The organism is Rothia sp. HMSC064D08 (assembly GCF_001809525.1).
GTDB classification, from domain to species: Bacteria; Actinomycetota; Actinomycetes; order Actinomycetales; family Micrococcaceae; genus Rothia; species Rothia dentocariosa.
The window spans coordinates 352,840-468,182 of record NZ_KV797895.1 but is presented as its reverse complement, the minus strand read 5'-3'; the positions used below and the strand labels follow the sequence as shown (position 1 = coordinate 468,182).

The window sequence follows — 115,343 nt, the reverse complement described above, 5'->3', positions numbered from 1 at the left end:
ACCAGCAGTATTAAGGACACAACATTGGACACGGCGGCAAAAAGAGTCATCGACCAAGCAGGGACCTTACTTCCAACAATGGTGTAAATTATGCCGCCAATAAGAAGACCCACTCCGACTGCGGCTAAAGCGTAACCATTTGCCTCATCATGGCCCGCAAGTGTCATGACCACTGGGAGTATAAGCGATTGGAGTACACTCACAAGGGCTAAACTAGCTACGTTTAAACCGGTAATCTTTCGGAGGACGGTATTATTTCGATGAAGCAAAAACGACAGTCCATCTCGCAAAGAGCCCCAGTAGGCCATCTTTGAGCTACTTAAACCCGAGTCCTCAATAATCCCATAAGCCTTAGGCATGAAAATGCAGAGAATCCCTGCCGTCAGCGATGTTGCTGCCGTGATCCAGAAAACCATCTTAGCGTCCAGAAAATTTATGAGAAGACCGCCACAGGTTGGACCTAAAACAATGGCTAGCGCACTCATGCTTTCACGTAAACCAACTAGCGCTTCCAGGGAACGTTGCGAGTCTCGTTGGACAGCATAGATCATTGCCTCCCGCGCATTCCAAGCGGGCAAGTCACCGATACCACTTAAAAATGCACACGTTAAAAACCAGGCGGGAGATAACTGCCCAAAGGTACCTACAACGGCAAGCAGCCCAATACTAGATGCTGAAACGAAATCTCCTATCGCCGCCACTATGCGACGGTCATAATGGTCGATCACCGGGCCAGAAAGTAGCCCGAACACGAATGTACTTGCCCCGCTTACCAGAGCAGCGAGACCCGCCACGATGACCTGACCAGTCGAGACAAGAATCAAGACAGGTAAGACGACATTTGCGATAGAGTTTCCCAAGAGGGAAATGAAAAAGGACCCGAAATAAGCAGTAATTTTCATGTATCACTCCACGTATCATGACCTGCTAGCTTGGATTTTCTTAATTGGCCAGAGTGGCTTTCTTTTTCCGGAGTTATTTTGAACATAATTTACTAGTTCAATAAGACTATCAAGATCGTCTTGCTTGGGGCTTTATTAGAGCGTTCAGGTAAAACCGACACTAGCACCTCCTTCGGGCTCATCAGTCGGATTTTATGGGCTTCCCGGCTCTTCAGCAGTTCGGTTGGAGGGGGCGTTTTCGGGGATCTCGTCGCCGGATAATCCCTCATCGGGTGCGCCCTCCCCAGAGTCCGGATGCGGTGCCCCGGCGCGCGATGTACCTTGCGCATCGCCGAGGAAAGCAAACGGTCCGTGCACGGCAGAGTTCACCCGAATATCCACGGTTTCGGGGCGGTCCGCGAGGGCGCACCCCACCAGATTGGCGTTATTATCGCGCGCTACCTGGGCGGCAATATCGCAAGGGTCCCCAGGGGTGATGCCACGCAGCGCATCCGCCGCGGCGAGCGCCGCCAGGTCTGCCGCCTGCGCCGCCCGCCGATTCGCCGTACTTACCCCGGCAAAACCGATGATGATGGTTGCCAGGATCAGCAGGGCGGCGATAATGCCTACCGCGAGTACGGTGCCGCTCCCCTCCTCAGGGTTTTCGGTCGGCTGCGGTCGGTCAGCCGCCTCGCACTGCGGTTTGGCAAACGGCGGCACGCATGCGTTCCAGATGAAACCGGGCGTGACCATGTTTATTCGCCGCCAGCCGTCGTGGCATTATCCGAGCTGCCCTCAACCCGTGCGGTCGCGGTGGCCTGCAGCCTCCAGCCGGTTACTGAGCCGATAACCCCCGGTGCCGCACGCTCAACCTGAACCCGCACCTGCCGCGCCCCCGATGTTTCTTCTACAGTCTGCACCTGCAGGTTAATGTTGGGGTCTATCCGCGAAACTTCATGCTGTACGGCGGCGAGGTTATCTCCCCGAGCGAAGGCACGCGCCGCGACTCGCGAGGATTCTTCGAGCCGCGACTGGGCCATTCCCACCGCTGCCGCTGAGAGACAGAGCGCGAGCACTGCGATCACGGCGGGCAGAGCGACCGCGAATTCGGCAGTCACAGCGCCTTCATCACGCGCGCGTAACCGCCAGGCGCGCATCATGCGGTGTATAAGCCTCATAGACGTTCCTTTCGTCGGGTTTGGGCAACTCTCGCGGTTTTCACGGGTAGTACCGGGTTTAGAAAAGCCCAAAGGTCAGCCCAGAACCGCCCGTTGCAAGGGCGTTCTTGACCATATCTACGAGCATGCCGCGAATCTCGTCGGACTTGAGAATGGCGACCAGCAGACCGGCAAAACCTACGGCGGCGAGCATTACGATGCCGTATTCGGCGGTGCTGGCGCCCTCCTCCGGGTCGTTTTCGTCTACATATTCAGCCTCGTCGGTGGGTGAGGTCATCTCGTGCAGTTCGGTATCTTCGCCCTTACGATTTTCCGCGAAAAGTTCCTCGTGCTCGCTCAGGGAACGGCATTCTGCGGCGCATTTATCGAGGGTGCAGCCGGCGGCGAGCGCCTGCGCTAGTTGTTGGGCAAGATGCGGTTCAAGCTGCTGCAGGTACATGTTTGTGTATTCGTCGAGCGCCTGCCCTAAAAGTACGGGGTTCTCTTCCGTGCAGGCATAGGCCTCAAGGCATTCCTGAATTCCCTTGTGCGTGGTGTGCAGAACGGGAGCGGAGTGTACAACAGTCATCGTTGTTTCCTTTCATATAGTGTTGTTTGATAATTTTTGTGGGTAGATTTGGTGCAACGTGCCTCGGGGCGAAGCTCACCGGGTTCAGGCCAGCAGCCCCGGAAGAAGCGAGATCACAATCGGTATGATTCCGCAGCAGATAAAGGCCGGAAGAGAGCACAGTCCCAGCGGAAGAACCAGCGCTACGGCAAGTTTTGCGGATGCGCGCTCCGCCGCCCGGCGTTCCTCAAGCCGATATGTTGCCGCGCAGTGCCGCAGCAGCGCCGCACTGGGTGTTCCCGCCGAATACGCCGGTGCCAGAATCCGAGCCAATTCCCGCAAGAGTGGATGGTCGTAACCGTCCCAGGCGGCCTGCCAATCGGCGCTTACCGTCAGGGTCAAGGTGATGTGCTCAAGCGCATCGCTTATCGCTCGTTCTTCATGCGCGAGTGCCCGGCCAAGAGCCTGTAAGGCGCCGGTCAGGCCGAGCCCCGCACGCAATTGTGCGGCAAGAAGCTCAAGCATCAGTGCCGGATCCAGCGGCTCAGTCTCTGCAGAACCGCTAAACCCTGCCGGTTCTTTCTGCGGTTTCTTTTCTCTTCGGCGCCGCCTAGTTCCTTGAGCGCGGGCATTCTTCTGCGCGGGTTCCTCGGCCAGCACGGAGCTGCGTTCGGCCCGGTGCACAAGCCGAGCCGTCCAGCGCCGCCCAAGAAGCGCCAGCGTGATGCCGACAAACCCAGTCAGCAGTCCAGCCAGCGAACCAGTCAGCGCACCGACGGGATCCGTTCCCATCAGCCAGCCCATCGCCAGCCCGATAAACGGCAGCCACGACAGTATCTTGCCGGTCGTTTTCGGCCCCGTCAGCGCACTTTCTCGCCCAAGAAGAGCATCCAGGTGTTCTTCGGCGTGTTCGGCCGCAGCCCGTAGGGTCTGAGCCAGGGGTGCGCCAGTAGTTTCGTTCATACGTAAGCACAGGCCAAGTTCGCGGATGCGCTCCCGGCTGTGTGCTCGCCGCGCGCTAAGGGCGCCCAGGGTTGTTCCCGCCGCGAAACCAAGCTGTTCTTCACGGGCCAAAGTGTCTAATAGCTCGTCAATATCGTCTTGGGTTTGCCGGTATGCCCGCTCGCGTCTGCTGCCCGTCAGTCGGTGCAGCGCCCGGCGAAAGAGCGAGGACTTTTCGGGTCCGTTCCCATCAGCGTTCCCCGTTTCCCGACTTTGTGCTGCGAAACCGTGAACCGTAAGGCCACCAGTGCCAGGCGGATGCCGGGTACGGTTTTCAGCCGTTGCTTCGCGCAGACTCAGGCCCGCATCCAGGGTTGCAGATATACCGCGCAACGCTTGCGGCCATAGACGCATCTCGGTTGAGGTTGGTGGAGTCGGCGGGATAAGCCTTTGAAACCGTGTCTTTAGCCGAGGCTGTGTTGTGGCGGGCAGATACTCGCCAAATGCCATGCTGTCGCCTGCGTTTTTACGCGCCTTTCTCTGAGACGAACCGGCGGCGTGCGTCTTATGATGCACCATCAGGCTCATAGTTCCTCTCCTTCCTGGCTACTACGGTTGGTTTGTTCCCCTGGTACAGCTGTATAGGACGCGACAGAATCGGTGCGAACCCCCGGGTCGTATCCATAGGTACATGCGGTCGGTGTAGTCTGCGTTTCGGGGGTTGCGCCGCGGTGTTCGTGTGCGGGCTGCGCGGTTGCCGAGCGTGCATGGGCAGCGTGCCTATCCGGTGAAGCAGCGTCCGTGGGAGAGCTCGGCGGTAAGTTTTCGCCGTTCTCCTCCGACAGGGTGCCACCCGCCGAATTGTCTGCCGTTGAGCCTTCGCCCGGCAAGAGTTCACCAGCAGGCTCAGGCTCGCACGGCGTTACCACCAGCGCATCCTGGCGCAGGTCAAGCCGGTAAATTCCAGCGATCCGCCGCACGCCCTGCACCTGTTCCAGGTGAATAATGCGGTCAAATGCGGTAGAAGCGTGCAGGGCGACAGTGCGTTCATCCAAACCGGCGAGCGCACCCAGCGCGGCAAGACGATGCGGCACAGCGAATGCGGAATTCGCGTGCAGCGTTGTACCTGCGCCCTGGTGCCCGGTGTTCATGGCGTTAAGCAGGTGCAGGATTTCAGAGCCGCGACACTCCCCCACCATAAGCCGATCGGGTGCCATACGCAGAGCTTGCACCAGCAGGTCTCCCAGCGTGATCTCTCCGGCGCCTTCGGCGTTCGCGGCACGGGTTTTGAGGCTCACCGTATGCGGATGCTGCGGGCTCAGTTCCGGGGTATCTTCCAGGATCATGAGGCGTTCCCAGGCTTCGCATTCGCCCAAAAGCGCGTTGAGAAGCGTGGTTTTTCCGGTACCGGTTCCCCCGCTGACGACAAAGTTCTGCCGCCGCGCAATCATGGTGCGCAAGGCTTGCTCGGTCGCCGCATCAAACATGCCGCTTTCGCGGAGCGCGGTAAGTGTCAAACAGCTTTGGGCGGGCAGACGAATAGACAGGTGTGTTTTCTCGACCAGCGGCGGAATGACCGCGTGAATACGCCGACCGGAGTCGTCGTGCACGTCGTCCGCAGGATGCGCCGCATCAAGCCTGCCGCCATGCGCCCTAATGAGACGGTTGGCGAGTTGGCGTACCTGCGCCTCGGTCTCGAAGGTGAGGGTTACCGGTTGGGTTTGTCCGTGCGCCTGAACCCACACATCCTGCGGGGAATTCACGTAAATATCGGTGATTCCGGGAATATGTGTGAGAGTTTCAAGCGCACCCAGACCGTAAAGTTCGGCGTGCAAGCAGGACAGCGCACGCGATACGATGTCGGGCTCGTGCTCGACGGGAAACTCGTGGTTTTCGTCCCCGTACATGTCCTCTTCACAGGCCTGCTGCACCGCCAACGTTAGGTCTTTACTCGACCACAATCGGGGATTTTCGCCGTCTGCCGAAGCATCGGGTGAAGCATGATCGGTCTCGGCGTGCGGGCTGGGTGGGCGCGCCAGCAGGTAGGTGAGGGCATGCCGGGCGATGCGCCGCGCGCGGTGATCCTCAAACACCGGAATAGGCGTGAGCCCCAGGCGTTCTCTCGTCTCGACTGAAAAGTCGGGTGCCATCAGCTCTTGAGGCGGCATGCAGGTGCCAACAATCGAGAGGGTTTCGGGCGGGGCATAGTTTCCGCAGGCGACGAAGTCTGTTTGCTCGGGGGCAAACCCGTCGGTGCCTGCTGTCTCGGCGCTACTCGATCTATAAGCGCTACCGGCGCCGCGAGAGAACGCCCGGAAAACGCCGTGTTCTGCCGTTCCGGTTCGAAATACTGCCTGAGGTGAAGGAGGTAAAGCTGCCATACCCCTATTTCACAGGTTTTCGCGCATGCGCACGGCAACCGAGCAGCAGACTGTGGATAACTTCGCCCTATGGGACACTTTTACGGGGTATCCACAGGGCAGGAGGCCATTCCCGTACCATCTCTCCGCCCGCCCAGCGTGCACACCGCGCTTTTATGTCGCTCTATGACGCGCCGCGCCGTGCACTTTGTGCCCGGCTCATCACAGCCCATCACGAAGCGGTTTCAATGCCTTCACCCTATTGTCTTGTCTTCGCGAGACGGTTTATGTACCGGGTTATAAGAAGAAACACCAATGATTCCCGCCCAGCACAAGATAAGTCCACCAATCGCGGCGACAGACATGAACAAGAAGGTCAGCAACAGAGAGATAGAAAGAACCACGGGCAGCATCAACCCGACTCCGTAGAGGGGAGCCCCCAAAGCACCACCGGCGTTCCTTGCGAATTGAACAAACCCGCTTGTCACAGCCTCGCTCCCGCCACTGATCGCATCCTGGAGCCTCACGAAGATCGCGGGCATACCAATGCCAACACCGATGCCCACGAGTGCACCTCCCACAGTCAGCGACCAGATATGAGGCACCAGGCACGTCAGAACACCGATAGTCGCCGTCAGCCACCCGATCACCTCTGTGCGCGCATGATGCGCGCGCAGTCCGCCGATTGCGGAACCGATGCCGCTTCCCGCCACCAGAGGCAATACCAACCACCCTAAAGTCGCGACATCCATATGCAGCGTATGGACCATTAACATGGGCAAATAGGCGGCGGCACCGAAGGCAAGGCTCGACAAACCCGCCGTGCTGATCAATCCTCGTACGAGTACCGGCTCAGCCAGTACAGACAGGAGGCTTCGCGCTTCAACGGGTTCACTCGGCGACCGACTTCCGGGGATGCTCAACGAGAGGGCAAGAGCCACGACAGAGAGAAGAGCAGGACTTGCGAACGCCACACGCCAGCCGAGAACTGAGGTCAGCCAGCCCCCGAGGGGCGCCCCGATCAGTGTCGCAACAACCTGCATTGAGCCCAGCAGACCGATAATCCTGCCAAGACGTTTATCACGCCAGTACCGGGTCACAGCCGCCATGCTCGCGGGCACGATGATGCCAGCGCCAAGACCCTGAATAACCCTGAACATAATGAGCTGCACCATCGACTGAGACTGCGAAGTCAACACTGTAGCCGCTGCATACAGCAGGGTACCCACAACATAAACCTTTCGCGGTCCTTGGCGGTCGGCCCAGCGGCCACTGTTCAGAAGCACTGCGGTGGACGCTAACATATAGGCACCCACAACCCACCCCACGGTGCTGTGACCAGCAAGCTCGGAGGCGATCGTCGGCAAACTGACCGTGATAAAATTCTGCATCAGCGTAGCCGAAGCAGACCCAATGAGCACGGCTGCCAGACACCAGTGACGACGATTCATCTGCCCTCACTCACTTTCGACCGGTGTAACCAGTCCTGTGTTCCCATCGACCCGAATCGTCTGACCCGACACAATATCCTGCGTACCGGATTGAGTGCCAAGTACAGCGGGAATCCCGACCTCGCGCGCAACGATAGCCGCGTGAGAAAGCGGACCTCCAGTATCAGCCACCACGGCGGCAGCCACATTGAACAGTGGGGTCCAGGTGGGATCGGTGTACCGGCACACGAGCACTTCGCCCGGTTCCAGCAGCCCGAACTCTTCCGGCCCGTGGATAACCCGTGCCGTGCCCATCGTCACCCCTGGACTCGCGCCAACCCCTTTGATGCCGTCCGTCTCGGACCGGTGATTCCCTCGCTCCCACCACAAGGTTTCAGCGGTTGTGCGCTTCTGCTTTCGGCGCGAAATCCTCTGCTGCAGATCGGAGGACGGTTCTTCTGCAAGCAGCGCAGATTCTACCTCATCAAATAGCGCATAGGTTACATCTGAGGGATTCGCCAAGATGCCGCGTTCAACGAGTCGATGTGCGATCTCGTCCATGACCCTACGAGCCTCAACAAACCATTCCTCAATAAGGTACAGAGAGCCTTCACGTGCGACATGCAGAGCCCGCAGCGCGGTGACCGTCTTATCCCAACGTTTATGCAGGAACCGTGGCAGTCGGCTGCGCACAAGCTGACGTTTATCGGCCCGATCTGCATCCATGGTGTGCCTGCCACGAATGCCGGCGGCAATCAGTGTGAAAAATGATTCGGGGTTCTCGCCCCAAGACCTGCTTGAATAGGGCAGGTACATGCGCGGTGTGCGCGCCCCAATCCGCGACAGCGTCTGCTGAACCTCTTCGAGAAACGCTGGCCCGTTGGCGTGCTTCGAGAGAGATTCAACCGGGTTATCCGTTTCCACAAGGACGTCGTCGAGACCGAGTTCGCGGGCGCGCTCGCAGAGACGCGAAATCTCACGGTCGATATGTGCCGTCACAAAATCGAGGTTCGCGAATAAATCCTCGGTGGTGACGCTCGGGCCGAGCCGCGCAATTTTCATCATCACATCCGCCTCAGCACGTTTGAACATTAGCGGCATGAGGTAGCGCGAGAAGCGAGCGAGCGTAAGCTCAGCTGCCGCATCAACCGCACGGTGGCTCCGCGCAATCAGATCACGGTCGGTTATACTCTCAAGCGTCCGGTTATCCGCCTGGAATGCTTCAAGTTCATGTTTCCAGTCCAGCGAATCTGCATCCCAGTCGGGATTCGCCGACGAAAAGGCCTGTCGAATCGTGCGCGGCAAGTGCGTTACGATGCGCGGCGAAACACGCGGCCACGTTGCGTGGATGCTCGCAATCCCGTCATCGCTGATGCGGATAACACGATCAACGGGTGGTGTATCCACACCGAAGGAACCGAGAACTTGCTGAACTTCCTGCTGTACCTTGCGCACGGGCATGATGTCCAGGGGATACGGTGCGGGATAATGCTCGATCAGGTCATCACGCATCATCTGCAGAATCTTTGACTGTGCAGGTCCGTGTCCCGAGTCGGTGTTCGACAGATTCGATAAAGATGTAATCGGTCGAGTCTGCAAGAGGTAGAGCTCATCGCCGCATATACCCCACTCGATATCTTGGGGTGCGTTGTAATAGGCGGATACCTGCCGCCCGAGAGCATGGAGCCGTCGAAGATCGGAGTCTGACAGGCATGAAGCCGCGCGATCATTCGGTGGAACCGGGCTTCTCTTAGTCCCGCCAGTGTGGTCGAGGTCGATGCGCGTTTCTTTATCCCCGATGATCGTCTCGACGGCGTGCCCCTGTGAGTCCAGCGTAAATGTATCCGGGTTGACGTGGGCGGCGACGACGGACTCGCCAAGACCGTAGGAGGCGCTGACGAGCATCCGGTCCGTCATGCCAGAGATAGGATCTGCCGTAAATAAGACGCCCGCCACGTCTGCAGCGACCATTTCCTGCACTACCACGGCAAGTTCCGCCGATTCGTGGGAGAACCCGGCTTCTGTGCGGTATGCCACTGCCCGATCCGTCCAGAGGGACGCCCAGCATCGCCTTAGAGCATCGACAACAGACTCTTCTCCCTGCACACCGAGATAGGTATCCTGCTGCCCCGCGAAACTCGCGCTGTCCAGGTCTTCCGTTGTCGCTGATGAACGTACCGCCACAACCGGCGATCCCAGCGCCCGATAAGCCTCGATGACGGCATCTCGCACGGCACGCGGGACTTCCTGCTTCAGGATCAGCTCTCGTGCAGCGTGAGAGTTCGTACCGGTTGCCTCGTGAATAATATCTTCAGCAATCGGTGCGACGGCTGCCCTGTAGGCGTCGGTTGTCACGCAAAATCCTGGCGGCACGTTCAGACCGGCGCGATGCATCGTTATAAGGTTGGCTCCCTTGCCGCCGACGCTGACTACCTGAGCGTCCCCGGAGGGATGACCTCGCCGGAACCAGGATATGAACGCGGTCGTCTCTTGTTCGTGTGGAGCCTTCATCGTCCGATCACCGCCTTAATCGTGCTTCGTGTCGCTCTTTGTCCTGTCTCAACGGCAAAGCGTTTCTCTATTCTTTTAGAATATCTGCCGCAGCGGTGTTTGGACATAGATTGCTGTCATCGAATTCGCCCTGACATGCAGGTTCACGCATAACCGTCTTCGCATATTCGGGGTTCTCTCACCGATAATAGGAATGTGTACATTCTCGTTGTTCCCCTCGATGCGCCCGCCAGCGGTTCGGTCATTCCGCTGGATGCGCATCCCGCGCGTGCCCACACGGTCACGGGAACATCGGGGCATGGTTCCCCATCCTCCCCCGCTTTTTGGGGAGTTTTTCACGTCGAATCTCTCGCCCCGGCGCAACTGACCGGCATGCACACGAAGCTCAATATTCTGCGCGCCGACCGCGTGAGTACCGGGAATCTGCCCGCCTATGTGCGCGAAGTTGAACGCCGCTCTGACCCGCGCATTAACCCCGAGTCGAAGCAACCGCACGCACGCTGGATATGGGCTGACACCCGCACGATTGCGCCTATTCTACTGCGCAAAGGGGTGCGGGTTCAGCTGTGCCACGATATGCGCTTGGTACAGCGAATTTTGCTCACCGCGAGTACTCACCCGAGCGGGCATGTTCGTTATGAACCCGTTCTCGACCTGGCGCAGGATACTGTCGAAAAACCTGCAGGTAAGCTGCCCGTCGCACGCCAAATTGCCGGTCAGGGTGAGCTTTTCGGGGACGACTTTTTGACGGCGGCTGAGGAAAATACTGTATCTGGTCATGAGGCGGCGCCCCCAACGCTGACATCGGCAGATACCGAGTTGGTGCACCAGCATCTCGATGAATTTACCGCGCAGCTGCGGGCGATCGCCACCGGTGCGCATCCCGAAAGGCTGCGGTTATTGGCGGCGGCGGAATCGGCAGGATCCCTGGTCGCGGCAGAAATCGAATACTACGGCATTCCTTTTGATACCGCCGTGCATGATGCCCATTTGACTGAGATTTTGGGCCCGCGCCCGCCTAAAGGCGAGCATCCCGCCAAGCTGATGGAGCTTGCCGAGCAGATTCGTGCCGACCTTTTCGCGCCCCATCTGAATCCAGATTCCCCGCAGGAACTTTTACGCGCGCTTCACGCCGCCGGGGTGAATGTGCCCAGTACCCGCTCCTATGTGCTCAAGGGCTGGGCTGAGGAGACTGCCACGCAGCGGGAACGGCGGTGGGCGCTCATCGAGCCCATCCTCAGGTACAAGAAGCTGTACCGCATCTTTACGGCGAACGGGTGGTCTTGGGCGGATTCCTGGGTGCGCAACGGTCGTTTTCGCCCGCATCTTGAAGTTGGAGGCGCCGCGACCGGGCGGTGGGGCGCATCCGGCGGCGGGGCTCTGCAGCTTCCCGCCGAGATCCGTTCGGCAATTCTAGCGCCCGAAGGCGAGGTTTTTCTCGTTTCTGACGGTTCGCAGATTGAGCCGCGTATCCTGGCGGCGCTCAGCCACGACGAGGCGCTGGCATCGGCGGGCCGCGGCACCGATATGTATGCGGGAATCGCCGAACTCGCCCGGCTTGAGGGCGTGGCGCTCACCGAACGCGCACAGGCTAAGGTGGGGCTTCTCGCCATTATGTACGGCGGGCGCAGCGGAGAAATTGGGGCGCTGCTGCCGCATGTTGCCAAGCTTTTTCCGCGTGCGATGGAGTTTACGGAACGTGCGGCGCGCATCGGCGAGGTCGGCGGGCAGGTCACCACCTTTTTGGGGCGCACCTCACCCGCGCCAGACGAACGTTTCAAACGGACGGTCGCAGACCGTTCTACCCCGGCGGCGGAGTCGCGTGCTGTCTCACTTTCGCGCTCTTACGGGCGTATGACCCGCAACTTTGTGGTGCAGGGAACGGCTGCGGAATGGGCGCTGTGCTGGATGGGCAGGGTGCGTTCGCGTCTGCTGACCGAGACGGTTTTCGGCATGCCTATGCGCACCAAAATTGTCTATTTTCTGCACGATGAGCTGCTGCTGTGCGGCCCCAAGCTTGAGGCGGAGCGTGTCGAGAGGATTCTGCGGGAGTCTGCTGCAGAGGCGGCGCGCCTGCTTTTCGGGACGGTGCCGGTGGAATTCCCAGTCTCAGTGACGGTCACAACCAACTATGCCGAAGGTAAATAGGTCCACGCCGCCTACGCTCGTTTCTCTTCCCTCCCGCGAGCCTTTAGACACCCGCCAACGGCTGCTTACCCAGATGCGGGCGCAGGTTTAAGTACCGAAGCATCCCACGGTACTGTCCAGGTGAGCGCATCAAAAATCTTATCGAGCACGATCGCAGTGAATCCCCACACGGTGAACTCGACCCGCGCATCACCGCCAGAGTGCACGACCTCAAACGCCGGGGTTTTATGGGTTATGCGCCCGCGCTTCACATATGCCGTATGCCGGTTGGCGGGGTTGAGCAAATCTCGCACGGGCACCCGCGCAATCAGGGCAGACTCGTTCGTATCGACCACGCCAACCCGCGTGGGTGAAGCCCACCACCCCAGCACCGGGGTCACCCTGAAATCGCTCACGGCAAGCGGCAGGGTCGGCAGCTCCCCCAGAATTTCAACACCCGCAGGGTCAAGACCGGTCTCTTCCACGGCCTCGCGCAGGGCGGCGATGCGCCCCACCGGAACTCCCTGCTGGCGCGCCAGTTCGTAATCCTCGGGGTCGATTTTGCCGCCCGGGAATGCAGGCTGCCCGGCGTGTGAGCGCAGAGTATCCGCCCGCACCAAAAGCAGAACGTCCAGGTTCTCTCCCACGCAGTCCGGGCATCCGTCAAAGTCTGCGGATGCGCTCGGTTCATCATCGAGTACTCCGAAGAGAACGAGCACTGCCGCCTCTTTGGAGAGGGTACTGGTGGGTGCGTACCGCATGAGGGATTCTATCTTGAAATCGAGTTTTCCTGCGGCAAGGTTCGCGAGTGCATCGCGGGCTTGTTCGGCGGCGGTGTTCAGGGTGTTAGGCACTCAGCGGGTATCCTTCGGCGTGCAGTTGGCGGCGTGTGGCACCGGTGAGGAAGCGCAGATGCAGGCGTTCGCGACCGGGTGCCATTTCATATTTCATGAGTTTACGCGCTTTGGTTTCGTCCGTCTCGCCTTCACCCCAGGATGGGCACAGGTCGGCGATGGGGCAGACCCCGCAGGCGGGTTTGCGGGCGTGGCAGATGCGCCGCCCATGGTAGACCATGCGGTGTGAGAAGTCGGTCCATTCGCGCGTTCGATAAGCTCGGCAACGTCGTGTTCGACTTTGACGGGATCGTCTTCGGTGGTGAATCCCATGCGCCGCGCGAGCCTGCCGAAATGGGTATCGACGGTCAGCCCGGGTACCCCGAAAGCGTTACCGAGTACCACGTTTGCGGTTTTGCGCCCGACTCCTGCCAGTTTCACCAGTTTATCGAGTGTTCCGGGCACTTCTCCGTCGTAGTCGTCTGTGAGCTGGCGGGCGAGTTTGACGATAGATTTCGCTTTGGCGCGGTAGAACCCGAGGGATTGAATATAGGGTTCGACCTCTTCTTCGGTGGCGGCGGCGAGGGCAGGCGCATCCGGGTAGCGGGCGAAGAGCGCCGGGGTTACTTGATTGACGCGCACATCGGTAGTTTGCGCCGAGAGCACCGTGGCGATCAGCAGTTCAAAGGCGTTCGTGAAGTCGAGTTCAGCCACGGCGTAGGGGTAAGTTTCGCCCAGGATACGGTTAATTTTGCGGGCGCGGCGCACGGTGGCAAGGTGACTTTCGGGGGCTTTGGCGAGTGCTTTCGCGCGGCGGCGTGCCGCCTGTGCTGCCTCAAACTCGGGCACGGTGCGGATGCTTAGCAGCTCACGTTCTTCTTCGGTGAGCTGTAGCTCTGGGGCTGTGTCGGTGGTGCTTTTCGGTGCGGATGCGCTCATAGCGCGAGCCTACCGTTTTTTGTCTGCTTTTCCCAGCTAGGGGTACCGAAGTTCGCCGTTACCGCACAGTTTCTGCCGCTTTTGAGCGGGTAAATATGCCACACTAGGGGTATGTCTGCAACGATTTTTGTTCTGAACGGCCCTAATCTGAATCTGCTGGGGCAGCGTCGCCCCGAGGTCTACGGGTACACGACCCTGCACGATATTGAACTGATGGTGCGCGAGCGCGCCGCCCTGCACGGCTTCGATATTGAGTTTATGCAGTCCAATCATGAGGGTGTGCTGGTGGATGAGATTCAGCGTGCACGCACCCGTGGCGCGGCGATTATTATCAACCCGGCGGCGTACACGCACACGTCGGTGGCGCTTCACGATGCACTGGAGGCCGCCGAGCTGCCCGTCGTCGAGGTTCACCTCTCGAATGTGCACCGACGCGAGGAGTTTAGGCACCATTCGTATGTGTCCCCGCAGGCAACAGCGGTGATCGCCGGGGCAGGCGCCTACGGGTACGTGATGGCGGTAGATTTCTTGGCGCAGCATCTAGAGTCGGAGTAGATTTCTGCGTTAATTGAAGCACCCAGATGGGTTACGTTCTGTTCTAGGGGTAGCTACGATTAACCAACCCGCATTTTTCGATTCCACAGCGGGAAGGTGTACCCACCCCTGAAAGACTTCTTAAGGAGGACACATGAAGATCGCTCTTGTAGGTGCCACCGGAACAGCTGGTCGCGCCACCGCTCACGCCGCCCAGCAAGCAGGTCACGAGGTCATTGCTCTCTCTCGTGCCACAGGCATCGATCTGCATACCGGAGAAGGACTAGCTGAGGCTCTGAACGGCGCCCAGGTGGTCATCGACACGTCCAACGCTTTTCCAGCAGACCCCGCGGCCAGCCTGGTTGATACTTTTTCAGACGTTACCAAAACCCTAGAGAAAGCCTGCCAGCATGCTGGGGTACAGCATCTGGTTCACCTTTCCATCTGCAATATTGACCACCCCGCATTCGACGATTTTGACTACTATCTCGCCAAGCGAGCGCAGGAGAAGGTTTTAGAGGACAGTTCCCTTCCGCACTCCATCGTCCGTTCTGCGCAGTGGATGGAGTTCGCTCTTAACCCTGCAGCCGTCACACAGACCGAGACCAACGTGAAGGTTCAAAACTGGCTGATTCAACCCATCGCTGTGGAGACTGTGGCAAAGGTACTCGTTCAAACTGCGACCGAAAGCCCGCGCAACCGGCAGATCGCTGGGCCCGAGCAAATTTGGCTTCCAGAACTGACCCAAACCTACCTGCACGCCATAGGTGATCGTCGAGAAGTAAGCGTTGTAGATCCTGTCTTAGATGCGCTCGCTGAGGGTGTTCTGCTTGCCCCCAAGAATGCAGAGTTACTTGGGCCCACGGTCGCTCAGTGGGCGGAGGATCAGACACCCACAAACAGGTGACGTATTGGCACAGCATCTAGAGTCTGAGTAGAACCGAGAAGGTTCGTCGTAGAGCCTCAGCGCCGAGCGGTGGGGCGGGCACACAAAGGTGCCTCACGCATCCAATGGTAAGGATACGTGAGGCACCTTATATCTTGGTTGTCATCGCACGGTTACCCAGCGATAACGTTATGCGTTTATCGTGTTACAGCAGTTAGTTCTTGCAGGTTCCGGTCGCCACGGAAGCGGTGTTGCTGCCGCCAGCCTCAAGCGCCTGCTTCAGGGTGGATGCGGTTATCGCATAACCGGTCTGCCCCGTGCTGCTTTCACCGTCGGGAGCTTTACCGAAGACCACGCCCACAACGTTACCGTTTTCGTCAAGAACAGGCCCGCCGGAGTTACCGTGCTGCACATCTGCGGCAAGCTGGTAGACCTGGCGCATCGGGTTAGGCTTACCGGTCTCTACATCAATGGTCTGGGTATTGCCCACACCCTGCACGGTCGCAGGGAGCGCCTTGAACGGTCCGCCCTGGGGGTAACCCATGAAGGTTACGGTCTCGCCAGGATTAGCGTTCCTGCCGATCGGCAGCGGATCCAGGTTCATCCCGGGCACGCGGATAAAGGCAAGATCCTGGGCGGTATCCATATAGACCACCTCGCCCTGCCAGGTGCGCCCGCGCTGATCCCTCACCATAGGCGAGTTCACGCCCGAAAGCACGTGTGCGTTCGTTGCGATAAGCCCATGATCCACCACGAACCCGGAACCGGTTGAAGTGTATCCGCACTGTTCGGCGGCGCCAAGAATCTGCACTACAGAGGCAGAGGCGTTATCGAGAGCCTCCGTCTCTACGCCCTGGGTTGGTGCGCTAGTTTCTGGGGCAATCAGCTGGCGCACCTCGGGAATAGTGCCGGATGCGAGCACATCGTTACGAATATTTTCGATACCGTTGCGCAGACCATCCGGGGTGTTCTCGACCATCCATGAGAGGGTCTTTGAGTTGTTCAACGCGGCGTTGAACTGCGGCAGGGGTACGGTGCGCATCGTGAGCGTCAAAACCACGAGCACAAGCGCGCAGGCGGCAACATTGAGCACGCCGCCAAAGAAACGTTCCACGCCTTTAAGCGGGGTTATATCTGTGACGCGGCGCAGGCTACGGCCGCCAATGAGTCCCAACCACTGCCCCAGCGTTAGGCAGAGGATCAGGATACCGATAGCGGTAATCAGCCCCCATTTAGATCCCACAGCCGCAACGGCAAGCGGGATGAGCCACGCGGCGGCGCATACGCCTAGAGCAAGACCAATAAAGGTGCCTAGCGTGGTGAAGAAGCCACTGCGCAGACCGGCGATGAAATAAAGCACGAGAATGACAGGAATAATAATGTCAAGGGGGCTAAAAGTTGCTGACATGAGCGTCCTCCTTGGTGAATACTAAAATGCGGTGAATCCGCACGGCGCGTCCGGAAGGCACGCCTGAGCATGAGAGAAGTCGAAGAGTTCGTGCGCTGCTCAACGCCCTCTCACACTGTACATGCTGATGCTAGAGTGCGAAGCTGTGAATTTCTTAAGTTTTCCCCGTAAGCGCAGAAAACTTTTCCTCCTGGATGTTGTTTTTTAGATGCGGAAATAAAAAATATGAGGTACGCTCAGTATTAGTATTAGTTGAATATGTCACACACCAGCGATGCGGTTCACATCGTATCCGTCTCGCAGATGCGACCGTGTGACGCACAGATTTTCGAGCGAAAGAATCGCCCGCTATCCCACTCAAGGAGTAACTATGGATCTCGATATCCTTCGTCGTTCCCCGCTTTTCGCGACTCTCGATGACGCCGCGTTCAAGCTGCTTACAGACGATATCCAAGAAATTGATTTGTCCCGCAACGCCGTGCTCTTCTACGAGGGTGACCAGGGCGACCAGCTCTTCGCTGTGCTCTCCGGCAAGGTCAAGCTCGGGCGCACCGCCGCAGATGGGCGCGAAAACATGGTTGCACTCATGGGACCCGGCGACGTCTTCGGCGAGATGGCGCTCTTCGACCCATCGCCCCGCTCCACCAATGCCGTAGCGGTTTCCGAAACACGCCTGGCTGCTATCAAGCACGAATCCTTCAAACGTGCACAGCGACAGGATCCCAGCATCTCCGACCAGGTTATCAAAACCCTGGCACGCCGCCTGCGCCATTCCAACGAAGCGCTGGCAGACCTTGTCTTCTCTGACGTCCCCGGTCGCCTCGCTAAGGCTCTCCTCGACCTTGCAGACCGCTTTGGGCGCCCCGCAACCGACGGCATCCTCGTTGCCCACGAACTCACCCAGGAAGAGCTGGCACAGCTTGTCGGTGCATCCCGCGAGACCGTTAATAAGGCACTGGCAGAGTTCGTTTCCCGCGGTTGGATTCGCCTAGAGGCTCGCGCAGTCGTGATTCTCGATTTGCCGCGACTGCGCCAACGCTCGCGCTAAGCTCTCTGACAGCGCGCAAAGTCTTTACAGAAAACCGCATCCGATACGTCGTGTTATTCAACGATTTCGGATGCGGTTTTTGCGTGCTCTGCATCGAATCAGTTCCAAGGCTCAGGAGGATACTCCACACTCGCTTGACAAGACGACCAGTCATCCCCGGTGCCGCTTCGCTTTGCCGTGGATGACAGCCTTAGGCGCTCGTTGCGGATATCCTCCTGAGCCCAAGCGAGAGTGAGGCAAGTCAGATGTTTCTGATGGGATACTCGTCATAAGTGCCTAAGGGTGGATCGCCTCCAGGCGATACGGGTCCCCTTGTAAAGCGAATGATGAGTATCCCACCGGGATAAACGTTTTCCCTGTGTTCACGTGCCCAGACGGTTCTTCGCGAGGTATCTCCTAGTTAGCAACGTAGACGTGCTGCCGGTTCAGATCCTCACGTTCGGCAATATCGAGCAACGCAGTCGCCATATCCGCTGGAGTAATCATCCAGCCGCCTCGAAGCGGCATGTTGGCATCTAGCCGATAAGAGCCTTTAGCTTTCATCGGCTGAATGCGAGGGGCACGCACCGCCGTCCACTGCGCAGTGCTTTCCCACAAAACCACATCCATACGCCGCATATCATCGTAGGTTGCACCCAAAAAGTGCTGCAGCAGCGGCAATACCACCCAGAGCTTGAAGAGCCCTTGATGAGCCCAATGTTCGGCGACCTCCGAAGAGATCACAACCAAACGTGATACCCCGTGCTCTTGCATAGCGTCCAGAAGATTCTTTGTCCCGGCAGAGTAAAGGGTTGTCGGCGTTTTCGAGGTTCCAATCCCTACGGTACTGATGACCGCATCTACGCCTTGAAGCCAGGGTTTGAGGGCCTGAGCATCAAGAATATCTACAGCGCCCGTGGTTAGGTTCGGGTGTTCAAGCTGAAGATTCTGCGGATTCCGGGCAAGTGCAACTACCTCATGACCACGCGCAAGCGCCTGTTCCACGACCAAACGACCCACGTTTCCGGTAGCACCAGATACTAAAATTTTCATAGTTTTCGACTTTTGTTAGGGAATAGTGACCACAAGTTTACCGCGCACATGCCCCGTGCCCAGTTCCTTATAGCCGTCACGGATGGAATCAAGTTTGAACGGGTACACATGCGCTAAGGTCACGTCAATATCTCCCGATGCCACCAGATCGGCGACTTCTTTCAGGTCACCGGGCTGAGCATGCCGCGCCCCCGTAAACTGTGCGCCCTTCATCATCGCCTTCGGTGTAGGAATCAGCGTGCCCATCGCGGGCCCTTTCAGTCCGAGCTCTGCCCCTAACGGAATATAGTCCCCGCCGTAGCAGTCAAGCATTTTCGTAATCGGGGCCGGGGCAGCCTTGAGAATACGCTCCTTCAAACCGTCACCGTATGCAACCGGAATAGCCCCCAGAGAGCGCACAAACTCCGCGTTTTTCTCCGATGCGATACCGATAACTGTTGTTCCCCGATGCACCGCAAGCTGAACCGCCACGGCTCCCACACCGCCGGATGCGGCACTGATAACCAGCACATCCTCGGGTTTCAGATCGATTGCACGGAACGCCCCACATGCGCTCTCCCCGGCGACGCCCAAGGCTGCGGCAACCTCAAAGTTCAGGTTCTCAGGTTTCGCAACAATATTCTGGGTAGAAGTCACCAGTTTCTCAGCCAGGGAGCCTTCCGTCACGCCGGAGCCGGGAGCGCTGCGCAGGGTTCCCAGTACCGTATCGCCCACAGCAACATTGTTCACACCGGGGCCGAGGGCATCTATCACGCCTGAAAAATCACGCCCCACGCCCTTCGGAAAACGTGCGGGACCGCGGCCAAACCACCAGGACGGGTGACGCAAACGGTTGCTAGTCTCTGCGACACGAAGCGGCTTATACCCCTCAAAGGTTTTCAGATCTATGGGGTTCAGTCCAACCGCTTTGACCGTCACACGAACCTCGTCCTCCCCCGGCGTAGGCTCATCTGTCTCAACCATTTCTAGGACGCTGGGATCGCCATAGGCGTTGTACTGAATTTTGCGAATCATGAGATTTTTCCTTTCACTGTGACTATCTGCCTACAACAAAGGCCGGATTCTCCACACATTGCGGAAAATCCGGCCTTCCAAGTTTTATGAGGGGGCAACAGAGGTCGACCTGAGTGGACCGACTGTGCCAAGCGTTCCTGTTTTAGATGACACCGGCACAACTTCGGTAAACGAAAGCATACACGCGCCGTCGTTCTTCACGAGCACGGGTTTCTTCACCTCAACGGTACGACGCTTTGCCAGCCACGATACCCCGGTTTCTGAGGCGGCGAGCGACTCAAGCATGCACATCACGGCGGGAGTCACCAGTTCCTCAAGGGTCTTACCCACCGTATTCGGCTGCCCGATACGATCCCCCAGTTCCGAAGTATCCTTACTCTCCATGAGCGTGCGCACATTCACCCAGCTGCCCCACACACCTTTGCCTTCCAGCAGCTTGGCGTTCTGTCCCACGGGAACAACCGTGGTGAAATAGGCGATGTCGTAGCGTTTATGGAAGAAGTCTGGCGACTGCCAACGCGATACCGGGCGCAACAGGTCTGTACGCAGTTTCAGCCCGCTTGAGGTTAGGAACTGCCCGAAGCTCTTGTCTTGATCGGCGATTGCCTCACGCTGACTCATCTGTTCTTCACCCGCGCCGCTTTCGGCGACGTTCTGCCCGTCCTCACCGGCAAGAAGCAGACCGGTCTCTTCAAAGGACTCGCGAATAGCAGCGATCACGGTGCGGCGCGCGCAGGTTACATTTTTGAATTTGAACTTGGCAGACCATTCATCGGGGGTCGGACCATACCAGGGGGTTGCGTCGTCGTCACCAGGGGTCACAGTACCGCCCGGAAAAGCGACAACACCCAAGGGTGAAGACCCCGGACGGTAGGTCAGAATGGTTTCAAGACCGTCTTCGCCGTCACGCACAAAGATGACTGATGCCGCTTGGCGGAGCGAGCATGCCCCCGCATCCTCACCGCCTTCGGATACCCATGTTTCGGCGGCGGTGCGCATAAACTCCGGGATTTTATAAAGACGCTGAATCTGTTCGGTGCGTGCGGCAGGTGCAGAAGACCGCCCGGTAAAGATGCGCGGCTTCCGTTCTTCACCAACCACCGGAACTACTCCGGTGTACAGCTTCTGAGAAGGTGTCGTAGTCATGATCCTGAGAATATTAGACGTACTCGACGATGATTTCAACCTCAACGGGAGAGTCCAGCGGAAGCACCGGAACACCGACCGCCGAGCGGGCATGCGTACCAGCCTCACCAAAGATCTCACCCAACAGCTCAGAGGCGCCGTTGATTACGCCGGGCTGACCGGTAAATTCCGGGTCTGATGCCACGAACCCCACAACTTTCACGACCTTCTTCACCCGATCAAGATCGCCGATAACGGACTTCACAGCGGCAAGCGCATTCAGCACTGCAATGGCGGCGTACTTCTTGGCGTCCTGAGGGGTCACGAATGTTGGGTCACCCGAATCCGAGACTTTACCGGTGGCGGGCAGCTGACCGCTGACGAATGGAAGCTGCCCGGAGGTATAAACATAATTCCCGCTCACCACGGCGGGTACATAGGCGGCGACAGGGGCTGCGACTTCGGGAAGTTGGTAGCCGAGTTCACGAATGCTCAGTTCATAACGGGATTCAGTCATGGGGTTCTCCAGGGATGTGGTTGGTGGCACGTGCGCCGCATATATGTAGTGTTTGTAGAAGCATATCGCAAAAGGGACGCTAAACCCGGCAACCGGAGGATTCAGGTTACCGGGCGTGGTGCAAGGCTTTAGCCTTCAACTTTCTCGCGCTTGAGGTAGGCGATGGGGTTACCCTGGGTGGGTGCCACCATGTTACCTGCGGGGTTCGGTCCGCTGGGTGCGGGTGCACCGGGCAGAACCGCAACGAGTTCCCACCCTTCCTCACCGTAGTTATCAAGGATTGCCTTGGTGGTGTGCACGATCAACGGCACAGTCAAATATTCCCATTTCTTCATAGCTCTAGGGTAGTCCTGTTCCCCGGCTCGAACAAGGTCATTGCACTCTATTGCAGGTTCAACGCTCTAGGCGTAACAAAGGGGCAGAACGTGACGCCGAACGGTCACCTCGTGCACCGGATACGCCGGTCAGCCCCGCACAGAGTACATAACCCGCGAGATACCGCGGATTTTCGGGACATAGACGCGGTGTTTTCACGATATAACCAAGGATGCGCATCCGGCGCGTTGCCCGCGAAGACGGGAAACCGGCAAGTTAAACCTAGAGTTTAACCCTTTTGAGGGATGCGTTCTCAGGTGTATCCGCTAAACTGAATGAATGGCTTCACGAAAAAAATCGCGCGCGCAACGGCGTCGCCCCAGTGACTTTTTGCAGTTTGTGGCGTTCAGTATCATTGCCGGGTTCTTGGTAGCAATTATCGTGGTACCCCCGGCGGTAGGTGTTGGCATGGTCGCTAATGCCTCAATGGCGTGGTTCCAGGATCTTCCGGAAGATATTTCAGAAGGTCCTTTCTCACGCCCATCAACCCTGTACGCCTCTGATGGTAAGACCGAGCTTGCGACCTTCTTCGAGGAAAACCGTACAGAGGTTAAGCTCGATCAGATGTCACCGCATATGCGTGATGCCATTATCTCGGTGGAAGACCGCGACTTCTACAACCACGGCGCCGTATCAGCTATCGGCATTGGTCGTGCGTTTGCGAATAACTTCCTGAACCCGAAGAAGCGTCAGGGTGCATCGACGCTCACGCAGCAGTACGTGAACAACCTGATCGTTGATTCCGATGTGCAGCGCGGCGCAGACCCCACAACCCTAGGCGGGAATAAAGGCTATCTCGATAAGATCAAAGAGATGAAGCTCGCTATCTCGATGGAGCAGAACAAGTCTAAAGACGAGATTCTTGAGGGCTATCTGAACATCGTGAACTTGGGCGGCACCAACTACGGTGTTGAGGCGGCGGCCCAATACTACTGGGGTATTTCCGCGAAGGATCTTTCGGTAGCCCAATCGGCCCTTCTCGCGGGTCTGGTGCAGTCACCGAACACCTATGACCCAACAACCCACCCCGATCTGGCGCGTGAACGCCGCGATGTGGTGCTTGGCACCATGCTTCGTGACGGTAAGATTTCACAGCAAGAATACGATGAAGCCATTGCATCGCCTATTAAGCTCAATGTTCATCCGCCTGAGAAGGGCTGCTCTGTTGCGGGCGAAAGCTCATTCTTCTGTAACTACGTGGTGAACTATGTTGCGCTCGACGAATCTTTCGGGGCAACTCCTGAGGAGCGTTTGAACCTGCTCAACCGCGGCGGTTTTAAGCTTGTGAGTACCCTAAACCCCGAAGCGCAGAAGATCGCTAAACAGTCTGTGGAGGCTGTTCAGCCCGGTTCCACCAACACCAACAACGTGAACGCCGCTTTGACCAGTGTGGAGCCTGGCAGCGGTCGCGTGGTGGCGATGGCTCAAAACGCCGAATGGGGTAAACCCAAGGATGCGAATGACCACTCGCAAACCCAGTTCAACTTCAACGTAGATTCGCTCTATGGCGGCACCCCCGGATTCCAGCCGGGCTCAACCTTCAAGCCTGTGGTGCTGTCCCAGTGGATTAACTCTGGTCGAGGTGTGAACGCCCAAATCGATGGTACGGCTCTATCCTACCCAAGCAGCTTTGGGTGGAACGCCCGCTGTGTGGAGGGCGGTAAGTACTACTACCGCGACTCCGCTAACGGCTGGTCCTTCAAGAACGCGGTTCCGGGATACCAGACCTGGGGTACGGTCACCCACGGTATTCGTGTTTCGGCTAACTCCTACCTGTACTCGATGGTCAGTAAGCTCGACCTCTGCGATATCAGCGATATGGCGAATAAGCTGCACCTGCACGACGGTCTGGGCCAGCAGCTGTACGATCCGGGTCTGCTCAGTGCAAACATTGGTGGTACCAGGTACGGTGCTACCCCGCTGACCATGGCGAGCGCATACGCAACTTTCGCGAGCGAAGGTAAGTACTGTGAGCCGCGCCCACTTGAGAAGATTACTAAGAGTGACGGTTCGCCCATGAAGACTTACGAGTCTAAGTGTGAGCAGGCAATTAGCCCGGATATTGCTAATGGTGTGAGCTACGTACTCAAGGGCGTGCTTGCCTCCGGAGGTTCAGCGCCTAAGCGCGCTATCGGTCTGCCGGATGCTTCCGCCGCGAAGACCGGTACGAACGATAACTCCTCACAGACCTGGATGGTCGGTTACACCCGCGGCCTGGCAACTGCTTCGTGGGTGGGCAGTAACGACCTGGGTTACCGCTCGATGAACGGTATTGCGATTAACGGTCGCGTGCTGGAGTACGTGGACGGTGCGACCTATGCGGGTGCCCAGTGGCAGCAGTTCATGCAGGCCATGGCACCGAAGTACAATACCGAGAAGTTTACTGAGCCCCCGGCATCGGTGACGTCAACAAACGTCAACGGTAACTAAGAGGGCGTACTGAAGAAAGGCACACGATGTGTGAGAGCGCATCCGGTGCCCGCGCATCCGTGGCGGCTTCTGAAGCAGCACGTGGTTCGCACTTCACACAGAGTATGGTGAAGTTTGCGGCTGCGGGGCTTGCTTTGGGGGCCGCCACGGCGGCGTATGGGCGCTTCGTCGAATTGAATAATTTTCAGGTGCGCGAGGAAACTCTCGCGGTGCTTCCGGTGGGGTCGCCGAACTTTAGGATTCTGCATATTTCGGATATGCATATGATTCCTGGGCAGAGGGCGAAGACCGAGTTCATGCATTCTTTGGCGGGCCTGAACCCGGATTTGGTAGTGAATACGGGCGATAACCTCTCGCATGTGGGCGGGCTTGACCCTCTCTTGGAGGCACTTGACCCTCTCCTGGATTTTCCGGGGGTTTTTGTGCCCGGCTCGAACTGCTATTTTGCTCCGGTGCTGAAGAATCCTGCACGGTATCTGTGGCAGGCGCGCACGCCTCAGGAGATTGAGGAGGGGTCGCGCGTGCCGCTTCCGATTGAGCGTATGCATAACGCCTTTGAGTCGCGCGGCTGGGTAGGGCTTATTAACCGGTACGACGGCATCACGCTGAACGGGTTGCGCCTGGATTTTTCGGGGGTGGATGATCCGCATCTGCGTTATGATGCTCATCCGGGGTTCTCACCGCAGGCGTTTGAGTCTTCGGAGGTGCCGAGTATTCGTGTGGGCGTTGCCCATGCACCGTATATGCGCACTCTGCACAGATTTGTTCAGGATGGTGCCGAACTTATTTTTGCCGGTCACACGCATGGCGGGCAGGTGTGTCTGCCGGGCGGTCGTGCGCTCGTGAGTAACTGTGATTTGCCGCCGTCGCGGGCGAAGGGTGTGAGCTATCAGGGCAACGTTCCGGTGCAGGTTTCGGCGGGGCTGGGGACCTCACGGTTCGCGCCGGTGCGCCTCTTCTGTCCCCCGGAGGCGGTGCTCGTCACCCTCACGGCAAAGAACGGGTAGATTTTCTTCCCCTTCAGATTCCGCGAGCAGGTGGTTTTTGGTCGAGCAGGTAGTATTTTCCTACCTGCTCGGCCAAAAGCTACCTGCTCGCGTGTAGAGAAGGAGTCTTTACAGGGAGGTTGATTCCAAGTTTTGTCAGGATTGATTCTACATTGGTGTACATAGCTAGTTTGGTTTTCTCATACTCCAGATATTTCAAAGTAACTTCGCTAGGTGTAAGATTTTTTGTTTTTAGTTCATGATCTTGGGGATTTTTCTTGTTGATGTGCTAGATATTTTGATGATAGTTCTTCCTTGTAAATTATTTAGTAGTTTTACTTTGTGAACTTGTTTTATTTTTCTTGACTAGATTTTTATTTGAATTTTACTATTCAAGTCGTGAGAGATATTTTCAATATCTATTGTGAATTTTCTAGATGCTACTCTAATATAAGTATTCACAGAAAGGAGGTGTATCTCATGGATATGCTTATTCTGGGCATTCTTGCCCTCATAATATTCGTCTCCAGGCTCGATAAATAAACCTATCTGGAGACTTGTCTAAACTTTTTTATATAAGGAGGTGACACCATGAACGAACTAATAATAGGGATATTATCCCTAATAGTTTTTATACGCCAAATAAATAAATTCAACTAACCAGACAAGGGATATTTATGAGAAGGTGTTAAGCGTGGGCATGTCGTAATCTTACGACATGCCCACGATGACTTGCCCAGACGATTCTGTATATCACCAACCCTGCCCCTCATATAGCCCATTAATGGATGCATCACGTCGAACCTTGATAAAACTCTGCATTTCTATAGCTATAACTTTCGTTTGCAAACGAAAAATACTGTAAACTAGGGAGAAATCCCCAAGTATGTATGAGTTAGGAGGTAGCAGTCATGACTGCCCAGCATACTCGAACTTTTGCGGCTGAACCTCTGCAGGAACAGATTATTCCGTTATCAGAAGAGTTCATCCAAAGCCTCACGGTTCAGGGGACTCTGCCGAATGGGCAAAAGGTTCACAAGCCCCTGAACCCGTTGCCGACTTTGTTCGTGCACAATTTCAAGCTATTCTTGCTCACCACGATGTTTCCGTGCAGTTCAGCCCAGAAATTTTAACGACCAGCGAGGCAGCCGCAATTCTGGGACTGTCCCGCCCCACTCTTGCCAAGTGGGCTGATGAAGGACGGATACCTTCGCATAAAGCTGGCACTCACCGCAGGTTCAAACGCGAGGATGTTTTTGCTTTTCGCGAGCAACGACGTATCGAGAAGAAGCAAGCGCTGCATGATCTCCTTGACTTTCAGAGTGCGCATCCTGAGCTTGATGAGGGCTAGGTTCAATTCGCCATGTTGTATAAGCTACGCCTGTCTCTATCTTCAACACAGGACAAATAGATTTACATTCGTTGCTACCCAGCAGGTTAAACACATCCCATAACCTGCTCGCGTGTAGAGTAAATACCGGAAGACACTCCTCCCCACTACTGCAATGCATTGGAAAGGTACATGCGATATAACGACTACCAGCAACCTATCGGCGATGCCCTGCCCGACTACCGCGCGGGCGAGACTCCCAGCATTGATTGTTTACAGGGGCGCTACTGCCGCCTCGAAAAACTTGATGCAAAACGCCACGGCAACGACCTGTACGAGGTCTACGGTCCTGAAGCTCCCGAACAGAGTTTCACTTATTTGTCCTTGAACCCTGTTGCTGACCGGGCAGAGTTAGAGACCCTCCTCAAGCGCATGGAGGAATCCACCGACCCGTACTATCTGGCTGTGATAGATCAGGATGGGCGTGCGATTGGCACTTTAGCGCTCATGCGCATCAACCCCGCCCACCGTGTTATCGAGGTGGGTAGTGTAACGTATGGCGAACGTCTAAAACGCACTCGCGCCGCCACGGAGGTGCAGTATCTGCTGGCGCAATACGTGTTTGAGACGCTGCACTATCGCCGCTACGAGTGGAAATGCGATGCACTGAATGAGCCTTCACGCCGCGCAGCCGAGCGCCTAGGCTTCACCTATGAGGGAACGTTCCGCCAAGCCGTCGTGTATAAAGACCGCAACCGCGATACGGCGTGGTATTCAATGCTGGATACCGAATGGGAGCAGCGTAAACACCGGTTGCTGCAATGGCTGGATCCGAAGAATTTTGATGCGCACGGTCAGCAGCGCACCTCCTTGCGAGAGATCGCTTTATAGCCATTAGCCGAAAGGGTACTCTAAGGTATTGTCAGAGCCAAACGGCATGGATACCATGGTATTTTCTCAAGTCGAGCGGAAGGGAATACCATGAAAACCCTTGTGATTGTCACGCATCCTAATATCCATGATTCTATGGTCAGCAAAACCTGGGTTCACATGCTGCGCCAGCATCCGGATCGGTTTACCGTGCATGAGCTGTACAGCGAGTACCCCGACGGTGTGATTGATGTAGAGCGCGAGCAGGCTCTCGTGGAAGAGCACCAGAACATTGTGCTTCAGTTCCCGGTGTACTGGTTTAACTGCCCGCCGCTTCTGAAACAGTGGTGCGACGAGGTGCTGACGTACGGGTGGGCCTACGGCTCGAAAGGCAAGGCGTTCGAGAATAAGAAACTCGGCATTGCCGTCTCGCTGGGCGCTCCCGCCCCAGAGTACAGTGCGGAAGGTTCCGTTGGGTATACCGTCGCCGAAACCCTGCGCCCTTTCGAGCTGACGGCCAACTATATCAGCGCCGATTATCAGCCTCTCTTCGCGTTCCACACCATTGACACCTATGAGAGCTACGATGAAGCCGCTGCCCAGCAGGTGGCAGATAGCGCGGATGACTACCTGGCGCATCTGAACACCTACTACGCCTAGGCTATGGCCGCGTAGCCTCCGCGAGCAGGTGGTTTTTGGCCGAGCAGGTAGGAAAATACTACCTGCTCGGTCAAAAGCTGCCTGCTCGCGTGCTAGGAGAAGAGGAAACGGGTTAAGCTCACCGATAAGAACGGGACACTCAGGGCAGAACCGTAGGGGGCGCATCCGGGATGCCGCTCTATAATTAAGAGCACTAACGCTCACACCTTGTAAAAACGTTGAACCGCATCTAAGCAGGAGGAATCGAGCACGACCCGCACACACGCCCCCGGCACTTCTCGACGACGCAATCCCTTCTTGGAAACTGCCCCGGAGCCTATTCCCGCGCCCGTGAACTATGATGCGGGCGAGCGCGCGCCCCTCAAATTCCTGCCGTATATTGCCCCGATTCGGTGGCGCTGGGCTATCGGCATGCTGGTCGCTGTTGGCGCGGCGATTCTCGAAATTTCTATTCCGCAGATGCTTCAGTTCATTGTTGATGAGCTTGTGCAGAATACGACCGAGGCGGGCGTCTGGATTGGCGGCGGACTAGTACTTTTGATCGGTGTGGGGCAGGCATCCCTGGCTTACTGGCGCAGGTGGCTGATTGTGGATCCGACCTCCACGATGGAAATGCGGATGCGCATGAACTTCTTCGACAAGTTGCTGCGCGCGCCCCTGTCAATGATTGACCGCTGGTCATCCGGGCAGCTGCTCACCCGGTCAATGTCTGACCTGGGGACGATCCGCCGGTGGCTCTCCTTCGCGCTGGTGCAGCTGATCTCGGTGGCGGTCATGTTCCTGGTGGGCAGCTCATTCATGTTCGGTGCCTCGTGGCAGCTGGCGGCGGTGTTCGTGGTGACCGTACCCGTACTTTTGGTGTCCCTGGTGAGCTATGTGCGTAAATACAATGCGTACACTAAGGAGCTTCAGCAGCTCACCGGGGATGTATCAACCCGTATTGAGGAGTCGGTGCGCGGCATCCGCGTCATTAAAGCTTTAGGGCGTTCCCAGGAAGAAATTCAGAAGTACACCGCAGCCGTTGAGGAGCTGAACTCCCTGGATTACCGGCGGTCTATGCTGGTGGCGCTGGTGGCGTTTTATCAGCGGGTTATTGTTGGGGTGAGCACCCTCATCGCCCTGTGGGTGGGGGTTCCGCAGGTGGCCTCGGGGGAGGTTTCGTTAGGATCGCTCACCGCCTATTTTGCGGTGCTGACCGTGGTGCTGGGGCACGTTCTGCGTTCAACCACACTGATTTCTTCGTATTTAAACTACCGGGTAGCTATGGAAAGGCATGTTGAAGTAATGAGCGAAAACGGGCATGAAGAAGTGGTACTCACCAACGAGGCAGCCGAGCAGGCTCCTATCCCTTCCGGCGGTGTTTTATCGGTGACGTTCGATAACGTGCACTTTACCTACGACCCCGCACCAGAGCCCAGCCCCCAAGAACACAGTGCCGAAGAACACGCCACCGATGCGCCCGCACCGGGCGGGGTGCTTGAGGGGCTGAGTTTTAAGGCGTTCGCGGGCGAGGTGGTTGCGCTGGTGGGTGCCACCGGCAGCGGCAAGTCCACGGCGCTGACACTGGTTCCGCGTTTCTACTCCCCCACCAGCGGGCGCATCCTCTTGGGGCGTGAAGATATTGCCGACATGCCCCTGCCGGTGCTGCGCGCACAGACCGCTTTCGTGTTTGAGGAGGCGGTGCTGTTCTCGGGTACGGTGCGCCAGAACGTGCTGATGGGTGTGCGCGGTGAATACAGCGAAGAGGAGCTGGAGCAGACCCTAACGGGCGCTCTTGAACTTGCCGCCTGCGATTTCGTGGCGGATTTGCCTGAGGGCGTGGATACCGTCATCGGCGAGGAGGGGCTGAGCCTTTCGGGTGGTCAGCGGCAGCGCCTTTCGTTGGCGCGTGCGCTGGCGGCACGCCCGGCGGTGCTTCTGCTGGATGACCCGTTCTCGGCGCTGGATGTGGGTACGGAGGAGCGCATCATCACGAACCTGCGCGGCGGTGAGGGGAACTTGGGTGGGGCAACCACTCTGCTGACGGCTCACCGGCCCTCCACGGTGGCCTTAGCAGACCGGGTTCTGCTGCTTGAGGGCGGGAAAATCGTTGCCGACGGGACGCACACCGAGCTGATGAAACTCCCTGCATACCGTGCGTTAATGAGCGCCGAACCGGAGGCCCCCGCGTCTCTGGCGCATATTGCGGACATGCTCTTTGGGATTGCCGAGGGTGAGGTATCCGCCGCCGCTGAGAGCACGCAGAATCGTGAGGGCTCCCCCACCGGGGAGGGCGGAGGCACCCAATGAAGCTAACCGGGGCTAAAGCCCCGCACGAGCGCACGAACCTGACTCCTAAGGAGCAGAAGCAGGCGCGGAAACGCTCCTTCGCGCTGCTGCGGCAGATGCTCCGGCCGTACATGGGGGCGCTGGCGGCTTCGGTCGTCTCGGTGCTGGTGGCGGCTGTTGCGGCAGCAGCCCAGCCGGTGCTCATAGCACGGGTGCTCGACACGGCGATTGCCCCAATCACGCACGGCGACACCGGCCCGCTGCTGACACTTTTAGCGGTGTTTGCGGTGAGTGTGCTGGTAAATGCGGGCGCCACATGGGCGAACGTGGCGTACACGGTGCGCGTCTCCTTAGGGGTGCTGCTGCATTTACGCACCCGAGTGTTTAAACATTCGCAGGCGCTGAGCGTCTCCTTTCACGAGTCGTACACTTCGGGCAGGGTCATATCGCGTCTGACGAACGACGTTGAGACGATCGCCACGTTCTTGGGCAGCGGTTTAAGCCAGCTGGTGACTACCCTGCTGAACATGCTGTTCTCGGTAGTGGCCATTTTTGTGCTGGACTGGCGTATTGGGGTTCTTCTGCTGCTTACGGGCGTACCGATTTACCTGCTGACCCGCTGGTTTCAGCGCGGTATTTCGCGTATTTTCCGGTCTTTACGGAACGAGTCTGCGCAGCTGACCACCCGCTTCGTTGAGACGTTCACCGGTATTCGCGCGGTCAAGGGGTTCGGCGCGGAAGCGGCGGCGCGTGCAGAGTACGCCGCCGTGGCCGAACGGTACCGGGTTGCGGTCATGGACTCTATTAAGATGTTCGGCATCTACTCCCCCACTCTCATGCTTTTCGGGAATGTGTTTGTGGCGGCGGCGCTGGTGATTGGCGGGTATGCGGTGCTGGGCGGCACTATGCAGGTGGGCACCCTGCTGGCGCTCATTATTTATGCGAACCGGGTGTTTGAGCCGATTATGACGCTCTCCGAGTTCTATAACCTGTTCCAGTCGGCGTTCTCGGCGCTTGAGAAGATTTCCGGGTTCTTAGCGGAGAAGCCACAGATTCAAGACCCGCAGCATCCGGTAAGCCTGCCGCAGTCCCCCGCCGCGCTGGTAGATGCCGAGAGTTCAGCAGAGGCAACCCCGCTGGGTGAGATCGTTCTTGAGGATGCCGCATTCGGTTACACTGCGGGTCAGCACGCGCTCATGCCTACGTCGCTGAGGATTGCACCGGGGCAGACGGTGGCACTCGTGGGTGAAACCGGTGCCGGAAAGTCTACGATTGCCAAATTAATTGCCCGTTTCTATGACGTTGATACCGGCAGGGTGCTTCTCGACGGCGTAGATGTGCGTTCCCTGACCGACCGGGAGCTGCGCCGAAACGTCGTCATGCTCACCCAGGAAGTCTTTCTGTTCTCAGCCTCGATTGCCGAGAACATTCGTTTGGGGAACCCGCAGGCGACCGACGACCAGGTACACCGGGCGGCGCAGGCTGTCGGCGCGGATGAGTTTATTCAGACCCTCCCGCAGGGGTACGGCACGATGCTCGGGCGCGGCGGTGTGAACCTTTCAACCGGGCAGCGTCAGCTTGTGTCTTTTGCCCGCGTTTTCTTGGCGAATCCGCGGGTACTGATTTTGGATGAGGCCACCGCATCCCTCGATATTCCCAGCGAACGTGCGGTGCAGCGGGCGCTCAATGCCCTGTTGGCGGGGCGTACCGCCGTGGTGATTGCGCATCGTCTTTCGACCGTGCTGAGTGCGGACCGGGTGCTGGTTGTTTCTGCGGGGTCTATTGTTGAGGATGGTTCACCGCAGGAGCTGATTGCCGCCGGTGGCGAGTTTGCCGCAATGTACACCTCGTGGGAGGATGCGCGGCAGGATTCAGACTCCCCCAGCGCCTAACTCTTATGCGCACGTTTACCTATTGTGATACGTGCATGAGAGCCCTAAACGTCATAGTTCTTAGCTGTAACCGCCCAAGTAGACACGGCAAAATTTTTTGTGGATGATAAAGGTATCTTGCCGCTTCGTAGAGCGTGCAGATACTCATTCACTTAAACCCTTATAACCTCATGGAGGAAAATATGTCACGCAATGATGCGAGGAAGTTTCTGGCTCAGGGCACCGCTTCTGCACTCACTCTTGCTCTTGGCCTGACCTTTGCCGCTCAGCCTGCTTTTGCGGAAACTGCGAAGGCGGCGGACCCTGCGCCGAGCGCATCCGCAGCCCCCAGCGCACCGGCAGCTGCGACGAACCCCGGGCTCTCGGTAGATCCGACTCCCGCGGCGCCTGTAGTCGCACCGGCTCCGAGTGACGGCCCGTCTCCGGAGGCTCCCGCACCCGCGCCGAGCGAAAAGCCAGCGGCGGTGGTCTTCAAGGATGTTCCCCAGACCCATATGTTCTATCAGGAGATCACGTGGCTGGGAGAGACCGCTATTTCGACGGGTTGGCCCGATGGCACTTTCCGCCCGTCCCAGAATATTGAGCGCGCCGCAATTGCCGCATACTTCTACCGGATGGCTGGCTCACCCGATGTTGTTCTGCCCAAGCAGTCGCCGTTCACCGACGTTGCTCCGAGCGATCCTTTCTACAAGGAGATCGTGTGGATGCACCAGCAGCACATCACGACAGGCTGGTCGGATGGCACTTTCCGCCCGCACGATTCCGTTACTCGTGAGGCTCTGGCGGCGTTCTTCTACCGTGCCGCTAATATGAACGACGATGCGGCACCGGCTCAGGATCCCTTTACGGATGTGACCTCGGCGAACCCGTTCTACCGCGAAATCTCGTGGTTTAAGACCCAGAAGATCACAACCGGCTGGCCCGACGGCACCTTCCGCCCGCATGAACCCGTTACTCGTGAAGCGACTGCCGCGTTTGTGTTCCGCGCCGCCAAGATCTAGGCGAGTAACCTTGTACAGCCGCTGCGGGAAACGTTGAGCGTTTTTCTCCGGTGGTGCGTGTGCTTCCGCGTTTTTAGTGCATCAAGCAGAAGGCGGAAGCACACGCACAAGACACCGCGCCTACTCCCCTGGAAATGCAGGGTTTACAGGTTTTTGAGAGGGCTTATTCGTGTTGCTTTCCCCGGGCTCTTCGGCTATTATTGATGAGTTGCCTGCGGGTTGTCCGACAGGTTAACACCGGGATGTGGCGCAGCTTGGTAGCGCGCGTCGTTCGGGACGACGAGGTCGCAGGTTCAAATCCTGTCATCCCGACCAACCCTAAACCCCCTGAGAGTAATCTTCAGGGGGTTTGCTGTATGTGCCTTCTGCTCGGGTCATCCACTGAGCCGAGTCGAAAGTCTAAATATCCAATACACGCAGCAGTTCGCGCGGCGGAATCACACCGTCCTCAATGTAGGCGCGGAAGATAGGCGCCGCCTGCTCACCCGTGAAAACCTCTTCGGGGTGCACTTGAACGGGCATACGGTTACCAACCCATGTGATGGTTGTCCACGCATCGGGGTCGGTCACGGGTTTGCGGGCCACCGTGTACTGTTCGTACGAACCATCTTCGGCAGTCACCCTAATTTCCACCGTCATCGCATGCGTAGAACCGGCACACTGTATATAGTTGCCGTGCGCCACCGAATCCTGGGGAACGTCATCAACATGGTTCACGCCTTCAGGCAGAGCCCACACCACGAGGGCGAAGCACTTGTCACCCTCCAAAAAGTCGGGATCAGTGAGGCGCTGCTCGGTATCGTCGGCGAAAGACTGCGGAGTCTGGGGGACATCAAATCCGTTATATTCAGTCTTCCCCACCACCCTGTACGCAAAGTACGTCACGGACTTATTCCTCTCTCATGTGTTCTTGAGTAAGCACCAGAGTATCGAAGAGAAACCGTGCGTGCTAGCATATTCGTCACTTCGCCGGGCTAACCCCGCCCGCTCATGAGGGCGAGCGCCTATGCACAGCACGCAGTGGCCCCACTGAGAACCTCGTTCCGATGCTGAAGTATCTGCGGACAAGCATGCTCTGGGCGACGACGTCAAATGCAGCAGTTTGATCTGTCGTTGGTAGACCGCGTCTACTCGGCAGAGCAGGATTGAGCTGGAGAGTCTGGGGAGAACCCAGCATGTTGGCGACTTTAAAGTGATGAGTTGCATCAGCTGCCGAGAAGTCGGTGGGCGAGCACGCTCACCACCTCGTCAGGGTTGACAGTTTCATCCACGGGAACGGTGAGATGATCAAGAAGCAGTCCGTCGAGGGCGTAGTGGAAAAGCGTGATGTCCGCCGGCCGACCGGGTAGGCCCATCTTCTCGTTGAACTCGATATCGGCTTGAAGCCCTGCTCGCCGCCAGGTGGTGAGCACCTCCGCGACGCGCGGGCGGCGGGTGGCTTCGAGCCGCAGCTCGAAGAGCGCTATCGCAGCATCACGGTTGTCTGTCAGCCGGTGGACAATGTCACGCAAGTACTCGGTGAATAGCTCAACGCCGGGAGGTCGCTGGGCAAGGTCAGCGTGGATGTCGGGGTCCGGCTGCAGACGTTCACTGATACGGAGCAGGATCGCATCGATGATTTCATCGCGCGAGGCAAAGTAGTTCGAGGCGGTACCTCTGGGTGCTTTCGCCTCGGCGTCGATCGCCCGATGCGTCAGACCGCGTGAGCCTTGTTGAGCGAGTACTCGTACAGCAGCGTCGGCGAGCAGTGTGCGTCGTTCAGCATTACGGACCATGTGATCATGCTATCGCATGTACTACTGATATCGTGGTAAAGTCATGTTAACCACGACAAAAGTAGTGATTGGAGATATGATGCGTGAACTGATTTACTACGTCGCCGTGTCTATCGATGGCTACATCGCCGCACCGGACGGCAGTTACGACGCCTTCCCCGTTGAAGGGGATCACATGGCTGTCTACTTGAGTGACTTCGCCGATGCGCTCCCCGCCCATGTACTCGCGGCGCTCGATATGCATCCGCCAGGTAATCGCTTCGACACGGTCATTCAAGGGCGAGCAAGTTATGACATTGCGCGGGCGGCCGGTATTGAACGACCCTATGCACACCTGAGCGAGTTCGTCGCAACACGCTCGGAGACAGCCCCGCCAGCTGGCGTGACATTCACCGCTGACGCGCTTGCGACTGTGCGTGAGCTGAAGCAGCAAGAGGGGCTTGCGATCTATCTCTGCGGTGGTGGAAATCTTGCAGGAGAGCTGCTGCCCGAGATCGACCGCCTCATTCTCAAACGCAATCCCGTCGTCCTTGGTGATGGTGTCCGGCTGTTCGGCAATGCTGGTACCGTCATACAGAACTTTGATCTGGTGAGTTGTCGAAGCTTTGAATCCGGCGTCGTGATGGAGGAATACGCCCGCACTATCCGACAGTAGTCCGTTACGCGCCTATCCGTTGCTGGGTTCGGGAACTTTCCAGCCGTTCGCGAATCCGGAAGTGGTTCGGAGAGGGAGGAGGTAGAATCATTCTGCTTCTTGCGATACAGGTTGCCGGTGCAGCAGATCAGCCAGCGCAGTGAGACATCACAATCAGGAGTGGTGAGATCTGCTATTGGATCCATGAGCCAGCGTGAATAGCCCACATTCCATGTGTCATTGGTTGCCCAGAAGCAGGCGTCGTTGATGTTTCGCCTGCGGGGAAAACTCACAAGCCCTTTGTTACCGTGAACGTGAATCTCAGCCTCACGCAAGGATGTGATCAACCTGCTAAGATAATCCGTCATCTCCTATCAAAGTTTTCATGCATTTACAGCTTTGGCGGTTGTGGCTGAAGTCTTGGGAAAGCAGATTTCTATGAGGGTCGTCCTTGTGACTTAATCTCGCGGAATACCGAGTTCGGGAATATGAAGATTCATGTCCCCGGAATCGTGCTCCAATTCTGGTGTTCTGCCGGGGTAGCGCCAGGCCTGGTATGTGAACTTCCCCATGCCGACCTACTGAAGAAGCCCAAGAAGGCACGCCGAAGCCGAGCATTCTAGGGCTGTGAGGCGAAAACGCCTGACTCATGACGCTTAGTGTGCGGGGTGCGCGGTGTTTCTCGGACCGGGGGAGTTTTTCTTCCCCGGAGTCGGCATGTTGACGCCTCCTCGTCGTAGCCACAGGACACCGGTAACCAGCACCATTAGCATGATGAACAGCCCGATCGCGAAACTGGTTACCATCCCCCAGTCGGTGGCACGGTGCACGACGTCGGCAAGAAGGCTGCGCCCGGCACCGGGAGCACTAGCCGTCGTACGCAGTCCCTGTCCTGAGCGCACGCTGCTGACAAGCTCCTGCGCACCCACCGGCCACTGATCACGCACCACGTACTCGCTCGCGCCACCGAACCCCACGCCGGAGACAGCCACGCCGAGTACCACGCCGATCTGCCTCATCGCAGCGGACAGCCCAGAGGCCGCACCTGCGTCATCACCCTCGAAGGAGGCAACCGCCAGCTCGTTGACTACGGTCCCGGCAGCGCCAACCGCAATGCCTGCCAGGATCAGACCCGGCAGGAGCGCCACCCAGGTCGATGAGCCGTACAACAGTACCCATGACATCAGCGCCGCGCACCCGACGACAAGGATCCCCAGCAGCCTGGCCGACGGCGCCCAGCGCCTATTACCGCCACGAAACAGCCACGCCCCCGCGATGGCACAGAGACTGAACGGGAGGAAGCAGAGTCCGGCCTGCAGGGGTGACAACAGGTAGATATTCTGCGCATACAGCGACAGCCAGGGCATCTGCCCCACCAGACCAGCCTGGACGGCAAAGCCGGTCAGGATACTCACCACATAGAGCCGGTCAGTCAGCAGGCGTCCCGGAACCATAGGTGAGTCCGAGCGCCGCTCGACGGCCATGAACAAACCCATCGCGGCCAGTCCGACGGCAACGCCACCAAGTGTGCGCGCACTGGTCCACCCCCATGCCGACCCCTCCAGCAGGACGACCGTCACGCCCCCTGTGGCAAGGACTGCCAGCAGCGTTCCGGGCCAGTCCATGTCTGAACCTCTGCGATCCGCGCCGTGATCCTTCACATACCACGACGCCAGCCAGGACACCACCCCCACAGGGACGTTGATCCAAAAGATAGAACGCCACCCGGCGACTAGGACCAGACCGCCGCCTGCCAGTGGCCCCACTGCGATAGCCACCCCTGAGATGAGCCCGTAAATCCCGGTAGCTCGTGCCCGCTCGCGTCCGGCGGCGTAGCGATCAGAGATCATCGGCACACCGACGCCCAAGAAGATCGCCCCACCGACCGCCTGAAGAGCCCGGAAAACGTTGAGTACGACCATCGAAGAGGCCAACGCGCACACGGCCGACCCCACCGTGAACAGGACCAGCCCCCATCGGAACAATCGCAGCCGCCCCAGACTTCCGCTCAAAGTCGCCGCTGACATCAGCAACGCTCCCAACGGCAGCGTGTAAGCGTCCACTACCCACTGCAACTCACTCTGCGACCCACCAAGACTCTGCCCGATATCACTCAGTGCCACCGACACCACCGTGATATCCAGGACGTTCATGAAACTCACCGTGCAGACGAGCACAAGCGCTAGAACGCGGCTATCCCTTAGATCTGTAATTTCGCGACTACCGGACTCTACTGCAGTTCCCATATACCATCAACTCACTCGTCGTTCTCTCCAACGTCTAACCGACTGATTAGGTCCTCCAAACCTGTCCGGACAATCTTTCCAGAGACAGTCGTCGGCAAGCTGCCCGCCGGAACCACCCGCATATCAGCAACATACAAACCATATCTTTGCGCCACGCTACGCGCGATTCCGGATCGCAACATGCTGCCAACCTCATCATCACTGTCCCGAACAAGACCTGAAACACCCGTGCTATCGCCTATCTCAATCACCTCCTCCACGAAGCAATAGATAAGGTCCTCCGTATTTTGGAACACGACAAACCGCCGCCCACGCAGGATTGGCAAGTCCCTTCGCAAAGACTTCTCAATATCGTTCGGGAAATAGTTCTTCCCCCTCACAATCATCATATCTTTGATGCGCCCAGTCACATACAGCTGCCCCCCCCCCCCGCAGCCTCAGCCTTCTCGGCTTTCTTCCTAGCCCGACGCTCCCACTTCTCCGCCTCCTTGTGATAAGCAGTCGCCTTGACCGCCATCCACTCCGGAACCCACTGCGGATCCCGAGGAAACTGATCCAACTCAAACGCAGCATCCTTTTCACTGCGAAGACGAGGCCCTATGATTGGTTCGCGCATCCAGCCACACTCCTGATGCAGCACCCCGTCAGCAGCCTCCATCCACAAGTGCGACCACAACCACGCACCCCACTTCGACGCATCAAGCAGCCCCGTGCCATCGAGCAGATGCAGCGCGATGCCACCGACCGTACTGTCGAGGAACGTCACCGCCACCTCCAATCCTCGCGTGCCCTGACTCAAGACCGCGGCCCACGCTATGGCGGGTCGTCCCTGGACAGGTGACCGCAGCACCAGTGTGCTCGTAGATTCCGAACTCATAGGTGCATAGTCATATAGGTGTGTGGTAGACTATGTGACATGGAGTTGAAGCACGCGATCCTTGGGCTGCTGTCGATCCGTTCCGCAAGTGGTTACGACCTGGCACGTGCGTTCGCAAGTTCGGTAGCGCACTTCTGGCACGCCGACCGATCGCAGATCTATCGGACGCTGGATCGGCTGAGCGGGGCGGGGGCGATCACGACAGAGGTGGTGCGACAGGACGGCAAGCCCGACCGCAAGGTGCACTCCCTGACCGACGCCGGGCGCGCGGAGCTGACGGACTGGCTGTCGTCTCCGGTGGAGGAGGACCTTCCCAAGGAGCCGTTCCTCGCCCGGCTGTTCTTTGCCGCCCTGATCGGCCGGGAAGGGGTGGAGAGGATGCTTGATGAGCGGGAGCGTCAGATGAACGAGGCGTTGACCACGTTATCCTCGATCACGATCAGGTCCGATGACCTGATGGGGCTGTTGCAGACGGCGACCCTGCGCAATGGCTTGGTCCACGCCGAGGCCGAACGGGAGTGGCTGCGCGAGACGCGCCAGCTGCTCGGACTCACCGAGTCGACCGAGAACTCTAAGGAGTGACCGTGACTAGGAAGAGCCCTACCAGCACGTACTCGACCGAGCATAGCCCACGATCTGAGGAGCGAATGATGGATACCGCGACTCCGCCTCTGACTGTCGATGCCCGGCACCTGGTCAAGCGGTACAGGAGCAAGACGGCGGTCAACCCTGGACCGCGGAATCCGCGCGCATGTGCTCGCAATGCAGAGGCTCGGCGAGAGGAAACCGCATGACCGCCATCGCTCTTGTCGTCGCGCTCGCGCTGCTGGCGGCGCTCGCCATCATGCAGATCCTCGCCGCGTCGGGCCTCCCCTTAGGTCATTTCGGGTGGGGCGGCCAGCACCGCGTTCTGCCGCGCGGGCTCCGCGTCGCCAGTGTGGCGTCGGTGCTGGTGTACGCAGGGTTGGCGGCCCTGCTGCTCAGCCGTGCGGGCGTTCTCCCGGCCGGAGACAGTACAGCGGTGATCGTCTTGACCTGGGTGGTGTTCGCGTTCTTCGCCGCGAGCGTGGCACTCAACGCGATCTCGCGCAGCCCCGCCGAACGCTGGACGATGGCACCGACCAGCCTCCTGCTGGCAGCAGCAACGCTCGTCATCGCCCTGGGCGGAGGGTAACGATGTGCTCGTAGTGGCCTCGCTGTATGGGGGTCCATCCAGATGAATCGAGGCGTTCGACGTCTTGTGGGTCAAGGGCGCGTGTGGTCAGTCTGTGCGACCGAGGCTGAGGTCGTCGGGGTCTGGGCTGAAGATCTTCTCCTCGATCGGTGCATCGAACACTGCCGATAACCGCATGGCGGTCTTCAGTGTCGGCTCGTATCGACCGTTCTCTAGTGAGACGATCGTCTGCCGTGACACGTTGATACATTCGGCGAGGTCGGCTTGGCTCCAGCGACCCACCAAACTGATGACCACCATTACACTTAGTGCCGTATTGCTCTGCCAGATCCTTAGCATTTGGTTCACCCTTACCTCATTTTTTATCGTTGAGGCAGCGAGTGTCTTTCGGGCCTGTCCGCGCTGCGATGCGAGGACGAGATCTTCGGGACTGTAGCCACCGAGTCCAGGCCCTATCCCCGCCCGCTCATGAGGGCGAGCGCCATTTCGAGGGGGCCGCGCTGCTGAATTTTCTCCCACAGGGTGCACAGCATCATCGCCAGCACCCACCATACAAGCAGGAACCCGAACCAGAGCGCATAACTATAGACGCTCCCCTGCTGCGGGGCGCGATAACCTTCACCGGCGACCATCGTCACGAGCCGCCCGCCACCGTAGAATGCCAGCCCCAGCATCACAATGGATGCGCTCAGCGACATTCGACCCAGCCGCGCGAACGGTTCCAGCACGCCTTTTCCGGCGCTGAGCCGCGCAAGCTCTCCCCAGGTGCAGACGGTTCCCACCACTCCCACGATGGTGAGTACGATCGGCCACGTGAGCGGTCCCAGTTGGGCATGCGGATACACCCACAGGTAGATGCTCATAGCAAGAGAACCCAGCGCCACCGGTATGCCCAAGCGTGCGCCAAGTTTTTCGTACCCTCGCCACAGCACCATACCCAAGCCCATAAGCCAAATAAGTTTGAACCCATCCTGAAACATGGTTCCCGCGCTCTCATTCACGATTGCTGGGATTGAACGATGCAGCCAGTCGTCGGCAGTCCACCCGCCCACGCTCAGCCGCTCGTAAGTGAACGGCACGGCGGGGCTGGCGAGCACGGTCACGGCAAGCTGCACCCAAAACGGCATATATACCAGCCCGATGCTCAGCAGGGTCAGCACGGCTAGGGGCAGAAGCATATCGAAACGGATGGGGAAGTCTTTCCACCCAGAAAAAGCTTGATCCGCAAATGCGCTGTGTGGAAGTTGGGCGAGAATCCAGCCGAGCACGCAGAACGCCAGAAAACGCACGATGCTGCTCGCAAAAAACTGCGGAAAAGCCACCTTGCGGGAGTATAAATATGCAGCCGCGCCCAGAATCACGGCGAACAGGTTCAATGCCTGCGGAAGCACCTGTGAAAGCCAGCTCAGATGTTTGCCGGGCACCAGGTTAAGGCTTACGCTCACGGGAATAAGCATGAGCAGAAGCGCAAAAGCGCGAGCGCTGTCTAACCCGGTATCTCGCCGGGTGTTGGTTTCCGGTAGCATGCATCTCCTGCTCGCTCGTGCCTGTGGTGGTGCATTCTACGGTACCGTGTTCTGCGGGCGGTTTCTAGCGGCGCCTGATGCTGTGATGGTTCGTGTTGTAGTTATGCAGCATCATGTGATGTCAAAATGTTTTGCCCCAGCTCAGGGCGCAGATGTGCGGGGTGGGGTGCAAAATACCGGATTGTTGTGTGCGGGTTATCCGCTGGCTTCGGAACGTCATGTGATACCTTGGGCAGCTGGAGTAGATTTCCTCGCCCGCTGTACTTACGCCTAGTCTTTTTGAAAGAACACAGTCAGCCCCTCCTATGTGAATAACCCGAAGTATCTAAGGTATGCTTTCTTCACTATGAACGTTCTGGATGTTTCTCAGCTTGCCCAGCCCCTCGCCGCCGCACACACGCATATTCTTGCTTCCGGTCCGCACGAGGCGTCCGGGGTTGAGGGTACCGCGCAGTATGTCTCGATTTTCTGGGTGACCTTAGCGGCGCTGCTTTCGCCCATCATGTCGCGGCTAACGGGCAAGCGCATCCCCGATGTGGTGTTCCTGCTGATCTGCGGTGTGCTCATTGGCCCGAACGTGCTGGGGCTGGCATCCGGCAGCGACGGCGGCATTCCGCTGCTGAAAGAGCTGGGTTTAGGCATGCTCTTTCTGATTGCCGGGTTTGAGATTAACGTCGATTCGCTGCGTAACCGCCAGGGCAAAAGCGCGATCGTAACTTGGTTCGTCTGTTTTGCGCTGGGCGTGCTGGGGGCGGCGCTCATCACCGGTTTCACCAGGGGTTTTAACACCTATATTGCGGTGGGTATTGCACTAAGTTCCACGGCTCTGGGCACGCTGCTGCCCATGCTCAAATCCCATGGTGCGGCGGGTACTCGGGGGGGGAATGCGGTGCTGGTGCACGGTGCCGTTGGCGAGCTTTTCCCGATTTTTGCGATGTCGCTGCTGCTCTCCTCGTACTCGCCGGGTTTGGCGATTTTGATTCTGCTGGGGTTCATGGCGATTGCTGTGGTGACGGCGATTATTCCGCATCGTCTTCTACAGAAAGTGCCGGGCCTGCGCCAGATTATGGCGGTAGAAACTAACACAACCAGTCAGCTTGTGTTGCGTCTTGCTATGTTTCTGCTAGCTACCCTCATTATGTTTACGGCGCTTTTCGGGCTGGATGCGGTGCTCGGCGCCTTCGCTGCGGGTATTATTATGCGTTCGCTCACCCCGGTGGGCGCACTTCACATGATCACGGCACGGTTAGAGACGGTCGGGTTTACGTTCATGATTCCACTGTTTTTTGTGGTCAGCGGCATGGGGATTAACCCTTCTGTGGTGGCGTCTTCGCCTCTGCTGTTGGCGATGGTGGTTATTGGTATTCTGCTGGTGCGCGGGGTGCCTGTGTTTATCGCGGAGCGGTTCACGAACACGGGTTCGGGACTGCAGTCAATGAGCGAGAAGGTTGAGTTGGCTCTGTATTCGGCGGCAGGTCTGCCTATTATTGTGGCGGTCACGAGTATCGCCACGAGTTCGGGGCTGCTGGAGAGCTCTACCGCATCGCTTCTGGTGGCAGGTGGTGCCCTCACGGTTTTGCTGTTCCCACTGTGGGCTGCGGCCATTAAGCGGGCTTTTAGGTCGCAGACGGCTGAGGCTGAGTCCGGCGTTTCTAAGCGTGCCCAGATTGATGCGTTGAAGGCGCACCGCAACGCGACGGTGAAGCTCACGACCGGTATGATTCCGGCTGTGAAGCCGACGAAAGAAACGCACAGTCCTCTGCGGGGCAGCGACTCTTCGGGATCCTCCAAAACCCCGAAACCGCCGGAGAACTAGCTGGTTTCCCAGGCTGAGGAATCGTATTTAGGTGAGGGTTTTGAGGATAGCCCGCGCGTGTTTTGCCGCCTGCGAGGATCCCTTAAAACCGCCTAACCACGCGGTCATCTCGGAGCTTAGCTGCAGGAAATCATCCGCGCTACGCTTCGCGCCGTGAACACGCACATATTCCTGTGCATACACTCCCAGAAGCTTCCCCATCCCGTGCTGGGTGCGCTCACAATGCGGCAGCAGACCGCCTAAGAAACGCAGGGTAACGTGCGGGTCTATGGCCGCCATATCCTCAAAGGTATGCGCCCACCGGGTAAACATCAGCGCCGGGGCAGCCTGCGAGAACCCTGTAGTGGCGTCTTCGTAGGAGAGCCGACCGCCAAGGTTCTCCGCCAACAACTCGGCGGCTCCCGCACGGTCTATATGATGCTTTGAAGTAGCCAGCACAGCGAGCGCCTGCGCGGTAATGGAGTTCCACTGCCCCGGATGGTTCCTAAGGGTCTGGACCATATCATGCATGTAGTGGTGCCCGTCTTCTTCGTCGAGAAAGACCCATCGTTCCAACAGCCCTACCGCCACGGGCACTGTGGAAGAAGGGCAGAGGTGCGCCAGTTCTCCGCAGCTCGTTGCCGCATAGTGCAGGGTGAGCAGATGTTTTTCGTCCGGCGTGTGGTGTGGTTCTGCGGCAGGCAGGTGCACGGTGGGGCTCCACCACACGTTTTCGGGTTTGCCGTTGGGGCGTTTCGCCTCGCTTTCACGATAATCCCAACTCACTCGGATGCTCTCAAGAATATTGGGGACTTTACCCGTACTTTTTCCGGAACGCACGTAATCAGGATGCGGGGCATCGTGGTTCGTGTCCTCGGCGGTCTGCTCGGCCTCAACCGAGGCTTTCAATGCTGTATGATGCGCGGTTCCCTCTTCTGTACGTTTCAGGAGTTCGGCGTCCTCTAATTCCTGCCGTGCAACCGGGCTGAGGTTCTGCACATGCTGATACAGCGTTTCAGTCGCTTTGGCTTGATGCAGTAATTTTGCGGTTGCCACCTGCACCTGTGGATGCGCGTGGTTCAGCCCCGCAACAGATGCTTCGGCAACCGGCGCATCGCCGACTGTACCGCGCAGAGACGCCAAGAGTTTGAGGATCGCCAGCGCATTCGCCTTGCTCGTTAGCAGCGCGGGGGCGCATCCATGAACGAACCGGTCGGCCTCAAGAAGCCCCGCCCGATGCACCGCCGAAAGCTGTTTGACCGCTAGGGTGACGGTCGTGCCCACCGGCGACCCCAGCAGGTTCACGAGCGTATCCTGCCGTTGAGCGGATTCTGCGGCGGTGGGTTTGAGCGCGGCATACATGCGGGAGAACCACCCGGCACGGTAGGCGGCGAAGTCCCGCGCTAACGATGCCAGGCACGCATCCAGCAGATGTCCCCGGGGAATCAGCCCCTCGGCAGAAGCCTCAAGCAGTTCTCTCTGCCAGGTGTTTCTGAACGTATTTTTATCTACCGTCGTGAACGACCTTTCGGGGGTTCCCTCGACGGTGAATAGGTGCCACAGCAGCTCGTCACGAAATTGCTGGTCGTGGCGTAGCAGGCTCTGCCGAAGCGAAACGTTCAGGTTCATAAGCGCCAGAAAATAGTCGTCGTCATGGTTCAGCTGCAGCCCATCGTAGAGCTCAGCTAACCGAAAGAACCCCTGATCGCACCAGTGAGGTGCAGGGCTGGCCATTCGTTCGATTTCCTCGCGGAACCCGCCCGCGCGCAGGCTGCCATAATTCTCGGCTTTGTACAGGGCATATACCTGTTCGGGGCCTTTGTCCGCGAGAAGCTGGGGTAAGTCCTGGATGAATTTCTTATAGGAGGTGCGAAGATCCATATCATTGCTCATCTGCTGCTCCTGTAGACTTGACGCAAGGCATTGCTCGTTCGGCGTTTATGGTTCATTGTAGGGATTTTGCCGCGCGGATGCGTTCGCTGCGGTCACACCGTCCGAAGTTCGTGGTCTCCCTTCCCCAGACAGAAACCCGCACGATTATAGGGGGACGGAGCTACCTGCGAGATTCCGGGTTTTAGACGGTATATGACGTCCCGTGACGAGCATCTGTCAGATAGATATCCGTTATTTAGAAAAAATATATATACATGTTGCGTTGGGCATCCACCGACTTTTGAGGCACATCAGCTGCATATATCCCTTATATGGGGGCTATAACACATCATTTTCGCGTGTATGCCACACATCTCATCAATATTTATTCATAATTCACAGATATTTATTCATAATTTTCGAGATTTTTTAATTTTACAGTATTGATTTATTAAAAATTTATGTTTAGATTTGAAACGTATCACAAAAACGTGATATATCACTCACAAGGTCTAAAAATACCTCTGTATTTTGGCCTTATAGTCAAAGGATTAACCATGAAAAAGATCCTGCGCACCGTGCTTGCCTCGACGCTTGCTTTGGGCGCGATTGTTCCCTTAACGATCACTCCTGCTTCTGCCGTGCCTCATTGTCCTGCTGGGGCAACTTGCCTCTACGACGACATCTGGTTTGGTGGAAGACACCAGACTTACTACAACCATGAAGTTTCATGGATTGGTGATTACATGAATGATCGCACGAGTTCTTATGTACTGGGTGCTACGACAGATCGCGAACACCCCTACCACTTGTTCTACCAACATATAAATTATGGTGGAGCTAGTTTTTACGACCGCAAAGGAAAAGCACACTCAGACTTACGTGGAGTTTATTTTCCAGGCGGAGGTAACTGGAGTGACGAAATCTCTAGTCACCAACATGCAACGCGCTAATCAGATATAAATCTGTACCGGGTGGTTGAACTTAGGTTCAACCACCCACACCAATCACTTCTTACCCTCATAGAAAGAATCCAAAGCTATGAAAAGGCTTCTCTCCGCCATTACCTGCCTTGCTCTCCTGTGTTCAGCATGTTCAAGCGGACCCCACACAGGTGAGCCTCAGGGTGATCCTAGTGCCGGAAAAGATTTAAATTATTCAAAATTCTCAGACGTCAAAGCAACTTTTGATAATGAACATATGCAAATAAATTTTCCACTTGACAAATATATGATGTCTACCCCTGAGAGTCTTATAACACTCAGTGCAAATATTTACAATAATAATGACTGTTCAGTAGCGCGAGGAGTTCCAAGCGGCAGCACCGGAGATGGTGTTGAAATTAAACCACATTTTCAGTACGGAATTTGGAATAAAGACTACGTCTCCAAATACGGATACTCTATCAACCATGATGTAACAAAAATTCGTATAGTTACATTACTTCCCCAAAAAGAATATTCGGAAGCCCAGATGGAAGTATATAGCGAATGCCAAAATACAGTCCGTCAGCTGGGCGATTTCCCCGCCCGAATGCCCGAAGCCAACACTATCGTTGCTCAGGCTGATCTTGAAGCAGACTCCGCATGGATGCGCGATGAAGACGTCAAAAAATGGCACGGAGAATGGGAACAATGCCTCAAAGATAAAGGTATTTCTATTCCCAAAGACTACTACTGGGCACCAGAAGTTCCCGGCGATAAAGAAAAAGAAATTGAAGTCGCTCTCGCCGATCTAGACTGCAAAGACAGCACCGGATATTTCATGAAAACTATGAACCGCCGGGCACAATATCAGGCCGCAGCCATCGAAAAGTACAAGCCGCAGCTTGATGAATACCGCAAAAACCTTGACGCCCAAATCGAAGAGGCTAAAAAAGTATTAGCCGATCACGGAGAGCCGCTGCCCTCATGGTAAAAAATACGTCACATGTTTCTTTGGAGCGCATTCCCCGCTCGCGCATCCTCATTATTTTTATCTGCGCTAACCTGCTTTTTCTGGTTCTAGGTTTAATCGTGGGTAAAAATATGAGTACCGCACAGTCAGAGGCCCTTGCCAGCTCTCAAGAAAAACTCACCGTCACCACCAAAATCGAGAAACGTCAGGTAGGGCAGGCAACGGTACTTCAAGGGAAAGTGCAGCTGGGTAAAGCTGAGCCCTACTCCCCTGCTGTAGGGGCTGAACGTGCCGTGGTTACTCGCGTTGCGGTAGAACCCGGGCGCACTATTCACCCCGGTGACCTTGTGGCAACAATCTCTGATGTGCCCATTATTGCCATGCCCGATTCCATTCCTTTCTACCGCACCATCAAGAAAGACGATTCGGGGTCTGATGTGCTGGCACTCCAACAGACCCTCACCAATTGGGGGTATGCCCCCGGTACAGACGGCACCTGGTCGGAACAAAGTATGAAGGCCTATCAGTCCTTCCTCTACAACTTAGGGGTTGCCAACGGCGATGTCGAAAGCATCGACTGGAAAACCTTTATGCTGGTGCCCTCTGCGGGGCGCACCGTCGAAACTATCGCAGCACAGGGTACGGTACTGGGGGAGAATCCGCTGTTGACTACACGGAACGGCTCTCCCACGATCGTGGCACGTGCAACCATTGATGTCACCCGTGATCTGCACGTGGGCAGCACCGCCGAAGCAAAATCCGCCGGTGGGGCCTCAGGAACGGCAACCGTCACCGCAATATCAGAGTTTAACGCCACCGGCGATATACCAGGTAAAGACGTGACCTTCACCGTGCCGGAAGGGTTCCAAGCGCCCGATGGTGCATCCGCAACTCTTGAGGTGAAAAGCAGCGGCGACCCCACACTAGCCGTACCTATTACAGCCCTGCGTGAGAAAAACGGTGAAGAGTATCTGCGCCTACACAGTGGAGAAGAAGTCACCGTGACCGTAGTACGCCAGGCTGAAGGCTGGGCGGCCATTAAAAGCGACCAGGAGCTGCGGGAAGGAACCGACGTTGAAATCCCAACCCCGTAGCGCCGACTTGCCCTACGAAACCGAACACGAAGAATCCATCAACAACGGGCATGAGCCTATTCTTGAGCTCGTAGGCATATCCAAAACCTACACCAGGGCCGATACTCCCGTTCTGCAGAACCTAGACCTGCGAGTGTACCCGGGCGATATGCTCGCAATTATCGGCCCTTCCGGATCCGGTAAATCTACGCTCTTGAATGTGCTCGGCCTCTTAGATACCCCCACGCACGGCAGCTATTTTCTTCGTGGACGTGACATTACCCATGCACCGACCCGAGACCTGGACATTCTGCGCAGCCGACATCTCGGGTTCGTTTTTCAAGACGCACATCTGCTGCCCCACGAAAGCGTGATACGCAATGTTGCACTTCCCCTTCGGGTACAGGGAGTGGGTCTTCACGAACAACTACGCATTAGTGAAGAGACGCTCACCCAGTTGGGGCTGGAACACCGGCTCATGTATTCCGGAGGTGCGCTTTCCGGCGGTGAACGCCAACGGGTTGCTATAGCCCGTGCCCTGAGCACGCACCCGGATATTCTTCTTGCTGATGAGCCCACCGGAAACCTGGACCGTGTAACTACCGAGCGAGTCATGCAAGATTTCAAAAGGCTCAATGCGGCGGGTACTACCATTGTTTTGATTACCCACGATGAAGATGTTGCCCGTCAGGCAAGCCGGTGTCTGCGCATGGTAGACGGCCATCTAGAAGAGGTGCACTTCGAGGACGCAGAATCAAGTACCGCCCCACAGCATAATATGTCTGAACGGCAGCAGAAAAAGCAGCCCCTGGAACGCAGCGGTGTTCGCGCCTGGTTCTCCTCCGTCTGGGATGCGGCGGCCGCCATGACAACACGGCTAGGACGCTCAGCTTTGCTCTGCACCGCCTATGCGCTCGCGGTCACCGGGCTGGTGGCATCCTCGGGGCTCTTGAACAGCACCGCTCATCAGGTCAGTGAACGCCTGGAAGCGGCGGCTCTCGACGAGGTTCGACTTTCACCCGTCTCCCCAGATTTTTCCTCCGAAGAAGCCGGGGAGGTTTCCCAAAAACTCACGGCGATTAACGGGGTTACCGCCGTCGGATACCGCACGAGCATCGCCGGTGATGTCTCAAAGTTCCCGCTTGACGTACCGGTTCCCATCAATAAAATAAGCGTGCTCACCTACGCTATCGACACGGGGTACCTGGATGCGGCAGAGGCGGTCACCAAACCAGGCAACGCCCGCGCCCTTTTTACCCGCGCACATACGAATCAAGACCGGCCTTCGGCTCTCGTAGGAAAGCACGCAGCAGAACAGCTTGGGATTTCCGGTTCTGGTTCCGGCTCCATCGTGACACTCAAAGGGCGGGAGTATAGTGTGGTCGGCATCATTGAGGACGCTCCCCGAGATGCTCTCCTGCTTAATGCTGTGGTGCTTGATATGAAGAGCGCATCGTCATACCCGCAAAACGAGCACCTTTTTCTCATGCGCACTAAACCAGGCTACCCCGCGCCTGTTTCTGAGGTAGCGCCCTTAAGCGTGGATGCGGCGCATCCGGAAAATTACAAGGTTCAGACGGTCACAGACTTGAGGTCTTTGCATCGCGGGGTCTCGAACGATATTGCGACCCTCTCGCTTGTATCCTCCTGGGGTATTCTTCTGCTAGCGGCACTGAGCGCGGGCACAACTTTGTACTTAAGCGTGCAAACCAGGCGCGGCGAGATCGCGTTACGGCGTGCGGTGGGAGCGTCGAAAGCGGCGGTACGGCGCATGTTTCTGCTTGAAGGGCTTTTTATTGGGCTTGCGGGCGGTATTTTGGGGATTACGCTAGGCACGCTCCTGACCTTACTGATATGCCAACTCAATGGCTGGAAACCTATTCTGGAGGCGACTCCCCTATTCCTGGGGCTCGGCGCAGGTGGGATCTCCGGACTGGTATCTGCCATGGTTCCGGCTATTGTAGCCTCTCGCGCGCAGCCCGCCGATGCAATCCGCACGGTCTAGAGTCAGGATTCTACCCCCAGATATTATGTCGGCGAGCAGATAACAATCCGCTATCTGCTCGCCGACATAATATCTACTCGCACTCTAGATGCGGGGGATGCGCCCAACCGAGCCTCACCTGCTGCGTTCGCGTACATCGTGCATACCCCGGTTCTTAGGGTGCCGACGAGTTGAGGTGTCTGAAACCATAAAATAAGAACATGTAATTTTGGTTTAATCGCTCTAAACCCACAAAAAGGGTATCCTAAGTTTTCATACATATAACCTCTTAAATTCCATAATTTACCCGTCACGTAATCGTTATCCGGCAGCATTACTTAAGGTCATTAACACCCTCAAAAGTCCGTAATATTCGGTATTTTTACGACAAATTTTCGGCGTGTTACGACTCTTATCTTTTGCGAGTGACACTGTGTCAGCTAAGATGAAATAGATACGGCAGGGCTCCTCATAAATCCCACAGAATCCAATATCTCATGTGGGGTTGCAGGTTAGTCGAGACATGACTCTTCCGGGTAGTCCCGCGTTGACAGACGAGCTCTACAGGGACGGAGAACGATATGGACTCAACCTCTGAATAGCTCATCAGAGCATCTCAACTTTACGGCCTCACACACTAATTCCATACGCACACACAGTCATTCTAAGGAAGACAAATGCACCAAACACTCATGATGAGTGCCGGTGGTGTAGCACTAGACTTTCCTGCCTGGCTGCGCATCACCCACTTCATTAACTTTCTGATGATTGGACTTCTCATCCGATCCGGTTGGGAAGTTATTGCCTCACATCCGCGTTTTTACTGGAACAACCACTGCACCCCCGGGTCTGAGTGGCTCAAGTTCACGAAGGATAAGGTTTCAACCGTTCCCGGCGAATACACCGCCCGCGACGATCAACGAAGCCTCTCCCCTCTGATCTCGCTCCCCGGTAAGGCTCAGATTGGCTTGGGGCGTGCTTGGCACGCTCTCACTACCGTCATCTGGATTGCTAATGGTCTGGTTTATGTGAGCCTACTCTTTATTACGGGTCAGTGGCGCCGTATTGTTCCTACCTCCTGGGATATTTTCCCCGAGGCATGGCAGTCCATCCAGATTTACGCGGGTTTCCAAATCCCCTCTATTGAGCATTTCCAGCCCTACGATGCGCTTCAGAAGCTCATGTACTTCACCGTGGTTTTCATCGTGGCACCACTGATGATTGCCACCGGTCCTATCATGAGCCCCGCATTCTGCGGTCGCTTCCCACGCTACGTGCGGTTGTTCCGTAACCGCCAGACCGCCCGCTCAATTCACTTCTTGGGCATGGCGTTCTACTGCCTCTTCACGATCATGCACGTGGCGCTGGTACTCATCGTTCACCCGCAGTACAACATTGCGCACATGATGCTCAATAAGAACTACAACGAGATTGATGCGGCACAGTTCGCCCAAGCAGTGACCATGCTGATCGTTGGTGTCGTCGTGGTTCTCGCGGTCTGGATCGGTGCTTCTTACTGGTCGCATCGAGACCTGCGCTTCGCCCAGACCTTCGTTTGGGGCCTGACCCAGCCGGTTCGCAACCTGTTCCTGGATCGCATTTCCTCACGCCAGGTCAAGAAGCAGACCTTCACGGACGCCGATATTTCGCCGTTCCACTGGGTTAACACACGCCCGCCTACAGAGCGTGAAAGCACCGAATGGAACCGACTGCGTGAACAGGACTTCGTGGATTATCGCCTGGAGCTGGGCGGTTTGGTGAAAGAGCCGAAGTCGCTAAGCATCGACGATTTGAAGTCCTTGGGCAAGGAAGTCAATATTACGATGCACACCTGCATGCAGGGGTGGACAGGCATCGCCAAATGGGAAGGCGTTCGCCTGCGTGATGTACTCGCCCTTGTCGAAAAGGACGATAACGCACGGTACGTTATGGTGACTTCCTTCGGACACGTGGGTCACACCTACGATGGTCGCCCCACCGAACCCTACTACGAATGCTTGGATATCTCCATGGCAATGGAGGACGAAACCATTCTGGCTTGGGGTATGAACGATAAGCCCCTACCGGATGTTTATGGTGGTCCCCTGCGCTTGCGTGCAGATTCCATGCACGGCTACAAGATGGTCAAGTGGGTTCAGAAAATTGAATGGATCAGCGATTACCGCGATGTTGGCGATGGTCAAGGCGGTAGCCGCGAAGATTCCGGTCTGCAGCACTTCGACGCTCGCGCGTAAAGTTCTGTAGCTTGTTCCTAGAAGCCCCTGCTGGGCACCGGGTACTCTCCCGGATGCGCAGCGGGGGCTTCGCTGTGCCCGTGCGGCGGGCTGGCTGCGCTCCAGCTCGTGATGCGCGTGCTTATGCCGTTCGAGTGGTGACAGCGTGCGAGGTACTTCTCCCACACACAATGAAGGGGATAGGAACCACGTTAGGTTCCCATCCCCTTTCTATTGCGTCAGCGGTGCTCTAGGCTCAAACGCCTAGGCATACGCCTGCTGCACCTACTATTTGCCTTCGAGAATCACCACATCCAGGATGCGCGGCCCATGCACACCCTCCACGCGAATCAGCTCAATATCGCTGGTCGCAGACGGCCCGGAAATCATGGTCACCGGGCGCTCATAGGTGATGCGTTCAATCGCCTCCGGCACCAGCTCCACAACCGTGGATTCCGGCACCACGCACACATGGTGGTCGGGTACCAGGGAAATCGCGCGGCGACCTTCCTGCGGGGTGGAGTTCAAGAAAATGGTGCCGGTCTCAGCGCACGATACGGTCGAGGAAGTGACCACCGTATCCACGGCGTCAAGCTCGTGCACCGAAAGCGCACCCGGTTCGAGAGTGCTCCCCGAATCGGTGACATGCACGCGGGTTTCGGTATCCTCAGGCAGCCATTCGGGATTCAGCCCGGTGGGAACCACATAGCGCGAGTTCTCTCCCAGACGCTCGGCAATAACCTCGGCGATATTCGATTCGGTCGCGTTGAACACGTTCGCCTTATAGTCGATCAGGCGATCCACCAGCATCTCAATAATCTGCTCGCGGTTCAGCTCGCTCACGCGGCGGTAGTTACGCACGGGGGTTGGTGCCTCGGGGGCATCCGACAGGGACTCACGAATACGCGTGAGGATATCTTCCTTCGCAGAGGACATTATGCGTTCTCCTTACCTTCACGAGCCGCCTGAGCTTCGGCCGCAGCCTGTGCGTTCGCTGCGGCTTCTGCAACCTTACCCTTATTCGCTTCAATGAGAGCGGCAATATCCACGCGCTCGGCGCTGTCGCGAGCGGGTGCGCCAGATTTTTCCTTCTTCCACCAGTTGCGGAACGATTCTTTGGGAGGCTCAGGAATATCGCGGTAGTCCGTCCAACCGCCGACAATTCCGGGCACCTTCGTAATCTTATGTTTCTTGCCGCTAATCAGACGGGACATCGGCAGACCGCGTTCGGCGACCGCCATCATCTTGCCCGAGGAGAACAGCTTCTTAGCACCGTACATCATGGCGTCCATCTGGGTGGGCGCGTGTTTCTTCGCGTGCTTCGCCTCAACATCCTTACCGCGCAAATGCACCAGCACCTCGGGGAAGTTGATCTTCACGGGGCACACTTCGTAGCAGGCACCGCATAGCGAAGATGCGTATGGCAGCGAGTTATTGTGCGCCGCTTCAATACCGGAAAGCTGGGGCGAAAGGATTGCACCAATCGGGCCTGGGTAGGTGGAACCGTAGGCGTGACCACCGGCGCGCTCGTACACGGGGCACACGTTCATGCAAGCAGAACAGCGGATGCAGCGCAGAGCCTGGCGACCCAGTTCATCGGCCAGCACAGCGGTACGACCATTATCGATAAGGATCACGTGCAGGTTCTGCGGACCGTCACCGGGGGTTACGCCCGTCCACATGGAGGTGTAAGGGTTCATGCGCTCACCTGTGGAGGAACGCGGCAAAAGCTGCAGGAACGCCTCGTAGTCCTGGAAGGTGGGCAGCAGCTTCTCGATACCCATGAACGAGATGAGAGTATCGGGCAGAGTCAGACACATACGACCATTGCCTTCGGATTCCACGATGGTCATAGTGCCGGTCTCAGCGATACCGAAGTTCACGCCCGAAACGGCGACCTTAGTCGAGAGGAACTTCTCGCGCAGACGGTTACGCGAAGCCTCCGCAAGCTCAGCGGGTTCATCGGTAATATCCGGGTTAATGCCTTCAATCTTCTTAAGGAAGATATCGCGGATTTCACGGCGGTTACGGTGAATTGCCGGAACCAGAATGTGCGAGGGGCGATCTTCGCCGAGCTGCACAATTTCTTCCGCAAGGTCGGTCTCAATGGCGTTAATGCCGTTCTCTTCCAAGAACTCGTTCAGACCGGTTTCGGCGGTTGCCATGGACTTGATCTTGATGATCTCGTCCACGCCCTGTTCGCGAATCAGATCGAGGGCGATCTGGTTTGCCTCGCGAGCATCGCGCGCCCAGTGCACCTGGCCGCCGCGCGCGGTAAAGTTACGCTCGAACTGTTCCAGCATTTGGGGCAGGTTGAAGAGCACATAGTTCTTCACCATTTCGCCGGTGTTGCGCAGCTCCTGCCAGTCGGGCAGCTCACTGGTGACGCGGGCACGCTTATTGCGAATAGCGTGGGTCACGAAACGCAGGTTATTACGTAGCTGGTCATTCTTCAGCTCACGCTTGGCGTATTCGGGGAACGGTTCGTTCTCAAAGATATTGCCTTCGCCGTAGTGCACGACCTTCGGCATGCCCAGGGGGATTGCGGTGGAAGTCATCATCAACCTACTTTCTATGCGAAGGCGAGTTCTACGTTGCCGTCAATCTTCAGCGGATTTTCCTTGGTGGAGGCGAGGATTTCGGCAAAATGGACGGTCTTAACAGAGGATCCGCGGCGTGAGAGTGCACCGCCGATATTCATCAGGCAGGAGCAGTCGCCGCCGGTGCATACGGATGCACCGGTCTTCTCAACATTGGTTGCTTTGTCTTCAACCATCGCACCGGAAACATCGGCGTTCTTGAACGAGAAGGTTCCGCCGAAGCCGCAGCACTGGTCGAGGCTCTCAATTTCGGTGTACTTAATGCCTTCAACGGTGCGCACAAGATCTGATTGGCGGGAGCCAAGGTGCAGCAGGCGCATACCGTGGCATGAGCTGTGGTAGGTCACGTGCTCGGGGAAGTAAGAACCAAGCTGCTCGGCGGCGTTGGTGATACCCAGAACGTCAATGAGAAGCTGGGAAAGTTCAAAGGTGCGTGCGGCAATCTGCTCTGCTCGCACGGCAAGATCTTCGTCGCCCTGATGACGAGCTATCATGGGCTGCTGGTGCCCCAGGGATGCCACGCAGGAACCTGAGGGTGCCACGGCAACATCCCAGTCCCACGCCTCAAAAGACTCGACGTGGTTTTTTACGACGGGGTAAGCATCATCAAAGTACCCGGAATTGACATGCATTTGGGAACAGCAGGTCTGCCCGGGAGGATAAACAACCTCATGCCCCAAGCGTTCTAGAATCTCGACGGTCGCGCGCGCTACGCGGGGATACATGCCATCAACAATGCACGTGGAGAAAAGCGCAATACGCATGTTATCCGTCCTTTCTGGTTTCGAGTCTCTACAGAACCGCTGGTGTGGGATGCGGTATGCGCTCCGGGACGCAAATTCCTGTGCCGAATTTACGTAACGCGGGTTTTCAACGCGCCAGGATCATGACTGACCAGGTTCTCTCAGGAACCCGCCGGTGTTTACGGGGACCGGTCATATCGGTGTAGAAACGTAATCGTAGACTTTCTTCGTTGATCTTCATTTAACACCAGGTTCGGAGCATTCCTTTAATTGAAATAACGAACATTTTTCTCACCAAATTGAGTTTTAAGGATTCCCTTAGTTTCAGGTAGTAAAGCATGCTTTAGGTCATAGCAACCCCAATGTTTCGAGATACCTTAAACAGACATTCCAGCGGGTGTATATGCAACATCCGCGAGCTGACGCGGAACTGCCCAATTTTTCTGCATAATTTCCCGCAAATATGCATATCTTACCTATGCAATCCCTTGCAATATCGGGTGGCACAACCCAGGAACATCTCGAAAAAATGCAGTGCGCAAAATCTCTATGCGCAGAGCTGAAATTTAATGCCAGAAGTTGGAACAACCCATTTTTTGATGCCCAGAACGCAAATATCACCCCTCTCCCCCGCCATCGTGCGGAAAACACACCTGCACTCTATAAGTTGTATCTCAAAGCACCCTTCGGGTAGGCTTCACATGAAGCTAATGGTCAGACCACATCCCAGAAGGGTGCCATAGTCGCCACGAATCCGTGGAATTTTGATTGGTCTGACCACATCACATTGAACCGAACCAAAGGAGTTCCAGTGAATACATTCTTCGCTGAACCCAACGCAGTCGGGGGAAGCCTTGGGCTAAGCGCGCTCGTGGCAACCATACCGCTGCTAACCTTCTTCATCATGCTACTCGTCGTCAAGGCACGCGCGCACTGGTCGGCGCTGGTGGCACTTGCCGCATCTATCCTGGTGGCAAGCCTCGGCTTTACGATGCCCTTCGACTTGGCGGGACTCAGCGCGGTGCGCGGCGCTATCTACGGTTTGGTGATCTGCTGGGTGATCCTCGGCGCTATCTGGTTCTACCAGGTCACCGTGCTTGCCGGACGCTTTGAAGACCTACGCCGCACCTTCGACCGTCTGGGCGGCGGCGATTTGCGCATCCAGGCGATTCTGATTGCCTTCTGCTTCGGTGGTCTGCTTGAAGCCCTCGCAGGGTTCGGTGCTCCCGTGGCAATTACCGCGACCATGATTCTTGCCCTCGGCGTGAAGCCGCTCAAAGCAGCTATTACCGTGCTTCTTGCTAACACCGCTCCTGTGGCCTTCGGCGCCGTCGCCGTCCCGATTGTGACTGCAGGCGATGTTGGCGGCAAAGACCCGCACGTTATTGCAACCATCGTCGGTCACCAGGCACCGTTCCTGGCAATGTTCGTACCCGTCATTCTGCTCTTCATCCTCGACGGTATGAAGGGTGTTAAAGATGCATGGCTCCCTGCCTTCGTCATTGGTATTTCCTTCGGTATTGCACAGTGGATCACCGCTGCAACCCCCGCATACAACCTCACCGACGTGGTGGCATGTATCGTCTCGATGGGTGCAGCAGTGCTCTTCCTGCGCTTCTGGAAACCGCGCGGCGTAGAAGGTGTGCGTGAGCGTTATGGCCTGCCTTCACAGGTCGAAGAGAAAGAAGCTCTGCCCGCCGTGCGTGTGTGGATGGCTCTTCTGCCCTACCTGATCGTGGTTGTTATCTTCGGTCTCGTGAACCTCAGTGCAGAGTTGAAGGCATGGCTGAAAACCGTGGCTATCAAAATCGATATTCCCGCGCTTAGCTCCCGCTTGGTCACCAAAGACGGCACAAAAGTTAAGGATGCTGTTTACTCCTTCACCTGGCTCTCGAACCCCGGTACCCTGCTGATTATTTCGGGTCTGATCGTGGGCATTATCTACTTCCTCTTCAACGAGAAGGGCCGCTACGGGTTCAAGTTCCCCGCGCTGTTCACCGAATTCGGTTCGGTCGTCTACCGTATGCGCTGGTCAATTCTGACCATTGCATCGGTGCTGGCACTGGCATACGTCATGAATTTCTCGGGTCAGACCGTTGCCATGGGTACCTTCCTGGCAGGGCTCGGTCCCGTATACGCTATCCTGGCGCCCGCACTGGGCTGGATCGGTACCGCAGTGACCGGTTCGGACACCAGCGCCAACGCGCTGTTCTCGAAGCTGCAGGTCTCTGCCGCCGAGAACCTGCATCAGGCCGGTATTTCTGGGGCAACCCCCGAACTGCTGCTGGCTGCTAACACCACCGGTGGCGTGGTCGGTAAGATGATCTCCCCGCAGTCTTTGGCTATCGCGGCAACCTCCGTGGATATGGAAGGTAAGGAATCCGACATTCTCAAGGCCGTGGTTCCCTGGTCGTTCGCCATGCTCGTGGTGGTTTGTATTCTGGTCTTCCTGCAGACCAACGTGCTCTCGTTCCTGATTCCCTAACCGGTACGCTGCACATACAAACGCATAAACCACGATGGGGCGGTGTACTTCACGGTACGCCGCCCCGCGCGTTTCTCTCACTATTCCATTCCTCACAGGCTCAGGTACTCTCCCACCCCACCTGAGCCGCCTCAAACGCACACACGGCGGGTTATTCTCACCCGCATCTTGAGACTTATTAGGATGGGAACACCTCATGACTCACCTGACAGACTCGACATCCCGCATACAGGAACGCAGCTACAGCATCATTCTTGAAACCTTCGAGCGGCGGTTGCGCCTGGGCGAACTGCGTGTCGGTGATAAGCTGCCTTCCGAGCGTGCGCTGGCCGAAAAACACGGAATTTCTCGGCCCTCAGTGCGCGAGGCTCTACGCATTCTCAACGCGTTGGGGCTGATTCGCTCCAGTAGCGGATCGGGGCCTAAATCGGGCGCTATCGTCATCTCGGAGCCCTCCGACACCCTCAGCTGGGCACTGCGCATGCACATCGCAACCCGCAACCTGCCGGTCAAAGATGTGGTCTCTACACGTTTGCTCTTGGAGGGACCGGCTGCACGTGCCGCCGCAAACGCCCCCGACTCCCCCGAACGCGATCTGGCGCTGGAGAACGCCCGCGAGCATCTGCGTGAGATGGATCTGCCGCAGGTATCAAACGAGCGTTTCCATTTCTGCGATACCCGCTTTCACTACGAACTTTCAAAGCTGGGCGGAAACATTGTGCTCGATACCGTGATCGATTCACTGCACATGGCGACTATCAGCTACGTGCAGGAGGCGGTACCGCTACTGCGCGATTGGGGTTCCGTCAAGCAAACGCTTCAAGACCAGCACCGGGGCATTTACGAGGCGATCTCCACCCGCGACGAGGACGCCGCCTATGAGCGGGTGTGCGAGCACATCAAATGGTTCTATTCGCTCTCAGACCGCGCCCGCGACCAACAGCGAGAACGGCAGACTCAGGTGATAGATGCGGAGGCGCTGCCGCATCAGGTGGTGCTGCACGAGGAGCATCTGACGTAGAAAATTCCCGCGAGCAGATAATATTTTGACGAGCAGATATCAACCCGTTATCTGCTCGTCAAAATATTATCTGCTCGCGCATTTAGTCTATCTAGAACTTCGTGCCGGTCAGCCTCTCGTACGCTTCAACATAGCGGGCGCGGGTCTTCTCAACCACATCCTCAGGCAGATGAGGCACGTTATCCGAACCGTCCCAGCCCGATTCCGGCGAGCGCAGCCAGTCGCGCACAAACTGTTTATCAAAGCTCGGTTGGGATTTTCCGGGTTCGTACTCACTCGCATCCCAGAATCGTGAGGAGTCGGGGGTGAGCAATTCGTCGCCAAGGGTGATTTCGCCGCGGTAAGAGTCGGTTCCGAATTCGACTTTGGTGTCTGCCAAGATAATGCCCTGCTCGCGGGCGATTTTTTCGGCGGTGCTGTAGAGTTCGAGTGAGAGTTCTTCTAGGCGGTTACCGATTGCGTGCCCTACTTCGGCGTAGAGTTCTTCGCGGGTTACCGGTTCATCGTGCTGGCCTACTTCGGCTTTGCCAGTCGGCGTGAAAATTGGGGTTTCGAGGCGTGACCCATCCACAAGCCCCGCAGGGAGTTCGATGCCCGCTATGCTTCCAGTTTCGCGGTAACTTGCAAGCCCCGAACCCGTTAGATAGCCGCGCACAATGCACTCGACCGGGAACATATTGAGCGATTTGCATATCATGGCGCGCCCTGCGACTGATTCGGGCACATCGGTTGAAATCACATGGTTTGGGATATGCGAAAGTTGTTGAAACCACCACAGCGACATTTGGGTGAGAATTTTGCCTTTGTCGGGGATTTCGGTGGGAAGAATTTTATCGAAGGCACTAATGCGGTCAGAGGCGACGACCATGACGGAGCCTGCGCGGATTTCAGCATCATCACTGACGGTTAGCCCGGCGGCATCGTAGCGGCTTTCTTCGGGAACGTACAGGTCGCGTACTTTACCTGAGTAGACGTGCGTCCACCCCGGAATCATGGGTGGGTTGTTGCGGGAATTCATGGGGAGTTCTCCTGTGGGGCGAATGTGCGCGGCGTGTTTACCTATTCTTTACCTTACCGGACAATGCCCGCATCCCGCGATATGTGAATCCGAATGCGGCCGCAACGCCGTGTTCTCAGGGTTCGGCTGTTAAGTTCTGTTACTTGGCGCCCAGCTGGAATACACCGCGAGCAGGTTGCTTTTGGTCGAGCCGGTAAGAAAATCCTACCTGTTCGACCAAAAACGACCTGCTCACGCGAATAGAGAATAGCGGTTAGTTGCGGAGTTCGGGCACGGTAATCGCCCCCTGCACCGCTTTGAGAGCGATATCGGTGCGGTATTGTGCGCCTTCCCAAGTAATAGCATGTACCCCTTCGTAGGCGGCATCGCGAGCCTGGGCGAGGGTATCGCCCAGGGCCACAACGGCGAGCACGCGACCGCCCGCCGTCACAATCTCTTCGCCCGCGACAGCGGTTCCGGCATGCACCACATGCACATCGGGCATAGCGGATGCGCTCTCAAGCCCCGCAATCGCATCGCCCTTACGCGGGGTTCCCGGATATTTCTCTGCCGCCATGACCACATCTACGGCGGTGCGGGGATCCCATTCCAGACAGGTGTCTTCGGCAATCTCGCCGCGAGATGCCGCAAGAAGCAGCTGCCCGAGCGGGGTACGCAGGCGTGCCAGCACCGCCTGGGTTTCGGGGTCGCCAAAGCGAGCGTTGAATTCGATGACGCGCACGCCGCGGCTGGTAACGGCGAGCCCGCAGAAGAGCACGCCCACGAACGGGGTGCCACGTTCTGCCATGCGAGCGATGGTGGGGCGGGCGATCTTTTCGATCACTTCGTCCACAAATCCTGCAGGCAGCCACTCAAGCGGGGTGTAGGCACCCATCCCGCCGGTGTTTGGGCCTTCATCGTTGTCAAAGATGCGCTTGAAATCCTGCGCAGGAGACAGCGGGAGCACGTTCTTTCCGTCGCTGATAACGAAGAGCGATACTTCGGGACCGTCCAAGAATTCTTCGATCACCACGGAACCACCGGCGGCAAAACAGGCATTCGCATGCTCTAAGGCGGCATCCCGGTTCTCGGTGACAACCACGCCTTTACCCGCGGCGAGCCCGTCGTCTTTCACCACATAGGGGGCGCCGAATTCGTCAAGGGCTTGCGTGGCTTCGGCGTCGGTTGTGGCGACGAAGGCGCGGGCGGTCGGCACGTTTGCCTCCTCCATCACCTGCTTGGCGAATGCTTTGGACCCCTCAAGCTGTGCCGCAGCCGCAGAGGGTCCGAAGACCGCGAAGCCTGCCTCGCGCAGGGCGTCGGAAACACCGGCAACCAGAGGTGCCTCAGGGCCGATAACTACCAGGTCTGCGGCGAGCTCACGGGCAAGCGCGACAGCCTGCTCGGGGTTATTGGCGTCGATGGCGTGTACCGGAACGTCCTGAGCGATGCCCGCGTTGCCGGGTGCGCTGTGAACTTCGGTTACCTGTGGATCGCGTGCAAGCGCACGGATAATTGCGTGTTCGCGGCCGCCGGGGCCCAGTACCAAAACCTTCATGTACATAAGGGTACCGTGTCGGATGCGGCACGGGCGGGGGTTTCGGCGCTCTTCCGTATCGTGGGGTTCCCACCCTCAGGCCGTAAAAAAGAGCCTTTATGTGAATAAAGCGGTGTTTTTAACGCTTTTTTCACATAAAGGCTCTTTTTAGCAGGATAGTTTAGAGCCGCCGCCGTGGCTTGCTTTTGCGCTATTCAGGGAACGGGAGTAGGCTAAATTGTCTTGTGAATACGGTCTGCTCTACTGGTCGGGCGCATCGCAGGGCGTATTACACAGACGAAAGGACCCTCATGAGCGCGCAAAATTCCAGCACTCAGACCCCCGCCCAAGATACGCATAAAGGATCGGATATTCACGCCAGACTTTTCCCGATCCTGGCGCGCGTAGCATCCGTAACCGCGGTGCTCATGTACGTCTTCTACTTCCCGCAAATTATCGGCAATATCAACGGCCATAAAGGCGACTGGATTCAGCCACTCGTTGCCGGCATTAACTGCACGCTGTGGGTAGCATACGGTTTGTGGCGCGAGAAGAAAGACTGGCCCATCGTGATTGCGAATGCGCCCGGCATTATTTTTGGCGGTACGGCAGCCATCACCGCGCTCATGTGATTTTATCCGCTAGAATTTCTGTTTTTAGCACTATTATTGTGGGTATATGACTTCTCCTCAGCTTTCCCTCACAGATGCCGAACTCGTATTTCAGACTCGTAACGATCTGATCGAGACGACCCACCACGGTATTGTGGTGGTGCTCTCCCCCGAAGGCACCACCGATCTTGCCCTCGGAGACATGAGCCAGCCATTCTTTGCCCGCTCGGCACTCAAGCCACTGCAGGCTATCGGCACGCTCAAATCGGGAGCGCCGCTGCGTGGCGCGCAGGTAGCGATCGCGTGCGGATCGCATCAGGGAACATTCGAGCAGATGCGCGCGGTTCAAGACGTGCTTCAGGGCGCCGGTGTTGATGCGACCGCCCTGCTCTGCCCTACCGCCTACCCCGCTGATGCACACGCGCACGAACAGATGGTACGCGCGGATTTGGCGAAGACTCCGCTTGCGCATCCGTGTTCGGGCAAGCATGCCGGGTTTCTGTGGGCGTGTGCCGCGCAGCTGGACCGCTCGGTTGTAGACCCGGATTCACGCCAGTGGACGATGAAGGACTACTGCGACCCCGAGCATCCGCTGCAGCGCATGATTGCTGAGGAGATCGCGAGTTTTACGGGCGAGCCTGTGGGCACATCGGGTATTGACGGATGCGGTGCCCCCGTCGCGGCGGTCTCAGCGCTGGGTCTGGCGCGTGCCTATTCGACGCTTGGCACAGCGATTCGCAATATGGATGCGGATGCGCGCGCCTCAACCGTGGCGACCGCAATGGTGGATTACCCCGAGCTGATCCAGGCCCCCGGCATGCCCGATACGGTGTTGAGCGAGCAGCTGGATGCGGTCGTCAAGAGCGGCGCCGCCGGGGTATTGTGTGTGGGCCTGCGTTCTGGTGCGTCCGTGGTTGTGAAGATTTCCGACGGCGCAACCCGTGCTGCCTACCCGGTTGCGCTGTGGGCTCTGGAAGCTACAGGGCATCTGCCTTCCGAGCAGGTGCAGCAGCTTCTTCCGCAGGTGACTCGCCCCGTGATTGGCGGCGTGCAGGATAATGTACCCCGCGAGGTTGGAGGCTGGGTTCCCGGCGCGGATTTGGAGCCGCTGGTGGGTGAGAGCGCGTGAGTGTGCGCCGTCGAGTTTCGGAGGCTGACGGCGCGGCCGCCTTTGCACAGGTTAGACAGGTTTTTGATACTGTGCTTTCCGGAGAAAAACTGCTTATTAGTGCGGAAAATCGGACCGAAATAGAACAATCGTTCGCTCGCCTACCGCGCGGTGTGCGCGCTACCGCAGTGCGGTACGCCCTTGAAGAGCTCGCCACGCTTGCCCCCGGCAACAGCGTGGAGGTTCGGGTTCCGCCCTACGGGGTTACCCAGTGTATTGCCGGACCTCGCCATACTCGCGGCACTCCGCCGAGTGTAGTCGAAACGAGCGGGTTCATCTGGTGTGCGCTGGCTGCCGGTGCCCTGACCTGGGACGATGCGAGCGCATCCGGACTACTGACCGCCAGCGGCGAACGCAGCAACCTATCCCGCTACTTCCCCTTGTTCTAGGCGCCGAGCTGCCTGATAACGGCACCTCAAGTCTTAGCGTGCACACCTAGAGCAGGTAATACTCCTTCAGCCACGTTGTCCGCACCCCGCTGTCGTCAAGAATCATTAGGCAGGATTCACCCCAAAAGATAGACTTGAAGACATGAGTAGCGCACACACACCTTCTAATTCCCACTCTGATTCTTCGGAACCGGATTCTCCCACGCCCGAAACTGAAGCATCCCCTGAAGCCGAGGTTGAATACTCACAGGTGCGGGTTCGCCGTGCCCCGTCGGTAGTAGCTTTCATGATGCTGGGGCTCGTCATCGGGCTTATTGCGGCGTTTATTTCGGTGATCGTGGGTCCAGGCGATCCGTCATATTCTGAGACATCAGTGTTCGGTGTTATCGCGGTTATTTACGGTGCCGTCGGTGTGGCGTTGGGCGCCCTCGTGGCCCTGTGGCTTGACCGCCGGTCCCTCAAAAAGTCCGTAACGGCGCGAGTTGAGCCAGAATCTAAAGAAGAGGATGAGTAGGAGCGAGCGGCGCATCCTAAAACGCTTGGCGCAGCCGCACGTGACATATTCATCACCCCTGTGGGCGTTAAATTTCGTAGCGTGCACCACAGGGTGGAGTGAAAGAGGGTAGACTAGAGGTGTCTGTGTACTCCCCCGAGGGTACGGCTGCTCAGCGGCTCACACACCCGCGCGCAGAGAAGACTTTCCCGCAGTCCCAACGTCGAAAAGATGTGAATTGATTCGTCCTGACGGAAAACTCACTCACGATCTCGATCCGATAGACCACGGACCCAAGGACGCCTGCGGCGTATTTGGTGTCTGGGCTCCCGGTGAGGACGTGGCAAAACTAACCTACTACGGCCTGTATGCACTGCAGCATCGCGGGCAGGAATCCGCCGGTATCGCAACGAGCAACGGCAAGCGCATCCACGTGTATAAAGACATGGGGCTGGTGTCCCAGGTTTTTGATGAGGCCACGCTCAGTTCCATGCCGGGCGAACACGCTATCGGGCATGCACGCTACTCCACGACCGGCGCATCCCATTGGGCGAACGCTCAGCCAACTCTGGGTACCACACCGCACGGCACGCTTTGCTTGGCGCATAACGGCAACCTGACGAACTCGGCTGATCTTTACGATAAGCTGCTTCAGAAGAACGGCGGCAAGCCCCCGGCGTTTGGTGAGCTGGCTCAGGGCAATACGACCGATACCGCACTGGTAACCGCGCTTTTAGCCGAGCATGATTTTGATTCTCTAGAAGAAGCCGTTCTCGATCTGCTTCCCACCCTGCGAGGCGCATTCTGCTTCACGTTCATGGACGAGCAGACTCTCTATGCGGCGCGTGACCCGCAGGGCGTTCGCCCGTTAGTACTGGGGCGTTTGGAGCGGGGCTGGGTGGTTGCCTCCGAGACTGCGGCGCTCGATATTGTGGGTGCATCCTTTGTGCGCGAGGTTGAACCCGGCGAACTTATTACGATCGACGAAAATGGCCTGCGTTCACACCGTTTTGCCGAGGCAAAACCCGCCGGATGCGTCTTCGAATACGTCTACCTGGCTCGCCCGGATACCACGATTGCGGGGCGCTCTGTCTACGAATCTCGCGTGGAAATGGGGCGCCAGCTCGCCCGTGAACACCAGGTCGAAGCCGATTTGGTGATGCCCACGCCAGAATCCGGCGTCCCTGCGGCCATCGGCTACGCCGAGCAGTCCGGCATTCCCTACGGTAACGGTCTAGTCAAGAACGCCTATGTGGGGCGTACCTTCATTCAGCCTTCGCAGACTATTCGCCAGTTGGGTATTCGACTCAAGCTGAACCCGCTCAAATCCGTGGTTGCGGGCAAGCGTCTGATTGTCATTGACGATTCGATCGTGCGCGGCAACACTCAACGAGCCCTAGTACGCATGCTTCGTGAGGCCGGGGCGAAAGAGGTTCACGTGCGCATTTCTTCCCCACCCGTGAAATGGCCCTGTTTCTACGGTATCGACTTCGCCTCACGCGCAGAGCTGATCGCGAACGGTCTTTCGGTGGACGAAATTTGCGCTTCTCTCGGTGCCGATTCGCTCGGTTTTATTTCGGAAGACGGCATGATGGCGGCGACCGAGCAGCCCGCGAAAAGCATGTGCACGGCGTGCTTCACCGGCAAGTATCCGATTGAGCTCCCCTCGGAGGAGCGCCGCGGCAAGTCGCTCTTCGATACCGAAGAAGGCAAGGGCGGTCCGCTCGCCGGCAAAGCGGCCGAGGTGACCGTTGAGCGCCCGGTACCAAGCAAGCCCGAGCATGCGGAGGCTGTCTCCATTGAAACCCGCACGGGTACCGATACCTTGGAGAATAAGTTCGATACCGCCGCGCTTCCGGTGGTTCAGGCGCAGGCTGGCTCTGGCGCATCAGCACCCGTCGAGCCTGTTCAGGAAGCTCAACAACCGGCACCGGGCATGTGTAACCCCGGTCCCGATGCCGATCTTGAAGCGTTTTTGACCGAGGAAGACTTGGTTCCCGCACACGTTAATTCACGCCCTATAACCCCGAAGGACTAATAAACCCATGAGCGAAAACAGCACCTCTGTAACCTATGCAAGCGCTGGCGTTGATGTTGAGGCGGGCGACCGCGCCGTCGAGCTGATGAAGGATGCGGTGAAGGCAACTCACAACGCTTCGGTGATCGGCGGTGTGGGCGGTTTTGCCGGGCTGTATGACCTCTCGGCGTTGTCCTCATATCGCAAGCCCTATTTGGCGACCTCTACGGATGGTGTGGGCACGAAGGTTGCTATCGCGCAGGCACTCGATATTCATGACACGATTGGCTACGACCTGGTGGGTATGGTCGTTGACGATATTGTGGTGTGCGGCGCGAAGCCCCTTTTCATGACTGATTATATTGCTACAGGCAAGGTCGTTCCCGAGCGTATTGCCGATATTGTGCGGGGTATTGCCGGGGCTTGCAAGGTTGCCGGTACCGCACTGGTAGGCGGCGAGACGGCGGAGCATCCGGGGCTTTTGGCTGAACATGAGTACGATGTTGCCGGTGCCGCAACCGGTCTGGTGGAGGCCGATGAACTGCTCGGCCCCGATCGCGTGCGCGAGGGCGATGTGCTGATCGGTATGGCCTCTTCGGGTATTCACTCGAACGGGTACTCGCTGGTGCGTAAGGTGATTGATGTGGCGGGCTGGGGCTTGGATCGTCAGGTGGACGAGCTTGGCCGTACTTTGGGCGAGGAGCTCCTAGAGCCTACTCGCGTGTATGCGGCGGACTGCCTGGATTTGGCGGCTGCGTTCCCGGTCAATGGTGCCGACGGGCAGACCGGTCACGGTATTCGTGGGTTTTCGCATGTGACCGGAGGCGGTCTCGCCGCTAATCTGGCGCGTGTTTTGCCGCAGGGTTTGGAGGGCCGTGTGGACCGTTCAACCTGGCAGATTCCCGCGATTTTCTCGCTTATCGGTTCGCTCGGTCAGGTTCCACTCGCCGATTTGGAGCGCACCCTGAACCTGGGTGTGGGCATGATTGCGATTGTTGATCCTGCGGTGGCGGATGCTGCAGTAAGTCGCCTGAATGAGCGCGGTATTTCGTCCTGGATTATGGGGGATGTAGTGAAGGCTGGCGACCCTGAGTTGAATAACCCTGACTATGTGCAGGGGGCCAAGGGTGTTGATGGAGGCGCGGTACGACTTCACGGCAGTTACGCGGCCTAGCCTGCGCTCTGACAGGGTTTCGCACTGTAGCGCTCTCCCCCTATATCTATAAAACGCGAGCGGATGATTTTTGACGAGACAAATCATCTGCTCGCGTTTTGTATAAGGCTTCAGCGAATTTGAAAGACGACGAGCTAATTTTGTGCAGACTTTAAATCTTCACTCAATACTTGGCTACCTATCATCTTGCACTTGCGGAAAACTTTAAAGTATTTCAAGACCCTAAACCTCGCACATCAGATAGTGTGATGTATATTAAATACACTATTATTCTCCCCAAAAGAATAAATTAGACCTCGATTTCACCTTGCAAAATCAAGGATTTCACCAATATTTTAAGAGTAAAACTTTATGTGTAAATCTATTTTTAGTACAAACTGTATAAAAATATTTTGAGTTGAAATACTTTCAAGATGCACTTTTTCAAAACACCCTATATTCTATTTTTTGATGGCGAGTTCAATCACAAATTCGCCATCACATATATTCACTCACACATAACTGAACATAGGACATTTCATGTCACTCATCGAACACCCTACGGTGAAGCGGGCCCGTATGGCGGCGCTGAGCGTGGCGGGTATCGCATCCCTGATGGTAGGGCTCTGCGCACCGTCCGCTCACGCCGCACCCGCATCACCGGTATCAACGAAGACCGGAGTTCCCGCAGCAGCACAGGCTGAGGATATTCTGACTGCAACCTCGGCGCAGCAGCAGGAACAGGGCTATGACCGCTTTATCATCAACTATGCCGATCACGCCAAGAACGACCTCGATATCGCGGGGCTGGAATCTGGCGAATACTCCGAGTTTGTGCCCGAACTCTACCAGGGCATCGAGAAGAGCGTAAATTCGCTTGATGAGCTCCTCGGCGTTAAAACCACCTATGTGCGTGATACCGCGCAGAATGATTCGGTGGTCTCTCTATCGAAGCCGCTGAATGCGCAGCAGGCAAAGCAGTATATGCAGACGCTCGCCGAGAACCCGCAGGTGGACTCGGTCGAGCCGGATCTCAAACGCCAGCCCACCGGTACCCTCCCCGGCTCGGATAAGGTCGATTTCAACGATCCTAAGATGTCACGCCTGTGGGGTTTCACTGCCATCAAAGCCGATTATGCGCTAAAGCACGCGGGAGATCACCAGGTAACCGTTGCCGTGATCGATACCGGCGTTACCAAGCATTCAGACCTGGATGAGAATGTGCTGCCCGGCTACGATTTCGTTTCGGATGCCTCCGCTGCGCGCGATGGCAACGGACGCGATAACAACCCCCAGGATGAAGGCGACTGGACCACTGAAGGGCAGTGCGGCTCTGGGGCAAAAGCCACCAATTCAACCTGGCACGGCACCCATGTTTCGGGAACTATAGCGGCCGTTGGCAACAACAAAATCGGTATTGCCGGGGTAGCCCCGAAGGCCAAGATCGTGCCGGTGCGCGTCCTGGGTGCCTGCGGCGGCTACGATTCAGACATCATCGATGGGATGATCTGGGCATCCGGTGGGTTCGTGAGGGGCGTACCCGCGAACCAGCACCCAGCGCAGGTTATCAACATGTCTTTGGGCGGTGCCGGAAAATGCTCGCGCACCTACAACCGTGCCATCGAGTCCGTGAACAAGCGCGGCAGCATCATCGTGACCTCCGCCGGAAACTCAAATCAGAATGCTTCGGCTCAAATTCCCGGCAGCTGTGACGGCGTGATTAACGTGGGCGCAAGCAACCCTGGAAATTCACGTGCACTCTACTCTAACTACGGCTCGACCGTTGCCATCAGCGCCCCCGGCGGCGATTTTAGGCAGTCGGGTGTGGGCGTTCTTTCGTTGGTGAATAAAGGCAAGACTGTTCCCGAAAAGGAAGATTACGCCGAATATGAGGGTACCTCGATGGCGGCTCCTCACGTTGCGGGCGCGATTGCCATCATGCGGTCAAAATACCCGAATCTGAGCTACGAGAAGGCTCTGGATATTCTGAAATCCACCGCCAACCCGATCACCTGCGATCGTGACTATTGCGGCGCCGGCATTATAGATGCAGCTAAGGCAATGGATAAGGTCGATGAGCTCGTAGAATCGGAGAAACAGCCGAGCCCCGCACCAACTCAGCCTGCACCGTCCGAACCTTCTATGCCTGAGCCTGCGCCGTCCGACAGCTCTACTCCGGCACCGGCTGAGACCTCAAAGCCCGCGCCTGCACCCACACCTACCCCAACGCCTGCGCCGAGCAAGCCTGTACGCCCGATTGCGCCCCCGCCGTCGAAGCCTCTGCCCACGCTGCCTCCATATGAGGAACAGCTGCCGGTTCTGCCGATCAAGCCCAAGCCCGCGCCAAAGCCTACCAAACCCGCACCGGTTGAGACTCCTAAGCCGAGCCCGGCTCCTGTGGAAACCAAGAAGCCCACGCCCGCACCTTCGGAGTCTTATAAGCCAGCGCCTCCTTCATGGTGGTACTGGTACGATTACCCGGGTCAAGGCTACTACTCCCCCAGCCCCTGGTACGATCCCTGGTCGGGATACGGCGCATGGAATCGCTGGGATCACGGATACGGTTCTTGGGGCGGTTGGGGATACCACCGCGGACACCGTGGAAGCTGGCACAACACCTCGTGGATGTACCGTTCAGGGCATCCGTGGTGGGCATCGTACCCCTACGGCTGGGGTAACAGCTACCGCGGCTACGGCTACTATAACGTAGGCTACCGCTACTAAAATCCCCTGACGGATAACGCATAAAAAGGCTCTTGATATACGTCAAGAGCCTTTTTAGTAAGAAGTGAAATAGAGAAAATATGTGCAATTTTAAATCTACATAAAATTTTACTTTATATGTGATGCATGTATATGATATAGGACATCATACAAATCTCATCCATGCTCAACACACGGGGTTTTTATTTGAGTAATTGATGAGGGCAATAACCGCATCGCGCCTGTCTGCTCTACACAATATGTAGCGGCTATGAGGCATGATACGGTGCTGCGCTGCTATGAGGCATCGTAGCCTCACAACCTTGAATATCTGGAGAAACCCCATGAGTACACATAGCCTTTTGCGGTCAAATATCCCTTTGAGACGCACAGTATTCGCGATAGGTGCGAACCAGCTGTCAGACGCTATGTCTTATATAAGTGTTCCCCTAATCATGCTGTTCCTCACCGGCTCCCCCGAAAACGCGAGTCTTGCCCTCTTTGCTACAGGTGTAACACGCATACTGGCGAGCTTCCTGACTGGAGTTATTGTCGACAGATATAAGCCCACATACACTCTTACGCTTTCATGCATGGGGCAGTGCATCACCTGGATAGTCCTAACCCTGTGTGTTCTCGCAAACGTCGGTTCTGTTCCAATTCTGATAGGCATCCTGTGCGTGATGGCACTGGCATCATCGTTCGATTACCCCAGCGAGCAGGCTATTATCGCACGGGTGGTGCCTACCAAACAGCTCGGGTACGCCTCTGGATTAGGAGAAACACGAGAATCTGCCGCGAACCTAATTGGCAGCCCGTTAGCGGGTCTACTCGCCTCCACTTCTTTGATTCTGACCGCTTGCGTGCACGCGTTCGTCAATTTCACAGCTTTTCTGGCGGCACCTAGTTCATCTACTGTTGTGCATGCCGAGCGTAAGCACCGGCAGGCAGGCAGTGAAACTACGGTGTCCGATACTGTCATCGATACACAATCTACCGGATTTTTTGCCGACCTCGCCCAAGGGCTCATGTATGTTGTGAAGAACCGTGTTCTTGTAGCGATCGCATCTGTAGCCTGCTGCGCGAACTTTGCCGCAACAGGACTGCCACTCGTCTTCATCTATTATTACGCGGAACAGGGTATTGCGGCCTACAGTATCGGTATTTTTGCCTGTGTTTTTGGTGCCGGAGTGCTCTTAGGGTCCCTAACAGTCGGGTGGATGACGGAGCGTTTCGCCTTAGGAACATTGGGTGTGCTGGCGGTCGGGATGATGGTCATATGCTACATGACAGCGGCGTTCACCCACGACTATTTTTGGATAACCTGTGCGCTGATGCTTATTTCGGGAGTGCCGCTTCCTGCCTTCAATTCCAGTATCGTCGCGTATATCAATGCTTCGACTCCGGTAGACATGATAGGACGTGTACATTCGGCGCAGGGCATCCCGAATATGCTTCTAGCTCCTGTGGCGGCATTGCTTGCCGGCATCATGTATGTGCAGTGGGGGATTTCCAGAACGGTTCTCTTTTACGGATCGTTTATGGTTTTGGCTTTGATCCTGATGCTCTCACAAAGAAGTCTTCGCACACTGCCTAAACTTTCGGAAATGGCCCCGGCTTCTGACTAAGTAATCTATGTTCCCCCTCCCTATAAAAGGCTCATTATTTGAATAATGAGCCTTTTATAGGGAGAGACCTACGCCGCAGGATGTTCTACAAAGAATGCGTGGCAAGCTCGCGTGAGCGCTCGTTTTGCTCCGTAGTCTGCGGAGGCAGTGCCGGCAGGAAAACCCACCGACGCTGCACCGCGAAACTGAGGGGAATCAAGGTCAGCTCGGTCAGGATCTTCGCCACGATGAGCATGACCCCGAGAGCGGTGAGAACCTCCATCAGCGCAGCATTTGCAAGCAAAATCCCCACCGCTAAAATCGCATAGCGCCCCAGGGACACCGCCCGCGAGGGGCGATCGGCACCGTCGTTCATGAGCATACGGTTAATACTGAAATTCGTCAGCGCCGAGATAATGCGCGCCAGCACAATCGCCGGGAGCAGAGCAAAACCCACGCCTACGAGGGCAAAGAGGGCGAGCGCATCCACGATAAACCCGGTGCAGGAAGATACTAAGAATCCCAACAGCGGCGCGTAGATTCGTGCGGAATCGCGGATCGGGCGGAAATGACTGCTCGGGTTCCCCGGCTCATATACTTTCACGATGGGCAGCTCAATAAGCTCCACCCCGGCCCGGCTAGCACGAAGCAGCATTGAAAACTCGTATTCGTATTTATCGCCGCGCAGGCTGAGAGCCCAATCAATCATCTGTGTGGTAAACCCGCGAAGCCCCGTCTGGGTGTCGGCAATGCGAGTGCCCGTCGCCAGCGTAAAGAACCCAACAGTAAGTGCATTACCCACCCGGGAACGCAGAGGAACGGTGGGCTCGGTGAACTCGGCGCGAGTATCCGGCAGGATGCGTACCCCCAGCACGAGGGCACGCGTACCGATGCTCGCCATTCGCTCGGTTTTAGCGCCCACCCGCAGAATATCGCGGGGTAAATGCTGCCCGTCAGCATCCGCCGTTACCACAATGTGATCGGGCCGATGCGCCCGTGCCCACGCCAACCCGGTGCGCAGGGCCGCGCCTTTTCCGCGGTTTGCAGGGTGGGCAATAATCGTGACGCCCCGAATCGCCAGCTCGGTAAAGATCGGCACGTAGGTGCTTCCTGAGCCGTCATCGACCACCAGGATTTCGGCGTGCGCATCCAATTCTGTAATCTGCTCCGCTAACTGCACGAGAGATTCATCCGGTTTATAGGCGGGTATCAGGATTATCATGATGCGCTCCCGGCGATGTACAGAATATCGCTGGTTCCGCGTTCTTTGGTGCCGCCCATCGGTTTATTGACTAGCTGGTTGTTGAAGACCATCACCGAGGATCCGCCGCCGTCTAGGTTATAGGCGCTTACACATCCGAGTTCCTTGAACATATAGGCAAATTCGGGCGTGGTAACTCCGCGCGAATACCCGTCGGAACGCCCATCGACCACGATAAATACGAGGTGGTTCTGCCCGAGCACGCCCACACCGGTACGCGGCTGGTTGCCTTGAATGGAGTGGTTGCCGAAGTTGGTATCGACCTCAACCTGATCGATGCCGCTGACAACCTCTGAGTCCCGCACGAGTGCTGGCCCGAAGGAAAGCGTATTCCAGACACCTTCGTTGAGGAGCTGCTGCGCGTTCGTGCCGGTTTCGTCGTAGAGTTTGACGGAGCCGTCTTGATAGAACGCGAGCCCTTCACGGGCGCCGGAATCACGGTATGCCACACCGTTGCGAATGACGATGCCGGTGTCACGGAACCCGTAGTAGTCGCCGTTAATCGCCCAGATGCCGTTGTGCTGCGCGGCGATATTGGAGGGCGTATCGATAATGTTTTGCCCGAATTTGTTGTTGGCGAAGGCTCCGCGCAGCAGGGTCATGGCGTTGAGTTTGATCTCTGCGGCAAAGGAAACGACCGCGTTGTTGCCGCTTCCTTCGGTGGATTTGGTAATGGTGATAGAGCCTTCGCTGGCGCTCAGACCATCAGAGGTGATCTTAACGTTGGTGAGTTCGCTGGGGCTTGAGGCACCGTCAGATGATGAATTATTATTCTTTGCTTGTTGTGATTTTTCATAGGCTACGGTGTCGTCAATCTGCGTATGCTCGGCAAGATAACGATTATATGCCCAGCCAGCACCAACACCTGCGACGGAAAGGGTACCGAGGCCGCCTCCTAAGAGAACGCGCCTAGTTACTTTCTTTTTCTTGGGTTTCTGGGATGTTTCAGAAGCCTCTTCGACCTGTTCGGCCGGCAGTGTTGCAGTAGTATTTTCGTTCTTCATGATTCTAGAATGCGTGGCATTTCTCGTTTTAAAACATGAAGAAGCTATGTTTTAGCTATGTATGAGTATTCATTTCCGGGGGTTGTCTCACCATGCGCATATACTCCACACAGTTTGATGCTTTAGATGCCAGACCGTCTTCGTCCGATTTCTATTTCGCGGGTTATCGTGTATCGGGCGACTTAAATAACCGTAAAATGCACAATAACCCTCAAAATAGACCTGCCGCCTCTGCGTGATACACACTTACGCACCGGTGAGGTTATCGAGGTGCCGCTTTGTGACGGAGTCGAAAAGATCAAGGCTCTGTGCGGAGCGTGCTATCAGCTGCGCGCCCTGCACCGTGCAAAATAAGGACTCCGCCTCTGCCTGCGCGTGCTCGGGATCGTACCCGGCATGCTCAAAACGCTCGGCGAGCCAGCGAATATTCTTAGCCTGAAAGTCTGCGGTGTTAATCTCGGCAGGCTCACGGTTTTCAGCTTGGGCGCGCAGGGGCACGAACGTTGCGTTGATATGCGTTCCCCGTTTCGCCGTCTTCTTTTCCTCTTCAGCATCATAAGCGGATGCGCTCTGCCCCAGGGATTCCAGCGCCAACATTGAGCAAAGGCAGAGTTTATAGCCCTGTTCCAGGTTCGCACGGTAGGGCCTCATATAGGCTTCGAGTTCTTCGCGGAGGCTGTGTGCCGCATCCACACCCTGGCGCAGCGTCTCAAAAAAGTCTGTGCTGTACTTTTCGAAGGCTGTACGCACGAGATCGGATTTCACAGGGAAATAGTAGTGAATGCTGGGTTTTTTGATGTTCATTTTGCGCGCTATATCTGCGTAGCTAAAAGCGTTGACGCCGTTCCTTTGGATATAGTCGGTGGCTATGCGCACAATATCATCTTTAGTTCCCATCATTCTCTCCTTATGTGATCGTTAAAATCCCCTCGACCGTTGGAGCGGGGGCTGCGATGCGAATTCGCCTTGTCATCACTGCGGTAACCGAGGACAATTCCCGCGAGTGCGATTTCATTGGCGGGAATATCCAGGTGGGCACGGACCTTATTCGGGTATTGTACATTTTCGTAGGTGACACTATCGTATCCATACCGCAGGATGCCCGCCAGCATCAGCAGATGCGCAAACAAGCCAACATGAAAACCCGTAGGCCGCTCAAGCACGCCCGCAGAGTATATAAAAAACCGGCCCAAGCCACCCTGCAGGGTGCTTAAGCCGGTTCACGTATGAGCGTAACGCTAGGGCTCTACCGCTACACCTCATCATCATATTTGGCATATTTCTCCGCGTATGCCGAGTAATCATCCTCATCATCATAGCGACGAGAAGATGATTCGGAGGATTTAGTGTTCTTAGCGTTGAGCTCGCGCTCAAGTGCACTGTAGTCGGTCTCGGGGCTGAAGTACTTCATCTCCCGAGCCTGCCGTGTTGCCTTAGCCTTCTGACGGCCGCGCCCCATGGCGTGACCCCCTCTTTCCTCATGTCCGCAGCCACCACACCCAAGGCGCGCATAACCCACGGATCGCTCTCTAGTCTTTCCTATGTTCTAGGGTACCTTGTTTTACCCCTCAATGTCTTGTTGATTGACAGATTCATGCTCAGAAAATCTATCGAATCTTCAGTTTCTTCGCCCAAAACCCGGCGAATTATGCATAAGGTTTGGGCTCCACCTCGCGCATTATACGCTGATGTGGAGCCCAAACCTTTGTAGGAGCCTTCTATAAGAGCCGCGCGTAGCAACCCATCTCTACAAGCCCGAGACTCAAAGATTTTATCCCCAAGCCCCTGGGAACAACCCGCACTAGCTGGCTGTAAAGCTACCTAGCTCGGTCGCACCGGATGCCAACGACGCTGCGTTGGAGTCCACAGCCGATGTTGTAGTGTACACCGTGTAACTCTGACCCTTGACGATCGATGAGCTAGAGACGAGAACCAACTGCACATTCGACTTGGTGACTTTATAGTTAGCCACCACCTTACCAGATGAATCCGCTACTTGAACCGTGGATCCTTGCTCAAATCCGGAACTATTGGTCAGTTTCAGGTAGCCGCTCGTCGAGTTGGTGGAGGGAGCCTCGAACATATCTGCCGTGCTGCCGCTGAGAACCGTGGCACCGTTGAGGAGCAAGTCGCCGTTGGTATCCAGCGCAGCGTTACCGCCTTGGCTGGGACCGTTCACTATCAGCGTTCCTCCAGAAAGAGTTGTGACACCGTTCGAATCAATGCCGTCGCCCTCAGCATTGACGGTAATATTACCGCCGCTCACGTTGATTGCAGCATCGACAACCTCAAAGGTTCCGCCGCCACCACCGGGCATACCACCCTGCGGGGGCTGGCCCATCCCTTGCTGGCCGGTACCTGTAGTTCCGTTCTGAGACGTGCCGTCCTGGGCGTTACCGCCGGGCATTGCCGGAGGCTGACCCATGTTCTGGTTGCCTTGGTTCTGGGTGTTGTTCTGCTGCTGAGCTGTGCCTGAAGTTCCGTTCTGAGACGTGCCGTCCTGCGAGGTTCCAGACATCGCAGGAGGCTGTCCTTGCGGAGGCTGACCCGTCCCCTGCTGTTGTTGATTGGAGGTTTCGCTTTGCTGCCCACCCGGCAGGCTGCCCTGCTGCTGGTTGTTCTGCTGCTGATCGGCAGTATCAGAGGTGTTCGCGGATGAATCCGTACTCTCAGAATCGCTCGTCTTCAGCGAGGCATTCATGCCGTCATCCGCGCTCGTGACGTTTACATCGCCGCCAGAGACGTTGATGTACTGTGCCTCAATGCCTTCATCGGACTGTTCAACCGTCAGGGAACCCCCGGAAATTTCGACGACCCGAGAGGCTTTGAAACCATCATCGCCTGCATTCACGGTCACGGTACCGTTACTCAGACGGGTCCAGCCCTGCCCCTCATCGGTATCGTTAGTGGATTTGATGCCGTCCTGCTGCGCGGTCACGTTAATAGTGCCGCCTAGGATATCCACATAATCCTTGCCCTTGATACCGGTGTTCGCCGCATTGACCTCAAGAGTGCCGCTGGCAATCACAAGGCCGTCACTCGTGTGAATACCGTCTTCGTGGTTGCCGTTCACCTTCAGGGTGCCTTCACCCGCGATCGTCAGGTCGGCCTTGGAATAGACCACGGCATCCGGATCATCTTCCCCCGTTGCGGTGTAGTCTGCACCGTCGCTTATCGTATTGGTGGTGCCGGATGCGCTGTAAAGAATAACCTCGTCAGCGTTTACCACGTTCAGCGCGGCACCGCTGGAATTCGTGATGTTTGCGTTATCGAGAACGAGCCGAACCGCGTCGCTGTCAGCGGTTTCAACCTTGATCTGCCCCTGGTATTCGCCGGAGAGTTTGTACGTGCCAGCCTTCGTGATGGTCAAGGTGCCGTCTTCAACCGTAACGCCGTCCGTTGCGGTGGGGTTTGAAAGGTCAATCGCGGTTTCGGAAGAAGTGTCCCAGCTGAGATCCTGCTCCGAATAGTGAGTATCGACGTCGAGTTTTTCACCGCTTTTCACGTTGGTCGAGAATGACGAGCTGCTGGCGGCAGTGTCGGTGGCGGTTGCCGAGGATGTTGTCGCAGTCGTACCGACTGAGCTATCCGCCGCAGTCGTGCCAGAGGCGAGGGCGTTGCTTGTGGTTGAGCATCCGGTGAGCGCAAGCGCCGCGAGCAAAGTTACCGAGGTTGCCGAAGTCAGTATTTTTTTATTCATGGGGAAAGAATCACTTTCTATCTACACTGTTTGAGCAGTTTGTGAGTATTTTCAGGGTTTACATCCGAATTCTACGGGGTAACGGGTACCTGCCGCATCAAATTCACGGGTTCCTGCAGGCTCCTGATGTATGTGTCGTGTGATAGAAGTTGGATTTTCTGATGCATATTTGTGGCGTGCACCGCCACCCGCGCCGGAGTTTTGTGTGATGGTTTTATCCTGCGCAGGCTAAAGGTTGGAATAGGATTCTCTCCTCTCGTTATGTTTTACAGATCAGGGGTTGATGCCGTGAAAGTTCCACGTTCAACGGCACCAGGTGCAAGGGTGGTGGTCTTCGGATCCACCAGCGTGGGTGCTAGGTAAAGAGTGTATTCTTGACCCTTCACGATAGAGGGATTCGAGAAAAATACTTGTTTAACACCCGGAGTAATCACCCGGTAGTTTGCAACAACTTGTCCGGCAGAATCTACTGCCTGAACAGACTGCCCTTGTGGGAAAGTATCGTTATCTGCAATTCGCAGATACCCATTCGTGGAGTCGTCGATCGGGCGCTTGAAAAGCTCTACACCGCCGCCGCCAAATGAGATCCTGGCGTCGTTACTTACAGTAATGTCACCATTTGGATCAATAGGATCATTGGCATCGTCTTGAGGACCGTTGATTAGCAACTCGCCTCCTGTGTAGAACTCGTGTCCATTAGAGTCCATGCCGTCGGCACCCACGTTGAGGGTTACATTTCCACCGGTCATGTTGATCACGGTATCAATAACCTCTGTGGTATCGCGGGCACCACCCAAGGGTACGGGGCTGGCATCCGGCTGATCGCTGTCTTCCTTCTGATCCTCATACTCTTGATCGTTAGGCAGCTGGTCCTTGAGCGAGGCATTCACGCCGTCATTATTGCTGTTGATGAGCGTATTGCCGCCATGAATATTGACGTATTGCCCTTCAAGCCCTTCTTCAGACCCTTCGATGGTGAGCTTCCCGTCCAGAATCTCAAGGGTGCGCAACGCCTTGATGCCGTCGTCGCCAGCGCGAAGAACAGTGTCACCGCCAGCCACGCGTGCCCATCCAAGACCTTGTTTTTCGGTGTTGGTGGCTTTAATCGCGTCTTTTGCGGCTTCAATACGCAGGGTCCCGCCCTGAATATCCACGTAGTCCTTGCCTTTAAGCCCAGTCTTCGAGGAATTAACGTTGAGGGCACCGCCAGCAACAACCAGTCCTTTGGTGGTGTGCACCGTCTCGTCAAATTTACCGGCGATATTCAGCGTTCCATCGCCCGCAAGGGTTAGGTTAGCGGTTGAATAGATTGTAGAATCTGCCTCTTTTTTGCCCTGAACTGCGTATTCTGGGCCGTCGCTGAGGTTATTGGTGCTGCCCCGAGACGTGTAGATGACGGCTTCGTCGGCAGAGGCAACGTTAATAGCAGGTCCGGTCTCATTCGTGATGTTAACGCTGTCAAGAATGAGCTGAACTTTATCTGTCTTAGGGGCTTGAACCTTCACTTGCCCCGTATAGTCGCCAGACATACGGTAGGTTCCCCCCTTCGTAATCGTAATCGTGCCGTTTTGTTCGCTGACCCCATCGGTTGTGGTGGGATCTGCCAGATTGAGCGGAAGAACAGCATCCTGGTTCCAGGTCACGTCTTCTTGCGTAAAGTGAGTTTGCGCATTAATCTTTTCACCATTTTTGGTGTTCGAGGTGTATACGCCAGATTTAAGTTCCTTCCCCTGTTCCTGTGCGGTCACAGTGGCTTTGGAGTTATCAGGGTTCCCGCTAATGGCGCATCCGGCAAGTGCCAGCGATGCTGCAAAGGCGCATGTAAGAACAGATGTAAACCGGTTTTTGAACATCTCGAACGGGGTTCCTTATCTGTAGGGATTAAGTATCTCGGTAAAGATTGCCTCAACCATCCTACGCGAGAGGGTGGGGTTTCCAGAATGCCCTAACACGGTGAGCCTCTGGAAAACCCCACCCTATTCTTGTGCCGCGTTCTAAGACGTTACCCGCTCAGGTCTAGATCTAAGCGGCAGGTTCAAGCTGCATCCAACGTTGAATCGTGCGCTTCCACTTGTTCGCCGGTAGCTGAGGATTCAACGCAGCCATACCCGTAGCAAACTTAGAAATTTTGACGGGTCGGATGCCCGCACGCCACAGATACTTATCAGCGACTGAAGGTGCGCTGCCGGATTTCGTTTCGATAATCACCGTACCGGGTGCAGTATATTCGGTACCGACCTGATACTTGGTTGGTCCTTCACCGCCGTCTGCGGTGTACATGAGCGCGTTTTCTGAAAGCGGAGTCCAGGTGAGCGAAGTATCAATCGTGAGGCGAGAATCCACCGGATTCTGCTCGGACTGGGGCAAATATACAGTCGTACGACGGTACCCGGTGCGGATAACCGGCTCTAGGTCATCGACAGACGCATCCGTCAGCTGCTCAAGCGCGGTAGCTACATATTCCTTGCCTTCTGTAGTGAGCGTGTCACGGTTTTCGATAGAGTACGGAATACGTTCCTTGACCGTGAATTCACGAGCCCCTTCAGTCTTGACTTCCAAGAAGCTAAGGTCAGAATCCAGATAGCTGCGAGTACGTACCTTGAACCGGTTACGGCTGCCGATGGCGGAAGCCTTATAGCTCACCAGGTCAGGGGTGTCGAAGTATACAGAGTCATAGGCGAATTCACGCTGACCGTCGATTTCTAGGACGGCCGCCTCGTCGGCGGGAAGTTCAGCTAGGATAGATGCCGCATAATCTGCATCCACAATGTATTTGCGGTCCACACGGGTTTGCATAGCAGCTTTTTCGTTGAGTTCATCGAGGCTGATGCTCTGCCAATAGGTTGGCACGATAGACATGGTACTTTCCTCTCGGTGCCCGCTTCGGTGAGAAGACGGAGTATTATCTACCGCAGGGGTGTGCGTAGATTCCAAGGTCTGTGCGGCGCCACCCTGAAACGGGGTGTACGGCTGAGGTGCTTGGGGACTCATGGTAGGTCCTTTCAACGTGTGAGTTTTTAGGTGTAGTTTTAGGGGATATCCGCGAGATAAAGCCTAGGAAGCGTAGTATTCGTAGTTCGCGTTAAGGTGTTCTTGGAGTTGGGGAAGCTCTTTATAGGTGATAGTCACCTGTGTAGTGTCGTTGAGCAGGTCAAGCTCCAGGATCTTAGCGGAGACGACCTCGTACCCGAGGCGCGATTCCAGATAGGCTTTCAAGGTTCCTTCGTCGCTGATAGCGCGATCCACCGTGACGGTTTGGGTGCGCGGCTGGTTTTTCGCTTCAAAGATCGGTGAATCCAGTAGTGCGATGATTCCGACCAGTACCACCATGAGGATGAAGGCGATATATGGCGGGTCAAGCCGCACGCCGGAGATCAGACCTAGGGCGAGAGATACGAAGTAGTACCCGACCTCGCGCTGGCTTAGGGAGGTAGACCGCAGGCGGATAATGGAGAGAACGCCGAAGAGTCCTAGACCCATAGCGCCCGCAGTGCTTCCGGCATGTGCCAGGGCGACCGTTACGGTGAAGACACCGGCGTTGATAACCGCGTATGAAATCATGAGTTCACGGGTCTTATGACGAATCATGTACAGGGTGCAGAGTGTGCCAATCGCTACTAGGTCTGCCAGTCCCATCATCAAGATATCCATTGGACTCTCCGTTCCGTTTTGTGTGCCGTTATGTTCTTGTATTTCTAGATTCGCGCCCGTTCCTGTGTTCTTCCTGTGTCTGTCTTAACTTGTAGTTATGTATTTCGTGCATATCTACAAGTTCCCCGCGATTGCAGGGAATAAAGGATGAAGAACGAGACTCAGTACTACAAAAATGTGGTGGTATGCTCATAAAAATTCAGAATTTGCATATACGGAGCGTTAGCGCCTATCTAGAGGTCTTAAGGATGCGCAAAAGGCACATTCTGACTTAGATAACGTCTCCTATGCAAATCCTGATTGGTACGCTTTTCGATCCTTAATACTGCCGAACGGGGTCTCGTTGCAGAGGGCGGCTATCGACAGCTTTTTTGTGGAAACTATCTTCCTAGATTTTGAGGTTTTAAACAGCAAAATCCCCCGCTCCTCAATCATGAGGAACGAGGGATTCTATGTAGCCTCCGGCAGCTTCTAGAACCGCCCCGAGGACTTGATCATCTAATCTTTAGGCACGCTTGCGCTTACGCAGAGCAGCTACGGTTGCACCGCCCACGCCCAGAGCAACCATACCCAGACCTGCTACGGTCAGAGCACCGTTTGCACCGGTGTTAGCCAACTTGCCATTGCTGTTCGAAGAAGCGTTATTAGAGCCGTTATTGTTGTTATCCGAAACGTAACCTGCACCGCCGTTACCGTTGGATGCGCTACCCTGCTCGCCATTGCCGCCGTTGCTTTCGCAAGCTACGCCGTCATGATCGCTGTCGAGCTTCTCAGAGTATGCAGCGTCGCCGCGCTTAATGTCCTTGAAACCTGCTTCTTCAGCCTCTTTACAGGTAGCAAACTGGTGAGTTTCGGAACCGTTAGTCACCTGGGCGGTTTCGGTTGCGGCAGCAGATGGGGTGCTTGCAGCCTCCGCAGTGGTGGATGCGCTCGGAGTTGAAGCAGGAGTGGTTGCTTCAGGAGCCGATGAGGGGGTCGCAGTCGGCGTAGATGAGGGAGTGCTGCCGCCGCCTACGGCACCCATGCCGCCCTGGCCACCTTCACCGGGAAGGGAACCACTCTTCTCAGAAGCCACGACCTTGACCTTTACAGTCTCACTGCGCCGCACATCGCCAGCCTTTTTGCCGGTCAGAACGGTAATTTCAACATAGTCACGTTCTGCATAGGCAGCATTCCACTTGATGTTGCCGGAGACATTGCCCTGCGCGTCTGCTTCATAGGTACCCACGATGGCACCTTCACCATCTTTAAGCACCAGAGTGGAACCAGCAGAACCATCTTCGGTTGTATAGCCGGAGCCTTGGAAGGTCAACTCCTGACCTTCTTTCCATTCATTGGGGAAAGAAATCTTAGCTTCATCGCTGTGGGAGTGTTCCGAATTTCCCGGAACAGAATTAGATACAGAATTACCAGGAAGGGAATTAGTGGCAAATGCTGCCGGAATGGTAGTAAAACCGCCTACCAATCCGCAGCTCAGAGCTGCAACGGCACCGAAAGTAGCAATTTTTTTAGTTCTCATGCTTTATATACTACTCTCTCAAAACCCCGCCTTCGCCTCTATGACGCGGTTTGAGCGGATTTTTTAAAGAGAAATTATTAACACAGGTATTTTTGATAGATGTACTATTACCATAAACTTTAAATATCATCTTGAGGCTTTAACTTTAATGTTATTGCAGGCACCTTAAGTTCTATCTAGAAAATACTCTTGATAGTGAAAATCGGTATTTCCAACGCTTTTTTCTTTTGAGTAGCCCAAGGATTAGCAGGTTAGATATCGAGGCGATCCAGCATTTCTTCCAGTGCCTCCCCCACGCCCGTGCGCCACAGATAGGTGACGCGCGCATCCGCACGCCCGGGGCCACCGTTCATAACCGCCACGGGTTTATCCGCGCGCAGGGCATCAAGCACAATCTTGTAGCTGCTCATAACCGCGACCGAGGAACCCACCACCAGCACACCCGAAGAATCCGCGAGCATCTGCTGCTGGCGGGCCTTCCGGTCGGCGGGCACGGATTCACCAAAATAGACAACATCCGGTTTGAGTTTCGTCGAGCCGCAAGCCGTGCATCCCACCATCTGGAAGCTGCGAATATAGTCGTTATCGAGCTCAACATCGCCGTCAGGATTAACCTGCAATTCGGTACTTTCGAGGCGTTCCAGATACCCCGGATTTGCTGCATCCAGGCGGATATCCAGGCTCTCACGCGACTCACGCATTCCGCAGTCCAGACACAGAATTGAGGATAAATCGCCGTGCAGCGCTAGCACGTTCTTGCTTCCGGCACTCACGTGCAGACCATCAACATTTTGGGTAATCAAGCCATTCACCGCACCCGCATGCTCAAGTTCGGCGAGCGCATAGTGAGCACGATTCGGGGATGCGCGGCGCATGCGCCTCCACCCGACGTAAGACCGAGCCCAGTAGCGTTGTCGGGCGGCATCGTCGTAACGAAATTCTTGGTAGGTCATGGGCCGGTGGTCTAGGAGTGATCCGGAGGGTCCGCGATAGTCGGGAATGCCGGATTCGGTGCTAACCCCGGCGCCGGTAAGCGCCAGAACGCCGCCGATGCGGAGCATTTTTTCGATGCCCTCGGCGGCGTATAGAGGGTCATGCGGGGTGACGGTTTCGGTGACGACTCGTTCAATGGAGCGAATGGCGGCGCGATGCGCGGAGGCGATGAGTGTGCTTTTCTCGCCCGCGTCTGCGAAGTTCTGCGTATCGGTCCATTTTTCCATGTATCTAGTGTATGTCGGGAATATTTCTCTCCCCCAGTTAGGGACGGGCAACCTACCCCCTGCTCGGGTTCTCTTGATCACAAACTCCTATATACAAGACTAGTATTACTGATAGTATTATTAGTAACAGCAATAGTGAAAGGAAGCATCATGGCAACCCCAACTATCGACGCTATGATCCTGGGAGCTCTGCATGAGCACCCGATGAGCGCCTACGAAATGAACAAAATGATGGACCAGCGCGGAGTGCGCGGTTGGGCGCGCATCAGCTCACCCTCCGTATACCGCAACCTGGTGCAGCTCTACAAGCAGGGTTACGTGGAGAGCACTACCGTTAAAGACAGTGCTATGCCTGAGCGCACGGTCTACTCCATTACCCTCGAAGGCAAGGAACGTCTTCATGAGCTTCTCTACGATATTGCCTCCAGCCCGGCGCGCGTAGACTTCAACTTCGTCTCCGTCATCGCGAATATCCGCATGGTGGACGAGAAGATGGGGCACGAGCTGTTGCAGTCTATTGCCGATACCTACAGCGAATGGGCAGATCGGCTGGAACAGGCTGCCGCATCCATTGACGACCAAATAGAGGCAAAGGCAACCCTAGAGCTGTGTTCCGATACCTACCGACTTATTGCGGACTGGGCACGCAAATTCGAGAAGGATTTCTACCAGAATCGCAAGAAGTAAGGGCTGATTCTGCGCGTTAAAGACTGAGTTCTGGGAGCATAAACTATGCTCCCGCCTCGGGCAAAGATAAAAACACGGCTCGGAACGAAACCTTATACGTTATGTTTCATCTATAGGTATGACTGGGTTTCCTCGGAGTAACTAACCCTCCTTGAAAGTGCCTGTGGGGCAAGCAGTAGCATGAGTTTTATGTCAAACACTATGAAAACAATTGCTATGCTACGTTCCCTACCAATTTCTGACCCAGAAGCACTCATTGAGACTGAAATGCCCATCCCTGTTCCCGGGCCCCAGGATCTCCTGGTTCGAGTGAAAGCTGTCTCTATCAACCCCGTGGATGTCAAGGTACGCGCAGGTGCAGGAGTTCAGCAAGATCCTAAAATTCTTGGTTGGGATGCGGCAGGTATCGTCGAGTCCGTAGGGGAAAATGTGTCTGGTTTTGTCCCTGGCGATGAGGTTTATTACGCTGGTGATCTCACACGCCCAGGTTCAAACGCAGAATATCAGACGGTAGATTACCGTATTGTCGCTAAGAAACCTGCATCGCTGGGGTTCACGGAAGCGGCTGCCATTCCACTTACCGCAATCACTGCGTGGGAAACGCTCTTTGATCATATGGGTCTCACCAAAGACACTTCGGGTAACCTTTTGGTGATTGGAGGGGCAGGCGGAGTCGGTTCTATGGTTATCCAGTTTGCAAATGCACGAACTTCTCTTCGCGTAATTGCATCAGCCTCACGCCGAGAATCCGCTGAATGGTGCAAGAAGCTGGGAGCGGATGACATTGTGGATCACAGCAAAGATTTGGGACAGCAAGTTCAGGATCTTGGCGGTGCCGACTACGTTTTCTCTGCTTACACTGAACATCGTGAAGAGGATATTGCCTCTGCCATGAATCCGCAGAGTCAATTAGTTTTTATTGACGATCCTCAGACTTTTAACATTGGCGCTTTTAAACCTAAGTCGATCTCTGTGACGCCAGAATTTATGTTCACTCGTTCCATGTTTGCAACAGAGGATATGGCGTATCAGTCTGATCTGCTGAGGCAGGTAGCTGACATGATTGACTCGGGACAGGTTACGGGCACTCTCACCGAGACTTTAACAGGACTTAGTGTTGAGTCTTTCCGTGAGGGGCATCAGAAAGTTGAAAGCTCCCATATGATCGGAAAACTCGTCATCTCTTATTCTTAAACTCCCGTCAATGTGAGGAGGGGCTATCGTGCAGACGATAACCCCTCCTCATATATATTCTGCCGCTATTTCGTCGTATCGTACACGTCTTGTGCGTCAAGTACTTCTTGTTTATGAGCCTCAGACCATTGGCGAAGAACTTGTAAAGGCTCAATTAGGGTTTCACCCAATGGGGTAAGTTTATATTCCACAGTAACGGGTACGGTAGGAAAGATAGTCCTGCTCACTAAACCGTCGCGCTCTAATGTCCGGAGGTTCTGGGTCAGAACTTTCTGCGTTATGCCGGTGATGCTACGCCTCAACTCTGAAAAACGTTGAGGTCCCTGCTGCAGACGCCCGATAATAAGTGCCGTCCATTTATCCGCGATCCTATCGAGAATATGTCGGCACGGACAGTTCTTGTTGTAAACGTCAGCGTTATTCTCACAAGTATCCATGAGGGAACTATAGCATTTTGAAATATCTAGAAGCTTATGCAAACAGGCGTATCGGTCCTTAGCTCTGCAAGCACGAACTCCTCCGGGAGTGGAAAGTTGCAGCGGGAGCGTAATTTACGCTCCCGCTGCAACTTAGCATTCTGTTTCGCGCCGTGATGATTTAGTCGTCACGCTTGGAGGTCACCGACAGACCGTCCATCGCAACATCCGGGTTCACATCCACCTCTACGGTATCGCCATCGTGGATAGCGCCCGAGAGGATGCCCTTCGCCAGACGATCGCCGATCTCGCGCTGTACCAGGCGGCGCAGCGGACGGGCACCGAAGGCCGGATCGTACCCTGCCAAGCCCAGCCACTCCAGGGCGGCGGGGGTAACATCCAGGGTCAAGCGGCGGTCGGTCAGACGCTTGCCCATGCCCTGAATCTGCAGGTTAACAATCTGTCCCAGATGCTCGGAAGAGAGCGGCTCGAACATGATGATGTCGTCCAGACGGTTCAGGAACTCGGGGCGGAACGCCTGGTGAACCACCTGCATCGCCTTCTCTGTGCGCTCCTCAAACGGCATCTCCTGATCGACCAGATACTGCGACCCCAGGTTCGAGGTCAGAATCAGAATCACGTTGCGGAAGTCCACGGTGCGACCCTGACCATCGGTCAAACGACCGTCATCAAGCACCTGCAGCAGGATATCGAAGACCTCGGGGTGGGCCTTCTCAACCTCGTCCAGCAGCACCACGGAGTAGGGGCGACGGCGCACAGCCTCGGTCAGCTGACCACCCTCTTCGTGACCCACATATCCGGGAGGCGCACCCACCAAGCGGGATACACTGTGTTTCTCGCCGTACTCACTCATGTCGATGCGCACCAAGGCGTGCTCGTCGTCAAACTGGAACTCCGCCAGAGCCTTCGCAAGCTCGGTCTTACCCACGCCGGTCGGTCCCAGGAACAGGAAGGAACCAATCGGGCGGTTCGGGTCGGAAATTCCGGCGCGGGCGCGGCGAACCGCATCCGCCACGGCAACCACGGCGGCTTCCTGACCGATCAGACGTTCACCGATGCGCTTCTCCATCTCCAGCAGCTTCTCGGATTCACCCTGAAGCATGCGCCCGGCGGGAATGCCCGTCCAGGAAGAGATAACCTCGGCAATGTCGTCAGCCGTGACCTCTTCAGAGACCATAGCCTCGCCATGAGCCTCAGTTTCGGCGCGCTGAGCTTCCTCCAGTTCCTTCTCCTTGGCGGGAATTTCGCCGTAGAGCAGGCGGGATGCATCCGCCAGGTTGCCCTCACGCTGTGCCACCTCGGCACGCGAGCGCAACTCGTCGATTTCGCTCTTGAGATCGCCCACACGGTTCAAACCGGCCTTTTCGGCTTCCCAGCGGGCGTTGAGCGCATCCAGCTGCTCTTTCTTATCGGCCATGTCTTTGCGCAGCGCCGCCAAGCGTTCCTTCGACGCCGGGTCGGTCTCGTTCTTGAGGGCCAGTTCTTCCATGGTCAGACGGTCTACGGCGCGGCGCAGCTGGTCGATTTCCTCGGGGGCCGAGTCGATTTCCATGCGCAGGCGCGATGCGGCCTCATCCACCAGGTCGATCGCCTTATCGGGCAGCTGACGTGAGGGAATGTACCTATTTGAAAGTGCTGCGGCGGCAACCAGGGCGGCATCCGAAATTTGCACCTTATGGTGCGCCTCGTAGCGTTCCTTGAGCCCACGCAGAATACCGATCGTGTCATCAACACTAGGCTCACCCACGTACACCTGCTGGAAACGGCGCTCCAGGGCGGGGTCTTTCTCAATGTTCTCGCGGAACTCGTCGAGCGTAGTAGCACCAATCATGCGCAGCTCACCGCGTGCCAGCATGGGCTTGAGCATATTACCCGCATCCATGGAACCTTCTGATGCGCCCGCACCAACCACGGTATGCATCTCGTCGATAAAGGTAACGATCTGGCCTTCGGATTTCTTGATTTCTTCAAGCACGGCCTTGAGGCGTTCCTCGAATTCGCCGCGGTATTTAGCGCCCGCAACCATGGACCCAAGGTCAAGGCTGATCAGGGTTTTACCGCGCAGGGATTCGGGGACGTCGCCAGAGACCATGCGCTGAGCCAGCCCTTCGACCACAGCAGTTTTGCCGACGCCAGGTTCACCAATAAGCACGGGGTTATTCTTGGTGCGCCGCGAGAGCACCTGCACCACGCGGCGGATTTCGGAGTCTCGACCGATCACGGGGTCGAGTTTGCCTTCACGGGCGAGCGCGGTCAGGTCGGTTCCGTACTTTTCAAGGGCCTGGAAGGTGCCTTCGGGGTCCGGGGTATCCACGGTGCGGTCTCCTCGTACTTGGGGAATGGTCTCTTCGATAACTTTGGCAGTTGCGCCCAGGTTTTCAAGCGCGCGAGCGGTATCGCTATCGCCGCTTGCGATGCCCAGCAGCAGCATTTCGGTGGAAATATAAGTATCACCGAATTTCTGGGCGTGGGTCTGCGCGCTCTGAATAGCGGCGAGGGCGCTGCGGCTGAAGTTTGCGTTCTGCACAGATGCGCCAGATGCCTTCGGCAGCTTCTTAATCTCTGCGGATGCGGCTTCCGAAATGGCGTCGATATCGAGCCCTGCAGCCTTGAGAACCGCTACGGCAACGCCTTCTCGCTGATCCATCAGTGCTTTGAGGATGTGCGCAGGTTCGATGCTGGGGTTACCCGCTGTCTGCGCGTTCATATTAGCGGCGGAGAGCGCTTCTTGGCTCTTGGTGGTGAATTTTGCGTCCAAAACTGTGTCCTTTCGTGTGTTGTGCGGGGGCGCATCCTGCGCCTTCTTTTTACAGCTAACTTGAGTCTACTACACTCAATGTTTGGATGCAAGGGGTTACCGACGATTTTCCGGACCAAAATTCAGTGCTAAAAAAGGCTCTTGATACGAATAAAGCGTATTTTTTCGCCGCTTTATTCGTATCAAGAGCCTTTTAGAGCGCGGGATGAGAGGATACAGACTAGATCTCAGTCCAGGAAGTCATACGGGCTTTGTTGTCGCGCCTGCTCCTCCAAAACCTCGTCAGTAACACCCTGCCGCATGCGCGCCGAGCGCCTATTGGCGTTGAAAGCAATCACGGCGGCGGTAATAGCCATGGCAAAAGTCAAAATTCCGAAGGTATTCCCAAATCCTGCACCGTAGCCCACGTAATCGGCACCCGCGAGCGCACCAATTCCCGACACCGGCACCCCGGCACGGTAGTCGGGAATGAACATCCCAAAGAGAAATGCGAGCACCCAGCAGGCCCACACGGAAAATACGAATCCCCAGGATGCACCAACCCGAAGATGCTCGCCACTGGCAACGCGACGATGTGCATCACGAAACATCCACCATGCGCCCAGGCACAGAATCACGGCTAGCGCGGGACCGAATGAGATAGCAAAAATAGGCACGAGATCACCGGCGGCACCAAAGAGAGCACGGCCTACGGTAATCCAGGCGGCAGAAACAAACGCCATGGGGTAGGCGGCATAGAGGGTTGCAACCTGCATGACGGCAGGTGTGCGTGCGGCTAATGAGTTTACGTGCGGATGCGATCCGGAGTGCTCTGATTTTTCGTTCACTGTGCCATCTTAAACGGTTTGTGCCCCAGGCTGGGGCAGCACTCACCATGTCAGCGGGCTTTCTGCGGTAAATCCCGCATAAACCTAAACTTAAACCAAAAACTTTATTGTTATACTGAGCACCTCGGGCGCTCGCGGGTGCCCATACCAACCACAGCGATAAATATTGGGAGCCTACATGAAAATACTGGCTTTAGGAGCAAGCGGTCGCACTGGAAGCCTTTTCACCCGCAAAGCGTTAGAGGAGGGACACACGGTCACCGCCTATGTGCGTAACCCCGATAAGGCGGCAACGCTTTTGGGGGAACACCAGAACCTCATTATTGTTCCTGGTACCCTGAACGATACTGAGCGGCTCGCCACGGTTTCTTCCGGGCAGGATGTGATGGTTAGCATCCTGGGGCAGAAAGCTACGGTACGGGAGTTTCTATCGACCAAGTTCATGCAGAAGCACCTGCCGCTCATTATGGAAGCGGTAGTGGGTGCGGGTGTGAAGCACTGCGTTATTATGAGCGCCTACGGGGTGGGTAATACGGTACGGAGCGCATCTTTCTTAATGCGTGTAGTGTGTAAGACCATTATGCGCAGTATTTTTAGGGACCGCGTGAAGGCCGACGCTATGGTTACTAAGTATCAGCCGTATATTTCGCGGGCACTGCCGGGCAGGCTGACAGATAAGCCTGGTAAGGGCGGGGCGAAGGTGGTTGATGTGGCGAGTGTTGCGCGAGTTCCGGGTATTCCAATGATTGCTCGTGAAGATGTTGCTGATGCTCTGCTCAGTATTGCGGGAAACCCACTGAACGCGGGGACAGATTTTTTGGTGACGATTGATGACGTTGTCCTACGGGCTACCTAGAAATGCCCGGTAGGCTTAATCTATGACGAATAATTCTTCTTTTCCCGCCGCAATTCTTTTCGACCATGACGGCACGCTTGTGGATACCGAGCCGGTGTGGGCTGCCGCGAAGGTTGCTCTGGCGGCCGAGTTCGGCGGCACCTGGACCGAGCAGGATACCCTGGATTGTCTGGGGCTTTCCATGAAATTTACGCTCGACCGTCTGCGCGAACGCGGGGTTGATCTGCCGGATGAGCAGATTAACGAGCGCCTAGTTGCCAAGGTTCGTGAGGCGCTGGCGCATCAGCAGGTGGAGTTTCTGCCCGGTATTGAGCGTTTCCTGACCCAAGTGCGTGATGCCCAGATTCCGGCGGCGATTGTTACGAATGCGACTACGTCGATTGCTCAGCGTACAGCCGATGCCGCCCCGGAAGGAACGTTCTCGGTCGTTATTGGCAACGATGAGACAACGCATCCAAAGCCGGATCCGCAACCGTACCTTTTGGCGGCGCAGCGTTTGGGGGTTGAGCCTAGCCGGTGTGTGGCGCTTGAGGATTCGCCCTCCGGGGTGCGCAGTGCAACGGCGGCGGGCATGAAGGTGATTGTAGTGCCGGGCGAGCTTGAGGTTCCCGCCGAGCTGGGGCATGCCCGCATGTTACATACCGAGTTAACGTTGGATGCGGTGCGCGCCTTAGGCGAATAGCTGCCCGATTTTCGCATTCCTCGCCGTATTCACGATGATGGTTCGCTGATTGCACAGGGTTGTGGCAGGGTGTGCTAAGCCTTATCTAGGCTATTTTTTAGCATTGCCAGAACCACCTCCAAAGCCATCCTTATTATGAATTACTAAAAATAAACTTGACTCCGGGGCGTAAAAATGATTTACTAAGGATAACGCTTTTGTGGGGAAATAGCGGGTGAGAATTCCCCGACGTCTACCCCCTTGAAGCAGCATCTACGCACTAAGAAGGAGTCTCACATGACATTCGCACAATACACCGCACCCGGTCTTACTCTTGACGAAGGCAAAGAGATTTCCGAGGTTCTACAGGCTCGCCTGCACGACCTCAACGAACTGCATCTTTCCCTGAAGCATGCACACTGGAACGTAACCGGTCCCGACTTCATCGCCGTGCACGAAATGATTGACCCGCAGGTCGACACCGTTCGCAACTTCGTGGACGACATCGCAGAACGTATGGCAACCCTGGGTGCAACCCCCAACGGTCTCGCCGGTGCACTGGTCGCAGCACGCAACCACGAGGATTACCCCGTAGGCCGCGCTCGCGTGACCGAGCATCTGCATGCCCTCAACGACGTCTACACCCGTGTGATCGAAGACCAGCGCAAGGCTATCGAGTTCGCCGGCAAGGTTGACCCCATTACCGAGGACCTGCTGATCGGCCAGACCGCTGAGCTTGAGAAGTTCCAGTGGTTCGTTCGCGCATTCCTAGAGAACAGCGCAGGCGAAATCAAGTAATCCGCACACAGGATTTTAGAACGAAAGGTGCCGTCTCCCCTACGCGGGAGGCGGCACCTTTATTGCCCTAACTATCCCCTGTATTGATTTTCCTCAGGTTTTCTTAATAGCCGTTTCTCACGCTACCTGTAAATTCTTTTTCGCATGAAGAAACGTACCAGTGAGGGTACTGGGAAAGATATTTTTCGATGCAGCGAACATAAAAGCACCGGTACCTTTTCCTAGATTTTCGAGTACGAAGCCCCTATGCTGGTGAGTTGCACACCAATCTACCCGGGATATCTATGACATCGGCCGAACCGCATAAAACTCAGAGCGAGCATCTTCTCACCGCCCAGGCCGAGGGGGTTCGCACCGCATCCGAAGATTCTTCCCCGGCGACCGGGCACATACCGGCACGGCACCACCCCGTCACCCAGCCGAGTGATGCGCAGATCCGGCGGTGGCGGCGTTATCTCGCCGATGAAGAGTCGGAGGCGCGCATCTACCGCTACCTGGCCCAGCGTGCCGAGGGCGAAGAGCGTGAGATTCTGATGCAGGTTGCCGAAGCCGAGAAACGCCATCAACAACACTGGCGCGATATGCTCGGCGAACATGCCGGTAAACCCTCACGTCCTTCGCTATCTTCGGCGATTTTGCAGTTCCTTGCGCGGCATTTCGGGTCGGTTTTTATTCTGGCGATGGCTCAGCGGGCCGAATCCCGCTCCCCCTACGCCGAAGATCCGGATGCCACCGAAGAAATGGCGGCTGACGAAGCTATTCACGAAGAAATCATCCGTGCCCTGGCCACTAACGGGCGTGAAAAGCTCTCGGGCAACTTCCGCGCGGCGGTGTTCGGCGCGAACGATGGACTGGTCTCGAATCTGGCGCTGACGATCGGTATTACGGCCTCGGGTGCATCCAGCTCTATGGTGTTACTTTCGGGGATTGCCGGACTGCTCTCGGGTGCGCTTTCTATGGCGGCGGGCGAGTTCGTTTCGGTACGTTCTCAGCGTGAACTTTTGGATGCATCCCAGCCAACCCAGGTAACCCTGCGTGTGGCGGGCGACCTTGATATTGATGCGAACGAGCTTGAGCTCATCTACCGGGCGCGCGGTATGGATGAGGAGGCGGCGCATCACCGCGCGCTGGAACGTTTCGGGTACCTCGACTGTGATTGCGACCCGTCACTGTCGCATCGTGCTGATGAAGAGGGCGAGGAAGAAAACGTAGCGCTGGGTACAGATATTGGCGCGGCGGCGGCATCGTTTAGCTTCTTCGCATCCGGGGCGCTCGTGCCGATTCTGCCCTATATTTTCGGGCTTTCCGGCCTCTGGGCGATGGCGCTTTCGCTCCTGTTCGTCGCCATGGCGTTGGGCTTCACCGGCGGTATCGTGGGGCTGCTCTCGGGGTCTTCCCCGATGCGCCGCGGGCTGCGTCAAATCCTTATCGGACTAGGCGCGGCGGGTATCACCTACCTGCTGGGTCTAGCCTTCGGCACGACGCTGGGGTAGGGCCCCGAGAAAAACTATTCTCTATAGGCCTATAGATCCCCATGGATCAGCACTTGTCATCTTTTGAAACCCTCTTTGACTACAGCGATAGTGGCTAAACCCTGCCCTGGTGGGGGTTTACAGCTGTACAGGAATACCTGTAGCTGTACCGGCAGAATTTATTCCAGAGCAGAGCCTCTGCCGTTGCTATGATGCAGATTTATGGAATAAACGGTGCAGGCAGATGAGAAGCCGATATTTCGTTGCATGAGCGCAGTGCCCCTCCATGAGCAGCCCCTAAAAGTAGGCTATTTATAAGTATTGACACCATATTATTCTAGTACTAGAATATAAGTATTCTACTACTAGAATAATATGGTGAAGGTGTCTATGGTTATTTCATTAAATGAACAGCTTATTCTAGGTATTCTGACTGAAGGGCCGCAGCACGGTTATCACATTGAACAGGTAATTACAGAACGTGGTATGCGTCAGTGGTCAGACATTGGGTTCTCATCTATTTACTACATTCTTGATAAATTAGAGAAAAAGGGGCTGGCTGATAGTAAAGCCAGTAAAGGTAAAGAGAAAAAGGAATATCAGATTACCGATAAAGGTGTTGAAGCCTTAAAGGAAGCAACACTAGAGATGATTTGCGAACGTAAGCCCACAAACACACATTTCATGACGGGGTTCGCAACCAGTTTTCTTTTAGACAACGAGGAGTTAATCGTCGCACTTTCCAAGCGAAAGGAGAATCTTGAGACTGACCTCAGCAACATGTTACACGAACGAGAAAATAGTCAGCATCATGCTCCCATTGCTCAGCAGCTTTTTAGTCTCGGGCAAGCGCTAATGCTAGCAGAATTAGATTGGATCAACCAGGAAATTCATCTACTTCAAGGAGGAAATGAAGATGGCATTTGATTATAAGAAAGAGTTCAAAGAACTCTACCAGCCTAAGACAGAACCCAGCATTATTACTGTTCCCACAATGAACTATCTGGCTGTTCGTGGGGCAGGTGACCCTAATCAAGATGGAGGCGAGTATAAAGAAGCTATTGAATTATTGTATGGAGTGGCTTATATCTTAAAAATGAGCTATAAAGGCCCTCATAAGATAGCTGGCTTCTTTAACTATACTGTTCCACCTCTTGAAGGTTTCTGGTGGCAAGATAAAAGCGAAAATGAAATGGATTATACGAGGAAACAAGATATGCATTTTATATCCGTCATTCGATTGCCAGATTTTGTAGCCAAAGAAGACTTCGACTGGGCTGTTGAAACAGCCACGAAGAAGAAAAAGCGTGATTTTTCAAAGGTTGAATTTCTAACTTACGACGAAGGGCTCTGTGTACAATGTATGCACATTGGCACTTATGACAGCGAGCCTGAAACCGTTGCTGCAATGCATGAGTTTGCCATTCAAAATGACTATCAAATAGACATGAGCGCAGAGCGCCTACATCATGAAATTTATCTCAGTGACCCAAGGAAAGCCAACCCAGAAAAAATGAAGACTGTTGTCCGTCATCCGATTAAATAAGAGTGGCGTTTATTCACTAGAAGATAGCACCCTGGCTGTGAGAATATACGAAGCCCCCGGCGGCGCGAGTATTACGCTCGCACCGCCGGGGGTCTTATTAGCTGCCCAAACCGGGCAAAATGCTACTTGTTGGCGAAGATTTCGCGCATCAAATTAGCGGCCTCGGAAGGGGTCTTGCCAACCTTCACGCCGGCAGCCTCCAGAGCTTCCTTCTTCGCCTGAGCGGTGCCCGAAGAACCCGAAACGATAGCACCAGCGTGGCCCATAGTCTTGCCCTCGGGAGCGGTAAAGCCAGCCACATAACCGACCACAGGCTTGGTGACGTTCGCCTTGATGTACTCGGCGGCACGCTCCTCCGCGTCGCCACCAATCTCACCAATCATCACGATGCCCTCGGTCTCCGGGTCAGCCTCAAAAGCCTCCAGAGCGTCAATATGGGTGGTGCCGATAATCGGGTCGCCGCCAATACCGATAGCGGTGGTGAACCCAATGTCGGCGAGCTCGAACATCATCTGGTAGGTAAGGGTACCCGACTTAGAGACAAGACCGATCTTGCCCTTACCGGTGATATTCGCCGGGGTAATGCCAACCAGGCACTCCTCAGGGGTGATAATGCCGGGGCAGTTCGGCCCGATAATGCGGGTAATCTGCTTGCCGTTCTCGTCCACCGAAGCCTTCGCGGCAGCCCAGAACTCGGCGGTATCCTGCACCGGCACGCCCTCGGTAATGACGACGACCAGACCGATCTTAGCCTCAATAGCCTCAAGCACGGCGGACTTGGTGAAGGCGGGCGGCACGAAAACAATCGAAACATCCGCACCGGTTTCTGAGATAGCCTCGGCAACGGTACCGAAGACCTTCAGCTCAACATCGGAGCCGTCCTTTGCCTTGTGGGTAACGGTGGTGCCAGCCTTGCGGGCGTTCACGCCGCCCACAATGTTTGTGCCGGCTGCGAGCATACGAGCGGTGTGCTTGGTGCCTTCGCCGCCGGTGATGCCCTGAACGATGACCTTAGAGTCTTTGTTCACAAAGATAGACATAGTTTTTCCTATAAATCCTTCGGTGGCGATTACGCCTTGTTAGCGAGCTCTGCTGCCTTGTCGGCGCCTGAATCCATGGTGGTTGCCTGCACCACGAGCGGGTGGTTTGCCTCAGAGAGGATGCGGCGGCCTTCCTCCACGTTATTGCCGTCCAACCGCACCACGAGCGGCTTAGTTGCGGAATCGCCCAGAATCTCAAGCGCCTTCACGATGCCCTCAGCCACGGCATCGCACGAGGTGATACCGCCGAAGACGTTCACGAAAACGCTCTTAACCTGCTCATCGCCCAGAATAATCTCAAGACCCGCAGCCATAACCTCAGCGGATGCGCCGCCACCGATATCGAGGAAGTTGGCGGGCTTCACGTTGCCGTGCTTTTCGCCAGCGTATGCCACCACATCCAGGGTAGACATCACCAAACCGGCGCCGTTACCGACAACGCCAACTTCGCCGTCGAGCTTCACATAGTTCAGGTCGTGCTGCTTAGCCTTAGCTTCCAGCGGGTTTTCGGCGGATTTATCGACAAGCGCCACGTGATCGGGCTGGCGGAATTCTGCGTTATCGTCGAGAGAGACCTTACCGTCAAGAGCCAGAATATCGCCTTCGGGGGTCTGCACGAGGGGGTTAACCTCAACAAGGGTTGCATCTTCCTTATTGAAGACATCGCCCAGTTTCACGAGAACCTCAACCACCTTGGGCTGCAGTTCAGCAGAGAACCCGGCGGCCTCAACGATCTCCTGTGCTTTGGCGGAGTCGATACCCACCAGCGGGTCTACCTCAACCTTGGCGAGAGCCTCGGGGCGTTCAGCGGCGAGCTGCTCAATTTCCATGCCGCCCTCTACCGAGCACATGGCAAGGTATGAACGGTTTGCACGGTCAAGCAGAATCGAGAAATAGTATTCTTCAGCAATGTCAGCACCCTGTGCGACCAGCACGCGGTGAACGGTGTGACCCTTGATATCCATACCAAGAATCTGCTGAGCGTACTCGTATGCCTCGTCAGGGTTTTTAGCGAGCTTTACACCGCCAGCCTTACCGCGGCCACCGGTCTTAACCTGAGCCTTAATGACGGTCAGGCCGCCGATTTCCTCAGCTGCTGCCTTTGCTTCTTCGGGAGTGGTCGCAACAATACCCTTGAGCACGGGTACACCGTGCTTTGCGAAGAGATCGCGCGCCTGGTATTCGAAAAGGTCCACAGGTGTCCTTCTTCGTCGAAGTGATGCCGCCGCATGGGGTGCGACGGCCTGGTCTCATGAGGTTCATACGATGCGCCTTGGCACCCGTGCGGGCGCGCGAAAACGCTTTCGAAATCCTCTCATCTCTACTTTATCGGAAATATAGGTTAGTGTGCACTTATGGGTGCATATCAACCCGGTTTTTGTGGGTGGCATCACGTGTTCGGATGCACCCTGCGGGCCGGGGTCTACGAGACTTTCTCCAACGGCGCGTACCGCAGCAGCAGACGCTTCTCTTCGGAGGCAAAACGTACCTTTGCCACGGTCTTATCGCCGGTGCCTTCCAGAGCGAGAACCCGACCCTCACCGAACTTGGTGTGGCGCACCGTATCGCCCACCTTCAGCTGCGGAATTTCCTTGCCTTGATGCACCCGTGAGCGGTTGCGCACCGCCCCGGATGCGCTGGCTGCGGCCGCCAAACCGTAGCTTGCCGAACCATTGACCTCGGCAGTTGATGGCTCACGGTTCGCTCGGGTGCGGGATTCATCGTATCCCATGCCGTAGCCATCCATGCTGCCCTTATCTAAGCCGCGCCCATCAGCATTGCGCCCACCGCCGGAACTGTATCCGCTCGCCCCACGGTAGCTGCCCTGCCCGTAGCCGCCATACCCGCTGGCACCGTTGGCGTATGCGCCCATCCCGGAGGCACCAAACCCGGCAAATCCGCCCAGGCGGCGCCATTCGATCAGCTCCTCGGGAATCTCTTCCAGGAAGGGTGAGGGCGGGTTGAACTGGCTCTTGCCCCACATCGTGCGGGTCTCGGATCGGGTGACGTAGAGCCTCTGCATCGCGCGCGTGAGCCCCACATAGGCAAGGCGGCGTTCCTCGCTCATCTCGCCTTCGTCGGTCAGTGCCCGCTGATGCGGAAACAGCCCGTGTTCCAGCCCGGTCAGGAAAACAACCGGGAACTCCAGACCTTTGGCGGTGTGCAGGGTCATCAGGGTAATCATGCCCTGCGCCTTCGCCTCTGCGGCCTCGGCGGCAATCTGCGCGGCAGACGGGGTCTGCCCGTCTGCGGAGGTGCCTCGGGATGGAATCGAGTCGGCATCCGCCACCAGCGAGACATGCTCTAAGAACTGTTCTAAGTCCGCGCCGGGGTTCTCCGCCTCAAACTCGACCATCGCGTCCAGCAGCTCCGAGAGGTTTTCCACCCGGGATTCGTCCTGAATATCTTTAGATTCACGCAGAGCGGCGAGATAGCCGGATTGTTCGAGCACCGCCTCTAGGGTTGTGGCGGCCGATTCGGTGCGCGCAATCTGGGCGAGATCGTCCATGAGCTTGACGAACTCCGCATACTTTTTCACGGCGGCAGCGCCCAAACCTGGCACGCTCCCCGGCTCGGCGGCAGCGGCACGGGCGGCGGCGAAGAACGAAATTCGCTGTGCCGATGCGTGATCGGCGACCACGGTCTCAGATTTCGCACCGATACCGCGTTTAGGTTCGTTGAGAATACGCCGCACACTCACGTCGTCGTCCGGGTTTGAGAGGGCGCGCAGGTAGGCGAGCGCATCCTTAATTTCTTTGCGCTCGTAGAACCGGGTGCCGCCGACCACGCGGTACGGCAGTCCGGCGCGCATCAGGAGTTCTTCGAGGGCGCGAGATTGGGCATTGGTGCGGTAGAAAATCGCCACATCCGAAGGCTTGATGCCGTGTTCGTCGGCAAGCCGGTCTATTTCTTGGGCGATGTAGCGTGCCTCCGCATGTTCGGATTCGGCGACGTACCCCACAATTTTGGTGCCCTCCCCCGATGCCGTCCACAGCTTCTTGGGGCGGCGGTTGGGGTTGCGTTCAATCACGGCGTTCGCGGCAGAGAGAATGTTCTGCGTGGAACGGTAGTTCTGTTCCAGCAGAATAATGTGTGCGTTGGGGTAGTCGCTCTCGAAATCCGTAATATTGCGAATGTCGGCGCCGCGGAAGGCGTAAATCGACTGGTCTGAGTCGCCCACGACGGTCAGTTCGCCGGGCGGCGGAGCATCCGGGTACGGCCCCTGCTCGCGAGTGTTTCCCTGCGGATGCGCCCCCACTAACTCCCGCACGAGCGCATACTGGGCGTGGTTGGTGTCTTGGTATTCGTCCACCAGAATATGCCGGAATTTACGGCGGTAGTAGTTTGCGATTTCGGGGAACTTCTTGAGCAAAAACACGGTTTTGCCAATGAGGTCATCAAAGTCGAGAGAGTTCGCGGCGCGAAGGCGCTGAGTGTAGACGGTGTAAATCTGCGCGATAGTCTTTTCCCACGGGTTATTCGCGGCCGCCGCACTGTATTCTTCGGCGCTCACCAGCTCGTTTTTGAGGGCAGAAATCCTGTGCCCCACGGCTTTGGGGGCAAACTTTTTGGTATCAAGGTTCAGCTCTTTGATAATGAGCGTGAGCAGGCGTTGCGAATCCGCCGAATCGTAGATCGTGAAGGTGGATTTGAGCCCGAGCGCCTTGGCTTCTCGGCGCAGCACGCGCACGCAGAAGCTGTGGAAGGTGGAAATCCACATGTGCTGTGCGCGCGGACCGATCAGCGCTTGGATGCGCTCACGCATTTCCGCTGCGGCCTTGTTCGTGAAGGTGATGGCGAGAATTTGCCCGGGGGTTGCCCGCCCGGTTGCGAGCAGATGGGCGATGCGGTGCGTCAGCACGCGGGTTTTGCCAGACCCGGCCCCGGCGACGATCAGCAAAGGCGAACCGGCGTGTAAAACAGCTTCGCGCTGCCGGTCGTTAAGCCCGTCGATCAGGGTTGCGGGGTCGATGGTGCTCAGCGAATAGGTGCGCTCCCCGTAAGGGTCCTCGGGATTGTACTCGCTTCCGTATCCACCCACTCGGTAGGCGGGCGGCATGAACTCGCCGAGCGCATCCTCGTGGGCGGTGACGGTTTGGGCATTCACCGCTTCAGGGTTGAACTCTGGCATAAAAGATTCGTGCGCGAAGGGGTCTTCTTCGGGTGCGGAGGTATCTTCCGGCGGAATATGGGCATCATATTCGGGATCGTAGGGCGGCTGCGTGTTTTCGAGATCGACAAAGAGGGTATCTGCGGCAGGCTCAACGCCGGATGCGGAGTTGGTGGGTTCGCTCATGATCTACCTCGCTGCCTAGAATACACGTTCGATATTCCATGCTACCGTATTTGCCCTCTCGCTCCCACCCATCGCGCCCGTTTGCCGCGCATAATTCGCTCTTAGCGGTACCCCACCGCGCGGTGTAGACATGTTACGATGACCGGATGGATCAGGTCATCACTCCCGCTATTTGGTGCGACGGCACCGCCGACGAAGCAGCACAGTTCTACGCCGATGTTTTCCGCGATGCATCCGTGACCGAGCAGGTGCCCGGGATCGCGGCGACGGTCAGCATCCACGGTTTCAAGCTCTCGCTCATCAACGGCGGTAACCAGTACGCCCCGAACCCGTCGATCAGCTGCATCCTGAACTTTGATCCGCTCTTATTCGGCGGAGAGGAACAAGCCCGAGCCTACCTTGATGAGCTCTATAAGCGGCTCAGCACCGGCGGCGTACTTATGGAGCTGGGTGAGTACCCCTTCTCCCCGCGCTACGCTTGGGTTCGTGACCGTTTCGGCATGACCTGGCAGCTCATGCTCACCGACCCGGACGGCGATCCGCGCCCCTTTGTTATCCCATCCTTCATGTTCGGCGGTACTAACCACGCTAATGCCGAGGAGGCCACCGACGCTTGGATCGCCCTGTTTGATAACTCCCGCCGCGGTGTCCTATACCGTTACGAGGAAGGCGGACCGCTGGATGCGGGTACGGTCATGTTCACCGACTTTACCCTACGCGGCACCTGGATGGCAGCCACGGACTCTGGGACCTTCCACGATTTCACCTTCACGCCCGGAGTCTCCATCATCGTCTCCTGCCGCGACCAGGAAGAGATCGACCGCTACTGGGCGGGGCTCTCCGCCGTGCCCGAGGCCGAGCGCTGCGGCTGGTGCATCGACCGCTGGGGTGTCTCGTGGCAGGTTGTCCCCCATAACATCGCCGAGCTCATGGCCGACGCCGCCACACGCGATAAGGTCCTACAGATGGGTAAGATCGACTTGGCCAAGCTGTAACCCGCTGCACCACGACCCTCCTGATATAGGGGTATCAGTAAATAAGCAGTATCACGCGGCAGAAGACCAAGAAGCCTGCCCCGCATATACTCCCATTCTTTTGGTAAAGGCCCCACGCTGACACAACCAGTCGCTCTGCGCAATAATGGAAGGTATGGGTCTATCACAAGGTCAGAAGAAGCGCCTGTACGGCGAACAGGCACAGCAGGGGCAGAGTCGACCGCAGCCCGGGCGAAAACCCCAAGAGCATAAAATTCATGAGCTCAAACAGGTCATGGATGACCGTGCCGTGCGCGCGAACGCGACCGCCGAACAGCAGCGTTCGAAGACCTTCCTGTATGTGGCGGTCACAATTTCCCTGCTGCTGGGCGCCTATGTGGCGTTCTGGGTGCTGCCAAGCTACGGCAGGCTGGCGAACGCCCAGGTTCCCGACCTCTCCCCCGTCACCTCAGCCGAAGCTCTGTCCGCCTTCGCCTCCGGGCTGGGCGACAATCTGGGCGCGTATACGTATGCGCATCGTTCGGTGGGCATAGTTTTTGCGCTCTTTTTTGGGCTTTCGCTGGCGTTTCTGGCGTACACGTCACGCCTGCCGAAGGTACTGCAGGCACTTTTCACAGCGGCTCCGGTGGGCTACCTACTCGCGCACATTGCCACGATTTTTATGCTAGATGCGGCGCTCGCCGACCCCGCGCATCAGCCCGGTGCTCTGAATATGCTGTTACCCGTGGATTGGGCGCTGCTGCTTCTATCTCTGGCGGGTATCGCATACCAGCTGGTGCGCAGCATGAAGGATGCGGCCTCCACCTTTATCGCGGGCGGGCCGAGCGTCGAGGCAGACGGTAAATCCGAGGAATAACCCCCCCCTCGTCCTCACTGCATAAAAAGGAACCCTAATTCACGATTAGGGTTCCTTTTTATAGAGGGCTCACGCAGAACCCCGCACGGAAGGCGGGATCAGCGTTGGCTAAACTTTTGACGAAGCTGATGGACTACTTGTGCTCTCCTCACCTTCCTCTTTAATCTGGGTAACGACCCCTAGAACCTCCCACACACCATGCTTATACTCGGCAAGCAGACGTCCCGTAAACTTTTTGGTAACTTTAGCGCCGCCGGGCACAAGTTCTTCTGCGTTACCGTCATTGACCTCAAACGCACCATAGTCAACAGAAAAAGTGCGATCCCACGAGTAGTACTCACCCTCAGAATCTGGCACTTCGGTATCTAGGGTGTATGTGAATTTAGCGTTATCAACCCACCGTTTACCGTTACGTACTTTTTCGAGCTTTTCTTTGGTCTCTGGGTCTAAATAATAGTTCTGCTCCACTTTATCCATGTTGCTTTGCTGGATCAGAGAATAATCACCCGTATTAATCGCATACTCAACCGCAGCCACCGCGTAGGCAATACTGTCTCTCAGTCCTTTAGCGGATTTTTCGTTCATAGTCGACGGTTTCTTGGGTTTGGGGGTGTTTCTCTGAGCGTGTTCCTTGGTGGCGGGCTCAAAAGTACCCGACTTCTCGTATTCGAGCACGGATTCAAAGTTAATATCGCCCTTGTAGCTGCCGCTCATATCGATACTCGGGCTCGGGCTTGACGACGCTGAATGTGATGCCGACGAACTGGAGCTTGAAGAACTCGACGAGGAGCTGGAACTCGACGAGCTGGAAGAAGACGATGAACTAGAGGATGCGGGCGACGTCGCCTCAATCCCATTCACCTTAGGGGCACATGCAGATAAAAATACGGCACCGGCGCTAGAGCCCAGAACCAGTAAAGCGGTTCGGCGATCGAACAGAGAAGACATGAGTAGAGTTCTCCTTATCGGAAGTGTAGGACAAATCGGTATATGTTTAAGTTTAGGCTTGCACTGCCCCTTTGCGCGGCACAGCGCACAAGTTCCCGTCATCATCAGCAATACTCGTCGTACAGGAGTATAGAGCAGTACAGCACGCACATTAGTAGTCCGAAAGGATAAACAGAGTCCTTCGGAGATAAATACCTTTACAGAGGCAAGACCACTTACGTTTTAGCTCTTAGACTTCGGCTGATTGGCAACCGCGCTGGTTATCCAAGCTCCGTTAATATACTGCGCCGTCAGATTACCTATAAATTTATCGCGATATATCATGTCGTGGTCTTCGTCTGAATGGTACTCAACCTTGCCGTCAACAACCTCGAATTTACCGTACTCAACGATAAATTCACGATCCCATATGTATTCGCCATCGCCTTCAAGCCGGGGACTCTCTTCGGTGAGCGTATACTCGATCGTAATATTATCCGGCCAGAATGTGCCTTCGCGGGTTTTATCGAGTCGTTCCTTCTCTTCCCTCAAGAAGTAATTGCGTTCTGGTTCCGACATAGAGCTTTGCTCCAGCAGGGAGTAATCCCCCGTGTTATAGGCGTATTGCGTTGCGGCAACCGCAAACGCGATGCTCAGGTGGAGGCCCTTGAGGGACTTCTCATCCGCACCGGCAGGTTTCTTGGGTTTAGGAACGTTTTTTGCCGGATGCTCCTTCGTAGCGGGCTCATATGTACCGGATTTCTCGTATTCCAGAACGGACTCAAAATCGATTTTTCCGCCATAGCTGCCGCTCATATCAATATCAGTTGCGCCAGACTGCGATGGTGAGGATCCTGAGCTTGATGATGCAGAAGCTGACGAGGAACTAGCCGAGGCTGAACTCGACGATGAAGAGCTTGAACTTGAAGAGGCACTCGGCGATACATCAGACGACGATGCGCTCCCCGACCCCGAGCTTTCAGCGGTGGAATTACCACCGCACGCGCTCAGTAGTGCCGCACCGGCTCCGGTTCCGAACACGAACAACGCATTTCTGCGGGTAAAAATAGAAGACATCATTGCCTCTCATAGATATGTACGGGTGTTTATCGGTCACTTTCAGAATAAGCGTATAGGGCTTCCTACTTCAGGATTTGCGGCAAAATGTTATGGAATCTTTATGTTCTACACGCCGCATAAAGATGCTCCCGACCATCGAATGATCGGGAGCATCCTGCCAAAGAACAGCGCAGATTCGTTAGCGCTTCACCAATCTCTTAGGAGGAAGAATCCTTCTTCTCACCGTTGAAGAATCCGCTAAGAACCCATGCGCCATTAGTGTATTTTCCGGTGATCGCTCCCCGGTAGTATTCCGAGGCAGGTTTATCGCCCGGCTTTGGCGTTGATGAGTACGAGGTATCGTGCACCTGGCCATTACTCACGTAGTAACCACCGCGGCTAACAGTCAGTTTATAGTCCCAGGTGTATTCGCTCCCATTCTGTTGAGGCTGCGGATCCAAGAAGGTATACCTGTAGCTTGGATCATTTTCCCAGTAGGTGTGGTTACGAATATCTTCTAAAGGATGCTCCCGCGCAAACTGTTCCCGCTCACTTTCGGTCATCCCTGACATTCGCACATAGGTATCGTCCCCCATATTCAGGGCATAGTCGATAGCCGCAATAGCATATGCCAAGCTGTAATAGAATCCTTCGGTGGATTCCAGGTTCATATTATCCGGCTTCTTGGGCCTTTTCAGGTTCCGAGCCGGGTGTTCCTTTGTCGCAGACTCACTCACGCCTGCGCTTTCGTAGCTGTCATATTCCAACTTCGGTTCACCACTCCAATCGGAGCGGGCGCTCGTGCTGGATGATGAGCTTGAGCTTGACGAGCTGGAGGAGCTCGAACTTGCTGGGCTTGAAGAACTTGAACTCGACGATGAGCTTGATGAAGAACTAGACTGTGCGGGACTTGGCGATGCAGAACTAGAAGATGATTCAGCGGATCCTTGACTGCCCGTCACCGAGTTACCACAGGCAGAAAGGAAGGCGGTACCGGCGCCAAGACCCAGCACCCCCAAGGCAGCACGACGGTTCACAATAGAGGACATAGAGACCAGTCTCCTTTCAGACATCAATGTTCAACCGGTCACTTCCAGCATAGAATTATGTCTGAGCTCACTCCAGCAACCTCATGTGTGATATTAATAATATCTAAATCACTACCTTATAGTTCTACTAACTTGTAATAGATATTGAATGTATATTCTGAATGATTTGTTCCAGCTATATTAAACACCGTACAAGCAAGTCTATACTTCAGTGTTCTACACCCTCAACACGGGCAACTGCGCCCCACAGATAAAATAAAACCCGCTTGATGCTCCTCTACGTGTGGAAGCTGCATCAAGCGGGTTCGCTACCCGTGCCCCCGAGACGATTCGAACGTCCGACACCTTCTTTAGGAGAGAAGTGCTCTATCCCCTGAGCTACGGGGGCAACTCGTTCCATTATACGGGCATCACATAGGTTTTAGCATCTTACACGCCCCTAGAATAGACGAGTGAGTATTTTTATTGACCCGCCCGTTTGGCCCGCACACGGCACGGTCTTTTCGCACCTGATCTCTGACATTTCTTTGGCGGAACTTCACGATTTTGCGGCAAAAACTAGCATAAGCCCGCGTGCCTTCGATGCCGACCACTACGACGTTCCCGCGTACCGGTACGAGGGGCTGGTTCGTGCCGGGGCGCGCGAGGTGAGCGGATCGCAACTGACGCGCATCCTGATAGGCAGCGGACTGCGGGTGCCGCTGCGGGAACGCCCCAATAAAATACGCCCGCGCCTCATGCGCGCCTGGGAGTCGTTGTTGCCCGGGCACACAGCGCTGGGCGAAGATCTACTAGAACGTTACGAGCAGCCGCATCGGAAATACCACACGAGCGTGCATCTTTCGGAAATGCTCACCGCACTCAAGACGCTTTACGAACGGCACCACACCGCAACCCCGCGGGCGGTACTTCTGGCGGCATGGTTTCATGATGCCGTCTACGAGGCAAATCCCGGCGAAGATGAGGCGGCTAGTGCCGACCTCGCACGCACCGCCCTCACTCCCCTGGCGAGTACCGGGTCTCTCACGAACCGCGAGGTTACCGCTATTGCGCACCTGATAGAGCTCACGGCTTCTCACCAATTAGCCGATGGTATTGAGGAATATACCTCTGGCGCGCTCACCCGTGCCGATGCAGCATTCTTCCTTGATGCCGACCTTGCGATTCTCGCCGCCGATAGTCCGCGTTATACCCGCTATGTCACCGGAGTTCGCGCCGAGTACGCCCATTACGCTCCGGATGCCTTCACTCGCGGCCGAGCGGGGATTCTGCAAGGTTTTCTGAATCGCACAGCGATCTATGCTTCAGACACTGCGCATCTTCTCTGGGATGCGCCCGCGCGTCTGAACCTCCGTACCGAGCTGGAGGGCTACCGCGCAGCATTGAGCGAACAGCCCATTAAGGAGGCACACTAAATTGTGCCCACCAATGAGCTAGTCCTGCTCACTGCGGGGATTTTTTCGTGCCCTCGTTTTCTTGCGGTAGATCATACGGGCACTCACCATGCCGATAATAATGCCTATGCCGCCGACGACAGAAACCCACATGGCCGGGTTGCCGAGCGGCAGCGCGACGAGCAGACCGATCACAATGCCCGGGATCGCACCCGCCACCATGCCGACGGCAAGGTACGTAAATTCCTGGTCGGAGCTGTTCTTAGGGCTTTCAAACTGTGTTGGCATTCTTCTATGGTACCCGCATATCCTACCCCGCAAGAACGCATTTTCGCCTCACGCCTAGAGACGTATACGGGGCGTGCGCCTGATCGACCATCAGACGCACGCCCCGTATAACCTACCGAAAATAGCCTGAGGCGGGCTTAGTAGTACATGCCGTGGCGATAATCCCAGCTGGGGAATGAGTCGCTCAGATGGCGCATAATCTCTTCATAGTCCAAGCCCTTACGAATCAGGGTGGGGGCGGGGGTCACGCCGCGTTCACCGTGCTGTTCGGGCACCAGGTTGCCCTCGGCATCGACCATTGAGACCATCACGCCCTGTTCGTGGCGTGTTTCGTCGGTCTTATCGGGTTGAATGGATTTCACGTATTCATCGCCGCGCACAATCACGTCTACGCTGTTCTCGATGCGGTCGCCAATGCCCGTCACGCGCCCCTTATTCCCAATGCCCGAAGGGTTTGCTGAGCTCGCGAAGGTCAGTTTCCCTTCATTCTCCCAAAGGGCACGAACAATCTGTTCTGCGGGAGTGCCAAAACGCACCACGAAGCAACTGGTTGCGCGCGCATCGCGGGCAAGTTCCTTCGTCGTTTCATCCGGCAGGTACTTTTCAGCGTCTTCGCGCCAGGGCAGAATGCATCCTAAAAGAATATCGTCGTCCCAGTGTTTCCGGTAGAATTCGCGGATTTCTGGGGTCATCTGGGCAAGTTTATCGAGCTGTTCTAAGGATGCGCACAGCACGACGCCGGGCTTTTCGCGCTTGCGGAGCTTGGCGTCAAATTTACGTTCGAGGCCTTCGCCATCAGTCGCCATGAGAATATAGCCAACCTTTGTGGGGGCGACGATCAGGCCGCCGGTGCCTGAGAGGGTCGCTACAGCTGTCGGAGATGCCTCGCCCGTCCAGTCTTCGCGGATGGGAGTTGATGATGTATTTTCCATAGTTCAAGTATTGTACTCGCCCAGAAGACAAGACAAGCCTATCTTTATATAGTCACATCATGAGATATTCACATGACCACGATGCGGTCTCTCCCGCGTTTTTTGCCATAAAGCCGCGGTGTGAGGGCTTAAGCGTCTAGAATCTGCATGCAAGCCACGAGTGTGCACCAAGTCTGGCACCGAAGTTCGAAAGGTATATATACCTTCCAGAGCACGCAAAGACGGCACCTATCCGATTGGACGGGTGCCGTCTTTGTCTAAGTTTTCTCTATCTCAGATGAGATTAGAAAGCGGTGTAGTAACCATCGACAGGCATGTAACCATTGCCATCAACGGGGGTCAGCTGGGTACCCTGCGAGGGGTTCAGAGCGGAGACCATCTGGCCGTTACCCACGTAGATACCAACGTGGTTGTAACCGTTGGTGAACACGATGTCGCCAGGCTGGGGGTTCGCGGTTGCGCGAAGCTCAGTGGACATGGTGTAGGTGTAAGGAGTCAGCTTGATGCCCTGCTGAGCAAAGATGTAGGAGACGAAGCCGGAGCAGTCCCATGCACCGTAGGAGCGACCGCCCCAAACGTAACCGGTGCCCTGAGCAGCCTTAGCTGCAGACACAATAGCGTCGCGGGTTGCGTTGTTGGTAGCGGGTGCAGGAGTCTGATCTGCTGCAGCAGCAGGTGCCTGTGCAGAAGTGGTCTCAACCTGTGCGGTCTGTTGTGCAGGTGCAACGTACTCGGTCTGCTGCTCAGCCTGAGGTGCAACGTAGGAAGTTGCGGGGGTCTGGTAGCTGCTGTAATCGTACTCGTAGCTGCTGTAGTCGTAGCTCAAGTCGGTTGCTGCAGGAACCTCAGCAAATGCGTTTGCGGGAATGTTGGAACCGATAACAGCAGCACCGGCAACAGCAACGATACCTGCGTTACGAACAATCTTCTTAGCCATTAGTAATATTCCTCCATTGCCTGACGAGGTAAGCTGTCGGGCGCGAGCATGGATTCACTCGGTCACTTGCGCGACTTAGCCCCTAGGCTTCTCCCCTAAGGAGAAACCGAAAAGTGGTTCCCCCGCTTCTGCCGTATTGGGTAGACGTTCCTTGAAGTGCTGGCAGAACTCGGCGGATTCACTCCAAGGGTGTCCTCTTACGATTAGGATTTGGACACAAAATGAGAATACACAGAAAACTCTCAGTTGTCACCTCGTGTCGCCACCTTTTTTCACCCCAATAGTGTCAAATAGTCCATAACACGGAGTTAGCAATACTTTACGAAAAGAACACTTGTTCTTCTAGAATAAGCCTCTGACTAGTAGTTTTATACAGCGTTCCGCGGATTTGAGGGGTTTTATCGGCACAAATATCCAGCATTCCCAGGTTTCTTTAAGGTTGATCCACATCTCTTAAAATTTTTTTCTGCGCGAACGTTAATTTTCTCCTGATAGTCGCACCGTAAAGTTTTGCCGTTTTACGGCAGCTTCCGCGCTATATCTGGGATGTATCCCCCAAAACCTGATTTTGAACATCGCATCTGCAAAAGGCACGTCCGGCATGGATGCACTATGACACGCTAAATTCTCGACGATACAGATATACCGTCCCGAAGAGTATAATCCGGCAGCCACCCCCTATATATTAAGGAGTAACCGCGGCTCACACCCGCTCACCCCCGAGAATTCAGGACATAACAGAACCGTGGAGCTCACCCTACGGTAAGCCCCACGGTCAATTATGAGATCTATACGGGAAGGCACACTATCAGCCGCCTTCTACAACCGTCCGGCTGGCGAACGATACATTCTTTAGAGTGCAGATGCGCGCTTGACCACAATAGCGTTCGCAACATCCAAATCCAACGAGATAGAGGCGTCTTCGCCATCGGCACGCACAATCACATCGTTATTGTCGCCGCCAACCACAGACACCGAAGCACCAAAGGTAATACCGGCGTCGGCAAGCACCTTGAGCAGGTCAATATCCGTCTGAATAGATTCGGGGAAGCGTGAAATCGTGAAGCGATCCTCAGGACCGGAATCGCGGGCAGCAAGCGCCATAGGAACGGTACGTTCGTCGTTCTTTTCGCTGTCGATGCCGAGTTCTTCAAGGCCGGGAATAGCGTTGCCGTAAGGAGAGAATTTAGGCTGGTTGAGCATATCCAGAATGCGCCTCTCCACGTGATCGCTCATCACGTGCTCCCAGCGGCATGCCTCATCATGTACATACTCGATATCCAGACCGATCACATCAGAGAGCAGACGCTCGGCGAGGCGGTGCTTACGCATAACCTCAACGGCCTTCTTGCGACCTTCATCGGTCAGTTCGAGGTGACGGTCGGGCTCAACAGTGAGTAGTCCGTGCTTTTCCATACGCGCCACGGTCTGTGAGACGGTCGGACCGGAATGGTCTAAGCGTTCCGCAATACGCGCACGCATGGGGGTAATACCCTCTTCCTCAAGTTCGAGGATGGTGCGCAGGTACATTTCAGTGGTATCAATCAGATCGGTCATACCGTCTTATTCCCCTTATATACAACCTGCAGCCAAGCAAACGTAGCCTAGCCTTATATCGAACCTATATCTGAGTAACTATTATGTACCTTTTTAAGTAGTTTTGCCACGGATTACCCCGGCGCGTCGCTTGAAGCGAACTTTTCGCCTTAGAATCCATCTCGAAAATCGTTCTGAGTACATCCGCGAAGAGCAAAACTATCAAGGCGGCTCTCAGCAAAAGCTCACGCTAAACCTCTTCGGTATCCTCGGCGTCCTGCTGATCCTCAGCGGATGCGCCCGCCTCCTCAGCGCCGTTGTTATCACGTTCGCTGGCCTGCAGGCGATCTGCCCACGGCACCCACTCGGGGGCGAGAAGCGCATCATCACCGGGAATCAGACCGACCTCGCAGATAGTCGCGACCTTAGATCGAGGTGCCCGCGATAGAGTCGCAAACCAAAACCACCCGCGGTACCCCGGCAGCGTGCACTCAAACAGATGCGTAGTCAAGCGCTCTTCTTCGCCGCGCAAATGGTGCACCAGACCGATAGAGTTATGCGGTGCAACAGCCTCAACCCCGGTGAGTGCAATATCTTTTGCCTCCGCAAGAATATCGTCAACCTTCGTGGTGCGACGGCGCCTATGCGCAGGCCCCAGGGTGGGTTCCCCGGTAGGAAGTTCATCTTCCTCAACGACGAAAGGGTCATGCGCAGCTGCCGTTGTCTCGGCATCGTGTTCAAGCGTGGGCACGGTAGATTCGTCGGGTTGTTGGTTCACCTGTTCAGACATACTACCTATTAAAGCATCTCCCAGCGCGATGACGGCGAGGGGTTCGTGTGATGTTTTCGCCCGCATGCGCCCATGTCAGACCCTAACCTGCGCAAACGCTGTGAATACTGCCCGTCACAGCGCAATATTGCGTTTTTCGGCGGGAGCAGGCCCATAAACCTGATACGGTTATGCCATGAGTAGCAAAAGCGTATCTTCCTCTGAGCCTGTAGAGGCCGCCGCTGCCCTTCCCTACACCCGAGCGATTCGCTGGCTAGGTGCAGGCGGCGGTATTCTAGCCGTAGTATGCGTAATATGCGGCGTCGTCATGCTCCTCATGAAATGGGCGGGGGCGCATCCGCCAGCGCTCATGAGTCAGATTCCGCTGATTCTGCTTCCGGTCGCTTTTCTTGCGCTCATGGTCAGTATTGTACTGGCGGTTCTGCGCAGGCGAGCAAGCTAAGACGCGCATACCGGTACATAAGATTTTCCGATAATTTTCCTGGTGAAAGAAGAGTACACAATGTCTGCAGAAGCTAAACTGCTCGTCGTTGATGACGAGTTCAATATTCTAGAGCTTTTGGCTACATCCCTGCGCTTTGCGGGGTTTGAGGTTGTCACCGCTGGTAACGGTCGCGAAGCGATTGAGAAGGCGGAAAACGAACAGCCGGACCTCATCGTCCTCGACGTGATGATGCCCGGCATGGACGGCTTTGAGGTCACTCGCCGTCTGCGCGATGCGGGGCGCACATACCCGGTGCTGTTCCTCACCGCGAAGGACGCCACCGAAGATAAGGTTGCCGGTCTGGGCGCGGGCGGTGACGACTACGTCACCAAACCGTTCTCGCTTGATGAGGTGATCGCCCGCATCCGCGCGATTCTGCGCCGGTCACGCAACGCCCAGGAAGAAGACGACGCGATTTTGCGCGTGGACGACCTGAGCCTGAACATTGACACCCATGAGGTGTTCCTGGGAGACGAGGAAATCGACCTCTCCCCCACCGAGTTCAACCTGCTGCACTACCTGATGCTCAACGCAAACCGCGTGCTCTCGAAGGCACAGATTCTCGACCACGTATGGGAGTACGACTTCAACGGCGATTCCTCCATTGTGGAGTCGTACATTTCGTACCTGCGCCGCAAGATTGATAACAACCGCGAAGGACACGAACCGCTCATTCACACCAAACGCGGTGTGGGATACATGATTCGCGGTTCTCGGAGCTAGTATCTCGTGCCACTGAAACCTGTTGATCGTCTTCCTCACTCGCTGTCGCTGCGAACCCAGCTGGTGCTGGTGACCTCGGTACTCATTGCGCTTGCCATCGCGGTCACCTCGCTCGTGGCGATTTCAGCACTGCGCGCCCAAATGGTGCATCAGCTCGACGAAGAGATGAAGGCGAGCTCTTCCTCGCTCGTTTCCTCCGTTGGGACCTCACAAACCCGGCAGGACGGGGCGGTCGGCTCGTACCGGGTCTATGTACTCGATCAGCACGGAAACGTGCTGTACTCGATTGCGGGAGCCGATCAACAGGCGGAAAACGAGCCGGTTCTCACCGGCTGGGACTCCGAAAAGGTCAAGAAATACCACGAAACCGGCACAACCGTAAACTCGCGGACAGGATCTAACGACTGGCGTATCATGCCGATTTCTTTGGAGTCTTCAACCAATGGCCAGGCATCTTCAATGGTGATTGCCCTGCCGCTGAAGCAGACGAATCAGGTGGTCGCGCTGGTTGGGGTGCTGACCTTCGCGTTCGGGCTTGCCACACTCGCCGCCGCGATCGCGATGACCTGGGTGATTGTGACCCGCACCTTCGAACCGCTGGCGCGTGTGGAGCAGACCGCCGCGAAGATTGCCGCCGGGGATCTCTCGCAGCGCATCGAGGATTACAACCCCAGCAACGAAATCGGCAACTTGGCGATCTCGCTGAATACTATGCTCGCGCAGATTGAGAGTTCGTTTAATGCGCAGGCGAAGTCAGAGGCGAAGATGCGCCGGTTCGTGGGAGACGCCTCGCACGAGCTGCGCACCCCGCTGGTAAGTATTCGCGGGTACTCCGAACTATACCGCCAGGGTGCCCTGCCCAATGACGAGGCCGTGGCAACCGCGATGGGGCGCATCGAGTCCGAGTCCAAGCGCATGGGCCAGCTGGTCGAGGATCTGCTCACGCTGGCGCGCATCGACGAACGCCGCGAATCTAAGCTCGCCCCCTTCGACCTATTCCACCTGGCGGTTGATGCCAGCAACGACGCCTACGCAACGTCGCCGGATCGTGAAGTCTCGCTTGTGGGCCTCACCGACGATGTAGCCCCCACAAGTGCACCCGTGATCGGCGATGAATCACGGATGCGCCAAGTGGTCGCCAACCTGCTCACTAACGCGATGCGCTACACCCCGGCGGGCACGCCCTTAGAAATCGCGGTTGGCGTGCGCGAAGATGTTCCCGGATACCCGCTCTCGGTTATTGAGGTGCGCGATCACGGCCCGGGTATTCACGGTGAAGATCGCGAGCGCGTGTTCGAGCGTTTCTACCGCACCGATACCTCGCGTTCGCGTGAGACCGGCGGCACCGGGCTGGGGCTGTCGATTGTGGCGGCGATTTTGGAACAGCACGACGGTTCTGTGCATATTGAGGAAACGTCCGGAGGCGGTGCGACCTTTGTGATTAGCCTGCCGTTCTATCCGGCGCCGGTGATGACCGATAACGGCGTTTCGCAGTAGCCGCTGGGCGGGAATATAGTTCGTCATAGTTCGGCTGGTGCGGATGAGAAACCGCATCCCATACCGGTTTTAGGACGCTCTCGGACTGTGGATAACCGGTTTTTATGTCCCGCGCGGGCAGTTATCCACAGGCAGTAAGATTCGCGGGCGCATCGCGATGGGCGTTTCTCTAAGGTAGATGGTGAGCGCTGTACGGCACTGAATTCTACGGCAGATTTTCACGCGGCTGGCAGCTTTCGAAAAAACCTTTACACCCTACCCAGGAGGAATATCATGGCACAGTTCGTCGTCGATTCAGAGACTATTGCAGCGAAGGCAGCCCAGGCTAAAACCCAGGTCGCTAACATTAGCGCCGAGGTTACCGGGATGACCGCATCCCTACAGGATTTGCAGGGTTCGTGGACGGGCTCGGCATCGACGAACTTTCAGGCGGTGCTTGATAATTGGCGCGGCACCCAGAAGCGTGTGGAAGAGTCGATTACCCAGATTAACGAGGCTCTTGACCGTGCGGGCGTGAACTATGCGGAGACTGAAAACGCGAACGCTGCAATGTTCGTGGGCTAGGTTCCAGGGTCGCACTATGTGCACTGAACTTTAACGAGATAGCACGCGGGGCTGCCGTGAAGGATTGATAGCGGACTTCACGGCAGCCCCGGTTTTTCTTAGGCGCAGATGATCTGGTGACGTCGGTTCCCGCGCGGGCTGCGCCGATTTATGCGGGCGATGTGCGAGCTTAGGATGCGGTGGTCTCTTGCCTAAACCGCAGCCGCCACCCGTTCGGGGCTGCTGCCGTGTCATAATGCCACAGGCTCGAACGATTGACTCGCCCGCGTGCCGTCTGCACTGCCGCCATGATGAGCACGTTATGATCATCGACAACCTGCACGCCCTGTTTGGCGGGGCTGCCCTGCTGGGTGAAGGCACGCGCACGGTACGCGATGGTGTCGGCACGGCTGACGGAACGACCGGTTGCGGTCACCCATACCAGACGCTCGTGCAGCAGCGCAGAAATCTCGGGTTCGCTCATGCTCCCGCCGCGCATCTCAAGCTCACGTTCGGCGTGCACGGCGTCTTCGGGGTTAGGGGCGGAAAATGCCGGTTGTGCAGGTACCGGTGCAGCGGTTCCCGTGGGGGCGGGTGCAGGCTCTTTGGGCACGGCATTTTCCGTGGTGCTTCCCTGAGAGTTGTTCTCCTGCTCGGTTTCCTCGAACCCTTCGCCTTCAAATTCTTCGTTC

At 56.3% G+C, this 115,343-nt stretch carries 101 protein-coding genes, 2 tRNA genes, 1 pseudogene and 1 riboswitch (2 of these 105 only partly in view); of the genes and pseudogenes, 50 read left to right on the top strand and 54 right to left on the bottom strand.

Features of this window, described 5'->3' with window-relative positions:
• The 8 genes from HMPREF2625_RS04350 to HMPREF2625_RS04315 all read right to left on the bottom strand — a co-directional run.
• Window positions 1-902, bottom strand: partial view of an MFS transporter gene (locus HMPREF2625_RS04350; protein ID WP_070522170.1) — the 5' portion only. It extends 322 nt beyond the left edge of the window; only the first 902 of its 1,224 coding nucleotides appear in the window; the start codon lies at window positions 900-902; its stop codon lies beyond the left edge, outside the window.
• Between the two features lie 192 nt (window positions 903-1,094).
• Complete coding sequence (locus tag HMPREF2625_RS04345; protein WP_070522167.1) at window positions 1,095-1,634, bottom strand: Rv3654c family TadE-like protein; 540 nt, start codon at window positions 1,632-1,634, stop codon at window positions 1,095-1,097.
• Window positions 1,635-1,636: 2 nt separating this feature from the next.
• Entirely contained in the window at window positions 1,637-2,059 is a 423-nt protein-coding gene (locus tag HMPREF2625_RS04340) for a TadE/TadG family type IV pilus assembly protein (RefSeq protein ID WP_070522164.1), read from the bottom strand.
• Between the two features lie 58 nt (window positions 2,060-2,117).
• Window positions 2,118-2,627 (bottom strand): DUF4244 domain-containing protein, encoded by a 510-nt coding sequence (locus tag HMPREF2625_RS04335; protein WP_070522157.1) that lies wholly within the window; start codon window positions 2,625-2,627, stop codon window positions 2,118-2,120.
• An 84-nt stretch (window positions 2,628-2,711) separates the two neighbouring features.
• Entirely contained in the window at window positions 2,712-4,136 is a 1,425-nt protein-coding gene (locus HMPREF2625_RS04330) for a type II secretion system F family protein (protein WP_070522154.1), read from the bottom strand.
• Entirely contained in the window at window positions 4,133-5,929 is a 1,797-nt protein-coding gene (locus tag HMPREF2625_RS04325) for a TadA family conjugal transfer-associated ATPase (RefSeq protein ID WP_246826656.1), read from the bottom strand. The genes HMPREF2625_RS04330 and HMPREF2625_RS04325 overlap by 4 nt, the downstream gene beginning before the upstream one ends.
• Before the next feature lie 233 nt (window positions 5,930-6,162).
• Window positions 6,163-7,359 carry an MFS transporter gene (locus tag HMPREF2625_RS04320; RefSeq protein WP_070522151.1) on the bottom strand — a complete coding sequence of 399 codons (1,197 nt, stop codon included), beginning with the start codon at window positions 7,357-7,359 and terminating at the stop codon, window positions 6,163-6,165.
• Window positions 7,360-7,365: 6 nt separating this feature from the next.
• The gene (locus HMPREF2625_RS04315; RefSeq protein WP_070522148.1) at window positions 7,366-9,849 is read right to left on the bottom strand and encodes a PEP/pyruvate-binding domain-containing protein; all 2,484 of its coding nucleotides are present in this window, start codon (window positions 9,847-9,849) and stop codon (window positions 7,366-7,368) included.
• Between the two features lie 195 nt (window positions 9,850-10,044).
• Here HMPREF2625_RS04315 and HMPREF2625_RS04310 point away from each other — a divergent pair, with 195 nt between their 5' ends.
• Window positions 10,045-11,997: a bifunctional 3'-5' exonuclease/DNA polymerase gene (locus HMPREF2625_RS04310; RefSeq protein WP_083295614.1), complete on the top strand. Its 1,953-nt coding sequence runs from the start codon at window positions 10,045-10,047 to the stop codon at window positions 11,995-11,997.
• Window positions 11,998-12,062: 65 nt separating this feature from the next.
• Here HMPREF2625_RS04310 and HMPREF2625_RS04305 read toward each other — a convergent pair whose 3' ends face one another.
• Window positions 12,063-12,830 (bottom strand): NUDIX hydrolase, encoded by a 768-nt coding sequence (locus tag HMPREF2625_RS04305; protein ID WP_070522145.1) that lies wholly within the window; start codon window positions 12,828-12,830, stop codon window positions 12,063-12,065.
• Window positions 12,823-13,748 (bottom strand): annotated as a pseudogene (gene nth / locus HMPREF2625_RS04300) (endonuclease III). The gene HMPREF2625_RS04305 and the pseudogene nth overlap by 8 nt, the downstream one beginning before the upstream one ends.
• A gap of 111 nt (window positions 13,749-13,859) precedes the next feature.
• Between nth and aroQ the strand changes: the two are divergent.
• Window positions 13,860-14,303, top strand: a complete 444-nt coding sequence (gene aroQ, locus HMPREF2625_RS04295) for a type II 3-dehydroquinate dehydratase (RefSeq protein ID WP_004005487.1) — start codon at window positions 13,860-13,862, stop codon at window positions 14,301-14,303.
• A 133-nt stretch (window positions 14,304-14,436) separates the two neighbouring features.
• Complete coding sequence (locus tag HMPREF2625_RS04290; RefSeq protein WP_070522142.1) at window positions 14,437-15,189, top strand: SDR family oxidoreductase; 753 nt, start codon at window positions 14,437-14,439, stop codon at window positions 15,187-15,189.
• 193 nt (window positions 15,190-15,382) lie between these two features.
• On the opposite strand, the gene HMPREF2625_RS04285 is transcribed toward HMPREF2625_RS04290, so the two are convergent.
• Complete coding sequence (locus HMPREF2625_RS04285) at window positions 15,383-16,576, bottom strand: MarP family serine protease (RefSeq protein WP_048777868.1); 1,194 nt, start codon at window positions 16,574-16,576, stop codon at window positions 15,383-15,385.
• Window positions 16,577-16,946: 370 nt separating this feature from the next.
• Between HMPREF2625_RS04285 and HMPREF2625_RS04280 the strand changes: the two genes are divergently transcribed.
• A complete protein-coding gene (locus HMPREF2625_RS04280) occupies window positions 16,947-17,624 on the top strand; it encodes a Crp/Fnr family transcriptional regulator (protein ID WP_004005489.1) in 678 nt (225 codons plus the stop codon).
• Between the two features lie 396 nt (window positions 17,625-18,020).
• On the opposite strand, the gene HMPREF2625_RS04275 is transcribed toward HMPREF2625_RS04280, so the two are convergent.
• From HMPREF2625_RS04275 to HMPREF2625_RS04255, 5 genes are all read right to left on the bottom strand, one after another.
• On the bottom strand, window positions 18,021-18,656 hold the full coding sequence (locus HMPREF2625_RS04275; RefSeq protein WP_070522139.1) for an NAD(P)-dependent oxidoreductase: 636 nt from the start codon (window positions 18,654-18,656) through the stop codon (window positions 18,021-18,023).
• 15 nt (window positions 18,657-18,671) lie between these two features.
• Window positions 18,672-19,670, bottom strand: a complete 999-nt coding sequence (locus HMPREF2625_RS04270) for an NADP-dependent oxidoreductase (protein WP_070522136.1) — start codon at window positions 19,668-19,670, stop codon at window positions 18,672-18,674.
• A gap of 84 nt (window positions 19,671-19,754) precedes the next feature.
• On the bottom strand, window positions 19,755-20,816 hold the full coding sequence (locus HMPREF2625_RS04265) for an NUDIX hydrolase (RefSeq protein WP_070522133.1): 1,062 nt from the start codon (window positions 20,814-20,816) through the stop codon (window positions 19,755-19,757).
• A 13-nt stretch (window positions 20,817-20,829) separates the two neighbouring features.
• Window positions 20,830-21,312 (bottom strand): RidA family protein, encoded by a 483-nt coding sequence (locus HMPREF2625_RS04260; RefSeq protein ID WP_037231231.1) that lies wholly within the window; start codon window positions 21,310-21,312, stop codon window positions 20,830-20,832.
• Between the two features lie 128 nt (window positions 21,313-21,440).
• Complete coding sequence (locus tag HMPREF2625_RS04255; RefSeq protein ID WP_004005495.1) at window positions 21,441-21,647, bottom strand: DUF4177 domain-containing protein; 207 nt, start codon at window positions 21,645-21,647, stop codon at window positions 21,441-21,443.
• Between the two features lie 319 nt (window positions 21,648-21,966).
• Between HMPREF2625_RS04255 and HMPREF2625_RS04250 the strand changes: the two genes are divergently transcribed.
• The 10 genes from HMPREF2625_RS04250 to HMPREF2625_RS04205 all read left to right on the top strand — a co-directional run bounded on the left by HMPREF2625_RS04250 (window position 21,967) and on the right by HMPREF2625_RS04205 (window position 33,439).
• Window positions 21,967-24,117, top strand: coding sequence for a transglycosylase domain-containing protein (locus HMPREF2625_RS04250; RefSeq protein ID WP_070522130.1), 2,151 nt, complete (start codon window positions 21,967-21,969; stop codon window positions 24,115-24,117).
• A 26-nt stretch (window positions 24,118-24,143) separates the two neighbouring features.
• Entirely contained in the window at window positions 24,144-25,124 is a 981-nt protein-coding gene (locus tag HMPREF2625_RS04245; protein WP_070522127.1) for a metallophosphoesterase, read from the top strand.
• An 890-nt stretch (window positions 25,125-26,014) separates the two neighbouring features.
• Window positions 26,015-26,236 (top strand): hypothetical protein, encoded by a 222-nt coding sequence (locus HMPREF2625_RS10920; protein WP_070522124.1) that lies wholly within the window; start codon window positions 26,015-26,017, stop codon window positions 26,234-26,236.
• Window positions 26,212-26,454 carry a helix-turn-helix domain-containing protein gene (locus tag HMPREF2625_RS10915; protein ID WP_070522122.1) on the top strand — a complete coding sequence of 81 codons (243 nt, stop codon included), beginning with the start codon at window positions 26,212-26,214 and terminating at the stop codon, window positions 26,452-26,454. The genes HMPREF2625_RS10920 and HMPREF2625_RS10915 overlap by 25 nt, the downstream gene beginning before the upstream one ends.
• 171 nt (window positions 26,455-26,625) lie before the next feature.
• Window positions 26,626-27,324 (top strand): GNAT family N-acetyltransferase, encoded by a 699-nt coding sequence (locus HMPREF2625_RS04230; RefSeq protein ID WP_070522119.1) that lies wholly within the window; start codon window positions 26,626-26,628, stop codon window positions 27,322-27,324.
• A gap of 90 nt (window positions 27,325-27,414) precedes the next feature.
• A complete protein-coding gene (locus tag HMPREF2625_RS04225; RefSeq protein WP_048777884.1) occupies window positions 27,415-27,963 on the top strand; it encodes an NAD(P)H-dependent oxidoreductase in 549 nt (182 codons plus the stop codon).
• 297 nt (window positions 27,964-28,260) lie between these two features.
• A complete protein-coding gene (locus HMPREF2625_RS04220) occupies window positions 28,261-30,252 on the top strand; it encodes an ABC transporter ATP-binding protein (protein WP_371440645.1) in 1,992 nt (663 codons plus the stop codon).
• Entirely contained in the window at window positions 30,249-32,123 is a 1,875-nt protein-coding gene (locus HMPREF2625_RS04215; RefSeq protein ID WP_070522117.1) for an ABC transporter ATP-binding protein, read from the top strand. The genes HMPREF2625_RS04220 and HMPREF2625_RS04215 overlap by 4 nt, the downstream gene beginning before the upstream one ends.
• Window positions 32,124-32,305: 182 nt before the next feature.
• Window positions 32,306-33,124, top strand: coding sequence for an S-layer homology domain-containing protein (locus HMPREF2625_RS04210; protein WP_246826655.1), 819 nt, complete (start codon window positions 32,306-32,308; stop codon window positions 33,122-33,124).
• Between the two features lie 238 nt (window positions 33,125-33,362).
• Window positions 33,363-33,439 (top strand) — tRNA-Pro (locus HMPREF2625_RS04205).
• Between the two features lie 84 nt (window positions 33,440-33,523).
• On the opposite strand, the gene HMPREF2625_RS04200 is transcribed toward HMPREF2625_RS04205, so the two are convergent.
• Both HMPREF2625_RS04200 and HMPREF2625_RS04195 read right to left on the bottom strand, forming a co-directional pair.
• The gene (locus HMPREF2625_RS04200) at window positions 33,524-34,009 is read right to left on the bottom strand and encodes an NTP pyrophosphohydrolase (RefSeq protein WP_070522114.1); all 486 of its coding nucleotides are present in this window, start codon (window positions 34,007-34,009) and stop codon (window positions 33,524-33,526) included.
• 320 nt (window positions 34,010-34,329) lie between these two features.
• The gene (locus tag HMPREF2625_RS04195; protein ID WP_070522111.1) at window positions 34,330-34,899 is read right to left on the bottom strand and encodes a TetR/AcrR family transcriptional regulator; all 570 of its coding nucleotides are present in this window, start codon (window positions 34,897-34,899) and stop codon (window positions 34,330-34,332) included.
• A 76-nt stretch (window positions 34,900-34,975) separates the two neighbouring features.
• On the opposite strand from HMPREF2625_RS04195, the gene HMPREF2625_RS04190 reads away from it, so the two are divergent.
• A complete protein-coding gene (locus HMPREF2625_RS04190) occupies window positions 34,976-35,554 on the top strand; it encodes a dihydrofolate reductase family protein (RefSeq protein ID WP_246826653.1) in 579 nt (192 codons plus the stop codon).
• Window positions 35,555-36,189: 635 nt separating this feature from the next.
• Here HMPREF2625_RS04190 and HMPREF2625_RS04185 read toward each other — a convergent pair.
• The gene (locus HMPREF2625_RS04185; protein WP_210394368.1) at window positions 36,190-37,686 is read right to left on the bottom strand and encodes an MFS transporter; all 1,497 of its coding nucleotides are present in this window, start codon (window positions 37,684-37,686) and stop codon (window positions 36,190-36,192) included.
• A gap of 499 nt (window positions 37,687-38,185) precedes the next feature.
• Window positions 38,186-38,551, bottom strand: coding sequence for a hypothetical protein (locus HMPREF2625_RS04175; protein ID WP_246826651.1), 366 nt, complete (start codon window positions 38,549-38,551; stop codon window positions 38,186-38,188).
• A 144-nt stretch (window positions 38,552-38,695) separates the two neighbouring features.
• On the opposite strand from HMPREF2625_RS04175, the gene HMPREF2625_RS04170 reads away from it, so the two are divergent.
• Genes HMPREF2625_RS04170 through HMPREF2625_RS04165 form a run of 3 tightly spaced genes read left to right on the top strand, consistent with a single transcriptional unit; the run spans window position 38,696 to window position 39,830 of the window.
• Complete coding sequence (locus HMPREF2625_RS04170; RefSeq protein ID WP_070522102.1) at window positions 38,696-39,238, top strand: PadR family transcriptional regulator; 543 nt, start codon at window positions 38,696-38,698, stop codon at window positions 39,236-39,238.
• A 2-nt stretch (window positions 39,239-39,240) separates the two neighbouring features.
• Complete coding sequence (locus HMPREF2625_RS10870; protein WP_141745412.1) at window positions 39,241-39,450, top strand: hypothetical protein; 210 nt, start codon at window positions 39,241-39,243, stop codon at window positions 39,448-39,450.
• Window positions 39,447-39,830: a hypothetical protein gene (locus tag HMPREF2625_RS04165; protein ID WP_070522099.1), complete on the top strand. Its 384-nt coding sequence runs from the start codon at window positions 39,447-39,449 to the stop codon at window positions 39,828-39,830. Before HMPREF2625_RS10870 ends, HMPREF2625_RS04165 begins: the two co-directional genes overlap by 4 nt.
• Window positions 39,831-39,917: 87 nt before the next feature.
• Here HMPREF2625_RS04165 and HMPREF2625_RS04160 read toward each other — a convergent pair whose 3' ends face one another.
• Window positions 39,918-40,130: a helix-turn-helix transcriptional regulator gene (locus HMPREF2625_RS04160; protein WP_070522637.1), complete on the bottom strand. Its 213-nt coding sequence runs from the start codon at window positions 40,128-40,130 to the stop codon at window positions 39,918-39,920.
• Window positions 40,131-40,282: 152 nt separating this feature from the next.
• Window positions 40,283-41,356 carry a DUF418 domain-containing protein gene (locus tag HMPREF2625_RS04155; protein WP_070522096.1) on the bottom strand — a complete coding sequence of 358 codons (1,074 nt, stop codon included), beginning with the start codon at window positions 41,354-41,356 and terminating at the stop codon, window positions 40,283-40,285.
• A 346-nt stretch (window positions 41,357-41,702) separates the two neighbouring features.
• Between HMPREF2625_RS04155 and HMPREF2625_RS04150 the strand changes: the two genes are divergently transcribed.
• Complete coding sequence (locus tag HMPREF2625_RS04150; RefSeq protein WP_070522093.1) at window positions 41,703-43,172, top strand: cation:proton antiporter; 1,470 nt, start codon at window positions 41,703-41,705, stop codon at window positions 43,170-43,172.
• A gap of 27 nt (window positions 43,173-43,199) precedes the next feature.
• On the opposite strand, the gene HMPREF2625_RS04145 is transcribed toward HMPREF2625_RS04150, so the two are convergent.
• The gene (locus tag HMPREF2625_RS04145; protein ID WP_070522090.1) at window positions 43,200-45,044 is read right to left on the bottom strand and encodes a DUF6493 family protein; all 1,845 of its coding nucleotides are present in this window, start codon (window positions 45,042-45,044) and stop codon (window positions 43,200-43,202) included.
• Between the two features lie 536 nt (window positions 45,045-45,580).
• Between HMPREF2625_RS04145 and HMPREF2625_RS10715 the strand changes: the two genes are divergently transcribed.
• The 5 genes from HMPREF2625_RS10715 (at window position 45,581) to HMPREF2625_RS04125 (ending at window position 52,210) form a co-directional block, all read left to right on the top strand.
• Window positions 45,581-45,976 carry a peptidase inhibitor family I36 protein gene (locus HMPREF2625_RS10715; protein ID WP_168162328.1) on the top strand — a complete coding sequence of 132 codons (396 nt, stop codon included), beginning with the start codon at window positions 45,581-45,583 and terminating at the stop codon, window positions 45,974-45,976.
• A gap of 88 nt (window positions 45,977-46,064) precedes the next feature.
• Complete coding sequence (locus tag HMPREF2625_RS04140) at window positions 46,065-46,940, top strand: hypothetical protein (RefSeq protein ID WP_070522087.1); 876 nt, start codon at window positions 46,065-46,067, stop codon at window positions 46,938-46,940.
• On the top strand, window positions 46,934-48,013 hold the full coding sequence (locus HMPREF2625_RS04135; RefSeq protein ID WP_070522084.1) for an efflux RND transporter periplasmic adaptor subunit: 1,080 nt from the start codon (window positions 46,934-46,936) through the stop codon (window positions 48,011-48,013). Before HMPREF2625_RS04140 ends, HMPREF2625_RS04135 begins: the two co-directional genes overlap by 7 nt.
• A complete protein-coding gene (locus HMPREF2625_RS04130) occupies window positions 47,994-49,997 on the top strand; it encodes an ABC transporter ATP-binding protein/permease (RefSeq protein ID WP_070522081.1) in 2,004 nt (667 codons plus the stop codon). Before HMPREF2625_RS04135 ends, HMPREF2625_RS04130 begins: the two co-directional genes overlap by 20 nt.
• A gap of 656 nt (window positions 49,998-50,653) precedes the next feature.
• The gene (locus HMPREF2625_RS04125) at window positions 50,654-52,210 is read left to right on the top strand and encodes a molybdopterin-dependent oxidoreductase (protein ID WP_070522078.1); all 1,557 of its coding nucleotides are present in this window, start codon (window positions 50,654-50,656) and stop codon (window positions 52,208-52,210) included.
• Window positions 52,211-52,477: 267 nt separating this feature from the next.
• On the opposite strand, the gene HMPREF2625_RS04120 is transcribed toward HMPREF2625_RS04125, so the two are convergent.
• Genes HMPREF2625_RS04120 through HMPREF2625_RS04110 form a run of 3 tightly spaced genes read right to left on the bottom strand, consistent with a single transcriptional unit; the run spans window position 52,478 to window position 55,553 of the window.
• Window positions 52,478-53,125, bottom strand: a complete 648-nt coding sequence (locus HMPREF2625_RS04120; RefSeq protein ID WP_070522075.1) for a LutC/YkgG family protein — start codon at window positions 53,123-53,125, stop codon at window positions 52,478-52,480.
• Window positions 53,125-54,750 carry a LutB/LldF family L-lactate oxidation iron-sulfur protein gene (locus HMPREF2625_RS04115; protein ID WP_070522072.1) on the bottom strand — a complete coding sequence of 542 codons (1,626 nt, stop codon included), beginning with the start codon at window positions 54,748-54,750 and terminating at the stop codon, window positions 53,125-53,127. Before HMPREF2625_RS04115 ends, HMPREF2625_RS04120 begins: the two co-directional genes overlap by 1 nt.
• 11 nt (window positions 54,751-54,761) lie before the next feature.
• Window positions 54,762-55,553 (bottom strand): (Fe-S)-binding protein, encoded by a 792-nt coding sequence (locus HMPREF2625_RS04110; protein ID WP_070522069.1) that lies wholly within the window; start codon window positions 55,551-55,553, stop codon window positions 54,762-54,764.
• A gap of 790 nt (window positions 55,554-56,343) precedes the next feature.
• Between HMPREF2625_RS04110 and HMPREF2625_RS04105 the strand changes: the two genes are divergently transcribed.
• Together HMPREF2625_RS04105 and HMPREF2625_RS04100 are read left to right on the top strand one after the other, a co-directional pair.
• A complete protein-coding gene (locus tag HMPREF2625_RS04105) occupies window positions 56,344-58,017 on the top strand; it encodes an L-lactate permease (RefSeq protein ID WP_070522067.1) in 1,674 nt (557 codons plus the stop codon).
• A gap of 196 nt (window positions 58,018-58,213) precedes the next feature.
• Window positions 58,214-59,038: a FadR/GntR family transcriptional regulator gene (locus HMPREF2625_RS04100; protein WP_070522064.1), complete on the top strand. Its 825-nt coding sequence runs from the start codon at window positions 58,214-58,216 to the stop codon at window positions 59,036-59,038.
• A 91-nt stretch (window positions 59,039-59,129) separates the two neighbouring features.
• Here HMPREF2625_RS04100 and HMPREF2625_RS04095 read toward each other — a convergent pair whose 3' ends face one another.
• Both HMPREF2625_RS04095 and purD read right to left on the bottom strand, forming a co-directional pair.
• Complete coding sequence (locus HMPREF2625_RS04095) at window positions 59,130-60,056, bottom strand: phosphoribosylaminoimidazolesuccinocarboxamide synthase (RefSeq protein ID WP_070522061.1); 927 nt, start codon at window positions 60,054-60,056, stop codon at window positions 59,130-59,132.
• A 253-nt stretch (window positions 60,057-60,309) separates the two neighbouring features.
• Window positions 60,310-61,593 carry a phosphoribosylamine--glycine ligase gene (gene purD, locus HMPREF2625_RS04090; RefSeq protein ID WP_070522634.1) on the bottom strand — a complete coding sequence of 428 codons (1,284 nt, stop codon included), beginning with the start codon at window positions 61,591-61,593 and terminating at the stop codon, window positions 60,310-60,312.
• Window positions 61,594-61,883: 290 nt separating this feature from the next.
• Here purD and HMPREF2625_RS11035 point away from each other — a divergent pair, with 290 nt between their 5' ends.
• From HMPREF2625_RS11035 to HMPREF2625_RS04050, 8 genes are all read left to right on the top strand, one after another.
• A complete protein-coding gene (locus HMPREF2625_RS11035) occupies window positions 61,884-62,204 on the top strand; it encodes a PQ-loop repeat-containing protein (protein WP_083295610.1) in 321 nt (106 codons plus the stop codon).
• 46 nt (window positions 62,205-62,250) lie between these two features.
• Window positions 62,251-63,312, top strand: coding sequence for an asparaginase (locus tag HMPREF2625_RS04080; RefSeq protein WP_070522058.1), 1,062 nt, complete (start codon window positions 62,251-62,253; stop codon window positions 63,310-63,312).
• Window positions 63,309-63,740, top strand: coding sequence for a sterol carrier family protein (locus tag HMPREF2625_RS04075; RefSeq protein WP_070522055.1), 432 nt, complete (start codon window positions 63,309-63,311; stop codon window positions 63,738-63,740). The genes HMPREF2625_RS04080 and HMPREF2625_RS04075 overlap by 4 nt, the downstream gene beginning before the upstream one ends.
• 142 nt (window positions 63,741-63,882) lie before the next feature.
• The gene (locus tag HMPREF2625_RS04070; RefSeq protein WP_083295609.1) at window positions 63,883-64,254 is read left to right on the top strand and encodes a hypothetical protein; all 372 of its coding nucleotides are present in this window, start codon (window positions 63,883-63,885) and stop codon (window positions 64,252-64,254) included.
• A 217-nt stretch (window positions 64,255-64,471) separates the two neighbouring features.
• Window positions 64,472-66,271, top strand: a complete 1,800-nt coding sequence (gene purF, locus HMPREF2625_RS04065) for an amidophosphoribosyltransferase (RefSeq protein WP_070522052.1) — start codon at window positions 64,472-64,474, stop codon at window positions 66,269-66,271.
• Window positions 66,272-66,278: 7 nt separating this feature from the next.
• A complete protein-coding gene (purM, locus tag HMPREF2625_RS04060; RefSeq protein ID WP_070522049.1) occupies window positions 66,279-67,424 on the top strand; it encodes a phosphoribosylformylglycinamidine cyclo-ligase in 1,146 nt (381 codons plus the stop codon).
• A 519-nt stretch (window positions 67,425-67,943) separates the two neighbouring features.
• Window positions 67,944-70,127: a S8 family serine peptidase gene (locus HMPREF2625_RS04055; protein ID WP_246826649.1), complete on the top strand. Its 2,184-nt coding sequence runs from the start codon at window positions 67,944-67,946 to the stop codon at window positions 70,125-70,127.
• Between the two features lie 257 nt (window positions 70,128-70,384).
• A complete protein-coding gene (locus HMPREF2625_RS04050) occupies window positions 70,385-71,734 on the top strand; it encodes an MFS transporter (RefSeq protein WP_256387824.1) in 1,350 nt (449 codons plus the stop codon).
• 85 nt (window positions 71,735-71,819) lie between these two features.
• On the opposite strand, the gene HMPREF2625_RS04045 is transcribed toward HMPREF2625_RS04050, so the two are convergent.
• The 3 genes from HMPREF2625_RS04045 to HMPREF2625_RS04035 all read right to left on the bottom strand — a co-directional run bounded on the left by HMPREF2625_RS04045 (window position 71,820) and on the right by HMPREF2625_RS04035 (window position 74,875).
• Complete coding sequence (locus HMPREF2625_RS04045; RefSeq protein ID WP_070522043.1) at window positions 71,820-72,935, bottom strand: bifunctional glycosyltransferase family 2/GtrA family protein; 1,116 nt, start codon at window positions 72,933-72,935, stop codon at window positions 71,820-71,822.
• A complete protein-coding gene (locus HMPREF2625_RS04040; protein ID WP_070522041.1) occupies window positions 72,932-73,978 on the bottom strand; it encodes a phosphodiester glycosidase family protein in 1,047 nt (348 codons plus the stop codon). The genes HMPREF2625_RS04045 and HMPREF2625_RS04040 overlap by 4 nt, the downstream gene beginning before the upstream one ends.
• A gap of 246 nt (window positions 73,979-74,224) precedes the next feature.
• Window positions 74,225-74,875: a TetR/AcrR family transcriptional regulator gene (locus HMPREF2625_RS04035; RefSeq protein WP_246826640.1), complete on the bottom strand. Its 651-nt coding sequence runs from the start codon at window positions 74,873-74,875 to the stop codon at window positions 74,225-74,227.
• 56 nt (window positions 74,876-74,931) lie between these two features.
• Between HMPREF2625_RS04035 and HMPREF2625_RS10860 the strand changes: the two genes are divergently transcribed.
• Window positions 74,932-75,192 carry a hypothetical protein gene (locus tag HMPREF2625_RS10860; protein ID WP_037231264.1) on the top strand — a complete coding sequence of 87 codons (261 nt, stop codon included), beginning with the start codon at window positions 74,932-74,934 and terminating at the stop codon, window positions 75,190-75,192.
• Between the two features lie 38 nt (window positions 75,193-75,230).
• Here the strand turns inward: HMPREF2625_RS10860 and HMPREF2625_RS04025 are convergent, their stop codons facing one another.
• The 7 genes from HMPREF2625_RS04025 to HMPREF2625_RS03995 all read right to left on the bottom strand — a co-directional run bounded on the left by HMPREF2625_RS04025 (window position 75,231) and on the right by HMPREF2625_RS03995 (window position 84,068).
• Entirely contained in the window at window positions 75,231-75,437 is a 207-nt protein-coding gene (locus tag HMPREF2625_RS04025) for a DUF3073 domain-containing protein (RefSeq protein WP_013397806.1), read from the bottom strand.
• 342 nt (window positions 75,438-75,779) lie between these two features.
• Window positions 75,780-77,678: a carbohydrate-binding domain-containing protein gene (locus tag HMPREF2625_RS04020; RefSeq protein ID WP_070522036.1), complete on the bottom strand. Its 1,899-nt coding sequence runs from the start codon at window positions 77,676-77,678 to the stop codon at window positions 75,780-75,782.
• A gap of 266 nt (window positions 77,679-77,944) precedes the next feature.
• On the bottom strand, window positions 77,945-79,531 hold the full coding sequence (locus HMPREF2625_RS04015; protein ID WP_070522032.1) for a carbohydrate-binding domain-containing protein: 1,587 nt from the start codon (window positions 79,529-79,531) through the stop codon (window positions 77,945-77,947).
• Between the two features lie 169 nt (window positions 79,532-79,700).
• Window positions 79,701-80,537 carry a polyphosphate polymerase domain-containing protein gene (locus HMPREF2625_RS04010; RefSeq protein WP_070522029.1) on the bottom strand — a complete coding sequence of 279 codons (837 nt, stop codon included), beginning with the start codon at window positions 80,535-80,537 and terminating at the stop codon, window positions 79,701-79,703.
• A 195-nt stretch (window positions 80,538-80,732) separates the two neighbouring features.
• Complete coding sequence (locus HMPREF2625_RS04005; protein ID WP_004005538.1) at window positions 80,733-81,329, bottom strand: DUF4956 domain-containing protein; 597 nt, start codon at window positions 81,327-81,329, stop codon at window positions 80,733-80,735.
• 505 nt (window positions 81,330-81,834) lie between these two features.
• Window positions 81,835-82,848: an excalibur calcium-binding domain-containing protein gene (locus HMPREF2625_RS04000; protein WP_070522026.1), complete on the bottom strand. Its 1,014-nt coding sequence runs from the start codon at window positions 82,846-82,848 to the stop codon at window positions 81,835-81,837.
• Window positions 82,849-83,099: 251 nt separating this feature from the next.
• Window positions 83,100-84,068: a Sir2 family NAD-dependent protein deacetylase gene (locus HMPREF2625_RS03995; RefSeq protein WP_070522023.1), complete on the bottom strand. Its 969-nt coding sequence runs from the start codon at window positions 84,066-84,068 to the stop codon at window positions 83,100-83,102.
• Between the two features lie 150 nt (window positions 84,069-84,218).
• Here HMPREF2625_RS03995 and HMPREF2625_RS03990 point away from each other — a divergent pair, with 150 nt between their 5' ends.
• Both HMPREF2625_RS03990 and HMPREF2625_RS03985 read left to right on the top strand, forming a co-directional pair.
• Complete coding sequence (locus HMPREF2625_RS03990; protein ID WP_048752672.1) at window positions 84,219-84,755, top strand: PadR family transcriptional regulator; 537 nt, start codon at window positions 84,219-84,221, stop codon at window positions 84,753-84,755.
• A 180-nt stretch (window positions 84,756-84,935) separates the two neighbouring features.
• The gene (locus tag HMPREF2625_RS03985; protein ID WP_070522019.1) at window positions 84,936-85,949 is read left to right on the top strand and encodes a zinc-binding alcohol dehydrogenase family protein; all 1,014 of its coding nucleotides are present in this window, start codon (window positions 84,936-84,938) and stop codon (window positions 85,947-85,949) included.
• Window positions 85,950-86,014: 65 nt separating this feature from the next.
• Here the strand turns inward: HMPREF2625_RS03985 and HMPREF2625_RS03980 are convergent, their stop codons facing one another.
• The 3 genes from HMPREF2625_RS03980 to HMPREF2625_RS03970 form a co-directional block, all read right to left on the bottom strand.
• Complete coding sequence (locus HMPREF2625_RS03980; protein WP_070522017.1) at window positions 86,015-86,386, bottom strand: winged helix-turn-helix transcriptional regulator; 372 nt, start codon at window positions 86,384-86,386, stop codon at window positions 86,015-86,017.
• 160 nt (window positions 86,387-86,546) lie between these two features.
• The gene (gene clpB, locus HMPREF2625_RS03975; protein ID WP_013397814.1) at window positions 86,547-89,144 is read right to left on the bottom strand and encodes an ATP-dependent chaperone ClpB; all 2,598 of its coding nucleotides are present in this window, start codon (window positions 89,142-89,144) and stop codon (window positions 86,547-86,549) included.
• Between the two features lie 227 nt (window positions 89,145-89,371).
• Complete coding sequence (locus HMPREF2625_RS03970; RefSeq protein WP_070522014.1) at window positions 89,372-89,971, bottom strand: hypothetical protein; 600 nt, start codon at window positions 89,969-89,971, stop codon at window positions 89,372-89,374.
• 178 nt (window positions 89,972-90,149) lie between these two features.
• On the opposite strand from HMPREF2625_RS03970, the gene HMPREF2625_RS03965 reads away from it, so the two are divergent.
• The 6 genes from HMPREF2625_RS03965 to HMPREF2625_RS03940 all read left to right on the top strand — a co-directional run bounded on the left by HMPREF2625_RS03965 (window position 90,150) and on the right by HMPREF2625_RS03940 (window position 95,304).
• Complete coding sequence (locus tag HMPREF2625_RS03965; RefSeq protein ID WP_070522011.1) at window positions 90,150-90,827, top strand: NAD(P)-dependent oxidoreductase; 678 nt, start codon at window positions 90,150-90,152, stop codon at window positions 90,825-90,827.
• Between the two features lie 22 nt (window positions 90,828-90,849).
• Window positions 90,850-91,509: an HAD family hydrolase gene (locus HMPREF2625_RS03960; protein WP_070522008.1), complete on the top strand. Its 660-nt coding sequence runs from the start codon at window positions 90,850-90,852 to the stop codon at window positions 91,507-91,509.
• A gap of 276 nt (window positions 91,510-91,785) precedes the next feature.
• Window positions 91,786-92,286 (top strand): Dps family protein, encoded by a 501-nt coding sequence (locus HMPREF2625_RS03955; RefSeq protein WP_070522005.1) that lies wholly within the window; start codon window positions 91,786-91,788, stop codon window positions 92,284-92,286.
• A gap of 284 nt (window positions 92,287-92,570) precedes the next feature.
• Window positions 92,571-93,779, top strand: coding sequence for a VIT1/CCC1 transporter family protein (locus HMPREF2625_RS03950; protein WP_070522002.1), 1,209 nt, complete (start codon window positions 92,571-92,573; stop codon window positions 93,777-93,779).
• A gap of 369 nt (window positions 93,780-94,148) precedes the next feature.
• Window positions 94,149-94,685, top strand: coding sequence for a PadR family transcriptional regulator (locus HMPREF2625_RS03945; protein WP_070522623.1), 537 nt, complete (start codon window positions 94,149-94,151; stop codon window positions 94,683-94,685).
• A complete protein-coding gene (locus HMPREF2625_RS03940; protein WP_070522626.1) occupies window positions 94,675-95,304 on the top strand; it encodes a GyrI-like domain-containing protein in 630 nt (209 codons plus the stop codon). The genes HMPREF2625_RS03945 and HMPREF2625_RS03940 overlap by 11 nt, the downstream gene beginning before the upstream one ends.
• Before the next feature lie 122 nt (window positions 95,305-95,426).
• Here the strand turns inward: HMPREF2625_RS03940 and sucD are convergent, their stop codons facing one another.
• The 3 genes from sucD to HMPREF2625_RS03925 all read right to left on the bottom strand — a co-directional run bounded on the left by sucD (window position 95,427) and on the right by HMPREF2625_RS03925 (window position 100,641).
• The gene (gene sucD, locus HMPREF2625_RS03935; protein WP_070522000.1) at window positions 95,427-96,344 is read right to left on the bottom strand and encodes a succinate--CoA ligase subunit alpha; all 918 of its coding nucleotides are present in this window, start codon (window positions 96,342-96,344) and stop codon (window positions 95,427-95,429) included.
• Window positions 96,345-96,373: 29 nt separating this feature from the next.
• The gene (gene sucC / locus HMPREF2625_RS03930; RefSeq protein ID WP_004005554.1) at window positions 96,374-97,540 is read right to left on the bottom strand and encodes an ADP-forming succinate--CoA ligase subunit beta; all 1,167 of its coding nucleotides are present in this window, start codon (window positions 97,538-97,540) and stop codon (window positions 96,374-96,376) included.
• Window positions 97,541-97,767: 227 nt separating this feature from the next.
• A complete protein-coding gene (locus HMPREF2625_RS03925) occupies window positions 97,768-100,641 on the bottom strand; it encodes an ATP-dependent helicase (protein ID WP_070521997.1) in 2,874 nt (957 codons plus the stop codon).
• A gap of 146 nt (window positions 100,642-100,787) precedes the next feature.
• Here HMPREF2625_RS03925 and HMPREF2625_RS03920 point away from each other — a divergent pair, with 146 nt between their 5' ends.
• Window positions 100,788-101,636, top strand: coding sequence for a VOC family protein (locus HMPREF2625_RS03920; RefSeq protein ID WP_070521994.1), 849 nt, complete (start codon window positions 100,788-100,790; stop codon window positions 101,634-101,636).
• A gap of 154 nt (window positions 101,637-101,790) precedes the next feature.
• Entirely contained in the window at window positions 101,791-102,492 is a 702-nt protein-coding gene (locus HMPREF2625_RS03915; protein WP_246826638.1) for a TANK-binding kinase 1-binding protein (TBK1-binding protein 1), read from the top strand.
• Window positions 102,493-102,600: 108 nt separating this feature from the next.
• On the opposite strand, the gene HMPREF2625_RS03910 is transcribed toward HMPREF2625_RS03915, so the two are convergent.
• The 4 genes from HMPREF2625_RS03910 to HMPREF2625_RS03895 form a co-directional block, all read right to left on the bottom strand.
• Entirely contained in the window at window positions 102,601-103,440 is an 840-nt protein-coding gene (locus HMPREF2625_RS03910; protein WP_070521989.1) for a DUF6318 family protein, read from the bottom strand.
• A gap of 222 nt (window positions 103,441-103,662) precedes the next feature.
• Window positions 103,663-104,499, bottom strand: coding sequence for a DUF6318 family protein (locus HMPREF2625_RS03905; RefSeq protein WP_246826636.1), 837 nt, complete (start codon window positions 104,497-104,499; stop codon window positions 103,663-103,665).
• Between the two features lie 197 nt (window positions 104,500-104,696).
• Entirely contained in the window at window positions 104,697-105,527 is an 831-nt protein-coding gene (locus HMPREF2625_RS10945; protein ID WP_070521983.1) for a DUF6318 family protein, read from the bottom strand.
• A gap of 315 nt (window positions 105,528-105,842) precedes the next feature.
• Window positions 105,843-105,915, bottom strand: a tRNA-Arg gene (locus HMPREF2625_RS03895).
• 64 nt (window positions 105,916-105,979) lie between these two features.
• On the opposite strand from HMPREF2625_RS03895, the gene HMPREF2625_RS03890 reads away from it, so the two are divergent.
• Window positions 105,980-106,942, top strand: a complete 963-nt coding sequence (locus HMPREF2625_RS03890; protein WP_070521979.1) for a DUF4031 domain-containing protein — start codon at window positions 105,980-105,982, stop codon at window positions 106,940-106,942.
• An 18-nt stretch (window positions 106,943-106,960) separates the two neighbouring features.
• On the opposite strand, the gene HMPREF2625_RS03885 is transcribed toward HMPREF2625_RS03890, so the two are convergent.
• The 5 genes from HMPREF2625_RS03885 to HMPREF2625_RS03865 form a co-directional block, all read right to left on the bottom strand.
• Complete coding sequence (locus HMPREF2625_RS03885) at window positions 106,961-107,209, bottom strand: hypothetical protein (protein ID WP_013397829.1); 249 nt, start codon at window positions 107,207-107,209, stop codon at window positions 106,961-106,963.
• 137 nt (window positions 107,210-107,346) lie between these two features.
• On the bottom strand, window positions 107,347-108,141 hold the full coding sequence (locus HMPREF2625_RS03880; protein ID WP_013397830.1) for an L-threonylcarbamoyladenylate synthase: 795 nt from the start codon (window positions 108,139-108,141) through the stop codon (window positions 107,347-107,349).
• 283 nt (window positions 108,142-108,424) lie between these two features.
• Window positions 108,425-109,078, bottom strand: a complete 654-nt coding sequence (locus tag HMPREF2625_RS03875) for a C40 family peptidase (RefSeq protein ID WP_070521976.1) — start codon at window positions 109,076-109,078, stop codon at window positions 108,425-108,427.
• A gap of 2 nt (window positions 109,079-109,080) precedes the next feature.
• A riboswitch (cyclic di-AMP (ydaO/yuaA leader) is annotated at window positions 109,081-109,263 on the bottom strand.
• 667 nt (window positions 109,264-109,930) lie between these two features.
• Window positions 109,931-110,635, bottom strand: coding sequence for an iron-dependent transcriptional repressor DtxR (locus tag HMPREF2625_RS03870; protein WP_013397831.1), 705 nt, complete (start codon window positions 110,633-110,635; stop codon window positions 109,931-109,933).
• A gap of 229 nt (window positions 110,636-110,864) precedes the next feature.
• On the bottom strand, window positions 110,865-111,404 hold the full coding sequence (locus HMPREF2625_RS03865) for a DUF3027 domain-containing protein (protein WP_246826635.1): 540 nt from the start codon (window positions 111,402-111,404) through the stop codon (window positions 110,865-110,867).
• Between the two features lie 175 nt (window positions 111,405-111,579).
• Here HMPREF2625_RS03865 and HMPREF2625_RS03860 point away from each other — a divergent pair, with 175 nt between their 5' ends.
• The 4 genes from HMPREF2625_RS03860 (at window position 111,580) to HMPREF2625_RS03845 (ending at window position 114,672) form a co-directional block, all read left to right on the top strand.
• Window positions 111,580-111,846: a hypothetical protein gene (locus HMPREF2625_RS03860; protein WP_013397833.1), complete on the top strand. Its 267-nt coding sequence runs from the start codon at window positions 111,580-111,582 to the stop codon at window positions 111,844-111,846.
• A 60-nt stretch (window positions 111,847-111,906) separates the two neighbouring features.
• Complete coding sequence (locus tag HMPREF2625_RS03855; RefSeq protein WP_013397834.1) at window positions 111,907-112,611, top strand: response regulator transcription factor; 705 nt, start codon at window positions 111,907-111,909, stop codon at window positions 112,609-112,611.
• Window positions 112,612-112,617: 6 nt separating this feature from the next.
• A complete protein-coding gene (locus HMPREF2625_RS03850; RefSeq protein WP_013397835.1) occupies window positions 112,618-114,108 on the top strand; it encodes a sensor histidine kinase in 1,491 nt (496 codons plus the stop codon).
• A gap of 273 nt (window positions 114,109-114,381) precedes the next feature.
• Window positions 114,382-114,672, top strand: coding sequence for a WXG100 family type VII secretion target (locus HMPREF2625_RS03845; RefSeq protein WP_004005567.1), 291 nt, complete (start codon window positions 114,382-114,384; stop codon window positions 114,670-114,672).
• Between the two features lie 169 nt (window positions 114,673-114,841).
• Here the strand turns inward: HMPREF2625_RS03845 and HMPREF2625_RS03840 are convergent, their stop codons facing one another.
• Window positions 114,842-115,343 carry the 3' end of an RNase H family protein gene (locus HMPREF2625_RS03840; protein WP_070521970.1) on the bottom strand. Its footprint extends 821 nt past the window's final position, so 502 of the gene's 1,323 nt are visible here — the last part of the coding sequence; its start codon lies off the right edge, out of view; its stop codon occupies window positions 114,842-114,844.

Coding starts and splice junctions, on each gene's coding strand:
- HMPREF2625_RS04250 (WP_070522130.1), top strand. CDS start 21,967: ATGGCTTCACGAAAAAAATCGCGCGCGCAACGGCGTCGCCCCAGTGAC.
- HMPREF2625_RS03915 (WP_246826638.1), top strand. CDS start 101,791: ATGGGTCTATCACAAGGTCAGAAGAAGCGCCTGTACGGCGAACAGGCA.
- HMPREF2625_RS04290 (WP_070522142.1), top strand. CDS start 14,437: ATGAAGATCGCTCTTGTAGGTGCCACCGGAACAGCTGGTCGCGCCACC.
- HMPREF2625_RS03870 (WP_013397831.1), bottom strand. CDS start 110,635: ATGACCGATCTGATTGATACCACTGAAATGTACCTGCGCACCATCCTC.
- HMPREF2625_RS04210 (WP_246826655.1), top strand. CDS start 32,306: ATGTCACGCAATGATGCGAGGAAGTTTCTGGCTCAGGGCACCGCTTCT.
- HMPREF2625_RS04020 (WP_070522036.1), bottom strand. CDS start 77,678: ATGAATAAAAAAATACTGACTTCGGCAACCTCGGTAACTTTGCTCGCG.
- HMPREF2625_RS04165 (WP_070522099.1), top strand. CDS start 39,447: ATGACCGCCATCGCTCTTGTCGTCGCGCTCGCGCTGCTGGCGGCGCTC.
- HMPREF2625_RS03910 (WP_070521989.1), bottom strand. CDS start 103,440: ATGTCTTCTCTGTTCGATCGCCGAACCGCTTTACTGGTTCTGGGCTCT.
- HMPREF2625_RS11035 (WP_083295610.1), top strand. CDS start 61,884: ATGAGCGCGCAAAATTCCAGCACTCAGACCCCCGCCCAAGATACGCAT.
- HMPREF2625_RS04255 (WP_004005495.1), bottom strand. CDS start 21,647: ATGAAGAAATGGGAATATTTGACTGTGCCGTTGATCGTGCACACCACC.
- HMPREF2625_RS03985 (WP_070522019.1), top strand. CDS start 84,936: ATGAGTTTTATGTCAAACACTATGAAAACAATTGCTATGCTACGTTCC.
- HMPREF2625_RS04245 (WP_070522127.1), top strand. CDS start 24,144: ATGTGTGAGAGCGCATCCGGTGCCCGCGCATCCGTGGCGGCTTCTGAA.
- HMPREF2625_RS04345 (WP_070522167.1), bottom strand. CDS start 1,634: ATGGTCACGCCCGGTTTCATCTGGAACGCATGCGTGCCGCCGTTTGCC.
- HMPREF2625_RS04160 (WP_070522637.1), bottom strand. CDS start 40,130: ATGGTGGTCATCAGTTTGGTGGGTCGCTGGAGCCAAGCCGACCTCGCC.
- HMPREF2625_RS04120 (WP_070522075.1), bottom strand. CDS start 53,125: ATGTCCTCTGCGAAGGAAGATATCCTCACGCGTATTCGTGAGTCCCTG.
- HMPREF2625_RS04150 (WP_070522093.1), top strand. CDS start 41,703: ATGAACGTTCTGGATGTTTCTCAGCTTGCCCAGCCCCTCGCCGCCGCA.
- HMPREF2625_RS04025 (WP_013397806.1), bottom strand. CDS start 75,437: ATGGGGCGCGGCCGTCAGAAGGCTAAGGCAACACGGCAGGCTCGGGAG.
- sucD (WP_070522000.1), bottom strand. CDS start 96,344: ATGTCTATCTTTGTGAACAAAGACTCTAAGGTCATCGTTCAGGGCATC.
- HMPREF2625_RS04115 (WP_070522072.1), bottom strand. CDS start 54,750: ATGATGACTTCCACCGCAATCCCCCTGGGCATGCCGAAGGTCGTGCAC.
- HMPREF2625_RS10715 (WP_168162328.1), top strand. CDS start 45,581: ATGAAAAAGATCCTGCGCACCGTGCTTGCCTCGACGCTTGCTTTGGGC.
- HMPREF2625_RS04140 (WP_070522087.1), top strand. CDS start 46,065: ATGAAAAGGCTTCTCTCCGCCATTACCTGCCTTGCTCTCCTGTGTTCA.
- HMPREF2625_RS04155 (WP_070522096.1), bottom strand. CDS start 41,356: ATGCTACCGGAAACCAACACCCGGCGAGATACCGGGTTAGACAGCGCT.
- HMPREF2625_RS03940 (WP_070522626.1), top strand. CDS start 94,675: ATGGCATTTGATTATAAGAAAGAGTTCAAAGAACTCTACCAGCCTAAG.
- HMPREF2625_RS03980 (WP_070522017.1), bottom strand. CDS start 86,386: ATGGATACTTGTGAGAATAACGCTGACGTTTACAACAAGAACTGTCCG.
- HMPREF2625_RS03955 (WP_070522005.1), top strand. CDS start 91,786: ATGACATTCGCACAATACACCGCACCCGGTCTTACTCTTGACGAAGGC.
- HMPREF2625_RS04315 (WP_070522148.1), bottom strand. CDS start 9,849: ATGAAGGCTCCACACGAACAAGAGACGACCGCGTTCATATCCTGGTTC.
- HMPREF2625_RS04000 (WP_070522026.1), bottom strand. CDS start 82,848: ATGAGAACTAAAAAAATTGCTACTTTCGGTGCCGTTGCAGCTCTGAGC.
- HMPREF2625_RS03945 (WP_070522623.1), top strand. CDS start 94,149: ATGGTTATTTCATTAAATGAACAGCTTATTCTAGGTATTCTGACTGAA.
- HMPREF2625_RS04070 (WP_083295609.1), top strand. CDS start 63,883: ATGAGTAGCGCACACACACCTTCTAATTCCCACTCTGATTCTTCGGAA.
- HMPREF2625_RS10860 (WP_037231264.1), top strand. CDS start 74,932: ATGCGAATTCGCCTTGTCATCACTGCGGTAACCGAGGACAATTCCCGC.
- HMPREF2625_RS04260 (WP_037231231.1), bottom strand. CDS start 21,312: ATGACTGAATCCCGTTATGAACTGAGCATTCGTGAACTCGGCTACCAA.
- HMPREF2625_RS04005 (WP_004005538.1), bottom strand. CDS start 81,329: ATGGATATCTTGATGATGGGACTGGCAGACCTAGTAGCGATTGGCACA.
- HMPREF2625_RS03925 (WP_070521997.1), bottom strand. CDS start 100,641: ATGAGCGAACCCACCAACTCCGCATCCGGCGTTGAGCCTGCCGCAGAT.
- HMPREF2625_RS04015 (WP_070522032.1), bottom strand. CDS start 79,531: ATGTTCAAAAACCGGTTTACATCTGTTCTTACATGCGCCTTTGCAGCA.
- HMPREF2625_RS03880 (WP_013397830.1), bottom strand. CDS start 108,141: ATGGAAAATACATCATCAACTCCCATCCGCGAAGACTGGACGGGCGAG.
- HMPREF2625_RS04280 (WP_004005489.1), top strand. CDS start 16,947: ATGGATCTCGATATCCTTCGTCGTTCCCCGCTTTTCGCGACTCTCGAT.
- HMPREF2625_RS03905 (WP_246826636.1), bottom strand. CDS start 104,499: ATGATGTCTTCTATTTTTACCCGCAGAAATGCGTTGTTCGTGTTCGGA.
- HMPREF2625_RS04230 (WP_070522119.1), top strand. CDS start 26,626: ATGCGATATAACGACTACCAGCAACCTATCGGCGATGCCCTGCCCGAC.
- HMPREF2625_RS04215 (WP_070522117.1), top strand. CDS start 30,249: ATGAAGCTAACCGGGGCTAAAGCCCCGCACGAGCGCACGAACCTGACT.
- HMPREF2625_RS04035 (WP_246826640.1), bottom strand. CDS start 74,875: ATGGGAACTAAAGATGATATTGTGCGCATAGCCACCGACTATATCCAA.
- HMPREF2625_RS04190 (WP_246826653.1), top strand. CDS start 34,976: ATGATGCGTGAACTGATTTACTACGTCGCCGTGTCTATCGATGGCTAC.
- HMPREF2625_RS03875 (WP_070521976.1), bottom strand. CDS start 109,078: ATGGCTAAGAAGATTGTTCGTAACGCAGGTATCGTTGCTGTTGCCGGT.
- HMPREF2625_RS03920 (WP_070521994.1), top strand. CDS start 100,788: ATGGATCAGGTCATCACTCCCGCTATTTGGTGCGACGGCACCGCCGAC.
- HMPREF2625_RS03865 (WP_246826635.1), bottom strand. CDS start 111,404: ATGTCTGAACAGGTGAACCAACAACCCGACGAATCTACCGTGCCCACG.
- aroQ (WP_004005487.1), top strand. CDS start 13,860: ATGTCTGCAACGATTTTTGTTCTGAACGGCCCTAATCTGAATCTGCTG.
- HMPREF2625_RS04045 (WP_070522043.1), bottom strand. CDS start 72,935: ATGATAATCCTGATACCCGCCTATAAACCGGATGAATCTCTCGTGCAG.
- HMPREF2625_RS04330 (WP_070522154.1), bottom strand. CDS start 4,136: ATGAGCCTGATGGTGCATCATAAGACGCACGCCGCCGGTTCGTCTCAG.
- HMPREF2625_RS10945 (WP_070521983.1), bottom strand. CDS start 105,527: ATGTCCTCTATTGTGAACCGTCGTGCTGCCTTGGGGGTGCTGGGTCTT.
- HMPREF2625_RS04100 (WP_070522064.1), top strand. CDS start 58,214: ATGACTCACCTGACAGACTCGACATCCCGCATACAGGAACGCAGCTAC.
- HMPREF2625_RS04080 (WP_070522058.1), top strand. CDS start 62,251: ATGACTTCTCCTCAGCTTTCCCTCACAGATGCCGAACTCGTATTTCAG.
- HMPREF2625_RS04225 (WP_048777884.1), top strand. CDS start 27,415: ATGAAAACCCTTGTGATTGTCACGCATCCTAATATCCATGATTCTATG.
- HMPREF2625_RS04265 (WP_070522133.1), bottom strand. CDS start 20,816: ATGACTACGACACCTTCTCAGAAGCTGTACACCGGAGTAGTTCCGGTG.
- HMPREF2625_RS04040 (WP_070522041.1), bottom strand. CDS start 73,978: ATGAAGAACGAAAATACTACTGCAACACTGCCGGCCGAACAGGTCGAA.
- HMPREF2625_RS03990 (WP_048752672.1), top strand. CDS start 84,219: ATGGCAACCCCAACTATCGACGCTATGATCCTGGGAGCTCTGCATGAG.
- HMPREF2625_RS04010 (WP_070522029.1), bottom strand. CDS start 80,537: ATGTCTATCGTGCCAACCTATTGGCAGAGCATCAGCCTCGATGAACTC.
- HMPREF2625_RS03995 (WP_070522023.1), bottom strand. CDS start 84,068: ATGGAAAAATGGACCGATACGCAGAACTTCGCAGACGCGGGCGAGAAA.
- HMPREF2625_RS04095 (WP_070522061.1), bottom strand. CDS start 60,056: ATGAATTCCCGCAACAACCCACCCATGATTCCGGGGTGGACGCACGTC.
- HMPREF2625_RS03860 (WP_013397833.1), top strand. CDS start 111,580: ATGAGTAGCAAAAGCGTATCTTCCTCTGAGCCTGTAGAGGCCGCCGCT.
- HMPREF2625_RS04195 (WP_070522111.1), bottom strand. CDS start 34,899: ATGGTCCGTAATGCTGAACGACGCACACTGCTCGCCGACGCTGCTGTA.
- HMPREF2625_RS04135 (WP_070522084.1), top strand. CDS start 46,934: ATGGTAAAAAATACGTCACATGTTTCTTTGGAGCGCATTCCCCGCTCG.
- HMPREF2625_RS10920 (WP_070522124.1), top strand. CDS start 26,015: ATGACTGCCCAGCATACTCGAACTTTTGCGGCTGAACCTCTGCAGGAA.
- HMPREF2625_RS04340 (WP_070522164.1), bottom strand. CDS start 2,059: ATGAGGCTTATACACCGCATGATGCGCGCCTGGCGGTTACGCGCGCGT.
- HMPREF2625_RS03950 (WP_070522002.1), top strand. CDS start 92,571: ATGACATCGGCCGAACCGCATAAAACTCAGAGCGAGCATCTTCTCACC.
- HMPREF2625_RS04145 (WP_070522090.1), bottom strand. CDS start 45,044: ATGAGCAATGATATGGATCTTCGCACCTCCTATAAGAAATTCATCCAG.
- purM (WP_070522049.1), top strand. CDS start 66,279: ATGAGCGAAAACAGCACCTCTGTAACCTATGCAAGCGCTGGCGTTGAT.
- HMPREF2625_RS04320 (WP_070522151.1), bottom strand. CDS start 7,359: ATGAATCGTCGTCACTGGTGTCTGGCAGCCGTGCTCATTGGGTCTGCT.
- purD (WP_070522634.1), bottom strand. CDS start 61,593: ATGAAGGTTTTGGTACTGGGCCCCGGCGGCCGCGAACACGCAATTATC.
- HMPREF2625_RS04285 (WP_048777868.1), bottom strand. CDS start 16,576: ATGTCAGCAACTTTTAGCCCCCTTGACATTATTATTCCTGTCATTCTC.
- HMPREF2625_RS04125 (WP_070522078.1), top strand. CDS start 50,654: ATGCACCAAACACTCATGATGAGTGCCGGTGGTGTAGCACTAGACTTT.
- HMPREF2625_RS04335 (WP_070522157.1), bottom strand. CDS start 2,627: ATGACTGTTGTACACTCCGCTCCCGTTCTGCACACCACGCACAAGGGA.
- HMPREF2625_RS04325 (WP_246826656.1), bottom strand. CDS start 5,929: ATGGCAGCTTTACCTCCTTCACCTCAGGCAGTATTTCGAACCGGAACG.
- HMPREF2625_RS04055 (WP_246826649.1), top strand. CDS start 67,944: ATGTCACTCATCGAACACCCTACGGTGAAGCGGGCCCGTATGGCGGCG.
- HMPREF2625_RS03960 (WP_070522008.1), top strand. CDS start 90,850: ATGACGAATAATTCTTCTTTTCCCGCCGCAATTCTTTTCGACCATGAC.
- HMPREF2625_RS04275 (WP_070522139.1), bottom strand. CDS start 18,656: ATGAAAATTTTAGTATCTGGTGCTACCGGAAACGTGGGTCGTTTGGTC.
- HMPREF2625_RS03965 (WP_070522011.1), top strand. CDS start 90,150: ATGAAAATACTGGCTTTAGGAGCAAGCGGTCGCACTGGAAGCCTTTTC.
- HMPREF2625_RS04170 (WP_070522102.1), top strand. CDS start 38,696: ATGGAGTTGAAGCACGCGATCCTTGGGCTGCTGTCGATCCGTTCCGCA.
- HMPREF2625_RS03845 (WP_004005567.1), top strand. CDS start 114,382: ATGGCACAGTTCGTCGTCGATTCAGAGACTATTGCAGCGAAGGCAGCC.
- HMPREF2625_RS04110 (WP_070522069.1), bottom strand. CDS start 55,553: ATGCGTATTGCGCTTTTCTCCACGTGCATTGTTGATGGCATGTATCCC.
- HMPREF2625_RS03855 (WP_013397834.1), top strand. CDS start 111,907: ATGTCTGCAGAAGCTAAACTGCTCGTCGTTGATGACGAGTTCAATATT.
- HMPREF2625_RS04185 (WP_210394368.1), bottom strand. CDS start 37,686: ATGAACGTCCTGGATATCACGGTGGTGTCGGTGGCACTGAGTGATATC.
- HMPREF2625_RS04050 (WP_256387824.1), top strand. CDS start 70,385: ATGATACGGTGCTGCGCTGCTATGAGGCATCGTAGCCTCACAACCTTG.
- HMPREF2625_RS04270 (WP_070522136.1), bottom strand. CDS start 19,670: ATGATTCGCAAAATTCAGTACAACGCCTATGGCGATCCCAGCGTCCTA.
- HMPREF2625_RS03885 (WP_013397829.1), bottom strand. CDS start 107,209: ATGCCAACACAGTTTGAAAGCCCTAAGAACAGCTCCGACCAGGAATTT.